Here is a 111,411-nt window from a genome sequence, read left to right on the forward strand (position 1 = left end):
CAGCACCAGAACATGCGGATAAGGTTGTTGTGACCTTCGATAAAGCAGATGGTTCAGGCAAGGATACAGTTACTGTTAAGAAGAACGACCAAGGTAAATGGTCAGCCGACAAGACAGTGGCAGGTCTAACAGTAGACGCAGATACTGGTAAAGTGACAGTAGGTCATGAAGCAGTGAAAGCGCAAGGTACTGTAGAAGCACAAGCTCGTAGTGGCAACAGTGACTTGAGTGGAACAGGTAGTGCGCAAATGCCTATATATAGACCGCTTCCAATTCCTAGTCCTATCCCAGTGCCAGACAATGGAAATACTAATAGTCTAGTACCTAGTGATTTCGATGGAAATCAAGCTGGAAATGCTGGTGATGTGAACACTACAGAACCAGCAAGTCCTTCTGTTCCAACAAGTCCATCAGATAGTGGACAAGCAAATTCTGTAGCAGATGCTCCAGATTCTGACAGTGGCTCAACAACCACTGCTCGTTCGTCTGTAGCTCCAGTGACAACTACGGAACCTAGTGTAAATACAGCGAATAGAGCAGATGATACTGTTCGTTCAGTAACTCAGGGTCAAGGAACTTTAGATAAGTCAGAACTAAGTAAGCAGACTCAAACCTTAGAAAATCTTTTGAGAGCATTGACAGGTGTATCGAATCCTACCATAGATTCAGCACGTCTGGTTTTGGCAGAGGCTAATAAAGCTCTTGCAGATGATAGTTTGACAGAGCAAGGGTTGCGCCATATCTTGCAAACAGTCAGAGATGCGATTGCTTCCCTAGAGTCCATTAAGGAAAGTCAGTCAGCAACGAAGGCTGGAGAACAAAAAGTTTCTGAGTCAGCACCAGAAGCAGATAAGCCTGTAGTCCAAACTCAAGTCCCAGTAGGGATTATTGCAGCAAGTATCCTAGTGCTTTTAGGTCTCCTCTTCTTCCTCCTAGCTCGTCGCAACAAAGAATCAGAACTCGAGAAATTAGCCAAGGAATTAAGTAAACTTCTTAAAGACTCAAACCTTGAAACAGTAGATAAGGATGTCCTTGAAAACTCTCAAGAAGAACTTCAAAAAGCAGTTTCCTTCTTGGCAGATGAAAAAGGCTCTGAGCATACTGAAGCAGAGTTGATTGATAATCTTAAAGAGGTTATTGCTAAGTTGAAAGCAAACGCCTAATAACATATTAAAAATCTCCAGATTAGGAACTATCCGTAAGTTCTCTAGTCTGGAGATTTTTCCATATACTTCGTTATTGGACGGTTACTTTTCTTCTGAAAATACTAGCTAGCGTCAGTTGTCCTAAAATTTAGTTTGAGAGACTAGCACAGGATAACAGAGTGACGCCATCACTGGGCTAATAGAGATAAAATAAACAATTGATTTAGGACATTTGTTTGATAGTGGTGATAAAGTTTTAAATCTGCTACATAATTTGTGGAGTTTTTTCTATAATTAGGAGTTTAACCTAATCTGCAAATAGGAGTATACTAATAATGTAATCGTTATCAAAAGTCTAAAAATGAATTTTTAGATGGATATCAAAATAAAAAGGGAGGAAATTATGAATAAGTTTTCAAAAACCTTGAGAGACAACTGGATCTTTCTCTTGATGGTTTTGCCAGGGGCACTCTGGTTGATTCTATTCTTCTACATTCCAGTATTTGGGAACGTGGTTGCCTTCAAAGACTACCACATGACCAGTAATGGTTTCATAGATAGTATCATAAATAGTAAATGGGTCGGACTCGATAATTTCAGATTCTTATTTAGTTCAAGAGACGCCTTTATTATCACACGAAATACGGTCCTCTACAATCTTGGCTTTATCTTTCTAGGTTTGGTTGTATCTGTAGGGATTGCCATTATCCTCAGTGAACTCCGTTCCAAGAGAATGGTGAAGATTTTCCAAACTTCTATGTTGTTCCCTTACTTCTTGTCTTGGGTTATCATCAGTTTCTTTACAGATGCCTTCCTAAATATTGATAAAGGGGTGTTCAACCATTTATTGGAAAGTCTTGGTCTCAAAGAAGTCAACTTCTACGCTGATTTGGGAATTTGGCCTTATCTCCTACTTTTCCTAGGTATTTGGAAAGGTTTTGGATATAGCAGTGTTATGTACTATGCGACAATCATGGGAATTGATCCAACCTACTACGAAGCAGCGACAGTAGATGGAGCCAGCAAATGGCAACGGATTCGCAATGTAACCATTCCGCAGTTGACACCGCTGGTAACTGTATTGACCATCCTTGCAGTCGGAAATATCTTCCGTGCAGACTTTGGTCTCTTCTATCAAATCCCTCACAATGCTGGTCAGCTTTATAACGTAACCAACGTCTTGGACGTATATGTTTATAATGGTTTGACCCAGACAGCGGATATCGGGATGGCTTCAGCAGCAGGTCTCTACCAATCAGTAGTCGGATTGATTCTGGTGGTTCTATCAAACTTACTTGCAAGACGAGTTGATCCAAACTCAGCCTTGTTCTAGAAGGAGGAGAATATGGCAGAAAAGAAAATTAAAAAAGAAAAAATTGATAATGTCGGCATTCACTCCTTCAGTAAGAAAGCAGATATCTTCTTCAGTATCATTTCGGGTTTGATTGCCCTCTCTTGTATCCTACCCTTCGTATTCGTTATCATTATTTCAGTGACGGACGAGAAAAGCCTCCTCCAATACGGCTACAGCTTCTTCCCATCCCAATTTGGATTAGACGGTTTTGAGTTCTTGGCACAGTTTAAGGATAAAATCTTACAAGCCCTCTTCATTTCTGTCTTTGTAACCGTAGTTGGGACATTTACAAATGTCTTTATCACAACAACCTATGCCTACGCTATTTCACGGACAACCTTTAAGTATCGCAGATTCTTTACCATCTTCGTTCTGCTCAGTATGTTGTTCAACGCTGGTTTGGTACCAGGTTATATCATGGTGACTCGTGTGCTTCAGCTTGGGGATACTGTTTGGGCCTTGATTGTTCCAATGCTTCTCTCACCCTTTAACATCATCTTGATGCGTTCCTTCTTCAAGAAGACCATTCCAGAAGCCATTCTCGAATCCGCTCGTATCGATGGTGCCAGTGAGGCTCGGATTTTCTTCCAAATCTGTTTGCCATTGTCACTACCAGGTATCGCAACCATCACGCTTTTGACAGCACTTGGTTTCTGGAATGACTGGTTCAATGCCCTTCTTTACATCAAGAGTGACAACTTGTATCCATTGCAATATTTGCTTATGCAAATCCAGCAAAATATGGACTACATCGCCAAAGCGGTCGGCTTGACTGGTCAACTGGGAGTTGCTCTACCGAAAGAAACGGGACGTATGGCCATGGTTGTGGTTGCAACCCTTCCAATCGCGATTTTGTATCCATTCTTCCAACGCTACTTTGTAAAAGGTTTAACTATCGGTGGTGTGAAAGAATAGTGCTTATTGAGAAAGAACATTTCTCAGTTCCAAACTTCCCTTGCGTGAAGTTAACATCATTACATTGTTTATAAGTTTAAAAATAAAAAAAGGAGTTTTTATCATGAAAAACTGGAAAAAATATGCTTTTGCATCTGCTAGTATAGTCGCTTTGGCTGCAGGTCTTGCTGCTTGTGGAAACTTGACAGGTAACAGCAAAAAAGCTGCTGATTCAGGTGACAAACCTGTTATCAAAATGTACCAAATCGGTGACAAACCAGATAACTTGGATGAGTTGCTATCAAATGCCAACAAAATCATCGAAGAAAAAGTTGGTGCCAAATTGGATATCCAATACCTTGGCTGGGGTGACTATGGTAAGAAAATGTCAGTTATCACATCATCTGGTGAAAACTATGATATTGCCTTTGCAGATAACTACATTGTAAATGCTCAAAAAGGTGCTTATGCTGACTTGACAGAATTGTACAAAAAAGAAGGTAAAGACCTTTACAAGGCACTTGACCCAGCTTACATCAAGGGTAATACTGTAAATGGTAAGATTTACGCTGTACCAGTTGCAGCCAACGTTGCATCATCTCAAAACTTTGCCTTCAACGGAACTCTCCTTGCTAAATACGGTATCGATATTTCAGGTGTTACTTCTTACGAAACTCTTGAGCCAGTCTTGAAACAAATTAAAGAAAAAGCTCCAGACGTAGTACCATTTGCTATTGGTAAAGTTTTCATCCCGTCTGACAACTTTGACTACCCAGTAGCAAACGGTCTTCCATTCGTTATCGACCTTGAAGGCGATACTACTAAAGTTGTAAACCGTTACGAAGTGCCTCGTTTCAAAGAACACTTGAAGACTCTTCACAAATTCTATGAAGCTGGCTACATTCCAAAAGACGTCGCAACAAGCGATACTTCCTTTGACCTTCAACAAGATACTTGGTTCGTTCGTGAAGAAACAGTAGGACCAGCTGACTACGGTAACAGCTTGCTTTCACGTGTTGCCAACAAAGATATCCAAATCAAACCAATTACTAACTTCATCAAGAAAAACCAAACAACACAAGTTGCTAACTTTGTCATCTCAAACAACTCTAAGAACAAAGAAAAATCAATGGAAATCTTGAACCTCTTGAATACGAATCCAGAACTCTTGAACGGTCTTGTTTACGGTCCAGAAGGCAAGAACTGGGAAAAAATTGAAGGTAAAGAAAACCGTGTTCGCGTTCTTGATGGCTACAAAGGAAACACTCACATGGGTGGATGGAACACTGGTAACAACTGGATCCTTTACATCAACGAAAACGTTACAGACCAACAAATTGCAGATTCTAAGAAAGAATTGGCAGAAGCTAAAGAATCTCCAGCGCTTGGATTTATCTTTAACACTGACAATGTGAAATCTGAAATCTCAGCTATCGCTAACACAATGCAACAATTTGATACAGCTATCAACACTGGTACTGTAGACCCAGATAAAGCTATTCCAGAATTGATGGAAAAATTGAAATCTGAAGGTGCCTACGAAAAAGTATTGAACGAAATGCAAAAACAATACGATGAATTCTTGAAAAACAAAAAATAATCAGCTAAATTGATTTCGTGTATTCATTCCTAACTCCTAAAATAAGAATCACTGCTTTCCTCAGGCTTATCTGGGGGAGGCAGTGGTTTTTTGAAAGTTTTTGAAGCCATGTATGCTGAGGAAATGTATAAAGACTACCAAACCTAATTTATTTCAGGTTGTTATAAATACCATCTAAATATGAGTGAATTTCTTGTCGTATAGATTGTAAAGAATGATTTCTAGCTGTATCAATGACACCGAATATTCTGTAATGACTACGGAAAAGTTTATCATAATCAATGTAACTTCCTATGATGATAATGTGGGCAAATTCAGAACGGAGTCGTATATCTTCTATATAAGAATACATTGTATCTGAAGATAAGAACATTGATTTTATGATAAAATAGGTAGTAGTGTTATAGGAATAGATGATACGCCTAGAAGCTATAATTCTCGTTTTTGTTGATAAGTTTTCTTTAATATAAGAATTGATGTCACTTGTGATGATATATCCTAATAATGAAAAATGTAGAATTTGAATTGTATCCATATTTCTCCTCTGGCTCTATCATATCAAAAACATCCGATAGAAGATGTCGAAATCTTAGATTGTATAACTGTTAGCATGAAATGTTGAAAAATAACCATTTATGATAACTCAGATACCTTTTAAGATTTTTTCCATCATAGGATACTAGTTTTGATATGATATAGGAGAGTAAGGAGGAAAAATATGCAAGAATATATTTTAAGCCAAGGCAGAGCAGTTGTTAAAGTGCCTCATTCTAAGGTTTACTATGTGACAACACATCCTACGAAGGCACATGCTGTTATTTTTATTACAGCTGATGGAGTATTTGAGAAGTATATGAGCCTAGCTAGAGTTGAGGAAATGAGTCTGGGGAAATTGTTCAGGTGTCATAGAAAGTTTCTTGTTAACTTATCCAAAGTAATAGGATTGAAGTATGAAACGAAGACCATTTTATTTATGGATGAAAGAGTATCGGATATTATCTGCTCTAGAAGATATTTTAAAACTGTAAAAGAAAGATGGTTAAATACTAAAGGAGACGAGAAATGAATATCTTTATATTAGAGGATGATTTTATACAGCAGACTAGGATGGAAAATCTGGTGTATGATATTTTAGAGAAGAATTGTTGGGAAGTAAAGCACTGTGGTGTTTATGGTAAACCAAATCAATTGTTAGAAGATATGATGGAACGTGGAGGTCATCAACTTTTCTTTTTGGATATTGAAATTAAAAACGATGTTAGAAAAGGGTTAGATATTGCTTTGGAAATCAGAGATAGAGATCCAAATGCAGTCATTGTTTTTGTAACAACTCATTCAGAATTTATGCCTGTTAGTTTTCAATATCAAGTATCAGCTTTAGATTTTATTGATAAGGAATTACCTGAAAGTGCTTTTAGGGAACGTGTGGAAAAAGCAATCGCTTATGTTCACAAGAATAAACATCAACTAATGACTGAAGATTCTTTTGTGTTTACAAATTCTAAAGCACTCGTTCAGGTTCCGTTTTCGGATTTGCTTTATATAGAAACGTCAATGATTCCTCATAAGCTAGTTCTTTATTCTATGAGAGAAAGAATAGAGTTTTATGGTAAAATTTCTGATATATTGAAGCAAGAACCAAGATTGGTTCAGTGTCATCGCTCTTTTATTGTGAATCCTTATAATATCTCTTCAATAGATAAGGAAGAAAAACTAGTCTATTTGAAGAACGGGTCAAGTTGCCTAGTATCTAGGTTAAAAATGAGGGAATTGCTGAATATAGTTAAAGATTTACATGATAGTAAGGAGTAGTAAATGTCTTTTGTGTTAGTATCTTTGAATTTTTACATACTTTTATTTCTTCATGCAAAAATTTATGGCTATCAATTGACTATAAAGAGATCTTTAGAGTTATTGCTTTTCTATTTTTTATTAGAGTTTTTACTTTTAATCTTGATTAAGACGTTCTATATCCCTGTTGTTATTACAGTACTAGATTATCCCATCTTTTTTATTATCTACACATTTTTGTTGGATAAAAAGAAGTACAGTCTGATATTGACACTTTTTTATGCTCTGTTTCCTATCACATTTTGGTCGATTATCTATGATTTCTTTGTTGATTTTATTATTCCTAATTTTGCTAGTTTAACAGACATATATGTTTATTACGATGCCACAATTTTCTCGATTTTAGCAAGTCTCCTATCTTTGCTTATAATAAAAGTTTTTCAGTATGATTTTAGCTATCTAAGAAGTAAAGTGTTGGATAAACATTTAGCTCAAATAATGAGGATTGCTAATGCTGCAATGTTGGGTTATTTTATCTTGGTTCCTTTTATTGGTTATATTAAAAAAATCTTGAACTTATCTATAAATCATTATCAAGGAGCTATAACTGCAATCTATTTCTTTTTATTTATCTATTTTGTCAATATACTGGATAGAAATGTACGTGAGGAATTGCAAAAAGATTTAGTACTTCAAAAAGAGATTCAACTTCAAAATCTTAAGAGCTATAGTAAACAAGTAGAAGGACTTTATCAAGAGGTTAGAAGCTTTAGGCATGATTATGCAAATATCTTAACAAGTTTAAAGATAGGAATAGACCGAAAAGATATTGATTTAGTTGCTCAAATTTATGACAGTGTCTTGAAAGACTCAGGGAAAAATTTAAAAGATACAAAATTTGATGTAGTGAGATTGAGAAATATAGAGGATTTATCCTTGAAGAGTTTATTAATCTCAAAATTATCCGAGGCTCAGAGTTTACTAGTGCCAGTTTCTTTGGAAATAGAAAAACCAATTACTATCAAAAAGATTGAGGAAATTGATTTTTTAACAGTTGTTTCTATATTGTTAGATAACGCGATAGAGGCCGCTGCAAGCGCCACTGTCGAGGAACCTCTAAGTGTTTGTTTTTTTGAAGATATTAGAAGTAATAAGCAAGTTTTAATTATCCAAAATCCGACCCTAGATAGAGAGATTGATGTTACAAAAATATTTGAGAGAGGAATGTCGTCTAAAGGGCAGAATAGAGGAGTTGGTTTGTCTAATGTTAATAGTATTTTGACAAAATACCCAAATATCATTCTAAAAACTACAAGTTCTAATTTTAGATTTAAACAAGTCTTAGAGATAGAAGTATAGGTGGGGATGGGTGACTTGTATCTTCTATAATCTTTTCATGATAAAACGCATAGTATCAGTCATTTTGAAATCTGATATTATGCGTTTTTATAATTCTATAGATTTTTTATGGTTTGAAAGTAGTCCGTAATTTTAATGGTGTTGTTATAGTTTCATATAGCTCTTCCCACCATCCTCCACCTGTAATCTGGTTGAGTTCAGTAGTTGTTAGTTTTTGAAATGAAGTTAGGTTTTGTTTCTTATCCATGTTATGATTCTCCTTTTTGATAAGATAATAAATAGTTATAGAGTGTTATCTGAAAATTAATCAGAATGGGTTAAAATTTTATCTTTGAAATAATCAAAATATGTTTTCTTTGCAGTTACACTAGTGACGCGACCTTGTAAGCCGTATTGGATGAGTTTACTATCCTCATTAGATAGTTTTGCAAGAGCGGTTAATTTAAAGAGATTTCCTTGCTCTGTTCTGGTAGGAGTTTGATCAATTGTCTGAAGTTGGCCGATGATGGTAATGCCGTGATTTCCAATCTTCTCCAGTTTTAATCTTACAGTTTGTCCTTTATCTAGTAGAGGTAGATAGTCAGAAGATACGTAGTAAGTGATTAGCACTTCTCTTGTATCTGTGATGATAGGGAATATTTGAGCAATTTCTGTACCAGTTGGAATTCTATTTTTACCTTCAAATTCGCTGTTCAGATGAACGATACCTTTATTTGGGGCGGTTAAGGTATTGTTTTCTAAGCGCTGTGTCGCTTGATCTAGCTGTACTTTTAATTCTGTTAATTGGTTCTCCACGGTTAGTTGTTGCTGAGAAGCTGTCTGTAAAAACTGAGTGCGGAGTACTTCAATTTTGGTTGCTAAACTATTATCATAAGTTGCTACACTTCCGATACCAGCTTGCTGAATTTTGAGGCTTGCGATAGATGATTCAAGACCTGCAATACTTTGATTAATTTGAGATAAAAATGGCTCCTCTGCAGTTCCTTGTGTTTGTCCTTGTGAGGCTACAAGATAACGATTCAAAATTGACTGGTGCGGATTGCCAGTTGGTAAGCGAGCCCTTTTATTTATGATAGTATCTCTCAATTCTCGATATTCTCCAATTTGTTGTTGAACTTTTGTAATTTCTTGTTCGATGGCTGATGAACTGCTATTGGCAAGATTAGCTTGATTTGAAACCTCAGTGTTAGTCTTTGTGATACCCAGTTCAATATCATGAGCTTGTTTAGTAAAATTCCTAAAGGTATTATGGTAGCCAAATTCATCCTCGCCAGAAAAAAGATCAGTCGCTTTTTCTAAGCTTTGTTTCAAAATTCCAAGTCCTTCTTTTTGCTTCTCAAGTCTTTGTAATTGAGTTTCTAAGGCAGTTTTCTGACTTTCTTCCATTGTTTCAGAGTATTTGATGAGTAAGTCACCTTTTTCAACTACTTGATTTGCCACTAAATGATTAGCTAGGATAGGATTATCACTGGTTGATTGAATAGATGCAATGACACTTGTAGGGGCGATTTCTCCTTGGGAAGTAACAGTAATTTCTTTTGTAGCAACAAGGGAGAAAATCAAGATGAAAGTAAACAGTAATGAAAGAGGTATAATTAACACTGTCGCATAGTTATGGTAACGTCTCTGATAAAACTCGACGCTTCTAAAAAGATTAGGATTCATGACATTCTCCTTATTTATTGAATAGATGATGGTAGAAGCCTTGCGCCTGCATTAACTCTTGGTGACTACCAACTTCAATGATTTTCCCCTGGTCAAGAACAATGACACGGTTAGTTCGTTCGGCTATACTGAGACGATGGGCTACAAAGAGAATGGTTTTATCAGTTAGGGACATAAGATTATCTATAACTTTTTTCTCAGTCAAGACATCAAGACCGCTAGTAGCTTCATCCAGTATTAAAACAGGAGCTTTAGTTAAAAGAGCACGAGCGAGGGCTATTCGTTGCTTTTGTCCTCCTGATAGACCAGCTCCATCAGAGAGCTGAGTTTGATAGCCCATAGGCATTCTTTCAATGTCTTGACGGATTTCAGCTAATTCACAAGCTCTTAGAATATCTTCTTGACTAATCATATGATTACCACCCAAGGTTAAGTTTTCCAAAATAGAGCCATTAAAGATATAGGCTTGTTGGGGTAGGTAATTAATATGACGGCGCAAGACTTTTTTATCAATGTTTTTAATATCCTGATGATTGATGGAAATATGTCCTTTGTAGGGTTCAAAGAAATTGACAATCATTTTGGCTAAAGTTGTTTTACCAGAACCACTAACTCCAACTAGGCTAACCTTATCTCCTTGTTTAATCGTGAGATTAATATCTGTTAAGGTATCTCGTCCAAAACCATACTTATAAGAAAGGTCATCAAATTCAATATCGCCCATCAAAAAATGTGAATGAACAGGGTTTTCTTGAACTTGAAATTCCGATTCGACTAAATAGACTTCGTTCAAACGGTTATTAGCGACCTTCGCAGATTGGAGTTTGGTTTGGAGGTTGATAATATTTTCCATAGGAGTTGTAAAGTAAGAAAGAAGTGTGTTAAAGGTAATCAGCTGACCGATAGAAATTTTACTTGACATGACTAATTGAGCGCCAAACCATAGGATAAGGATATTCAGAACTAATTTTGTTCCCTGCTTTAAACTCGTTTGTAAAATAGAATATTTACTGAGCTTAAAGGATTTTTCCAAATAATCTACAAATTCGCTGTCTATATTTTGATAGCGATTTTCTTCACTCGTGAGCGACTTTATAGTTTCAATCCCGTTGATATCTTCGATAATGGCAGAGCTAACCATAGAATTACTTTGCATGACATCATGGTTCATTTTTTCGAAAGGCTTCATAAAAGAAAAGATGATGAACATGTATATAGGAATGGAAATAAGAGAAAGAAGGAAGAGATTAGGGTTTTGTGCCAGTAAGACGCCTCCTACAATAATCAGAATAGAAACATCCAGAAAAAGAGAAAGAATGGTAGAAGCCAAGGCATCTATAATAGAGTTAGCATCTGTGAACCGTGAAATGATTTCTCCTGTACGACGTGTCGCAAAGAAAGACATAGGAAGTTCAAAAATATGGCGAATATAGGATAGAATCACATCAATACTTAATCTCTGACTCAGAACAGTTAGGAGATAATCTCTGGAGAAGCCCATGACTTGTTGGAGGATATAGGTAATAACCAGACCAACTGAGATGATTCCTAAAGTTGATTTCATCTGATTTGGAATGTATTCATCCAAGATTCCTTGGAGATAATAAGAACCACCGATATTGATAATAGTGACCAATAAGCTTGAGAGAACAATGTAAGCAATGAGAGATTTTTGTTTGAAAATCAGAGGAAGGAAGCTTAGTAGACCATTCTTTTTATCTTTATGGGGTTGATAGCTGGGTTTGGGAGCTAGAAAAATAGCTACTCCAGTCCATTCAGAGAAAAAGCGTTCTTTTGACATTTTGGTGATTTTTACAGAAGGGTCAGGATCACCAATAACCAGATAGTCTTTCTTTGTTTGATAGACAACATAGTAATGTTGGAGTTTTCCTTCTTTGTTAACGTGAACGATAAATGGATAGGGGACATCACTCATATCAAAGAGCGTTTTATCTGCTTGAACAGGTCTTGTTTCAAATCCCATTTCATCAGCGGCTTTTACAATACCAAGAGCAGTCGTCCCTTCCTTATTGGTCTTTGCAAGTTCTCTCAAGTGAGCTAGAGAAAAATCTGAACCATAGAATTTAGCAATCGAGGCTAAGGCAGCAACACCGCAGTCTCTAGCATCTATTTGAGGAACAAATGTACGTTTATAAGAAGTCATTGGCAATTCCTTTCATATAGTGGATAGCTCTATTATGCCAAACTTTACTAAAAAACTTCTTGCTAAATCGTAAACGGTATTTATATTGTCATGAACAGTAATTTTTATTAAGTAAGATGAACCATTGATTTTTATAGTTGGCGATAGTATATATTAGTTTTGGTCTTTGATAAAATTTATGAAAAACATTTCGTGATGAAAAAAAGACGTTTTATGATTTTAAAGAAATGATATCAGTTGATTATGATATATTGATGTTGTCAAGGTTGCAACAAGACAAAAATAAAAAATAAAAAAGGAGTATTTATCATGAATATAAAAACAATGTCACAATTTTCTGTTATGGATAATGAAATGCTTGCTCGTGTTGAAGGTGGAGATAAAGTAGGGGCTGGAGAAGTTGTTCAAGCATTAGGAATTTGTACAATAGGAGGTGCAGCTCTGGGGAGTGTTATCCCAGTTGTGGGAACTCTTGCCGGCGGGGTTTTAGGAGCACAGTTTTGTACAGCGGCTTGGGGAGCTTTTAGAGCAAGTTAAACTTTTAGCGATATAGTAGATTGGAAATAGTAGTAAAAGGAGGTGATTTATATGAAATACAGATTATTTCTTATTATTTTCTTGAGTAGTGTTTTGGATATTCTTTTAGGTACATTTTTGAAAATCTCGAATGTATCGATTGGGTGGATTGTTCTCTACAGTGGCTTATTTGAAGCAGGAGTTTTCCTTCTTGCTAATAAAGGTTTGGCGGTAAAAATCAAGGAAGCAGACATTCAAAAACGCTTTAAATTTATTTTTGGAAAAACGTTATGGTTTCAAATTCTTTTGCTCATCTTTTTGGCGGTAAAACTTTATCTTGGTTTGGATGAGAGACTGATTTTACTTTATGGAAATATTTTCATTGTCTTTAATGCCTTAGTTTATCTTTTGTCTACTAGCCAAATTAATTTAACAAAGAAAGCGTGAAAAGAATGGAACAATCAGTAAATAATTTTATCATTTTATCCGATGAAAAATTAACAATGATAACAGCTGGTGATAAACAACTTGTAGACAGATTTTTAAGTGGAGTAGGTGGTGCAGTTGAGGGGCTTTCGCTTTGTGCACAGACAATCCCCTTCCCAACTCCGCAGATTTATTTAATTTGTGCAGCTGGTGGGGCGGCAGCTTCAGTTTTATGGCCACATTAGAGGATTTAGTTAGGATATAGAATTATTAATCTGAGTATCTCTTTGCGCTTATACTCTCTATACTGTATAGGAACGTATCATGTATAAACACTTATTTTTTCCATATTCAAAAATCTTAGACTGGTTGACACCCTATATTCTAGTCTTGGCTTCTGACACCATTGCATTTAATGTTTTTGTGCTAACCTTTGTATCTGTAGTGGTTTTTTCTTTTCTGAATCCCATGCTAGCTTTTATAGCTATATTCTTAGGGGCTGGCTATGTTGTCGGGTTTTGGTTATTAAAATGGTTTGTTTTAGAGAGATTGGAGGTAAAGGATGACTTGTAGGAAGGTGTACTTAGTGTTTAAGTGGTTATCTTTATGGTCGTTTTCAATAAAGATTACACCTTGTTTTTGATTTTTAGTATAGTAACGTCAAATGTAGCTCCTTACATTCATTCCTAACTCCTAAAATAAGAATCACTGCTTTCCTCAGGTTGGTCTGGGGAGGGCAGTGGTTTTTTACCTTATTTAGATAATTATCCGAATCAGATGATATAAACAATATTAAAATGATAACAGGTGATTAAAATATTAAAATTTCTTATATCTTTATTAATTTTTATTAAGTAGATTTTTAGAATAAAGTAGCTTATAATAAGAGTGCAATGAAAGCGCTTAACATTGTGAAAATTCATCTTGTTCTGATTTAAGAGATCTATAGATACAAATTTTTAAGCAGTCGTATATAGATGTATGTCATTTACACAGTTCTATATACTTAAAAATTTATACAATGATCAATTTAAACGAGGTAGGTGAAAAAATGATAAAAGTTGTTCTCTATTCTTTTTAGGAACAAGAAATTTTACATGAGGTTATTCAAATGAAAAAAACACCCAATCGATGGTTAATTTTGGCAGCAGCCATTTTAACGAATCTATCTCTAGGTGCTGGTTACGCCTGGTCAGTTTTTCAAAAGGCGCTGCTAAAAACCAATTCTAGTCAAGGATGGGTTCAATCCCAAACTTCTTTGGCCTTTAGTATTTCTTTTGCAATGGTACCTGTTGGTATGATTATTTTCGGTCCTAAGGTTGATTCAGCAGGACCTAAGAAATTTGTATTCCTAGGTGGTATTCTCTTCGGTGCTGGTATGTTTGCTACTGGATTTGCTACTTCTCTTCCAGTCCTTTACCTCACTTACGGGGTTGTCCTAGGACTTGGTATTGGTTCAGCTTATGGAGCATCTACTTCAGTTGCCACTAAGTGGTTCCCAGATAAAAAAGGTTTAGCTGGTGGTTTGACAGCAGCAGGTTTCGGGTTAGGGCCGCTCATTATCGGTCCAGTTGCCAAAGCTTTGATTGCTTCTATGGGTGTTTACTCAACATTCAAAGTATTGGGTATCATTCTTCTAATTGTTATTTGCACTTCTTCATTGGTAATGGAGAAAGCTCCTGCAGCAGCGCCGGTAGCTGGAACAGCTCAACCAGAAGGTAAAACTTACAAAGAAATGCTTCGTGATGGAAATTACTGGCTTCTATGGTTGATTTACGTTCTTGGTGCTACTGGTGGAATGATGATTATCGGTACTGCAGCATCAATTTCTGACCAGTATAAACTTGTAGGAGAAGCTACACTCTTCGTTATGCTGGTATCTATCGCTAATACATTTGGTCGTATCTTCTGGGGTACGGTATCTGATAAGATTGGTCGCTATCCTACCGTTATTGCCATGTTTGGAGCGGTTGCTACTGGTTTGTTGCTCACAGCCTTATTCAAAGGTCCTGGAAGCATCTTGGCCATCCTTGGAATTATGATGGTTGCCTTGTCATTTGGAGGCTTCCTCGGTTCATTCCCAGGAATTACTGCTGAAAACTGGGGAGTTACATACGTAGGGACAAACTATGGATGGATGTTTACTGCTTATGGCGTAGCTGCTATTGCTGGTCCTCAGTTAGGAGCACGTCTTGCACAGGCAAACCAAGGAGATTACACAATGGCCTTCTTTATCGTTATCGGCATGGCTATCCTTGGTATTCTACTCCAACTGTTCTATATGGCTAAAGCTAAAAAAGTTTAAAAATGAATCTTTGGAAAATCCAAGGATTTTTTAAAATATGATTGATACTAAGTGTAGTGTACAAGAAATTTTTTTCTAAATTGAAATATAGCAATTTCCAGTCAAATAAATTGCATTCGTTTTCTTAAGCAGGTATACTAGTATGGATAAATAAAAAATTTAGAAAATTTAAGAATAGAAAAGAGAACAAATCTTATGGCAAAAGATATTCGTGTCTTACTTTACTACCTTTATACTCCAATTGAAAATGCAGAGCAATTTGCTGCAGACCACTTGGCTTTCTGTAAATCAATCGGTCTTAAAGGCCGTATCCTAGTCGCTGACGAGGGAATTAACGGAACAGTTTCAGGGGATTACGAAACAACTCAAAAATACATGGACTACGTTCACAGCCTCCCAGGCATGGAAGACCTCTGGTTCAAGATTGACGAAGAAAGTGAACAAGCCTTCAAGAAGATGTTTGTTCGCTACAAGAAAGAGATTGTCCACCTTGGTTTGGAAGACAACGACTTTGACAATGACATTAACCCACTTGAAACAACAGGTGCTTACTTGTCTCCAAAAGAGTTCAAAGAAGCGCTTCTTGATAAAGATACCGTTGTCCTTGACACACGTAACGATTATGAGTACGACCTAGGACATTTCCGTGGGGCTATCCGCCCAGACATCCGCAACTTCCGTGAGTTGCCACAGTGGGTCCGTGATAACAAGGAAAAATTCATGGACAAGCGTGTCGTGGTTTACTGTACAGGTGGGGTTCGCTGTGAGAAATTCTCAGGCTGGATGGTTCGTGAAGGTTACAAAGATGTTGGCCAATTGCACGGAGGAATCGCAACTTACGGTAAAGACCCAGAAGTTCAAGGTGAGCTTTGGGATGGAAAAATGTACGTCTTTGACGAGCGTATCGCCGTTGATGTCAACCATGTCAACCCAACTATCGTAGGGAAAGACTGGTTTGATGGAACACCATGTGAACGTTATGTCAACTGTGGAAATCCCTTCTGTAACCGTCGTATCTTGACATCAGAAGAAAATGAAGACAAGTACCTTCGTGGATGCTCACACGAGTGCCGTGTTCACCCACGTAACCGCTATGTTTCAGAACATGAATTGACACAAGCTGAAGTGATTGAGCGCCTAGCCGCTATCGGTGAAAGCTTGGATCAAGCAGCTACTGTATAAGATCAAACAGTCCTCAGGGGCTGTTTTTCTATGCTTTGTACTCAAAAATCTAATACTCAATGAAAATCAAAGAGCAAACTAGGAAGCTAGCCGCAGGCTGTACTTGAGTACGGCAAGGCGAAGCTGACGCGGTTTGAATTTGATTTTCGAAGAGTATAAAGTTTGTTTTTGTATCTTTCAGAAAAATAAGGTATACTATATGTAAACGATTTCAAAGGAGCCCAGTTATGGCGAAAACATTTTTTATTCCAAATAAACAGAGCATTTTAGGAGAACAGGAGATTTTGACTGCCAAGTCGATCTTGGCCTTGCTAGACGGTTTGGAGTCGCATAGTTATGATGCTGTCTATCTCCGTCAGCCTCTTAACCGTCTCGAGTATATCGAATGTGCGATAGTGGGGAAATCGCAATTTCTTTTTAAGGTCAGTTATGCTGATGATCAAAAGGCATATCGTGTCGATCTTCCTGACCTACTCACGAAGACAGACTGGCAGATTATCAAGTCATTTTTAGATGCTCTGCTTGCTTATACAGGAACTGAGATTGAAGGGCTAGATGGTTTTGATTTTGAAGCTTATTTTCAAGCAAGTATTCAAGCCCATTTGGCAGACACTGGAGCGCGCTTTACGATTTGCCAAGGAATTTTTAATCCTGTTTTCTTTAGTCATGAGGATTTGAAAAGCTTTTTAGGGGAAGATGGTTTGGCACAGTTTGAAGCGCGTGTGCGTGCAGTTCAAGAGACCGATGCCTACTTTGCGAGAGTTTCCTTCTATCAGGATGGAGAAGGAAAAGTGCATGGCGTTTACCATCTAGCTCAAGGAGTCAAGACTGTTTTACCGAGAGAGCCATTTGTTCCTGTAGCCTATATGGAGCAATTGGTGGATAAGGAAGTCAAGTGGGAGATTGACTTGGTTCAAATCACAGGAGATGGCTCTAAACCAGAAAACTATGAAGCCATTGCCCGCTTGGACTATGCAAAATTCCTAGAGTCACTACCATCAGCATCTTACCACCAACTAGATGCCAATCAATTAGAAGTGCAACCCATCTTAGACAAAGATTTTAAAACATTAACACAAGAAGAGTAAAGCAGAAGCAGGTCAATTGACTTGCTTTTTTGGCATAGAAAAATCCTGCCATGAAAGACAGGATTGCTACTCAATGAAAATCAAAGAGCAAACTAGGAAGCTAGCCGCAGGCTGCTCAAAACACTGTTTTGAGGTTGTAGATAAGACTGACAAAGTCAGGAACATATATCTACGGTAAGGCGAAGCTGACGTGGTTTGAAGAGATTTTCGAAGAGTATGAAGTTTAAAGAAGGGCCAAGATACGAAGATAATCTCCAATCAGTGCCACTTCAGCTACAAAGAAGAGGAGGATGATCACTCCGTTCACAAGGACAGACAAGAATAACTGATAGAAGGAGTCGGTTTCACTTGCTTGACTTGGTCTTGTAATAATATGGAGATTAGCAAGCAGAATGATTCCAATGCTAATCACACACAAAAGGGCTGTAAATCGTAGGCTGTCAAAGAAGGCAAAGAAACTAGCAGTAGCAGTGAGGAAGATTGGAATTGCCAAGAGTTGACTATATTGTTGGAGAACCTTTTCTAGCGTCCAGTCCTTTTCTTGGTAGATAAATCGTCTCACAACGAAACTACCCAAGAGGAATGAAAAGAAGAAGAGTGTGGTTGCTACTAGGATAGAGATGATTGAAAAGAGAGTTAAAGGAGCTAGTTGTTCAGGGAAGTGGCTGTTTATGGTTGCTATATGTCCATAGTAGGCTTGTTTGATGTGATAGATACTAAAGAAAAAGGAAGATGCAGAAAACAGAATGAGCAAGAGAAAGGCTGTGTAGCTGTGTGTGCTACTTGTTTCAAGCTTGCTTGTAGGAGATTTGATGGCTTCCACTAGCCAAGACCAAAAATCAAGCACTTGCTCTTTCCATTTATCCGTAGATTTTGGAGCTTGGTCGGGGATATAAGGACTTTCTAAGGATTTTCTGAGAAGAAGGGACTCTTTCGTAGTTGTTTTTTGCTGCGGAAGTGCTTCTTGGCTGTCTTCAGCTATAGTGACTTTTTCGGTTTCACTAGGAAGGTCTGACTCTTCTTCAGTAGAATGGGATGCCTTCTTTTCTTCTATTTCTGTTCTCGCTTCACCGTCTTCAGGCGTTTCAATTTTCTCTTCTTGCTGGCTTTCCAATTCGACTTCAGCTTGAGAAACTTCCTTCTCTAACTGAGTATTTTTTTCAATTGGCGTATCGAGATCGGCTATCGTTTCTTCAGCCTTGTCTGCAACATCTTGGAGTTGTTCATCAGGCTTGTTCTTGCTTGTTGTTTTTACAAAATCATTACTTTCAAACCATTCTTGTTTCATGGTAGAACCTCCTTTTTAGTGGGTTATGTGTCATAGTGGTCGATATAAATAGGTTTATTAAGGTCTGTTAGCTGTAGTTTCAAGACTAATATAATCATCAGCCTTAGCGATGAGTTGACCTTTTGCATCAGTTTTTTCAGTTTTGTAAGGGTTGCTTAATTCGTTGGGGTGGCGTTGACTCTCATCTCTCGATAACTGATAAATAGGACCATGGTGACTCGAGAGGTCTAAGTTAATTTCTTGGCTTTCTTTTTGAGTTAGCATGATACTGAGCGCATTTTTAGAAGATAGTTCTACTTTACCATATACTTTAATATTTTCAGCGTGGAAGTGCTTCTCTGTTGACTCTAGCTGACTATCTGTAAGGTCTGTATCAAAGATATTGACGATATTAGGGGTTGTGAGTTTACTGTTTTTGATACGACTTCCTTCAATTCGGAGGAGATAGCCATTTGTATTGAGAGTTGCATTTTCAAGACTAGCATTTATGATGGTGGTTTGTCTGCGATTGGCTGAGATGTTGATTCCTTTTAGGCTTCTTCCTTTTGGAACTTGGAGAATAACTTCATCAAAACGACTAGAGTAGCTGCTTGCGATATGGAGAATCCCGCCAATTCCAGAAGAGAGAAACGGACTTTCAGACAGTTTCTTATCAGTGAGGCTTAGCGTTTTATCGTTTTGATTTGTGACAAGATCATGGTTAGCAGAAATAGATGGATGATAAGAAATGTGAATTTGATCATCGAAAGAGTCTGTGATGGTCAGCGCGTGTTGGTAGAGCGTAATCTCTAGGTTTTCGACTTCCTTGCCAAAGGTCAGTTCTTCCGTACGGCTATCATAGACAGGCTCTTTGGACATGGAAAGTAGGCTCTTGATTCCGTCAGATTGGATACCTACAAAAAGCAGGATAAAGCCGATAACGGTAGTCACCACACCAAAAATGAGAAATCCTTTTGTCAATTTACGCATGCTGGTCACCTCTCTTTCCTTTTTTAAGAACAAATTGCACCAGGCGAACAATGAGTAGGCCGAAGAAGCGGGCTACATAGGAAATACCTAGTAAGACTAGTGAAGAAGCACCGATAGCCAGTAAACCAGAACCAAAAATCAAGATAAAGGCTGATTTAGCTTGGGCGAGGACAGTGAAACTTTCAACTAAAAATAGGAATCCGCCAATGATACCAAGTATGGAAATCGCAAAGAAAGCTAGAATGACAGTCAAGGCTGCCACAAAGATTGCGAACAGGGACACGAGGATGGCGATTCCCAGAGGAATACCGATGGGGGCTGCAAGGAGGGCTAACAAGGCGATATGCAAAATTTGTCGGTTATTTTTTTGAGCGGGTGCCTCATTGATTTTTTTATCGAGAAGATTGGAGAGGACTTCGTGAGCTGCTTCCTTAGGAGTTCCCAAGCTAGCGATGAGTTCTTCTTCTCCCTCGACTCCAGCATCGTCAAAGAGTTCCCTGAAATAGTCCATGGCTTCAATTTGGTCAGTCTGAGGCAGTTTTTTGAGATAAAGTTCTAGCTGAGTCAGGTATTCAGTTCTTGTCATGGCGGATACTCCCTTCTATGATGCCATTGATGGTGTCTGTATAGAGTGTCCATTCATCTTTTAGGGTCAAGAGTTGCTCTATACCACCATTTGTCAAGGAGTAGTATTTGCGCATGCGACCTTGGAACTCTCTAGAATAGGTTGTCAGAAAGCTATTGCCTTCCAATTTTTTGAGAATGGGATAGAGTGTAGATTCTTTGATATTAGCGATCAGCTTAATGGTCTGGCTAATCTCATAACCATAAGAATCATCCTGCTCCAGTACAGCCAAGATGAGAAATTCAATCAAGGCAGAGGATGTTGGAAAGTACATGGGGAACCTCCTTTTCTAATGTGTAATATTTTTATATATAATTTTTCTATACATACATTGTACATCTAAAAGAAAGCCCTGTCAAGAGAAATGTGTAAAATTTTTATATATAAAAAACTCCTAGGAAAAACTAGAAGTTTAGAGGATTTTATCAGCTCTGTCCACAGTAAAGAGGGCTACAGTCATCAGGATATCCACCAGCAAGAGGGCAGCAACAGCTGGCACCCAAGAGTGGAAAAGGTCAAAACTGTAACCAAAGAGGGTTGGCCCAAAGGCTGCTAGGATATAGCCTCCTGTTTGAGATAGGCCGGACAATTGGGCTGTCTTTTCAGGAGCGCTTGTCTTGAGTGAAAAGTTGACCATGAGATAAGGGAAGAGGGCGCTGGTTGCGGTTCCGATGAGGAGATGGATGGCAAGCCAGTAAAAGAAATTACTAACAGGGAAAAAGAGCATGGAAATACCGACCACACCAGCTAGTGAGACCAGAGTGAGCATGAGCTGACGGTTGTGAGTTGACAAGCTGGTTGTCAGGCTTGGGATGGTCATTGAAAAAGGAATACTAATCAGAGAGAAGATAGAGGTCAGCAAGCCAGCTTCGTGACTGGATAGGCCTGCATGGATAGCCATGGTAGGTAACCAAGTCATAGCAGTGTAAAAGAGCAAGGATTGAAAACCTGCAAAGACAATAACTGCCCAGACCTGTTTATTACGCAAGACCTTTGTTTGACTTTTTTGTTTGGTTTGTGGAGCCAGTCTGTGATTATAGCGGTGATTTGGCAACCAGACCAAAAAAGTTGCTAGGCAGAGCAGGGTGAGGAGGATGATAAGGCATTTCCAAGAGCTGGCTTGTGTAATGGGCACGGCTAGATAGGAGGCCAGAGCCGTTGCAATCCCCATAGAGGTTACATATAAGGTGGTCAGAAAACCAATTTTCTTTGGTTGATTGGCTTGGATAAGACTAGGAAGCAGCACATTGATGACTGCGATACTTGCCCCAACCATCAAGGTTCCTAGATAGAGCAGGGGCAGATTGATTAGTCGAATGAGAGAACCGATGGTCAAGAAGAAAAGGCTGTAGGTGAAGAGATGCTCCAAGCCGATTTTCTGAGCCAGTCGGGTAGAAAAGAGCGAGAAGAGGGTAAACATAAGGAGAGGAAGGCTGGTCAAGACACCAAGCGAACTAACTTCTACTCCCAGGCCTTGCGAAATATCTCCCAAAATAATGGGTAAAACAGTAAAAGGAGTCCGCAAGGAAACACCAATCAGGATAATACCTGGAACAAAAAAGAGTGATTGCTTTTTCATAATAATACCTCTTCTAGCTGATTTTAATAACAGCTTATTTTAAGGTTTTTTGACTATAATGTCAAGTAAGGTTTCTGGCTTTCAAGATAAAAATGGGAAAGTCTTGAAAATTATGATAAAATAGTGGAAGGAAATCTATACATTGGAGAAAAACTGTGTCTGAAAAGCAAAAAATCAGCGTATTGATGTCGGTCTATATCAAGGAAAATCCGACATTTTTAAAGGATGCTATTGAGAGTGTTCAAAATCAGACCCTGAAACCGAGCGAATTGGTTCTGGTTGAGGATGGGCCTTTGACACCTGAGCTCTATCAGGTATTAGACCAGCTTGAAGTTGAGTCTGATATTCCAGTGAAACGCTATCCTCTTGAGCAGAATCAAGGTTTGGGTCTGGCTCTTCGACAGGGTGTTTTGCAGTGTCAGTATGATATTATTGCCCGTATGGATACGGATGATATAGCTGTTCCAGACCGTTTTGAGAAACAGCTTCAGCTAATGGAGAAGGACCACCTCGACCTATTAGGTGGCCATATTGCAGAGTTTATTGACAATCCTGATGAGATTGTTTCTTACCGTCGTGTTCCGACTCAACATGCAGAGATTGTAGCTTATCAAAGGATGAGAAGTGCCTTTAACCACATGACTGTCATGTTCAAGAAGGACATGGTTCTCAAGGCAGGCAACTATGAGGATGGCCTTTATATGGAGGATGACCTCCTCTGGCTCAATATGATTGCTGCAGGAGCCAAGACTGGAAATCTGGATCAAATCTTGTGTCAGGTTCGTGTCGGAGCAGGGATGTTTGAGCGTCGTGGGGGACTACGTTATCTCAAACTCTATCGTCAGGCTCGTCAGCGCATGCTGAAGAGAGGGCAAATTTCTTACCTGGAGTATGCCAAGAGTGTTGCCATTCAGATGGTTGTTGCTCTTTGTCCAGGATTTATCAGACAGTTTATTTTTATGAAACTGTTAAGAAAAAGCAATTAAAAGATTGTAGCAAATCGTAAACTAGAGAAAAAGTGTTATAATAACAATGTAATCATCCAGCTCTTTTAAGGAGGAGTAAATTTCTATGAATAAAAAACTCACAGATTATGTGATTGATCTGGTGGAAATTTTAAATAAACAACAAAAGCAGGTTTTCTGGGGAATATTTGATATTTTGAGTATGGTGGTTTCCATCATTGTATCTTATATTTTATTTTATGGGCTGATTAATCCAGCACCTGTTGACTACATTATCTATACGAGTTTAGCCTTCCTGTTTTATCAATTGATGATTGCATTTTGGGGCTTGAACGCGAGTATTAGTCGTTACAGCAAGATTACGGATTTCATGAAAATCTTTTTTGGTGTGACTGCGAGCAGCGTCTTGTCATATAGTATCTGCTATGCCTTCTTGCCACTCTTTTCAATCCGTTTCATCATTCTCTTTATCTTGTTGAGTACCTTCTTGATTTTATTGCCACGGATTACTTGGCAGTTAATCTACTCCAGACGCAAAAAAGGCAGTGGTGATGGAGAACACCGTCGGACCTTCTTGATTGGTGCTGGTGATGGTGGGGCCCTCTTTATGGATAGCTACCAACATCCAACCAGTGATTTGGAACTGGTCGGTATTTTGGATAAGGATTCTAAGAAAAAGGGCCAAAAACTTGGTGGGATTCCTGTTTTGGGTTCATATGATGAATTGCCTGAATTAGCTAAACGCCATCAAATCGAGCGTGTTATCGTTGCGATTCCGTCGCTTGACCCGTCAGAATATGAACGTATCTTGCAGATGTGTAATAAGCTGGGTGTAAAATGTTACAAGATGCCTAAGGTTGAAACTGTTGTTCAAGGACTTCACCAAGCAGCTACTGGCTTCCAAAAAATTGATATTACGGACCTTTTAGGTCGTCAGGAAATTCGTCTTGACGAATCGCGTCTGGGCGCAGAACTGACAGGTAAGACCATCTTAGTCACAGGGGCTGGTGGTTCAATTGGTTCTGAAATCTGTCGCCAAGTTAGTCGCTTCAATCCTGAACGCATTGTCTTGCTCGGTCATGGGGAAAATTCAATCTACCTTGTGTATCATGAATTGATTCGTACATTCCAAGGGATTGATTATGTACCTGTGATTGCAGATATTCAAGACTATGACCGTCTGTTGCAAGTCTTTGAGCAGTACAAGCCAGCTATTGTTTATCATGCGGCGGCCCACAAGCACGTTCCTATGATGGAGCGCAATCCAAAAGAAGCCTTCAAAAACAATATACGTGGAACCTACAATGTTGCTAAGGCTGTTGATGAAGCCAAAGTACCTAAGATGGTTATGATTTCGACAGATAAGGCGGTTAATCCACCAAATGTTATGGGAGCAACCAAGCGCGTGGCGGAGTTGATTGTCACTGGCTTTAACCAACGTAGCCAATCGACCTACTGTGCAGTTCGTTTTGGAAATGTTCTTGGTAGCCGTGGTAGTGTGATTCCAGTCTTTGAACGTCAGATTGCTGAAGGTGGGCCTGTAACGGTGACAGATTTCCGCATGACCCGTTACTTTATGACCATTCCAGAAGCTAGCCGTCTGGTTATCCATGCTGGTGCTTACGCCAAGGATGGAGAAGTCTTTATCCTTGATATGGGCAAACCAGTCAAGATTTATGACTTGGCTAAGAAAATGGTCCTTCTAAGTGGACACACCGAAAGCGAAATTCCAATCGTTGAAGTTGGAATCCGCCCAGGCGAAAAACTTTACGAAGAACTCTTGGTATCAACCGAACTTGTTGATAACCAAGTTATGGATAAGATTTTCGTTGGTAAGGTTAATGTCATGCCTCTAGAAGCCATCGATCAAAAGATTGAAGAGTTCCGAACTCTCAGAGGAGATGAGTTGAAACAAGCCATTATCGCCTTTGCCAATCAAACAACCCACGTTGAATAAAAAAGAAAAACGCATATTATCAAGTTGTTCATAAGAACCTTGGTAATATGCGTTTTGTTATGTATAGATTACCTCATTTTCTTCTGAAATGGGGTTGTCGCTCAGTCTATGTTATTGAAAATACTCCAAAACTTCTATGGGTTTGTGAGCGATATAATCAGGCTGATAGTTTAGCAAGTCTGCTTGCTCTCCAAATCCCCAAGTGACGGCCAATTTCTGAATGCCTGTTTCTTGAGCTCCCAGCATATCAAACTTGGTATCTCCGATGATGATGGCTTGTTCCGGTGCTAGTTGATGTGTCTGCAAGGCTTGGCGAATGACATCTGCCTTATGGGGTGCTTCAGGGCTGGAACCATAAATGCCATCAAAGAAATGATAGATTCCCAAGTTTTTAGTCATGTCTTGAGCGGTTGGAGTATTCTTTGTAGTGGTGATATAAAGAGGGTAATTGCTCGATAACTTCTCAAGCAAGTCTATAATCTGAGGAAAGAGTTGAGCTTCATGGATGCCCTTTGCCTTGTAGTAAGAACGGTATATCTGGACAGCCTCGGGGATTTGTTCTTTGGGCAGGCAGGTCGCAAAACTACTTTCGAGGGGCGGTCCCATAAAACCACGAATAGTTTTGGCATCAGGGCTAGGGGCCCCCAGCTCTTTAAAGGTATAGGTAAAGGCATTGTGAATCCCGATAGAACTATCAACGAGGGTTCCATCCAGGTCGAAAAAGATAGCTGAGATAGAGGTCATGATTTCTCCTATTTGATAAGCTTATTCTCCGAAAATTTCTTTTTGGAGGCGACGACCAGTAGGGGTGGCAGCGAGTCCACCCTCAGCTGTTTCACGAAAGGCAGTTGGCATGCTTGCTCCCACTTGGTACATGGCATCGATCACTTCATCCACAGGGATTTTAGATTCGATACCTGCTAGGGCCATGTCTGCTGCGATGAAGGCAAAGCTAGCTCCCATGGCATTGCGTTTGACACAGGGAACTTCGACCAAACCAGCAACAGGATCACAGATGAGGCCTAGCATATTTTTAATGACAAAGGCAATAGCTTGACTGGCTTGGTAAGGTGTCCCACCAGCAGCCAGAGTCAAGGCGGCGGCACTCATAGCAGAGGCAGAGCCGACTTCGGCCTGACAGCCACCCTCAGCACCTGAGATAGAAGCGTTGTTTGCGATGACTAGTCCAAAGGCACCAGCAGCAAAGAGGAAATCCAGCTGTTGCTCGTGGCTGAGGTCTAATTTTTCAATAGCAGCAGTGAGAACTGAGGGCAAACAGCCAGCACTTCCAGCGGTCGGAGTGGCACAAACCAAGCCCATTTTGGCATTGTGTTCATTGACTGCTATGGCATTTCGGGCAGCCGAGAGAATCGTGTAATCAGACAAGGTTTTTCCGTTTTTGATGTAGTGATCCAATTTGGCAGCATCTCCACCTGTCAGGCCACTACGAGATTTATTTTCATTGAGGCCGAGTTGGACAGAGGCTTTCATGACTTCCAGATTGCGTTCCATGAGAAGGAGGACTTCTTCACGTTCGCGACCGGTCAATTCAAACTCTGTTGTAATCATGAGTTCTGCGACATTTCCTTGAAAGTCCAGTTCTGCCTGCTCGACCAATTCTTTGATAGAATAAAACATGCTTCCTCCTATTTAAAGAAATTGACATTGTGGAGATGAGGGATTTTTCGAATTTCTTCGATGGCTTCATCACAGTTGCGACTGTCGACTTCGATAATCATAATGGCTTTTTCACCAGCTTTTTCACGAGTAACATTCATCTGGGCGATATTGATACCATAGCGTGAAAGGGCCTCTGTTACGAGGGCAATCATGCCTGGAATATCTTGATGAACGATAATGATAGTTGGTGTATTCATATTGAGAGAGACGGCAAAGCCATTGAGTTCGGTTACCTGAATATTTCCTCCACCGATAGAAATACCAGTCACACTGATGGTCTTGTGCGCATTTTTGACGGTAATTTTAGTGGTGTTTGGATGAGGAGCATTACTGTCTTTCTGAATGGTCCAGACAATCTTAATACCGCGCTTGTGGGCAATTTCTAGGCTATTTGGGATTTCAGGATCATCTGTATCCATGCCCAAAATACCTGCAACAAGGGCTAGGTCTGTCCCGTGACCACGATAGGTCTTGGCAAATGAGTTAAATAGTTGGAATTCGACTTCTGTCGGAGTATCATCAAAAATGGAAGAGACAATCTTCCCAATACGAACAGCACCAGCGGTATGGCTACTAGATGGGCCAATCATGACTGGTCCGATGATATCAAAGACAGATTGAAAGCGAAGTGATTTCATCAGTTTCCCCTTATAAAAATTCTTATCTCTATTATATCAAAGAATGAAGGTCTTGGCTTTAATTGTGGATGAAAACCTTTTTACACTACAAATAGCATAAAAATAGTATCTTTTATGACAAAAAACACATTATTTAGGGAAATAAAAAATAATTTTGTAATATTTCTACATAAAAGTGTCAAGAAACAGTAATATTTAAAAGGTATGATAGAAGTATAGAAAGAAGGAGAATTTTCAAATATGAAATCAACAACTAAAAAGATTAAAACAACTCTTGCAGGAGTAGCTGCCTTGTTTGCAGTATTTGCTCCATCATTTGTATCTGCTCAAGAATCATCAACTTACACTGTTAAAGAAGGTGATACACTTTCAGAAATCGCTGAAACTCATAACACAACTGTTGAGAAATTGGCAGAAAACAACCACATTGACAACATTCATTTGATTTATGTTGGTCAAGAGTTGGTTATCGATGGTCCTGTAGCTCCAGTAGCACCAGCTTCAACGACTTATGCAGCTCCAGCAGCTCAAGATGAGGCTGTTTCAGCTCCAGTGACAGAAACTACAGAAGTAGTGGAAGAAACTCCAGTAGCAAGCGAAGCAGTAGCAGAAGAAACAGTTGCTTCAACTGTAAGCGGATCTGAAGCAGAAGCCAAAGAATGGATCGCTCAAAAAGAATCAGGCGGTAGCTACACAGCTACAAACGGACGTTATATCGGACGTTACCAATTGACAGATTCATACTTGAACGGTGACTACTCAGCTGAAAACCAAGAACGTGTAGCAGATGCCTACGTTGCAGGACGTTACGGTTCATGGACAGCCGCTAAAAACTTCTGGCTTAACAACGGCTGGTATTAAGAAATAGGGAAGGAGCTTTGAATGGCTCTTTTTTTTATTACTTGACAGGTTATATATGTTGATTTATAATATAGGTAAAGCAGGAGTTATGTAAGCGTTAACAAATGCAGTGCCCTTAACTTTGTATTCAGCAAAGAATTATGATGTAGCTAGAAAAGAAAGAATTCTAGTTTGATACAATACTACCAGTCTTATTTAAAGTTGTTATGGAACTATTTTCAAAATAGATAGGCCTCTGTTTTAGGCGGAAAAGTTAATCAGGAGGTTAAGTGATGAACTACAATTTAAAATATCTTTTATCAGGAATATTTGTCCTAGTCTTTATAGGTTTCCTAGTCTGGATGCGTTATTTTAATCAGAGGAAGGAAGAAGAGCATTCGGATGTGTCTTTTGAAGCGAGGTTAGATAGTGAGGTCAAGGACTTATATAAACAACTAGGATTGGGTGAGGAGCCTCATTATTTCTTAGCCTATCGCTACCTACATCCTTGGTTTGATTTGGCGATTTTACCACCAACAGTTGAAATTTTCTTAACTAAAATAGCGTTGGTGATGGTAACTCCAGATGAACTACTGATAAGAAATATTGGGAATGGGATGACTTTCACAAGTGAGCATCATCGTGATTTGCGACAAGGCCTTATCCGCATTCCAAAATCAGAGATGAAAGAATTTGAGATTCGTAACTGGAAAAAATTTTTTGTATTTGGCGATTTTTTGACAATTAAAACAAGCCAACATAGCTATTATTTGCAGGTTAGAGATGATGGACTTCAAAAAGGAAGTCTTTCTACCAAACATTTCTCAGACTTGAAACGACAAGATTTTCTAGGATTATTGACAGATAAAAGGACATTCTGATAGACAATTGCCCTAGCGGCTTATTGTAAACTTTACAGATAAGCTGTAAATACTAGAATCCATTCAGAAAGGCAATTCCTATGAAAAATAAAATTTTAATCATTATTTATATTTTAGCCTCGCTAATCATCAATTTTCTAATCTTTTCACTTTTGCATATTGATTTTAAGTGGTGGACAACTCTGGCTATCAGTGCAGGATTTATTTACACCTACTTAAAATTTAGTAAAAAATAAAAAGAGGTTGCACTGATTAAAGAAAATTAGAATATATTAGAGGTAAACAGATAGTAGTAGGGGGATTAAGATTTCTATTGATGAGCCTGAATTTTCTTATAACGTTATCCAACAAACTGACCTATGAAACTTCAAAAATTTAAAAACCACAGGGTATTCCTTTCAACTTGATTGTATTCAAGATTGGAATTACAGTGTGGTTTTATTTAGAAGTTAGTTTTTTCTAAGCCCTTTTCTCTTTCCTTCCGTTGATAATAGGTCTCTACTTCTTTTTTGAGATGAGACAGCATAGAAGTTTCCTCGGTCAGCTCCAGAAGTGAGAAACCTTTTTGGATAAGTCTAGCGTCATCCCTACAAATCCCGATACGGGCATAGCAGATAGCAAGCCTATCGTAGTGCTTCTTTTTCTTGGCATCCTCTAGTAAAGTATAGCAGATTTGTTGACACATGTTTTTGTCTTGATGGTATAAGTAAATGGTGGACAGATTGAGTAGGATTGCCATTCGTAAGTCATATAAATGTTGGTAGTTTTTATAGACTTCTAGGCGTTGCAATATTTTTCCAGTGATGAGATGGAGGTGTTCGATGGGAAAGCTGAAAAGGATGGTATTGAGGATTTTTAGATCGCTTTCATACCATGTATCTTGTTTTTCAATTTTTTCCCAAAGATTTTTGATAGTCTGTTTCACTTGATCTGACAGTTCCCCAGTCCCATGTTGACGGAGATAAATAACAACTTCCAGCATATCCCTGATTTCTTCTATAGGTAGGTCGTGGTGGGTTTTGAGATAGTCTTGGCATTTTTGAAATAGTTTTTCGAGTTCACTAGTCCCTAGGGTTGAGCTCATATTGAGATAGGTTTGCATGATTTCTGTTCGTTGGCTCGGTTGATAGAGATGGCAGATATAGTCAAACTCTTCAAAACTCATATTGATTTGCCGAAGAAGAAACTCCATATTTTCATATTTGGGAGTTACCTTGCCGCTTTCAATCTTTGATAGGCTGGTTCTTGAGATGACATTTCCACAGACCTCTTCTTGGGTCAATTCTTTTGACTCGCGTATTTCTTTATATACTTTCCCGAAATCATAACGCATGGGCTTTCTCCTTTTTGTGAAAAAAGTTAATAAATAATAAAATCCAATTAAAAATATTGTATCATAGTAACAGGAATAGTAAAAAAGAAAACTAAAATAATGTGTGAAAAAAGTTAACTAATTTTAAAATAGAATAAAGAAGAGGTATACTATAGATACAAAATACAGATAGGAGGGAAAAAGTATGAATAAAAAAGTTTTTCGCTTTTTAGTTCTTCTTGCTTTCTTATTCAGCATTGCTACGGTTTTCCCATGGAACTGGCCGATATAATGCGCTAGTTGTAAAAATGAAAGGAAGGTGAGTCCAATGGACTACGATACTTGTTGATAAATTACTATAGCTGTTTTTACGGAACAGCTCTCAATAATAGGAGAAATAAATCATGAGAAAATTAGTTAAAATTGGTGTTGCATCTTTAATGGTATGTGGTATACTTGCTACTACAAATGCTTTAGCAGTATGGGTTGATGGTGGTCAATGGAACTATGGAGTAGGTTGGACAGGAACTTTTGGATATTCTGATTATTTACATTCTACTCGATCTCATACAGCAACTGTTAAGCATGGAGGTAGAATCTCTAAGGATCGTGAAGATCCCGAGGTTTGGGCTAAAGCTGCCCTTAATCAAATTCCACCAACAGGAATGGAATATTTCTATGGATTTTAAGTGAAATTCTCCCTCTTCTATTAGGAGAGGGAGAACTTTAGTGGAGGTACTTTTATGAAAAAAATCAGTCATCTTTGTATGTTTCTGCTGTTGCTGTGTACCACTTTTTTTGTTTTTAATGTAAACTACACACGTGAAGCGGTTCGGATTCAAGAAATGGGAAAGACTGTAGATTCTTTGGATTTGTATTTGAAAGATATTAACGAACCTGCAGCGTCTGTTCTTCGATTTTTTGAGGATGTATCAAAGGAGTACAAGGTCTCCATCATCAAAACAGACAGTGGTGATGAGGTAATCAAGTCTGGTGTTTTTGATAAAGATACCTTCCCCTACCAAGAGTTTGGGATTTCTTCTCTTGATTTTACCACAGATGGTGAAGGAGTCTACAGTAATAAAGAAATTTCTAATAAACTTGGTACGATTCCGACCTTTCTAAAAGCCAAGCCTATTCAGCTTATGACTTTTCAAACCTATATCAAGGATACATCTCGTAGTTTAAATGGTCGCTATACGATAACTTCTACACAAGAGATGGATAAGGATAGGATTGTACAGAGATGGAGCGATTTTTTCAAGATAGACCAGGCTACCTTGCTAGAGCCGACCTACAAAAGTGCAGTGGAAGTCATAAATCGAGATTTGCTTTTATCTGCCATTGTTTTTGTCTTGGCTATTTTGCTTCTTGTGTTAGTGACAGTGTATCAACCGATGATGGAGATGAAAAGAGTTGGGGTACAAAAATTACTTGGTTTTCAAGATAGGGCTGTTTTAGCTGATGTTGTAAAAGGCAACCTTTACCTCCTCCTAGGTGGGGCTCTTGTGATCAATCTAGGCGTGTTTTTCTTGCTTGATTATAAGCCAAAAGATTTGTTTCCTATGCTGTGGTTGTCTCATTTTTTGCTGTTGCAGCTTTATCTCTTTATCAGTTGGTTGACTTACCTCTTAATCCAAAAAATGACAATCAGCTCTCTGCTGAAAGGTTTTTCATCTTTCAAATTTGGTCTTATCTTCAATTATGTGATGAAAATAGGGACAACTATTTTACTGACGGCCTTACTGATTGGGGTGGGCAGAAGTTTAGAACAAGAAAACAAAGAACTTGCTTATCAGCAACAGTGGGTAAGTCAAGGTAATTACCTGACCTTAGAAACCTTCAAACTCAATGATAATCTGTGGCAAGAAGAGCTAGCAGGGTCAGGGAAATCTACAGATTATTTCTATCGATTTTATCAGGATTTGGTAGAAAAAACGCAGGCGGGCTATGTGCAGAGTAGCAGTCTTCCTGTAAAAAATTTTGTCCAATCAGAACAGATTCAGCAATATCAGTTAACAGATACGGTGGATGTTTACTATGCCAATCGCAATTTTCTAAAGAGCAAGGGATTCAAGCTACCAGATACCGGTATTAAAAAAGTTATTTTGATGCCAGCAAGTACGAAAGGTGAAGAAGATAAAAATCAGCTCTTGGGGAAGTTAATTGCCTTTCATTCGATGAAGTATGAAGAGCAGCAAAAACGAACGATAGAGGAGATGGATGTCGAGATTGCCTATTATGAAGGAGATTGGTCATTTTTCCCATATAGTGATAAGCGAAAGGAAAATCTCTCCAATCCAATTATTAGCTTGGTCAATGATTCTGATATGATGTGGGATGAGAAAGCCTCCCTGTCAACAACTGGCTTAAATAATCCGATTAAAATTGAAAATACGGTTCAACATCAAAAAGAGATTACAGAGTTAGTTGAGAAATTGTCAGATGGAAATTATTTAAAATTTTCATCTATTCAAGCCATTCAACAAGAGAAAGTGGATTCTTATAGAGATGCTGTTCGGAATTTTAACCTACTCTTTGCTTTGTTTGGTCTCCTTAGCATGATGATTTCCTACTTTTTACTCGTTACCACTTTCTTGTTGAAGCGCAGGGATATCATTACCAAGAAGTTTATGGGGTGGAAACTGGTCGATCGCTACCGCCCTCTCCTCGTTCTGCTCTTGCTGGGCTATAGTCTCCCTCTTCTAGTCTTGATTTTCTTTGCCCATGCGCTCTTGCCACTCCTACTTTTTGCAGGTTTTACATGTTTGGATATACTATTTGTGTTAGTCTTGGCTTCTAGGATGGAGAAAAGAAGTCTAGTAGAGTTATTGAAAGGGGGAATCTTATGATTGAGTTGAAAAATATTACCAAAACCATTGGGGGAAAAGTGATTTTGGATAACTTATCTCTCAGGATTGATCAGGGGGATTTGGTAGCCATTGTTGGCAAGAGTGGTAGTGGTAAGTCAACCTTGTTAAATTTATTAGGTTTGATAGATGGTGATTATAGTGGACGGTATGAGATTTTTGGTCAGACAAATCTAGCGGTCAATTCTGCTAAGTCGCAAACAATAATCCGTGAACATATCTCTTATCTATTTCAAAATTTTGCCCTGATTGATGATGAAACGGTCGAGTACAATCTCATGCTGGCGCTGAAATATGTGAAATTGTCTAAGAAAGACAAGCTCAAAAAGGTGGAAGAGATTTTAGAGAGAGTAGGTTTGTCAGCTACTTTGCATCAAAAGGTCTCCGAGTTGTCTGGTGGGGAGCAACAACGAATTGCAGTTGCTAGAGCCATCTTAAAACCCAGCCAGCTGATTTTAGCCGATGAACCGACAGGTTCGCTGGATCCTGAAAATAGAGATTTGGTCTTGAAGTTTCTCTTAGAGATGAATCGAGAAGGGAAAACAGTCATTATCGTGACCCACGATGCTTATGTAGCCCAACAATGTCATCGGATCATTGAATTGGGCGAGGGAAAATGAGTTCGTTCAGCTTCATTTGACTGACTGAATACTCATATTTCCAAAAGAGAAATACCATAAATACGCCTAGGAATGACATTTTTATGTAATTTTCCTAGGTTTTTCTGTTTTAAATTGAAAAAAAATACAATTTAGGCTTGACAAAGGATGAAGATAGGTGTATTATTTATACAAACAAAAGGAATAAACATAAAGGAGGCTTTGTTATGAATAAGATGAAGAAGGTGTTGATGGCGATGTTTGGTTTAGTGATGCTCCCCCTACTATTTGCTTGTAGTAACAATCAATCGGCTGGAATTGAAGCCATCAAGTCCAAAGGAAAATTGGTTATAGCCCTTAATCCAGATTTTGCTCCATTTGAATACCAAAAAGTGGTTGATGGGAAAAATCAGGTTGTGGGTTCAGATATCGAATTAGCCAAGGCTATCGCAACAGAACTAGGCGTCGAATTGGAACTATCACCTATGAGTTTTGACAATGTACTGGCTAGTGTTCAATCAGGAAAAGCTGATCTTGCCATATCAGGTGTTTCTAAGACAGATGAACGGAGCAAGGTGTTTGACTTTTCCATTCCCTACTATACTGCAAAAAATAAACTCATTGTCAAAAAATCTGACTTGGCCACTTATCAGTCTGTAAACGACTTGGCGCAGAAAAAGGTCGGAGCACAGAAAGGTTCGATTCAAGAGACGATGGCGAAAGATTTGCTACAAAATTCTTCCCTCGTATCTCTACCTAAAAATGGGAATTTAATCACAGATTTAAAATCAGGACAAGTGGATGCCGTCATCTTTGAAGAACCTGTTGCCAAGGGATTTGTGGAAAATAATCCTGATTTAGCAATCGCAGACCTCGATTTTGAAAAAGAGCAAGATGATTCCTACGCGGTCGCCATGAAAAAAGATAGCAAGGAATTGAAAGAGGCAGTCGATAAAACCATTCAAAAGTTGAAGGAGTCTGGGGAATTAGACAAACTCATTGAGGATGCCTTTAAAGCATCCATTGAAAAATAGAAAGAAGGAAAAGAATATGAGTAAAGAAAAAGTAATTTTGGCCTATTCTGGCGGTTTAGACACATCAGTTGCTATTACCTGGTTAAAGAAAGACTATGATGTTGTTGCAGTTTGTATGGATGTGGGTGAAGGGAAAGACTTAGATTTCATCCATGATAAGGCTCTCAAGGTTGGGGCAGTCGAGTCTTATGTCATTGATGTTAAGGACGAATTTGCTACAGATTATGTGCTAGTGGCTCTTCAGTCACATGCCTATTATGAACAAAAGTACCCCTTGGTATCTGCATTGAGCCGCCCTCTGATTTCTAAAAAATTGGTTGAAATAGCGCATCAGACAGGAGCGACTACAATTGCCCATGGTTGTACAGGTAAGGGGAATGACCAAGTGCGTTTTGAAGTATCGATTGCAGCCTTGGATCCCAATTTAAAAGTGATTGCGCCAGTTCGTGAATGGAAATGGTCTCGGGAGGAAGAAATTCATTATGCCAAGGAAAATGGGGTACCTGTTCCTGCTGACCTTGACAATCCCTACTCTGTTGACCAAAATCTTTGGGGACGTGCCAATGAGTGTGGTATTTTGGAAAATCCATGGAATCAGGCTCCAGAAGAAGCCTTTGGCATCACAACTTCTCCAGAGCAAGCTCCAGATACGCCAGAATACATTGAGATTGAGTTTAGTGAAGGTGTTCCAGTTTCCCTCAATGGAGAAGTGTTAAAATTGGCAGATTTGATTCAAAAACTCAATGAAATAGCTGGAAAGCATGGGGTCGGACGGATTGACCACGTGGAAAATCGTTTGGTTGGGATTAAATCAAGAGAAATCTATGAATGCCCAGGGGCGGTGACCCTGCTGACAGCTCATAAGGAAATTGAGGATTTGACGCTTGTGAGAGAAGTAGCTCATTTTAAACCAATCATAGAAAATGAATTATCAAATCTCATTTATAATGCTTTGTGGTTTAGTCCAGCTACACAAGCCTTGATTGCTTATATTAAAGAGACTCAAAAAGTTGTCAATGGGACTGCAAAAGTTAAACTCTATAAGGGAAGCGCTCAGGTCGTGGCTCGGAAATCACCAAATTCACTTTACGATGAAAATTTGGCGACGTATACTAGTGCAGATACCTTTGACCAAGATGCGGCTGTTGGCTTTATTAAGTTGTGGGGACTTCCAACCAAGGTTCATTCTGAGGTTCAAAAAAGTGCCAAATAGGGCGATTGGATAGAGAGGTGGATGTGATATGGCTAAGAATACAAAATTATGGGGTGGTCGATTTGAAGGTACTGTCGAAGACTGGGTAGAGCGCTTTGGTGCGAGTATATCTTTTGACCAGAAATTAGCTAAATTTGACGTGATTGGTTCTTTAGCCCACGTTCAGATGTTGGGTCAGACGGGCATTTTGAGTTTGAATGAGTCAGAAAAGATTCAAGCAGGCTTGAAAGAGCTTTTAGAAGAGCTAGAGGCAGGCCAACTTGACTTTGATATTGCAAACGAAGATATTCATATGAATATGGAAGTGTTGCTGACAGAAAAAATCGGTCCCCTTGCAGGGAAGTTACATACGGCTCGTTCTCGAAATGACCAAGTTGCGACAGATATGCACTTGTATCTCAAGGAGCAACTAGGTCATGTCCTAGATAAGCTGACTCATCTCAAGGGTGTTTTATTAGACTTGGCGGAAAATCATGTGGAGACGATCATGCCGGGCTATACCCATCTGCAACATGCCCAGCCTATTAGTTTTGCCCACCACCTGATGGCTTACTACAATATGTTTCAAAGAGACAGTGAACGTTTTGAATTTAACCAGCAGCATACAGACCTATGCCCTCTAGGTGCGGCAGCTTTGGCAGGAACGACTTTCCCCATTGATCGCCAATTATCTAGCGATTTGCTGGAGTTTAAGCAACCTTATACAAATTCTTTGGATGCTGTTAGTGACCGCGATTTTATCTTAGAATTTCTATCCAATGCCAGCATACTCATGATGCATATGAGCCGTTTTTGCGAAGAAATGATCAATTGGTGTAGTTTTGAGTACCAATTCATTACCTTGTCAGATACGTTTACAACAGGTTCCTCTATTATGCCCCAAAAGAAAAATCCAGATATGGCTGAGTTGATTCGAGGAAAGACTGGTAGAGTCTATGGGAATCTGTTTGGACTGTTGACAGTCATGAAGTCCTTGCCTTTAGCTTATAATAAGGATTTGCAAGAGGATAAGGAAGGAATGTTTGATACGGTCGAAACGATTTTAAATTCCCTCGATGTGTTGGCAGGTATGTTATCTAGTTTGCAGGTAAACAAGGAAAAAATGCAAGAGTCGACAGAGAAGGACTTTTCAAATGCAACTGAGTTAGCAGATTATTTGGCAGGGAAAGGTTTGCCATTTAGAGAAGCTCATGAGGTTGTAGGAAGATTAGTGCTAGACTCTATCAAGTCTGCTAAAAATATTCAAGATTGGACTTTGGAGGAATTACAAACCTATCATTCCCTCATTGCCGAGGATATTTATGTCTACTTGCAACCTAAAACTGCTGTTCAAAGACGAAATTCCTTGGGAGGTACAGGATTTGACCAAGTGAAATACCAGATTGCAGTTGCTAAGAAAGCGAATGAAGCTAGAAAGTGATAGATTGATAGGTTCAGAACAAGAGGTTGGTCGATTGACAACCTCTTTCTTGTCTTCTCTAACCAAGCGTGTTATAATGAATACTGCTCAAGCGACCTTCAATCGTTGAAGCACACACGACCTTCAATCGTGAATAAACGAATAGATGGGAGACTTACCATGAGTGATAACTCTAAAACACGTGTTGTCGTGGGGATGAGTGGTGGTGTCGATTCGTCGGTGACGGCTCTTCTTCTCAAGGAGCAGGGCTACGATGTGATCGGTATCTTCATGAAGAACTGGGATGACACAGATGAAAACGGAGTCTGTACGGCGACCGAAGATTATAAGGATGTGGCTGCGGTAGCAGACCAGATTGGCATTCCCTACTACTCTGTCAATTTTGAAAAAGAGTACTGGGACCGCGTTTTTGAGTATTTCCTAGCGGAATACCGTGCAGGACGCACGCCAAATCCAGATGTTATGTGCAACAAGGAAATCAAGTTCAAGGCCTTTTTGGACTATGCCATGACCTTGGGGGCAGACTATGTAGCGACTGGGCATTATGCCCGAGTGGCGCGTGATGAAGATGGTACTGTTCATATGCTTCGTGGCGTGGACAATGGCAAGGATCAGACTTATTTCCTCAGCCAACTGTCGCAAGAACAACTTCAAAAAACTATGTTCCCACTGGGACATTTGGAAAAGCCGGAAGTGCGAGAACTAGCAGAAAAAGCAGGCCTTGCGACTGCTAAGAAGAAAGACTCGACAGGGATTTGCTTTATCGGAGAAAAGAACTTTAAAAATTTCCTCAGCAACTACCTGCCAGCTCAGCCTGGTCGCATGATGACAGTGGATGGTCGCGATATGGGCGAGCATGCAGGCCTGATGTACTATACGATTGGTCAGCGTGGTGGCCTCGGTATCGGTGGGCAACACGGCGGTGACAATGCCCCTTGGTTCGTTGTCGGAAAAGACCTAAGCAAGAATATCCTCTATGTCGGTCAAGGTTTCTACCATGATTCGCTCATGTCAACCAGCCTAGAGGCTAGCCAAGTCCACTTTACTCGTGAGATGCCAGAGGAATTTACGCTAGAATGCACAGCAAAATTCCGCTACCGTCAACCTGACTCTAAGGTGACAGTGTATGTCAAAGGAGACAAGGCAGAGGTTATCTTTGTGGAACCGCAACGCGCTATTACACCAGGACAGGCAGTTGTCTTTTACGATGGCGAAGAATGTCTAGGTGGTGGCTTGATTGACAATGCTTATCGAGATGGACAAGTTTGTCAATACATTTAGATTGACAAATTTTCTCAATTTGCTACAATAATAAAAGCAATAGAAATGATGGTCAAAGCTCATGGATGTTGCAGGCTTTTTTGTCCTGCACTTCTTTGGAGTTTTGACTGTTTTTGTGTCGTTTAAGGGAAAGGACAAAAATGATTCAGCAAGACTTTCGGACAAAAGTAGGAAATACGGTTTTTGGCGTTCGGGCGACAGCTTTGATTCTTCAAAATCGCAAGCTTCTAGTTACCAAAGATAAGGGCAAATATTACACAATTGGAGGTGCGATTCAAGTCAATGAAAGTACGGAAGACGCGGTAGTCCGTGAAGTGAGGGAAGAACTGGGTGTCGAAGCTCAAGCTGGGCAGCTAGCTTTTGTGGTTGAAAATCGTTTTGAACAGGACGGTGTTTCCTATCACAATATCGAGTTTCATTATCTGGTGGATTTGCTTGAAGATGCCCCATTGACCATGCAGGAAGATGAGAAAAGGCAGCCCTGTGAGTGGATTGACATAGACAAGCTTGAGGGTATCAATCTAGTTCCAGCCTTTTTAAAAACAGCCCTGCCAGATTGGGACGGCCAACTAAGACACATTCATCTTGAGGAATAGGAGAGAAATATGACTTATAATTTTACTGAAGAATACGATATTATTGTAATCGGTGCGGGACATGCTGGTGTCGAGGCTTCCTTAGCTGCTAGCCGTATGGGCTGTAAGGTCCTGCTTGCGACTATCAACATTGAAATGCTGGCTTTCATGCCTTGTAATCCCTCTATCGGTGGTTCTGCCAAGGGAATTGTCGTGCGTGAAGTTGATGCCCTCGGTGGCGAGATGGCCAAAACCATTGACAAGACTTACATCCAGATGAAGATGCTCAACACAGGGAAGGGGCCAGCTGTCCGTGCCCTTCGTGCGCAGGCTGACAAGGAGCTTTACTCTAAGGAAATGCGCAAGACAGTTGAAAATCAAGAAAATCTGACCCTTCGTCAGACCATGATTGATGAGATTTTGGTTGAAGATGGTAAGGTTGTCGGTGTCCGTACAGCTACTCACCAAGAGTATGCTGCCAAGGCTGTTATTGTGACGACAGGGACTGCTCTCCGTGGAGAAATTATCATTGGAGACCTTAAGTATTCATCAGGTCCTAACCACAGCTTGGCTTCTATTAACCTTGCTGATAACCTTAAGGAATTAGGACTCGAAATTGGTCGTTTCAAGACAGGAACCCCTCCACGTGTCAAGGCTTCTTCTATCAACTACGATGTGACAGAGATTCAGCCAGGGGACGAAGCGCCAAATCACTTCTCTTATACTTCACGTGATGAGGATTATGTCAAAGATCAAGTGCCATGCTGGTTGACCTATACCAATGGTATCAGTCATGAGATTATCCAAAACAACCTCCATCGTGCACCTATGTTTACAGGTGTGGTCAAGGGAGTGGGGCCTCGTTACTGTCCGTCGATTGAAGACAAGATTGTGCGCTTTGCGGACAAGGAACGTCACCAACTCTTCCTTGAGCCAGAAGGGCGCAATACTGAGGAAGTCTATGTTCAAGGACTTTCAACCAGTCTGCCTGAGGATGTTCAGCGTGACTTGGTTCATTCTATCAAAGGTTTGGAAAATGCAGAGATGATGCGAACAGGTTATGCCATTGAGTATGATATGGTCTTGCCTCACCAGTTGCGTGCGACTTTGGAAACCAAGAAAATCTCAGGACTTTTCACTGCTGGTCAGACAAATGGAACGTCAGGTTACGAAGAGGCAGCAGGCCAAGGGATTATCGCGGGTATCAATGCGGCTCTGAAAGTCCAAGGCAAGCCTGAGTTGATTTTGAAGCGCAGTGACGGTTATATCGGGGTGATGATTGATGACTTGGTAACCAAGGGGACTATCGAACCTTATCGTCTTTTGACCAGTCGTGCTGAATACCGTCTCATTCTCCGTCATGACAATGCTGATATGCGTTTGACTGAGATGGGACGTGAGATTGGCCTTGTGGATGATGAACGCTGGGCTCGCTTTGAAATCAAGAAAAATCAATTTGACAATGAGATGAAGCGCCTAGACAGCATCAAACTCAAGCCAGTCAAGGAAACCAATGCTAAGGTTGAGGAGATGGGCTTCAAGCCGTTGACCGATGCAGTGACAGCCAAGGAATTCCTTCGCCGTCCAGAAGTTTCTTATCAAGATGTGGTGGCCTTTATCGGACCAGCTGCAGAGGACTTGGATGACAAGATTATCGAATTGATTGAAACAGAAATCAAGTACGAAGGCTATATTTCCAAAGCCATGGACCAGGTTGCCAAGATGAAACGCATGGAAGAAAAACGCATTCCAGCCAATATTGATTGGGATGATATTGATTCTATTGCGACGGAAGCCCGTCAGAAGTTCAAACTTATCAATCCAGAAACCATCGGCCAAGCCAGCCGTATTTCGGGAGTAAACCCAGCAGATATTTCTATTTTGATGGTGTATCTTGAAGGTAAAAATCGTAGTATTTCTAAAACTCTTCAAAAATCAAAATGATACGTCGTCGGCTTCTTACGAATGAGTTCAAAGCTTGGCTTTGATTCATCTCCAGCCTCTCATAGTTCTCCGAACTATGAGAGCTAACTCAAGTTATGCTTTCGCCTAGCCTTCTAGTCTGATTTCGATTTTTATTGAGTTTCAATCTCAAAAGAAAGTATAGAGAAAAACAGCTCCGAAGACGGGGCTGTTTTCTTGCTTTATTCTTCATCTGGTGTGAGGATCATTGGGATGATGATCGGTTCACGTTCTGTATTTTCATAAAGGAAGGGGCGAATAGCGTTGACAATGGCACCATTGACAGATTGAACACTAGCGTCCTTGTTTTTTAGTGCGATACGAATTGCATTGAAGAGGATACGCTGGCTTTGGCGAATCAGGTCACCAGACTCTCTCATGTAGACAAAGCCTCGGCTGAGGATGTCTGGACCAGACAGAATCATTTGAGACTTGAAGTCAACAGTTGCGACTGCCAGAACGACACCGTCTTCAGATAGATCGCGACGATCTTTGAGGACAGCTGCGCCGATTTCACCGATACGATTTCCATCGACATAGATATCTTGGGCGTTGAAATGGCCTGCGATACGAGCTGAGTCAGCAGTGAGGGCAAGCACATCACCATTGCTCATGATAAAGATATTGTCCTTTTCAACACCAGTATCCACCGCAAGTCCAGCATGGACTTTTTGCATGCGGTATTCACCGTGGACAGGCATGAAGTATTTTGGCTTAATCAAGCGGAGCATGAGTTTTTGCTCTTGCTGGCCACCGTGTCCAGATGTATGGATATTGTTAACCTTACCGTGGATAACTTCGACACCAGCTTCAGAAATGATGTTAATCAGCTTGTTGACGCTAGTCGTATTTCCAGGGATTGGACTTGAAGAGAAGATAACGGTATCGCCTGGTTGGAGTTGCACCTGACGGTGGGTTCCGTTGGCGATACGAGAGAGGGCTGCCATAGGCTCGCCTTGACTACCTGTACAGAGGATCAGAATTTCTCCTGCAGGGTAGTCTTTGATTTCATTTGGCTCGATAAAGGTTCCCTTAGGAGCTTTGATGTAGCCAAGCTCGATTCCGTTGACAATGGCCTTTTCCATCGAACGACCAAAGACAGCGATCTTGCGCCCAGTCTTAACAGCAGCTTCTGTTGCTTGCTGGAGACGGAAGATATTTGAGGCAAAGGATGCAAAGATGATACGTCCCTCTATGCCTTGGATAATCTTCATGATGGACTGGCCAACGACTTTTTCAGAGTTGGTAAAGGTTGGAATTTCTGCATTTGTCGAGTCAGACAGGAGACAGAGTACACCGTCTTCACCAAGAGCTGCCATACGGTGCAAGTCTGCTGGTTCACCAACTGGTGTTAAGTCAAACTTGAAGTCACCCGTACAGACAATTTTCCCTTGAGGAGTATGAATGACAATCCCCAAAGGTTCTGGAATAGAGTGAGTCGTTCTAAAGAAAGTTGCCTTGAGATTTTTAAAGGTCAACTCAGTATTGTGGTTGATTTCGTAAAGTTTGGCGTTGCGCAAGAGGCCGTGTTCTTCGAGTTTCCCACGGATCAAAGCCAAGGCAAGCGGCCCAGCGTAGATAGGGACATTTGCTTGCTTGAGTAGGAATGGAATCCCACCGATGTGGTCCTCGTGTCCGTGTGTGATTAAGACAGCCTTGACGCGGTCGATATTGTCTACGATGTAAGAGTAGTCAGGAATGACATAGTCGATACCCAGCAAGTCATCTTCTGGGAATTTAATCCCAGCATCGACGATGATAATCTCATCTTGGTATTCAATCCCGTATGTGTTTTTCCCGATTTCTCCCAGACCACCGATGGCAAAAACGCCGACTTCTTCAGGTTTAAGAGTATAGGCCATATTAGAACTCCGTGATTTCGAAGGCGCCAGTTTCTTTTTCGTAATCTAGCAATTTGTCAGACAAGAGTTCGATATACTCGATATTGTACTCTGGGCGATTTTCTTCGACAAGTTGGCGAGCAGCGATACGGCCCTCAAGTTCTGAGCTGGCATCGATGTCTAGGTAAAGTGCGCGTGTTGTTTCACGACGTGGGCTACGTTCTTTTGTTTCTTGATAAAAAACTTTGTAAATCATATAGTTCCTTTCTATTTTACAGGTCAGCTTATTCCAAACTTTTAGCATAGATTTGCTTGATTTCATTCCATTTTGTGTCTAGATTGACCTTGATTCGTTACAATTATTTCAATTATACCACAAAATGAAAAATTAGTAAAAGACGGAAACGAGAAAGTCACAGGACGATTTGTCGAGTAAACGCTTGCAAAAAAACAAAAATGTGTTATATTGATAATGGAAGTGAAATTTATTGCTTGTCATAATTCCATATAGTTTTTAAGTCAAGGAGGTTGCCCTATGTATAACTTATTTGCTTTTGCTATCGGAGCTCGCTTGGTAGCTTTTATTGTTTTTGTTGCTTGCGTTTATGCGGGGAATCTTCTATTTGCCAAACTGGAACAACGACAAACCAAGTTCTTGTGGAAAATTACCTTTGTGACTCTCTACTCGCTTTTTCTCCTCCTCGTAACCTATGTCGTTTGGTTTGTATTTTACTTTGGATTAAATGCTTAGATGCCCTGCTCATGCAGGGGCATTTTTGTTTGGGGATATAGAGATAGTAGATTTACTATACGAAAATTCCACCCCATCTATCCAGATGAGGCGGTTTTGCATTTTTCTAAAATGACATGACAATCGAATTTTCATAGCTTATTAGTTTTATGTTAATGATTCTTCTGTTCAAAAATAGAGTTGAAGCATAAAAATAAAACAATACAAACAGATAAATCAATTGGTAAAGGGATAGTAGTCATGTTTAAATCATTGAGAATGCTGAGCAAACTGTAAGATATGAAGAAGATAAAATTTATCCTTCTAAAAATGTGTTTTTTATCTAGCATGACTTACCAAACTTTTTACGGAGATCTTTCCCAATGGTATAAGCTGCCATAAATAAAGCGATACCAACACCTACACCAAAACCACCCTTGATTTCTTGCAATTCCTTATTAGAAATTTCACGATAGTTGTTCAAATCTTTCATCATATTAATCTCCTCCTAAAAAATAACCAGCTGCCAAACCAGAACCTATAAGTGCTGTTCCACCTGCAATAGCTTTCCAAGATACTGCTACTCCAAAGATAACCAAGGGAGCGAGACCGCCATCAATATCTGATAATTCATTTTCAGATAAGGATAAAAATTGATTGTCAAGAACGTTAAAATTTGTCATTGAACTTTCCTCCTTTTTTCTTGTTCACTTTTATATTCGTAAAAGAAAAGGAAAAGTGAACATTTTTTTAAATTATTTTTAGTTAAGTGAGGGCTTTTTGTTTGGGGGTAAAGAAAATTCCCATGTGCCATCTTTTGTAGTATAATAGTAAGCAGACAAAAAGATAGGAATGTGTTATGAAAGTATTAGCTTTTGATACGTCCAGCAAGGCTCTTTCTCTCGCTATTTTAGAGGACAAGCAGGTTCTTGCTGAGACTACTATTAACATCAAGAAAAATCACAGTATTACCCTCATGCCTGCCATCGATTTTTTGATGGCGAGTTTGGACTGGACTCCCAAGGACTTGGACCGAATCGTGGTGGCGGAAGGACCAGGTAGCTACACAGGCTTGCGAATTGCGGTCGCAACTGCCAAGACTTTGGCTCATACTCTGAACATTGAGTTGGTTGGTATGTCTAGCCTCTTGGCTCTGGTGCCCTACCAACAAGAAGGTCTCTTCGTTCCTTTGATGGATGCGCGTCGCAATAATGTGTACGCAGGATTTTATGAAAATGCTAAACCTGTCATGCCAGAAGCGCACCTTTCCTTTGAGAGAGTGATTGAGCTAATCAAGGGCGCTAGTCAGGTAACCTTTGTCGGAGAAGTTGGCCCCTTTGTGGAGCAGATTCAAGAACACTTGCCAAGGACTAATTTCAAAGAAACCTTGCCTAATGCAGCCAATCTAGCTCTCTGGGCCTGGGACAAGGAAGCAGACTCCTTGCATGATTTTGTGCCGAATTACCTCAAACGAGTCGAGGCTGAGGAAAACTGGCTCAAGAACCACACCGAGTCTGGCGAGTCTTACATTAAACGCCTATGATAGAAATTAAACGAATCCAACAGCAGCCTGACTTGGCTCAAGCCATCTATGCTGTTATGGCAGCTGTTTACTCGGTTAGCCCTTGGACGCTGGAACAAATCCAAGCAGACCTGTCCCAAGACCAGACTTGGTATGCTCTGGCTTATGATGGGGAAGAAGTGATTGGATTTTTAGCTGTTCAGGAGAATCTTTTTGAAGCAGAAGTATTGCAGATCGCTGTCAAAAAAGCCTATCAAGGTCAGGGGCTAGCCTCTGCCTTGTTTGCGACACTGCCGACAGACAAAGAGATTTTCCTCGAAGTCAGAAAGTCAAATCAACGAGCGCAAGCATTTTACAAGAAAGAAAAGATGGCGGTCATCGCTGAGCGAAATGCCTACTACCATGACCCAGTCGAGGACGCCATCATCATGAAGAGAGAAATAGATGAAGGATAGATATATTTTAGCATTTGAGACATCCTGTGATGAGACCAGTGTCGCCGTCTTGAAAAATGACGATGAGCTCTTGTCCAATGTCATTGCTAGTCAAATTGAGAGTCATAAACGTTTTGGGGGCGTAGTGCCTGAAGTAGCCAGTCGTCACCATGTCGAGGTCATTACAGCCTGTATCGAGGAGGCGCTAGCAGAAGCAGGGATTACGGAAGAGGATGTGACAGCTGTTGCGGTTACCTATGGACCAGGCTTGGTCGGAGCCTTGCTAGTTGGCTTGTCAGCTGCTAAGGCCTTTGCTTGGGCACATGGACTTCCGCTAATTCCCGTTAACCACATGGCTGGCCACCTCATGGCCGCTCAGAGTGTGGAGCCTTTGGAGTTTCCCTTGCTAGCCCTCTTGGTTAGCGGTGGACATACGGAGTTGGTCTATGTTTCCGAGGCTGGTGACTACAAGATTGTTGGAGAAACGCGAGATGACGCGGTTGGCGAGGCCTATGATAAGGTCGGCCGTGTCATGGGCTTGACCTATCCTGCTGGTCGTGAGATTGACGAGCTAGCTCATCAGGGACAGGATATTTATGATTTCCCTCGTGCCATGATCAAGGAAGATAATCTGGAGTTTTCATTCTCTGGTTTGAAGTCTGCCTTTATCAATCTTCACCACAATGCCGAGCAAAAGGGAGCGAGCTTGTCCACAGAGGATTTGTGTGCTTCCTTCCAAGCAGCTGTCTTGGATATTCTTATGGCAAAAACTAAGAAGGCTTTGGAGAAATACCCTGTTAAAACTCTAGTTGTGGCAGGTGGGGTAGCAGCCAATAAAGGCCTCAGAGAACGCCTAGCGGCCGAAATCACTGACGTCAAGGTTATCATTCCACCTCTGCGTCTTTGCGGAGACAATGCAGGAATGATTGCCTATGCCAGCGTCAGCGAGTGGAACAAAGAAAACTTCTCAGGCTTGGATCTCAATGCCAAACCAAGTCTCGCTTTTGATACTATAGAATAAAGAGTCAGCTTAAGGCTGGCTTTTTCACTGTTTAAAGTGTCAGAATATTTTGACAAAACTATAAAAATAATGATATAATATGCAAAAGCTAGGAGGTGGCAAGATGATTGAGAGAATGGAATTGGGAGAATTTTACAAGGAATTGCGCTTGGCTAGAAAGCTCAAACAGTCAGATGTGGCTTGTGCTGGACTAACAGCTTCTCAGCTATCCAAGTTCGAACTAGGGCAGTCTATGCTATCTGCAGATAAGTTGATCCTAGCCATCCAAGGGATCAATATGAATTTTGATGAGTTTGGTCATAAGCTCAATAACTATCAAGAATCTCCACAGATGCAGATTGGTAGGAGGGTTGTGGATCGCTTTGCCCACCAAGATATAGCTGGCTTAGAGCAACTGTTGGAGGAAGTCGAGCAAGGACAGATGGCAGAGAGCTATCGTTGTTTGAATGCCATTGTGATTAAAAATGCTATTCATTCCTTAAATAAGAGCTATCTGCTAACAGAGGAGGATAGGGAGTTTTTGACTACTTATCTCTATGCTATTGAGTCTTGGACCTGGTTTGAACTTTATCTTTTTTGCAATACTATGCCCTTCTTGAGCAATCAAGACCTAATCTTTTTATCAACCTCTTTGCTTGAAAAATCCAAGGAATTTAAAGAGTTGGTACATAATAGACTGTATATGAAGCAAGGACTCTTAAATATCTTATCAGAACTCATGGAGCGAAAACTTTTCTCATACATCCCAATCTTCGAAGCCGAGTTGGAGAGCATGTTGCGTCCGTACGATGTTTTTGAGAAAGTATCGTGGCAATTTTTAAAGAAAATGAGTGTCTTTCTTCAAACTAAAGGAAGCAATCAAAAAGAGATTGAACACTTTATCCAATCTCTGCAAGTATTAGAAAATCCACAATTAACAGCTCTATTCGAATTGCGTTTTCAGCAATACAAAGAACTTATCGATTGATTAGAAACGGGAAGACGATAACCCACTCCGAAATAAGCAGGAGTATCAGTTGGATTTTTCTTTTTTTCATCATTATATCCCTCCTTGTTAGTAGTAACTTTATTATACCAGGGAAATAATCAAATCCACCAAAATCGCAAATCTGAAATTTCTATAAGAAAAAATATCAAATATGCGATTTTCAAAAATAAGCCAATTTTCGTGTTATACTGTCCTTGTAAAGCACTTGAAGCAAATCCTAGGTCGCAGAAGTGGTTTACAAAGAAAAATAATTGGAGGAGAAACAATGTCTGCTGTACCATATTCATTTCAAGGGCATCGTTTAGGTGGCCGTTAGTTAAATAATAGCAATCTATAGGATAGAAAAGATAAACTTTGGATTAGATATAGTGGATTGAAATCAAGATAAACATATACGACAAAAATTCTAATTAATATATATTTTGCTGCAAATGCAACGGATATTATACAAAAAATCTTAAATCTTAATAATTGTGAAGAATGATGATATTCATAATGTTTAAAAGTTAATATCTGCATGCTATTAAGATTTTAACTGAATTTTAGAAGTCGATAAGTTTTTTGTATTTTAATTTATTATATGGATAGAAATTATAAATGAGTTGTATTCGTATTTATAATTTTGGAGTTTAGGAAAATATTTTCCAAACTCCTATTTGTTGTTTATCTTTTAATAGTTTTTGATTAGGAGGATCTAAATGAGAATAAAGAGAACTCTTCAACCGTATATATTTAAAGATAAAATAAAATTTGGTTTTGGTAATGCTTCTCTTGTAAGGGAGATTGATTTTAATGAAGAGAACATCAATTTAATAAAAAAATTAGATAATGACATTGATATAAAATTGTTGTCTAATGGAGAAAAACAAGTTGTTGAGTCGATGATATCTATGGGATTAGTGACTAGTAATCAATATGATAATTCCAAATATTCCCGAAATATTAATTTCTTTGAGTGGGTTGATTTGTCAGAAAATTTAGACCCTAGTAAGTATCAGGATAGATTATTAAATTCAACAGTTTTAATTGTTGGTGTAGGGGGTATTGGATCAACAACAGTCGAAATTTTAGCTCGTCTAGGTATAGGTAATTTCATATTAGTAGATTTTGACATTGTGGAAGAGTCAAATCTTACTAGACAAACATAACATCCTTTAAGAAATCTGATATTGGTAAGCTAAAAATAGACATAATAAAACAGCATATTCAAGAGATTTCTGATTCAAATGTGACAACTATTTATAGGAAGTTAGAGTGTCAGAATGACTTAGAAACTATTTTTAAAGATTATAATTTTGACATTGCTTTATGCTGTGCAGATACTCCTAGAATAGAGATAGACTACTGGTTTGATGATTTAGCTCATAAATATACGAGACCTATTATTGTTGGCTCATATGCATCTACGGTAATAAACTACCTACATATTATTCCGGGCAAAACTATTTCATTGAGGGAGTTTTATAGGGACTTTATGATAACAGATGATCATGTTTTGGATAGTAGAATACCGTATAGTGTTATTTCTCCAATATCATATATGGCTGCATCAATCATATCTTATAAAGTATTAGATACTTTAACAGGATTATTGAATTTAACGGATTATATTCAAATCGATTGCATGAATTTTGAGGTTTATAAGCATGATATTAAGAAAATTTAGCCAAAATTTTATAAATTTAATATTAGGTAGATCGTCTAGGAATATTGCAGATAGTTTTTACTTTATTGCTTTATCGATAGGGTTAGTAAGTGTATATCATATTGAGGCAGGACAGTTATCTCTATTTACTCTAATTGGTTTTATCCCAAATTTGCTTGCTGTTTTTTATGGAAGTTTTATAAATAAAATTCAGAGAGATAAAATTTGGCTAGTGATTTTCCAGATTCTCCAGTTTATTATAATTGTGATTACAATTCTGTGTTTAAGGTATCATTTTCGTGTTGTGTATATCTATGTATTGAATTTTTTGTTCGCATTATCAACTAATTTATTAAATACACTGCAGATGAAAATTGTTCCAGAAACTTTAAATAATGATGACATGCTAATAAAGAAATCGATAGATGTTCAATACTTGGCATCAAATGTGTTAGATATTATTAGTAATTTAACTGCATCTCTACTATTAGGGCTTCTATCTTATTTTGTTGTTTTTAATTTAAGTATTCCGTTTTTTGTGGCTGCTATTTATTTTATGATTAAAATCAGATTGCCCGGTTCCAAAAACAATACTAAAAGTGTTCGACCTGAAAAGGTAGATTTGGAAAGTAATTCTTCTTTCCAATTTTTGGAAACTGTTTCTGCTTTTCGAGAATCAAAATTTGCCTCTTTTATAGTAGTTACAGAGTCAATTTTAAGTGGGGGTACAGATCTACTTTTAACTTTAATGCCACTGTATCTTTTATCAGAAGGCATACCTATTCAATATTTGGGATTGGTACTAGGAGCTCAAAGATTTGCCGATTTGATAGGAGCAATTTTGGCTCCTAGAGTGGGAATTCCGTATAAAATGTTTTTCTTTATTGATTATACTGTATCTGGATTAGCACTCATGCTAGTATTTATTACTCCATTTCCGTTAATAAAGTTGTTGTTATTTTTTTTAGCATTTATTTTAATAGGTATATCAGGAAATATGTTTGAAAAAATGATTTACTCAGAGTATAGATACGACACTATGGGATTGATATATTCGACTAATTCAAGTTTATATGCTTTATTTGCCATTCTATTTTTGATTATTCCTCAATTTTATACAGATATAAAAATTTTGGGTATTTTAATAAATGGATTTACACTATCTATAGGAATTTATTTATTAGTTATTTGTAATTTTTTCAAAAAGAATGATACTAATTGTTAAAATTTATTTTATATGAATGTTGCATGATTATTTGAAAAGAACTTCTAAAAATTTTTAGAGGTGTCCATGAAAGAAACGAAATTTCACCTAGCAACTGGAAGTCTGTACAATATATTTCTAATTTGGAACACACTGTAAATGTTATGGTGGATGGTTGGGCTAAATATGGTCCTTGGCGTCCTAGATAAAATGAGGTAAACGATGGAAAAACAGAGTCAGTTACAAATTTTAATTCATTCCCTGTACAATAATAAAGAAATTAGCTTGACGGAAGAATTTAGGAAGCAATTGCTGGAAACAGCAAAACAGTTCTCTAGTACTAGTGAAGATTTGCTAGCTGTACGTCTCTCATTTGCCGTCTCTAAAGAATTATTGGGCTTTAAAGGTGAACCACCGACAGAGTTATTGGATTTGGCAAAATTTGTCCAAAAGAAAGAAGCTAAATATAAGCAGGGAGTAGTGTGGTCTGGTATTTTTAAAATATGATTCATTATAAAATACGGCATGAGCATCGCATAATGGATGAATCTGAATATGAGCAAGACTTGGATTTCAATGCCAAACCAAGTCTTGTTTTTGATACTATAGAATAAAATGGAGTCTGTCTGATTACAATCAGCAGACTTTTTTCTCTTTCCTGAATATGTTATAATAGTCCATGCTGTGGCTGGAGCCTTTTCAGCCCATTTATTAAGACAATATGAGGAGAAAGATGAAAGAAAAAGGATTTTGGGAGGGGGCGCAGGCAGCTATGCCAACGGCACTTGGTTATGTCAGTATCGGCCTGGCCTGTGGGATTATTGGTGCGCCCTATGTGACACCTGTGGAGATGGGCTTGATGAGCCTCTTTGTTTATGCTGGGAGTGCCCAGTTTGCCATGCTGGCACTGATTGCGGTTCAAGCTCCTGTGGCAGCTATTGCTATGACGGTTTTTTTGATCAATTTGCGTCTCTTTTTGTTGAGTTTGCATGCGTCGACCTATTTTCGTCATACTAGTCTCTGGCACAATATCGGTATGTCTAGTATCTTGACGGATGAGACTTATGGTGTTTTGATGGGCGAATTGGCCCATGCAGACAAGGTCAATCCTATGTGGATGCACGGGAACAATCTCAACAGTTATGTGGCTTGGTTTGTGGGAACAGTGGTCGGAACGGCTCTGGGTGGCCTGCTGCCAAATCCAGAAATCTTTGGTTTAGATTTTGCCCTAGTTGGGATGTTTATCGGCATTTTTGCTTCGCAATTCCAGATTATGCAAAGACGGATTCCTGTCCGCAATTTGCTCATTATCCTAGCAGTTGTTGCGGTGTCCTTCTTTTTACTCTTGACAGTGGTGTCTCAGTCGCTAGCTGTTCTCTTTGCGACGCTACTTGGTTGTACAATGGGGGTGGTTTTAGATGGTCAGTAAGTATCTTTTATTAGCAGTTATTTTCTCTGGCTTGGTGACGTGGATTCCCCGTATGATTCCCTTCATCTTAGTCAAGTATAAGGGTTTGCCTGCGATTGTTGAACGTTTTTTGAAGTTCTTGCCCGTTTCTATTATCTTTGCCTTGATTCTTTCAAGCGTAGTGACAGGCAAGGTTGGGAGCTTTCCTCAAATCAAATGGCTGGACTTCTTAGCCGTCTTTCCAACAGCTTGGGTAGCCTTTCGCTACCGCAATCTAGTCGGAACAGTTCTCTTTGGAGTGGTCTTAATTGCAGTCTTGCGTTTGGTCTTTTAATACTCTTCGAAAATCTCTTCAAACCACGTCAGCTTTACCTTGCCGTATATATGGTTACTGACTTCGTCAGTTCTATCCACAACCTCAAAACTGTGTTTTGAGCTGACTTCGTCAGTTCTATCTGCAACCTCAAAACAGTGTTTTGAGCAACCTACGGCTAGCTTTCTAGTTTGCTCTTTGATTTTCATTGAGTATAAATTAGCCATAAAGAAAACCTATCACAGAGATAGATATCATATAATGGCGTAAATGGTCTTTTTCTGTTAAGATTATAAGGTATTCTATTTTGGAGGAAATGACATGAAAAAAATCGTTAAATACTCATCTCTTGCTGCTCTAGGGCTTATTGCTGCAGGTGTTTTAGCAGCTTGCTCAGGTGGTGCTAAGAAAGAAGGAGAAGCAACTAGCAAGAAAGAAATCATCGTTGCAACCAATGGCTCGCCAAAACCATTTATCTATGAAGAAAATGGCGAATTGACTGGTTATGAAATTGAAGTGGTTCGCGCTATCTTTAAAGACTCTGACAAGTATGATGTCAAATTTGAAAAGACAGAATGGTCAGGTGTATTTGCTGGTCTTGACGCTGACCGTTACAATATGGCTGTCAACAATCTTAGCTACACTAAAGAACGTGCGGAGAAATACCTCTATGCCGCACCAATTGCCCAAAACCCTAATGTCCTTGTAGTGAAGAAAGATGACTCTAGCATCAAGTCTCTCGCTGATATCGGTGGAAAATCGACGGAAGTCGTTCAAGCCACTACATCAGCTAAGCAGTTAGAAGCATACAACGCTGAACACCCGGACAACCCAACTATCCTTAACTATACTAAGGCAGACTTCCAACAAATCATGGTACGTTTGAGCGATGGCCAATTTGACTATAAGATTTTTGATAAAATCGGTGTTGAAACAGTGATCAAGAACCAAGGTTTGGATAACTTGAAAGTTATCGAACTTCCAAGCGACCAACAACCGTACGTTTACCCACTTCTTGCTCAAGGTCAAGATGAGTTGAAATCATTTGTAGACAAACGCATTAAAGAACTTTACAAAGATGGCACTCTTGAAAAATTATCTAAACAATTCTTCGGAGACACTTACCTACCGGCAGAAGCTGATATTAAATAATTTCTTGAAATCATCCATTCTGAATAAGATGGGTGATTTCTCAGTTCTTAGGGATATAGTTTTAAACTATATATCTGATTATCTAATAACAATTTGTGCAATTGAACAAAGTATGAGATACTAGTACGGTATTATTTTTAAGGAGAAAGAATCATGAAAATTAAAAAATGGCTTGGCCTAGCAGCCCTTGCTACAGTCGCAGGTTTGGCTCTTGTCGCTTGTGGAAACTCAGAAAAGAAAGCAGACAATGCAACAACTATCAAAATCGCAACTGTTAACCGTAGCGGTTCTGAAGAGGCGCGTTGGGATAAGGTCCAAGAATTGGTTAAAAAAGACGGAATTACCTTGGAATTTACAGAGTTCACAGATTACTCACAACCAAACAAGGCAACTGCTGATGGCGAAGTAGACTTGAACGCTTTCCAACACTATAACTTCTTGAACAACTGGAACAAAGAAAACGGAAAAGACCTTGTAGCGATTGCAGATACTTACATCTCTCCAATTCGCCTTTACTCAGGTTTGAATGGAAGTGACAACAAGTACACTAAAGTAGAAGACATCCCAGCAAACGGAGAAATCGCTGTACCAAACGATGCTACAAACGAAAGCCGTGCGCTTTACTTGCTTCAATCAGCTGGCTTGATTAAATTGGATGTTTCTGGAACTGCTCTTGCAACAGTTGCCAACATCAAAGAAAATCCAAAGAACTTGAAAATCACTGAATTGGACGCTAGCCAAACAGCACGTTCATTGTCATCAGTTGATGCTGCTGTTGTAAACAATACCTTTGTTACAGAAGCAAAATTGGACTACAAGAAAGCACTTTTCAAAGAACAAGCTGATGAAAACTCAAAACAATGGTACAACATCATCGTTGCGAAAAAAGATTGGGAAACATCACCTAAGGCTGATGCTATCAAGAAAGTGATCGCAGCTTACCACACAGATGACGTGAAAAAAGTTATCGAAGAAACATCAGACGGTTTGGATCAACCAGTTTGGTAATAAGAAACAGGGAGGTGGGAGAGAAAATTCCACCTCTTGCTTTTGTATAGAGCATGGATTGTCAGGAAGAGTAGTTCATAGAAAGGTAGAGAGAATATGGTTTTTCCTAGCGAACAAGAACAGATAGAAAAATTTGAAAAGGATCATGTAGCCCAGCATTATTTTGAGGTTTTGCGTACCTTGATTTCTAAGAAATCAGTCTTTGCCCAGCAGGTTGGGCTCAAGGAAGTCGCAAACTACCTGGGTGAGATTTTCAAGCGTGTGGGGGCTGAAGTGGAGATTGATGAGACTTATACGGCGCCTTTTGTCATGGCACATTTCAAGAGTTCGCGTCCAGATGCCAAGACCTTGATTTTCTATAACCACTATGACACTGTGCCAGCGGACGGAGATCAAGTGTGGACAGAGGATCCCTTTACGCTTTCGGTGCGCAATGGTTTCATGTATGGGCGTGGGGTTGACGATGATAAGGGTCATATCACAGCTCGTTTGAGTGCTTTGAGAAAATATATGCAGAACCATGATGACCTGCCTGTCAATATCAGTTTTATCATGGAGGGAGCGGAGGAATCGGCTTCAACAGACCTAGATAAGTATTTGGAAAAGCATGCGGACAAACTTCGTGGGGCGGATTTGTTGGTCTGGGAACAAGGAACCAAAAATGCCTTGGAACAGCTGGAAATTTCTGGTGGAAATAAGGGGATTGTGACCTTTGATGCCAAGGTAAAAAGTGCGGATGTCGATATCCATTCTAGTTATGGTGGGGTTGTGGAATCAGCTCCTTGGTATCTCCTCCAAGCCTTACAGTCTCTTCGTGCTGCGGATGGCCGTATCTTGGTTGAAGGTTTGTACGAAGAAGTACAAGAGCCAAATGAACGAGAATTGGCCTTGGTGGACACTTACGCTCAACGAAATCCAGGGGAAATCAGCCAGATTTATGGTTTGGAATTGCCTCTCTTACAAGAGGATCGAGCAGCCTTTCTAAAACGATTCTTTTTCGAGCCAGCTCTTAATATCGAAGGGATCCAGTCAGGTTATCAAGGACAAGGAGTCAAAACGATTTTGCCTGCAGAAGCCAGCGCTAAGCTAGAGGTTCGTCTGGTTCCGGGCCTAGAACCGCATGATGTTCTGGAAAAAATTCGGAAACAGCTAGACAAAAATGGCTTTGATAAGGTAGAATTATACTATACCTTGGGAGAGACGAGTTATCGAAGCGATATGAGCGCACCAGCCATTCTCAATGTAATCGAGTTGGCCAAGAAATTCTATCCACAGGGCGTTTCAGTCTTGCCGACGACAGCTGGGACAGGGCCTATGCATACGGTCTTTGATGCCCTAGAGGTGCCAATGGTGGCCTTCGGTCTAGGAAATGCCAACAGCCGAGACCACGGTGGAGATGAAAATGTGCGAATCGCCGATTATTACACCCATATTGAATTAGTAGAGGAGCTGATTAGAAGCTATGAGTAGAGATATTATCAAGTTAGATCAGATCGATGTGACTTTTCATCAAAAGAAGAGAACCATCACAGCGGTCAAGGATGTGACCATTCACATCCAAGAAGGGGATATCTACGGAATCGTTGGATATTCTGGAGCAGGGAAATCAACCCTCGTACGGGTGATTAACCTCTTGCAAAAGCCATCTGCAGGGAAAATTACCATTGATGACGATGTGATTTTTGATGGCAAGGTCACCTTGACGGCAGAGCAGTTGCGTCGTAAACGTCAGGATATCGGAATGATTTTCCAGCATTTTAACCTCATGAGCCAAAAGACAGCAGAGGAGAATGTAGCCTTTGCCCTCAAACACTCTGGACTCAGCAAGGAAGAAAAGAAGGCTAAAGTTGCTAAGTTGCTGGACTTGGTCGGCTTGACAGACCGTGCTGAAAACTACCCTTCACAACTATCTGGAGGGCAAAAACAGCGTGTGGCCATTGCGCGTGCCTTGGCAAATGATCCAAAAATCTTGATTTCAGACGAGTCAACTTCTGCCCTTGACCCTAAGACAACCAAGCAGATTTTGGCCTTGTTGCAAGATTTGAACCAAAAATTAGGCTTGACAGTTATCTTGATTACGCATGAAATGCAGATTGTCAAAGACATTGCCAACCGTGTAGCAGTTATGCAGGACGGACATTTGATTGAAGAGGGTAGTGTCCTTGAAATCTTCTCAGACCCTAAACAACCTTTGACTCAAGACTTTATCTCAACAGCCACAGGTATTGACGAAGCCATGGTCAAAATCGAGAAGCAAGAAATCGTGGAATACTTGTCTGAAAATAGCATTTTGGTACAGCTCAAGTATGCAGGTGCTTCAACAGACGAGCCACTTTTGAATGAATTGTATAAGCATTACCAAGTAACGGCTAATATCCTCTATGGAAATATCGAAATTCTCGATGGTACTCCTGTTGGAGAATTAGTTGTGGTCTTGTCAGGTGAAAAAGCAGCGTTGGCAGGTGCCCAAGAAGCCATTCGTCAAGCAGGCGTACAGCTAAAAGTATTGAAGGGAGGACAGTAAGATGGAATCATTGATTCAAACCTATTTGCCAAATGTCTATAAAATGGGCTGGGCTGGTCAAGCAGGCTGGGGAACAGCTATTTACCTAACCCTCTATATGACAGTTCTTTCCTTCATCATCGGAGGGCTCTTGGGACTGGTTGCAGGGCTTTTCCTTGTCTTGACAGCTCCAGGTGGGGTCTTGGAAAATAAAGTTGTTTTCTGGATTTTGGATAAAATCACCTCTATTTTCCGTGCGGTTCCATTTATCATTCTCTTGGCAGTCTTGTCACCCTTCTCTCATCTAATCGTAGGAACAAGCATTGGTCCAAATGCAGCTATCGTACCCCTATCTTTTGCAGTCTTTGCCTTCTTTGCCCGTCAGGTGCAGGTTGTCTTGGCTGAACTGGATGGCGGTGTCATTGAGGCGGCTCAAGCTAGCGGAGCGACTTTTTGGGACATCGTGGGCGTTTACCTATCAGAAGGTCTTCCAGATTTGATCCGTGTGACGACTGTGACCTTGATTTCCCTTGTTGGGGAAACAGCTATGGCGGGTGCGGTTGGAGCTGGTGGTATCGGTAACGTAGCCATCGCTTATGGATTTAACCGCTACAATCACGATGTGACCATCTTGGCAACCATCATTATCATTTTGATTATCTTTGCAATCCAATTCTTGGGAGACTTCTTGACTAAGAAATTGAGCCATAAATAAAGAGATTTGGGCAATCTGTACATCATTCATAGGAGTTGTCGTTATAGTCAAGACTTAAAATTCTCTGTACTGGTTGCTATCAACTGTTACTTTTATGAGTTAGAGAGTTAAGAATTGTGGGGAGTCAATATGCAAAATCTGGGAGAAGTTTTTAAAGAATTGAGAAAGAGTCGGAATGTATCTCTACAGGAGGCGACGGGAGGAGAGTTTACTTATTCCATGCTGAGCAAATTTGAGCGTGGAGAAGCAGATTTATCCTCTATGAAATTGATTACTGCCTTAGATAACATACACTCTGATTTGAATGAATTTATGTACTTGGTACGTGGTTTTTCTCAGAAAAAGGTTTTGGCTTTTCAAGAAAATCTTTGGGATTTATATGACAGAGAAGGGATTGATTCTCTACACTCCTTGTATGAAGAGACGACTCAAAAGTATAGATCAAGTGGTGAAACAAGCTATCTTTTACAAATGATTCGTATCAAAAGTCTTCTTGTGTTTTTTGATTCAGAAATAAGAGCAACGGATGAAGAACTGACTTTTCTCTATGACTATTTTTTTACTATTGACATCTGGGGAAATTATGAATTGGAACTATTTTCAACGATTTCTACTTTGTTTCCTCTGCCCCTCTATTTTAAATATTCTAGGGAGATGTTACAAAAGACGGATTTATTAGGCTCTTTACCTAGTAACAAAGCTGGTATTGATACCATTTTGATGAATGGACTCTTTAAAGCGATAGAGGAAAAGGATAAATTAAAAGCAGATTATTTTATCTTTCAGATTGAAAAACGAGAATTGCCAGAATCTCAAGCTTATCTTAAAATCATTTATATGATTGCTAAAGGGTATTATGATACTATTTTTAATGTAAAAAATAAGGGTCTTGAAAAAATCCAGAGAGGCATTACAATCTTACAAGATTTAGAGTATGTAGGTGGTGCAAGATACTATGAAAATTATTTTGCAAATCAGCTCTCAAATAAAGATTTGTAATATATTCTCGTTACATCTATTGATGCAAAATAAATAGGCTTGTAGATGGATTGATAATTAGCAGTTTCTAGGCGCTAGAGTTTCTATTGTCAGAAAAAATATATTACAAAAAAGTGGGGAGTCCCGCTTTTTTTGTTAGACTGGTTTCAATAGAATACTCTTTGAAATATGGAGAAAGCCCTGTTATGAAACTATTCTTAAAACATCATTTATTTAGGATACTGACCTTATCGAGGTTTTTAAGCTCAAGTGGAGCTTATATTTATAATCTGGTATTTATCGTTTATGCTGCGAGTCTACCCTTTAAAAATATAGCTGTATTTATGGCGAATATGATTACGATTTTACCTTTCCTATTTACTTTTTATGTTGGGATTAAGGCTGATCATACTCGGAATAAAGCAGGGACAATTATCTGGGTTGGTTGTGTGCAAAGCCTACTATTTCTTTTGATTGCTAGTGTGATTCATGATCAGAACTTCGTAACGTTTGCTGTTATCTGTATGGTTAATATCTGTTCAGATATTTTATCAGATTATACAGCAGGTCTTCGTATGCCGATTATCCAGCATAATATTTCTGAAGATAAGCTCTATGAAGCTTATTCCTTTACTCAGTTTGTCTCCTATTTATCAAATCTAGGAGGTCAAGCCTTAGGAGTGTGGCTACTCACAACCAGTAGTCAAAATTTTTCTTTTGTTGCAATTGTGAATGCTGGCTTCTTTTTACTATCTTCTCTCATTTTGTTCAAAAATAGAAGAGAATTGACGCATTTGTCTGTAAGTGTAGAGGATAAGTCGATTAGTTTACTTCAACAAGTTAAGGTAATCTATGCGGACATGGATGATATCTTTAGGCAGAGAGAAAGTAAATCTTTGTTTAAAATGATTCTTGTCATTTTAGTGATGAATACTTTGGGAGGAGCTGTTGGAGGTATTTATCACTTTTACTTATTAGACCATACTATCTATCATCTCAGCTATGCTCAAGCTCTATTTTTAATTGAATGTGTTAGTTTGGGAGGAGCTATTCTTGGTAGCCTAACCCCCAATGATTATTTTGGTAAATGGTCGTTTTCAAGTTTGCTATCGCTCAATGCAAGTCTGTTTGTCTTGCTTGCTACTGCTAATATTTTAGATTTTTCTCCTCTAGTAGGTGTTGTTTGCTTAGCCTTTGTCATGTATTTGATGTCGAAATCAATGCCTAAATTAGATACTCTGTTATTGTCTAATTTGAGCGCGGATGTATTAGCTAGAAGTAATAATCTCTTGAGTATGATTTTTTCCCTAACATTACCCTTGGGGATGTCTGTATTTTCCTTCTTAGCTTTACAAGATATCAGGCTTTGTTGGTGTGTGTTTTTGGTAGTGAGTGTGATAGGGTTGATTTTATCACTAGAAAAAAGAAGTTTTTCGGGTAAAAAATTTTAACCTAGGCAAATCAGGCTTACTAGAAGGTCTTCCAGATTTGATTCGCGTGACAACTGTGACCTTGATTTCCCTTGTTGGGGAAACGGCCATGGCCGGTGCGGTTGGAGCTGGTGGTATCGGTAACGTAGCCATCGCTTATGGATTTAACCGTTACAATCACGATGTGACCATCTTGGCAACTATCATTATCATTTTGATTATCTTTACAATCCAATTCTTGGGAGATTTCTTGACTAAGTCTTGAGCCATAAATAAAAAAGAGCCGCCTGGCTCTTTTTTAGTAATCAGATTTTCTGTGCCAATTTTTTACTCAAGGCTTGCCCAATCAAGGTACCAACTAGGGCTCCGATGACAATACTTGCGATAAATAGAAGGACGGTTCCAGGATTTAGCGCGACCATGATACGGTCGATATATTCTTGTGATTTTCCTCTTGCTAGAAGGGTAGCCATATAGGCTTGGGGCGCAATCCACATAAGCAAGATTGGTCCTGTTGTACTAAAGGCAAAAATAAGGAAAGAAAGGAAGTTCTTTGTTTGGTCCTTGTATTTTCCGAGGTTAGCTACTCCATCTGCTAGGAGGCCACAGATAATTCCAGGAAGGAAGGCACCAGCACCGTGTTTAGTTCCCAAGAAAAAGAGAGCAATAACAAGGCCGATAGTGGTAATGGCTCCAAAGCGCGGAACTTTTGCGACTAGGATCATATAGACGTTACCGCCGACAAGGGCAGTAAAGGCAGGCGCATAAAACATGTTTCCAGTTTGGTCAAAGAGATTGCCCAAAAGGACACCAATCCCCATGCAGAGGAAGTAAAGAACTGCAAAAAGCAGTGTAGTTAAGATAGATTTCTTCATGAATTGTCTCCTGATCATTTTTTCACAATTCTCATTTTACCATGGTTTGGTGGGATTGTAAATGGATAGTAGAAGTTTTTGAAAACGCTTGAAATATGATATAATGGTTTCATAGTTATTTTTAGGAGGGTATCATGGGGAGATTTTTAGACTTTGTCTTTAATCGTTTCTTTTTAGGGATGATTGCGACAGCCTTCTTTTGGCTATTAACTTTAGCAGGAGGGATTATCCTTGGTCTAGCGCCGGCTAGTGCCACCTTGATGAGCTTGTATGCAGAACATGGTTATAGCTTTCGGGAATACAGTTTGAAGGAGGCTTGGCCTCTTTATAAGCAAAATTTTGTCTCAAGCAACCTGATTTTCTATAGCTTTCTAGGAGTGGATTTAGTTTTGGTCTATGGCTTGTATCTCTTGGTTCAATTGCCTCATCAGACCATCGTTCATTTGATTGCGACCTTTTTTAATGTTCTAGTAGTTGCCCTGATCTTTTTGGCTTATACAGTATCTTTGAAATTACAAGTTTATTTTGACTTGTCTTATCGAAATAGTCTCAAACTATCCTTGATTGGCATCTTTATGAGTCTAGCAGCTGTGGCCAAGGTTCTCCTTGGAACCGTGCTACTTGTGGCAATTGGTTACTATATGCCTGCCCTGCTATTTTTTGTAGGAATTGGGATGTGGCATTTCTTTATCAGTGATATGTTGGAACCGGTCTATGAAAGTATTCATGAAAAATTGGCGACAAAGTAGGATGAAACAGTTTTGGCTACATACGCTTCTGCGAACCTACAGTTCAGTTATGATCATTATTATTGCGAGTTTTGCAATCTTACTCTCCTATGCTGACTGGGATTCACGGGAAAAGGAAGCCCAGAGAGTAGCCCAGCGTGTAACTGCTAGAACAGTGAGTGAAATTGAATATTACCATAGAGAGTCAACCCAAATAGCTCAGGCTTTAGTTGAAAATCAAGCTCGTATTGAGGGAATCTATAAATACTTTAGCCTTAGCATGCCAGACTATTTTTACTGGCAATTAGAGCGGAAAGCTTCGCCTTATGTATCGGTCTCTCTGCATGAAAATGTTGATGACCTCTATGTTCGAAATGATTTTGTAACTGGGGTGGCCATTGCTTTTCAAGATTACAAGGAAGTCTATGTTTCTACTAAAGACAAACGTAGTGGAGAAAAAATCAGGGCTGAGGATTTCAAACCAGCAGGAAATAGTTTTGCCATTCCGGTGTCAGATCCAGTGTCAGATCAAGACTTAGGAGTGATTTACATCTCCTTGGATCCTGCTGTTTTATACCATGCCATTGATAATACTAGAGGTCATACTCCGATGGCAGTAACAGTGACCTCACCTTTTGATACGGAGATTTTTCATATTGGTGAAACAGTTGATAAGGAGAGTGAAAATTGGCTAGTTGGCTTAACTTCTCATGGTTATCAGGTTCAGGTGGCAGTTCCCAAAAACTTTGTTTTACAAGGAACAGTGACTAGCTCTGCTTTGATTGTGAGCTTGAGCCTTCTCTTTATTGTCATTCTTTATCTGACGTTGAGGCAGACCTTTGCTAATTACCAAAAGCAGGTGGTGGATTTAGTAGAATCCATTCAAGTCATTGCTCAAGGCGAAGAGGGTCGTCGGATTGACATTTCCGAGAAAGATCAGGAATTACTCCTAATCGCGGAGACAACCAATGATATGTTGGATCGATTGGAAAAGAATATCCATGATATTTACCAGCTAGAACTCAGTCAAAAAGATGCCAATATGCGAGCCTTGCAGGCGCAAATCAATCCTCATTTTATGTATAATACGCTGGAGTTCTTGCGCATGTATGCAGTTATGCAGAGTCAAGATGAGTTAGCAGATATCATTTATGAATTCAGTAGTCTCTTGCGTAACAATATTTCTGACGAAAGAGAAACTCTTCTCAAACAGGAATTAGAATTTTGCCGTAAATATAGCTATCTCTGCATGGTTCGCTATCCCAAGTCCATTGCCTATGGTTTCAAGATAGAACCAGAGTTAGAGAATATGAAGATTCCTAAGTTTACCTTGCAACCGCTGGTAGAAAATTATTTCGCGCATGGTGTTGACCACAGACGGACAGATAATGTGATTAGCATCAAGGCGCTTAAACAGGATGGTTTTGTAGAAATTTTGGTGGTCGATAATGGCCGTGGAATGTCGGTTGAAAAACTGACAAGTATTAGAGAAAAATTAAGTCAGAGACATTTTGAACACCAAGCCAGTTACAGTGATCAAAAGCAGTCTATCGGGATTGTCAATGTCCATGAGCGTTTTGTGCTCTATTTTGGGGATCGATATGCTATTACTATAGATTCTGCAGAGCAAGCAGGTGTTCAGTATCGTATTACAATTCAAGATGAGTAGAAAGGGAGAAAATGTATAAAGTATTATTAGTAGATGATGAGTACATGGTGACAGAAGGTCTGAAACGTTTGATTCCCTTTGATAAGTGGGATATGGAGGTCGTCGCAACAGCCAGTCATGCCGATGAAGCCCTAGAATATGTTCAGGAAAATCCTGTCGATGTGGTCATTTCCGATGTCAATATGCCCGACAAAACAGGGCTTGATATGATTCGAGAGATGAAAGAAATCTTACCAGATGCTGCCTATATCCTGCTGTCAGGTTATCAGGAGTTTGATTATGTAAAAAGAGCTATGAACCTTAGTGTGGTGGACTATCTGGTTAAGCCTGTTGATAAGGTAGAGCTAGGAAATCTGCTGGAGAAGATTGCAGGTCAGCTCGGCGAGAGAGGTAAGAAAAGTCAGACCCTCAGTCAAGATTTAGACGATGCTGGATTTGTTAGTTATTTAGGTGGTAAGGAGAATTGGTGGATAGGTCTTTCAAAGGAAAAACAGGGCTCCTTCACTATTCCCTACTATGTCTTGGGTCAAGATTGGCAGATTTTCATTTCTGACCAACCCCTAGATGGTTTGGTCGTTACACCTTTTGAAGCTCCTTATCAAGAACACTTTGAACGCTGGAAGCTGAATGCTGAGAAAGCCCTCTTTTACGGCTCTGTAAATCTACAGCAGTCTCAGAGTCTCTTTGCCTACTACGAACCGATTTATAGGGTTATCATTCAGGGGAATCTCAATCAAATCGTGGAAGAATTGAACCTTTTGGAGAAGGTGGTTCTTGAAAATACACCGCGTGTTCCGATTACCAAACAGCTTTTTATCCAGTTTGTCATGGATGTCTTTCACTTGTTTGAACATCTCAAAGCTGATGATATGACGGACATTGTCAAAACCATTCATGCTATTCAATCCTTCGATGAATTGGTTTCTTATATCAAGGAAACTCTGACCAGCTTTTTCGGTCAATACCGTATGAATGAAAATGTGGTCAGTGTGCTGGAAGTCATTGGTCGTGATTACCAAAAGGAGCTGTCCCTCAAGGATATCAGTAAGGCCCTCTTTATCAATCCTGTCTATCTAGGACAGTTGATTAAGCGTGAAACCGATTCGACCTTTGCAGAGTTACTAAACAAACAACGTATTAAGGCTGCCCAGCAGCTCTTGCTTTCGACTAGTGATAGTATCGAAGATATTTGTTATGCTGTTGGTTACAGTAACCTTGGATATTTCTATAAAGTGTTCCGAAAATTGTGCGGAAAATCGCCAAAAGCCTACCGAAAACAGGTAGAAACGATACTATAAGATTTGTATTCCTTTACAAAAAGTGCTATAATATGAATAATATTATTAGGAGGTTCTATCATGAAAAAGAAACCGATTTATCTATGGGTCTTGTTAATCTTGTCTGCCCTTATTTCAGCAATGTCTCTGTTTGGAATGTTGAGTCCCTTACCTAGCAAAGAAGCTCTTCGTGCCGCTCAGAAACAAGTTGCAGGGGTCAGTGCTCAGCAATTAGAAGACCAGCTTAATTACAACTATGGAGTAGCAGAAGCGTATCATTCTATTTTTAATATGGCCTTGATTGTGCTATCTGCTATTTTAGTGGTCGTAGCGATTGTCTTCCTTATTCGTAAGAATTTGCAATATGCAAACTATACTTACGTTGGCTATGTTTTGTTAGCTATTATCGGTTCGATTTATGGCTATGTTGGTTTACAGGACGCTGTGCAGTTGGTTCAAGATGAGACCATGCGTTTGACAATGAGTATTGGTTCAAAAGCTGTCAGCATTTTCTATATCGTCATCAATATTCTCTTCCTAGCTCTTGTCTTCTATAAGATGTGGCGACAACAGAAAGCCTTGGCAGAAGAAGAGGAAGCAGAAAATCTTGCCTAAGTATTGACAAAAAAGAACTATCAAGATACAATCTTGGTAGTTCTTTTTCGATTAAAAATAAAATCATGGAGGTACATATGAAGACAATTTCTTTAGTTTATATTAGTTTGAGTGGCAACACTGAAAGTTTTGTGACGCGCTTGAAAGATTATCTCTTGTCCCAGTACGAGGGAATTGAGGTTCAAAAGATTCATATCAAGGATTTGGTCAAGGAAGGTAAAAATTTCTATGAGATGGACCATCCCTATGTCGCTTTTTTGCCGACCTATCTCGAAGGTGGGAATGGCGTTGATAACGGAGATGTCGAGATCTTGACGACACCCGTTGGGGATTTTATAGCCTATGGCGATAATGCTAGTAAGTGTTTTGGCGTAGTTGGTTCAGGAAATCGTAACTTTAATAACCAATACTGCCTGACAGCCAAGCAATACAGTCAACGTTTTGGCTTTCCTGTCTTGGCTGACTTTGAAATGCGAGGCATGCTGGAAGATATCAAACGTGTCGCAGCGATTATCGCAGATTTGTATGAGTTGGAAAAGGAAAATTAAAGTCAATATAAGAGGCGCTTGGGATTTTTCAACTGTTTTTTGAATATAAACAGTCTTTGAGAACGTAAAAAAGCATAAGTTCAGGTCTTCAAAACCTTGTTCTTATGCTTTTTATCATAGAAATATTTGCTGCATTTTCTCTTGAAATGAAACCTTATACTCAATGAAAATCAAAGAGCAAACTAGGAAACTAGCCGCAGGCTGTACTTGAGTACGGCAAGGCGACGTTGACGTGGTTTGAATTTGATTTGCGAAGAGTATTATCTTCATCTCGCGCTTGTCAGTTAAGCTGCTTTTCCGATTGCGAGTGCGTAGATAAAGAAGATGGCGAAGCCAAAGAGGAAAATCAATCCTGCAATGGCAAGGTGTTTGAGCCAAGAAGGAAGATTTTTGTTTTCACGCGTTACCAAGGCGTAGTTTAAAAGAGCGAAGAATGGTGTTGTCAGGAAAGAACCAATCATGGCAAAGCGGAGCATGGTTGAAACCTGACCAGCGAAGAACTTGATAATGATGATACCGATGATAGCAGTGATGGTCATCCAGATGTTCAAAGATTTACGATTGTCTTCTTTTTGACTGATTAGCAGTCGGAGAGATTCCTGATTGACGCGAGAATAGCCATCGATAACAGTTATAACTGTTCCAAAGATACACAGGAAGGCAATAAAGGTAATCAAGTAACGGGACCATTCGCCAAGAACAGAGGCATACATGCCCACGAATTGAGAGATGTATTTGGCTGAAGCGGCTTCAACTGCTTGCCCTGTAGGATATTGAATCAATGCTCCCAGTGCTACAAAGAACACAGCTAGGATAGCTGTTCCAATGTAACCAACGTTAAAGTCAAATAGAGCGTCCTCGGTGTTAAAGTTGACGGTCTTTTTCTTTTCAGCTGACCAAAGTGAATTGATAGCTGAAATTTCAATAGGAGCCGGCATCCATCCTAGGAGGGAGACGATGAAGGGCAGAGCTGCCATTTGCCAAGGTGTCTTCTCGACAAAATCAGAACTGTATTCTGGATGCTTGACCGCTGCGATGATAACTGCAAGAACAGTCGCAATGGTTAAGGCAGACATAATCCATTTGACCATACCATCTAAGAGTTTGTAGCCTCCGAAGAGTAGCATAGCCCAAATGATTGCAACGAGAATGAGAGACCACTGAGTGATGCTAAGACCGATCATTGGGAAGGCACTGGTGATGATAGCTGAGCACAGAATGGCGACACCAGCTGTGTTGACCATAGCCGAAAAGACATTGAGGATAAAGAAAATCCAGAGATAGAGTTTTCCTTTTTCGGCATAACCTTCAACCAAAGTCTTTCCAGTATCAGCGGTGTATTCAGCACCAAAACGGAAAAATGGATATTTAAAGACATTGGCTAAGATGACCAAGAGTAGTAGAGACCACCCGTAAGAACCACCAGCTTGAGTGGAAGATACAATGTGAGAACCGCCAACAGCGGCAGAAGCCATTAGGATTCCAGGCCCCATTGCTTTTAGTTTACTTGTCCAGGTTGATTGATTTAACGAAATAGCTTGCGACATGATAGATGCTCCTTTTTGAATTTTCAGAATAATCTGGATATGTAATCTATATTCTACAAAAAACTTTGGGAAAATGCAAGATGATTTTGAAAAAAGATAGAAAATTTACAAAGAAGATCTGAAAATAACTGCTATGATAGTAAGGTGTAGCAGGATAAAAAAACCGAGAAGTTTCTTTCTCGGATTTGCTTATTATGAGGTTCTTACTTTCTATGCTCCAAGAGTTGATTGATATGGTCCACTTTTTTTGATGCTCTTTTATAGGAAATAGCCCAAATGATGAGGTAAACAATCGCAAACTCGATAATGAGCTGGAGATAGAAGAACCAGTGGAAAGGAAACCAACCTGCTAGAGTTGCTAGTGGGACAAAGCCAGCCAGCATAAGGAAGAAATGAGTCAGAGTGGCACGAAGCATGCTCCAGTCACGGCTGAATAATCGCTTGCCAAAGTTGAAGAGAATACCAATGGCTGCCCAGATAAGAGTACAGTAGAGCAAGACCAGGGCACCGTGAACCTGATGTTGAGTCATCACTTGTCCGATGAGAGAGTCGGGACTTAACGGGGCGTAGGTATTTGGTGCATAAATGAGTGAAAAGATGATAGAGAGGATGAGGCCGATGAGGATACCAGCAGCTGCGTCGTGGAAGATTTGTTTTTTCATAGTTCTAATTTCTCCTTGATGGTTTTTAGGTAACGGCGTGAAGAGTAGGTGAAGCTTTCGTTTTTCAAGAAAATTTCTACCAGGCCGTTGGGGGTGAGCTTGAGATGAGAGATGGAATCGATATTGATGATTTCTGATTGGGAAATTTGGATAAAATTGGTTGGCAGGAGTTCAAGGACTTGATAGAGCCGTAAATCAATGTTGTAGGTCTGACTCGCCGTTTCTGCTAGAACCTTCCGATTCTCGATATAGAAGCGTTGTATCTTACCAATCTCAACGAGATAGACCTGATCATCGATTTTTCCTTTGATTTTTTCTTTTCGGTCAAGATTTTCTGCAAACTCGATGACTTTCTGGACTTTATCTGTGGGCTGAGGTGCTTGAACAATCAACTTTTCCTCTTCGTAAGTCTCACTAATCTGTAGTTCTACTTTCATAAATTTCTCTCCTTGTTTTTCATACAAAATTAATCTCACTTCTTGTACATCTTTATTAATACTCTTCAAAAATCAAATTCAAACCACGTCAGCGTCGTCTTGCCGTACTAAAGTACTGTCTGCGCCTAGCTTTCTAGTTTGCTCTTTGATTTTTATTGAGTATACCACTATTTTATGCCCCCTGGCAAGGGACTTTGTTTATGTGGAGGGATTTGGCTCCTATGTGGTGGAGCTTTTCTGTCCTTTCTGAAATATGGTATAATAGCACTAATCAATTTCTAGGAAAATAGATACGGAAAGGGGCCGAAAGATGTCTCATATTATTGAATTGCCAGAGGTGTTGGCAAACCAGATCGCGGCAGGAGAGGTCATTGAACGTCCTGCCAGTGTGGTCAAAGAGTTGGTAGAAAATGCCATTGATGCTGGCTCTAGCCAGATTATCATTGAGATTGAGGAAGCTGGTCTCAAGAAAATTCAAATCACAGATAATGGCCATGGAATTGCCCACGATGAGGTAGAGCTGGCTCTGCGTCGTCATGCGACCAGTAAGATAAAAAATCAGGCAGATCTCTTTCGAATTCGGACGCTTGGTTTTCGTGGTGAAGCCTTGCCTTCTATTGCGTCTGTTAGTGTCTTGACTTTGTTGACGGCGGTGGATGGTGCTAGTCATGGAACCAAGTTAGTCGCGCGTGGGGGTGAAGTTGAGGAAGTCATCCCAGCGACTAGTCCTGTGGGAACCAAGGTTTGTGTAGAGGATCTCTTCTTCAACACGCCTGCCCGCCTCAAGTATATGAAGAGCCAGCAAGCAGAGTTGTCTCATATCATTGATATTGTCAACCGTCTGGGCTTGGCCCATCCTGAGATTTCTTTTAGTTTGATTAGTGATGGTAAGGAAATGACGCGGACAGCAGGGACTGGTCAACTGCGCCAAGCTATTGCAGGGATTTACGGTTTGGCGAGTGCCAAGAAGATGATTGAAATTGAGAATTCTGACCTTGATTTCGAAATTTCAGGTTTTGTGTCCTTGCCTGAGTTAACTCGGGCCAATCGCAACTATATCAGCCTTTTCATCAATGGTCGTTATATCAAGAATTTCCTACTCAATCGTGCTATTTTAGATGGTTACGGAAGTAAGCTCATGGTAGGCCGTTTTCCACTGGCTGTCATTCACATTCATATCGACCCTTATCTAGCGGATGTCAATGTGCATCCGACTAAGCAAGAGGTGCGGATTTCCAAGGAAAAAGAACTGATGACCCTGGTTTCAGAAGCTATTGCAAATAGTCTCAAGGAGCAAACCTTGATTCCAGATGCTTTGGAGAATCTTGCCAAATCGACTGTGCGTAATCGTCAAAAGGTGGAGCAGACCATTCTCCCACTCAAAGAAAATACTCTCTACTATGAGCAAACAGAGCCGACAAGACCTAGCCAAGCTGAGGTGGCTGATTATCAGGTTGAATTAACTGAGGAAGGACAGGATTTAACTTTATTTGCCAAGGAAACCTTGGACCAATTGACCAAGCCAGCAAAACTGCATTTTGCAGAGAGAAAGCCTGCTAACTATGACCAATTAGACCATCCAGAGCTAGACCTAGCTAGTCTTGATAAGGCCTATGACAAGCTGGAGCGAGAAGAATCATCAAGCTTCCCAGAATTGGAATTTTTCGGACAGATGCATGGGACCTATCTCTTTGCCCAAGGGCGAGATGGGCTCTACATCATAGACCAACATGCGGCTCAGGAACGGGTTAAGTACGAGGAGTATCGTGAAAGCATTGGTGATGTTGACCAGAGCCAGCAGCAACTCCTAGTGCCCTATATCTTTGAATTTCCTGCGGATGATGCCCTGCGTCTCAAGGAAAGAATGCCTCTCTTAGAGGAAGTGGGCGTCTTTCTAGCAGAGTACGGAGAAAATCAATTTATTCTACGTGAACATCCTATTTGGATGGCAGAAGAAGAGATTGAATCAGGCATCTATGAAATGTGCGACATGCTCCTTTTGACCAAGGAAGTTTCGATCAAGAAATACCGGGCAGAGTTGGCTATTATGATGTCCTGCAAGCGGTCCATCAAGGCCAACCATCGTATTGACGACCATTCGGCTAGACAGCTCCTCTATCAGCTCTCTCAATGTGACAATCCCTACAATTGTCCCCACGGGCGTCCTGTTTTAGTGCATTTTACCAAGTCGGATATGGAAAAGATGTTCCGACGCATTCAGGAAAATCACACCAGTCTCCGTGAGTTGGGGAAATATTAAACTAAAAGGAAAACTATGTACGAATATCTAAAAGGAATCATTACCAAAATCACTGCTAAATACATTGTTCTTGAAACCAATGGTATCGGGTATATCCTGCATGTGGCCAATCCTTATGCCTATTCAGGTCAGGTTAATCAGGAGGCTCAGATTTATGTGCATCAAGTCGTGCGTGAGGACGCTCATCTGCTTTATGGATTTCGCTCAGAAGACGAGAAAAAGCTCTTTCTCAGTCTGATTTCGGTATCTGGGATTGGTCCTGTATCAGCTCTTGCTATTATCGCTGCCGATGACAATGCTGGCTTGGTTCAAGCGATTGAGACTAAGAATATCACCTACTTAACTAAGTTCCCTAAAATTGGTAAGAAAACAGCCCAGCAGATGGTGCTGGACTTGGAAGGCAAGGTAGTAGTTGCAGGAGATGACCTTCCTGCCAAGGTGGCAGTGCAAGCTAGCGCTGAAAACCAAGAACTGGAAGAAGCTATGGAAGCCATGTTGGCTCTGGGCTACAAGGCAACCGAGCTAAAGAAAATCAAGAAATTCTTTGAAGGAACGACAGATACAGCTGAGAACTATATCAAGTCGGCCCTTAAAATGTTGGTCAAATAGGAGCAGAGCATGACAAAACGTTGTTCGTGGGTCAAGATGACCAATCAGCTCTACATTGCCTATCATGATGAGGAGTGGGGGCAGCCCCTCCATGATGACCAAGCATTGTTTGAGTTGTTGTGTATGGAAACCTATCAGGCAGGCCTGTCTTGGGAAACGGTACTAAACAAACGTCAAGCTTTCCGAGAAGCATTTCATGGCTATCAAATTCAAGTGGTCGCAGAGATGACTGACACCGAATTGGAAGCTTTGCTGGATAATTCAGCTATCATCCGAAATAGAGCCAAGATTTTTGCTACACGCGCTAACGCCCAAGCCTTTCTACGACTACAGGCAGAATATGGCTCTTTTGATGCCTATCTTTGGTCTTTTGTTGAGGGGAAAACTGTCATTAATGATGTTCCCGATTATCGCCAAGCCCCAGCTAAAACCGCTTTGTCTGAGAAATTAGCCAAAGATCTCAAAAAAAGAGGTTTCAAGTTCACAGGCCCAGTCGCCGTCTTGTCTTTTCTACAGGCTGCAGGACTAGTTGATGACCACGAGAATGATTGTGAATGGAAAAGCAGGAATTAGTGTGTACAGGTAACTAGCATATCTGAGAATATAGAAAAAAGCTGAGAAATTTTTCCCAGCTTTTTATATATACTATTAGATTTGTTAGAGTGAAGTCAAAAAAGTGATTCCACCTAAAATAACACCAGCTGAATTTGGAATGATTAGTATCCAATCCTTCTTAGGTTCCTTTGTCCATCCATAAATAACCCAGATTAAGCAAGATATAGCAGCTGATAAAGGTTGAAATGGTTGAGCTTTATTTCCCTGTAAATTAGCGATAATTTGAGGTATGTAGGCAATAAATACTATAATTCCAATAAAGGCACCAATAGAACCTACGATTCGATTAATTTTTTGTTTTGTCATATACACCTCCTTCAAAAGGATAACATAGAAATTAGCGAAATGCAATAAATTCAGATACAAATTGTAACGAAAACGAATACAAAAGCACAAAAATAGAGAAACTATTTATTTTTTGTTATAGTCAAAACGAATGACTTGTTCCTGTGCATTTACGTGGGCATGGACGCCAAAGGGGACAATTGCTCTTGGAGTTGCGTGGCCAACATTTAGATTATAGAGAATCGGGATATTGCTGTCAATAATATCCAATAGTGCCTCTTTATAGTCGCCATAGAAAGTTTCATCCATAGGTTTTCCGACCAGGAGTCCACTGATGACCTCGAATATCCCAGTGTTTTTTAAAGTCCGCAACATCTTTTTGAAGTCTTCTGGTTCAGGCTTTTCTTCGCTTGTCTCTAGCAAGAGGATCTTTCCTTCCCAGTCTGACAAGTCAGGGAAAAGTTTGTATTTTTGGCAGAGCTCCGTGCTGTCTGCGTATCGAGAGTTGTCAAAGATATCGTAGAGGGATTCGAGGCAACCACCGAGGATTTCCCCCTCGAATTGGGCATTTCCTTGCAACAACTCAAAGCCGGTATTTGCATGACTGACACGAGATGTTCCCAAAGCCTTGGGACTAAAATCAGTTCGTTCCTCATACCAAAGGTCGCTAGGGCGGATTTCTGAGATTCTTCCCGTCTCAATCAATTCTTTAAAGTAGTGAAGGCTATAGGCTAGCATTTCTTTGTCTAATTCACAAATGTCTGCTAAGAAGGATTGACCATAAAAAGTCTTGATTCCTAGTTTATGCAACATGAGATGGTTCATGCTTGTATCCGAGAAGCCAAGAAAAATTTTTTGTTTGATAACCTTTTGGAGTTGGTCATTTTCAAAAAGATAAGGAAGTAAGCGATAGGTATCGTCTCCACCGATGGCGCATAGGATTATGTCGATGCTATCATCAGAAAAGGCCTGCATCAAATCCTCTGCACGAGATTCAGGATGGTTCTTGATAAAGTCTAATCCTTTTAACGAATGGGGCAAAAAGATAGGATTGAGTCCCAAGTCCTTGAGACGTTGGACACCCAAGTCCACTTCGTGTTTGACAAAGTCCTCTCCGATAATGCCACTAGATAAACTAACAATACCAATAGTAGAAATCATATTTTATCCTCCTAGAAATAGATTGATACTCTTCGAAAATCTCTTCAAACCACGTCAGCTTTGCCTTGACGTATGTATGGTTACTGACTTCGTCAGTTTCATCTACAACCTCAAAGCAGTGCTTTGAGCAACCTGCGGCTAACTTCCTAGTTTGCTCTTTGATTTTCATTGAGTATGAGCCTATTTTATCACAAAAGATTAGATAGAGCTATGTGGGATTTCAGAAGAATGCTTTTAAATCAAGAAAGTAGTGAAAAAGCAACCGCACCTGCAGTTGCTTTTATGATTCTTCTTAATAACGTGTTGGTCCTGCACTTGCGCTGCGGATGTTCAAGCGTTTCTTGAGATAGAAGCGAAGGGCTAGGAGGGCTACTCCGATAATAGCCAGCGGCACTGGAGCAAGTACTGGGTTAAGGCTAGCTGGTAGGAAGCTTGTTGCAAAGAAGACAAGCAACCAAAGGAACATAGAAGCTAGGATAACCAGTACAGATTTCCAGAAAGGTGGGCGTTGACTGCGGTCCATATCTGGTCCATAGTATTGGTAAACGAAGTAGTACATCAAGTAGAAGGCAAATCCACCAACCAGTCCAACTAGCAGGAGGGTAATCAAACCGTAACCGATAGCCTGATCTGCTGAGAAGAAGGTTGTGAGGGCGCTGACGAGGGCGAAGAGGCTAGTGATGAAAAGGGCTGAGTCCATAATCATGAGTTTTGGATCATCATTTTCTTTTGGATGCTCTTTTTCATATTGCTCCTTGACAGTGAAGCTGTGAACCCAGTGAGTTGGTGCACCGTAGAGGGAACGAGCAGTAGTGCCTTTGGCTTGCTCTTCAAGGATTTGGGGAATAACTTCCTCAAAAATAGCCTTAATTTCAGCATCTGTTTTTCCATCTTTGATGAATTGTTGGGTAGCGATGTGGACAAATTCTTGGTTTTTCTTAGTTAATTTTTGTAGATCAATCTGAGACATAGGAACTCCTCTTAGAACCATTTTTTATGGATGAGATAGAGAGTGAGCGAGACACTCATAGCAAAGGCGATAAAGACGATTAACCAGAAGGCATTTGGCTCTCCGTTTAGGGGGATTTCATTATCCTTAAAGTTCATCCCGTAGGCAGAAAAGACCATGGTTGGGATGGACATAACGATGGTCACAAGGGCCAAGGTTTTCATGATGTTGTTCTGGTTGTTAGAAATGATAGAGGCGAAGGTCTCTGTCATAGAATGCAAGACGTTTCCATAAATATCTGCCATCTCGATGGCCTGTTGAGTTTCAATCAGGGTATCTTCAAGCAGGTCTTCGTCTTCAAGGTATTTCTTGATATTGCTGGTTGAGCTGGTCAATTTTTTAATCACACGCTCATTTGTTTTGAGGGAAGCCTTGAAATAGACGATGGTTTTTTCCAATTCCATGAGCTCAATCAATTCTTCATTACGAGTTGATTGATGCAGTTGACTTTCGATTTGTTCACTCTTGCGGTCAATCGAACGAAGGGCTGTTAGGTAAAGTTCTGCATTGCGATAGAGAATCTGGAAGATGAAACGCGAACGCATGAAGGTGTAGAAATTACGCAATCGACGGTTGATAAAGACATCGAGGACCGGTAATGGTTCCAAACACGTAGTGATAATGGTTTCCTCGGTGATGATAATACCAAGCGGGATGGTTACGTAGTAGGTGCGGTTATTTCTTTCTTCTGTGACCGGCACGTCAACGATAATCAGGGTGTACTCGTCTTCAATCGTAATACGAGACATTTCTTCCGCATCGAGCGGTGCTCGAAGGTCGGCAATATCAATATCGAAGGCGTTAGCGATTTCGAGTGATTCATTTTGAGTCGGATTGACGAGATTGATCCAAGTACCCGGTTCAAGCGTATCGATCTCTTTAAATTCAGTTGTTGTAGAGAGAAAAACTTGTTTCATATCCCTTATCCTTTCTCATTTTTCATATTTTTTCACACCGTACTATTATACTATAAAATCGGCCTTTTTCAAAATAAATCTAACAAAAATCCTGTTGCTATTGGATTTTTACTTTGTCTTGAAATGTTGATTTTAAAATTTGCTCCCCTTTTTGCTCCCCCTATAGTGCTTTTAGTGCAGTTTCGTAGAATGAGACTGCTTTTTTTGCGTTCTCTTTTGAGAGGTGGCTATATATATCCATGGTCATTGATAAAGTGGAATGACCTAGGCGGTACTGGAGTTCCTTGTATGGTATTCCAGAGTTAAGCAAGAGACTAGCGTGAGTGTGACGGAATCCGTGAAATCCAATGTTAGGAACATCAGCACGCTTAAAATGTGTTTGCAATCTTCTTTTAAGTCTTGAACTGCTAGGATACTCATGAATGAAATCAGAAAATACTACACTTTCACGTTGCCCTATCTTCCAGGCCTCTTTAGTTTGGCGTAGTTTGTACTGTTTTAGCATGCTAACAGTCGCTTGATCTATATCTATATCCCGATAACTAGTCTTAGATTTTGGGCTATTGATTTCTAAATCCCGATTTAGTGTTTTGGTAACATGTACCACGGCATTATCTAAATCTATATCAGACCAGGAAAGAGCTAAAGCTTCATTGATACGGCAACCAGTAGCCAATAGGAACTTATAGAGCGTTGTCTCATAGTAGTAACGATATCTATCGCTATCTAAATTATCGAGATAACCAAGAAACTTTTTTAGTTCTTGATTTTCAAAGTGTTTTACCTTTCGGCGCTTTGCTTTCTGAGTGTTGCGAGGTAAAACAACATCACGCGCAGGATTAGACGGTATAGCTTGCATGGTTACGCCATACTGTAAGATACGTTTATTTAAAGCGTGTATCTTGTCATAGTGTAGAAAAGCCCCCTTTTCCCCTCTATTAGTCTTGTCAGCAAGTTTGTTGATAATGGACTGGATAAGTGGAGTAGTGAGCTTATCGAGCTTGTAAGCCCCAAAAATAGGCAATATGTGCTTATCTATTAGCGTTCTAACGTTTCCTTGAGTGTTTGGCTTAACTGTATTCTTATAGCTTTCCCACCAGAGACTGGTTAATTCTTGATAGTTTTTTATGGTAACAGCTTTTTGTCTAGTGGATCCTGTTTTTTGAAAAGCTATTTTTTCTTGAGTAGCTTTCTGCTTAACTTCTTTTTGTGTCCGCCCCGTTACCTTAGTTTTAACTTTCTTTCCTGTTACCTGGTCAACTCCTAGATATACATTAGCACGATAGACTTTACTACCGTCTTTTTTTATAACTTCAGTTATTTTCATGATTTAAACCTTTCTAAAATACATCAGCAGGCAAGCTATTATCAAAAAGGTTTTAGATTGTGGTTTATATCATGCTAGGGCTTCACAGATTGCCCTGTATTCAATTTTAAATAGTCAGACGGTAAATAATACCAGAGTAGGAAACAAGGCGGATATGGGGCTATTTATCGGCTAGGCGTTTTAGATTGTCCAGAGCTTTTTGATTGTTTTTGTAAAGTACCTCTAACTGTTCTTTGGCGATTCTATTGAGTTCAGTTAGGCGGTTGCTTTGTGATAGCCCTTGTTTTATCATTTCAGCGTTAAGACTTTGTAAATTATTAAGAACTAATAACTGTTCAATAGTGGCATTATCTCGCTGATTGCCGTCTTTTTCTGGGAAAGCTTTCTTGTATTCTTTGGCAGTCATACCGAACAAGGCAACATTAACCAAGTCAGCTTCAGAGGAGTAAGCGTATGATATTTGAGACGGCTGGAGTGTTGGGACAATATTTTCTTTAATTGCATCAGTTTGTATTGTGTAATTGAGTTTTGAAATATAGCGGTTCACTTGCCAATCTAACTGATTTCTATAGGCCTCTTCTTGTTTAAGCCGTTGATAGTCTTGAATGATGTAGAGTTTGAACTCTGGGGAAATCCAAGAAGCAAACTCAAAGGCTATGTCTGAGTGGGCATATGTTCCACCGTAACGGCCAGCTTTTGAAGTGATACCGATGGCGTTCATTCTTTCTATCCATTGTTTAGAAGTCATTACAAGCCTACCAGGTTCATTTCTAACCGTATGGAATTCCATACGGTTAAAATTTGGGTTATTAATACTTTCCCAAGTTGCTAAAAAATCTATAGTAGCGTAACTACTAAGCCAGTTTGATATGACTATTCTAGGATCTTCGCTATTTTTATATTTAGCTATATCGGTCAAGCTGATATAATCAGTATTATTGGCTAGTAAAGTGATTTCTTTACCGTTTGCGTTGATTTTAACCATGGTAGTCCTTTCTAAAACATTGTAAGTGGTTGATATTTGTTGACATCAATAAAATTAGTAGATATGGGGCTTATATAGGCTTGAAGCACGAACGAACCACGAGAATCCACGCGCTTCAGGATTGTTGAACATTGTGGCGCGTGGGCATGCTATAGGTCGCATTTTAAATTCAAGAGTGGTATAATAATGTTGTAATCATCTTATCGGGAGCGTCCTCTATAGTGTATAGAGAGTTAGCACCATCTGGTTCAATTAGGTTGATTATATTAGTCTTGATTAAAGGTAAGGGTATTGACTTACCTTTTTTTGTTGCTATTCTTCAATTTCGCTCATTTTTGCGCTTTAGTCTGTAAAATTGGCTTTCTATTCTTCAATTTCCCCCGTTTTTGCACAATAGACCATGAAAAGATGGTTGATATTGGCAAATATGGGGGATTTTTATCTATATAGACTTACGACTTTGCTGATGGCGTGATATTAGTCATCGTTATATGATTTATCGAAGAAGATAGTGTATCCGTTATTTTCTAAGAAATCAACAGCTTTAGTAAAGTCTTCATCTGCCACTTTTTCAAATAATTTCTTTTTATTTCCACTGTTTAAATCAGCAGTTAAAAGCATATTGTAAAAATTTTCAATTTCTTCATCGTTTAAAACGATTATATTTGATTTTAAGAACTTAACAAAGTTTCTAAATTTTTTGTTGTTTTGCTTTTCTTTTTTTAATTCAGCTTGATACATTAATTCAGCGAGTAAGTCACCTTCTTCTGTAAAAGCAAAATTCATTGCCTCTGTACCGGACATTTTAGAAATTTTTTGGCCTAATTCTTTTATTAAGCTAGAGTCATCCTCATACCCCAGCAGATACCCAACGCTTACCCCGAAGTAGTCAGCTAGTTGCTGGGCTTTTTCTGGTTTAATTTGGCGTTCCTCGTTTTCCCATCGCAATACGGTGATTTTAGATACAGAAATTTCATCAGCTAATCCTTGTTGGGTTAGCCCTTTTTGTTTTCTCAGTTCTTTCAATCTATTCATAATTTATCACACCTTTCACAGATGATTATATCTGATTTTTATAAAAGTATCAAGAAATGATACAAAAAATTCTAAAAAACAGTTGACAATTAACCGAAATGGATATATAATAAAACGAAAGTTATCCAAATTGGATACCACTCCCTTCAACCTTTCACACTTTCAATCTATTCATGGAGGGGGATTTTTTTAGAAAGGAGCAAATCTATGAGCAAACTACGAGGCTATCGGGTTATGTTAGGACTAACTCAGCAACAAATGGCGGACAAGCTAAAAATTTCTTTGCAGTCGTACAACAACAAAGAATTAGGTAAAACGCCATTCAATGACAAAGAACGCCTAGCGATTAAGTCAATGGTTGCAGAAATCAAATCAGATATAACCATAGATGAACTATTTTATAGCTAGAAAGGAGCAAACCGATGGAACTAGTCTATATGGACGGTAAAAAAGAGCCGTATACTACGAGTGCAATCATAGCTGAATGCGCTGGAATAAAACACCACGCAATACAGGAACACATTAGAAAACAAATTGGACGACTGGAGCAATTTGGAAAGGTGTCATTTAAAATGCGACCTTTACAAAGTGGCCAGAATACCAAGGACTATATTTTGAATGAGCAACAAGCAACCTTGTTAGTTACATTCTTAAAGAATACCGAGCAAGTGGCCAACTTCAAAACCAACCTAGTCAAAGCATTCTTTGAAATGCGTGAGGAACTTTCTAAGTTTCGTATGCAGAGGGCGCTAGAAAAGCCAAAAAGAAAAACCTTGCATGACAGTATTGAGAATTGGGAACAAGCCCCAAAGTACCCGCATAGCACCATGAACAACCTGCTACTAAAAGCAGTAACCGACAGGAACGCTAAGCAGTTAAGGGAAGAACGTGGGGGCTATAATGGCATTGATAGCTTGACCAGTGACGAGCTGGAGCAATACCAAGCATTTGAGGATATGGTAATAGCCATGATTGGCTTGAATATGAGTTATCAGGAAATCAAAGCTATGGCATTCAGAAATAAAAAAACACGCCAAAGAAGCGCGTGATTGCAACAAAAAAGGCTTAGCAATAACCACACCGCAAAGCCTTTCACACTAACACTAAAACGAATTTAACAAAAAGCAGGCAAGCTATTATCAAAGAGGTTTTAGTAAAGATTTATACCTAGATTATAGCATATCTAGGGCATTTTGACCATACGGAGAGCGCTAATTCTTTAAACTGGACACCACTTCCAAGCGTTCGCCAACTTGGGGCAATCGCCCAGCGTTTGGAGTGGTGCCAATCCTGTATAAGAAACGACATTAAAGGCCAACGGAGGAAAATATGATAGCAGATAAATTAGAAGCTATTTCAACAAATTTAGAAGAAATACAAGAAAGTCTTGTAGGGGCTGAAACTGCATTAGCTAAAAGAGAAATCAGTAGGGTATTGAACGACTTGGATGATGTTTACAATGAACTAAACAGTACAGAATATCGTGAAAAACAGCAAACACTTAAGGAACAGAAGGAAAGGATGAAACAGAGAGTAGTTTCTGAGGTAATAGGAGAATTGGAGTGGGAAGAACGCTCATTTTATGGAAATTATTGGGGTAACACTGATTTTATAAAACTGGTTTCTAGATTTGATGGATTTCTTTTCTTAACCACTTATCTAGCAGAATTGACCAAAGAGAATGTTTATCCTATGGATCAAAGTCAATTATTAAATTATGTATGGGAACTTTTAGCAGTTGATATTGCCAAGAAAAAACGAGGTAAAAAAAATCTCTTGGACTTATGGACAAGTTCGATTGGGTACACCCGTGGAATGATGATTCATGAGGAGGGTTAAAATGACACTAGACCTAGACAACATGACACAGGCAGAATTTGATGAAGTAATGGCTGAGATTAAAGCGAAACGCCCAAACCTCTTCCAGTTTATTGCTGATTTTGTAGATAGAAAGGTAAGCACCGAAGAGGTGGACGAGTTCCTGAAGATGGAGCGAACTGATCAAGTGGACTATATCAAGAATTACAAAGCGAGGGCATAACATGAATGAATTAGATTTGACCAACACACAAGCGGTAATCTTTATGGTGGTATCGATTGGCATATTGCTTTATCTAAACCACCGAGACCGCAAAAAAAGCGCCCAATTTGAGCGAGAAAACCAACAGACGATAGAAACACCTAGCGAGGATTTAAACCCTGATTATGGGCGATATATCCAGCTTGCAGGGGTAAGAGTTTACGGAGGAACTGAATGAGTCTATCAGAGAATGACAAACGAGTATTAAGACTAATCAAGGTAGGGGCTGAGAACTCCATAACAGGGGCAGAAATCAGCCTGATCACTAAGCTGGCAGAAAGAACCGTGCAAGATATTATCAGCCGTCTGATCACGCGCTACGGTGTTCCTATCATCGGGGTACGTCATGGGACATTTAGAGGATATTTTATCCCTGCTAACAAAGAGGAGTTACTGGACGGAGCAAAAGCATTCTATAACCAAGTACAGGAAGAACAGAAACGCCTAACCGTCCTTTTAAATGCTGATTTAGAGAGCTACAAGCAACTACTGAAGGGAGCTGATGAATATGTTTAGTCTTAGTAAAGAGAGCGAATATGAGCTAACTCATGGCGTTCTGGAGCTTGTGGAGAATTACCTGGAGGCGCGTGATACAGTCAAACCACGTTTGACAGGGTTAATCTCAGCCCAGGAGGCTATGGACGAGTTAGATATAAAGTACAAGACACTCCAAAAGTGGGAAGATGCTGGGCTAAGACGATACCAGCCCCCACTAGAAGACACTAGGAAAATCTATTATAAAATATCTGACATCTGGAAGTTTATGGGGGTGGAAAATGGCTAGCTTTGAAAGATTCCCCGGACAGAGAAAATCTGTCCGGACTACCAACGGCTACACTTGGAAAAATAGACAATTAACGCTTGAGCAACGAAAAGAGTTACAACAATTAAAGAAACTGAAAAAGAAACGATTGAAAAACCAGAAAGGATAACCAATGACAGAAATTAAAAAACTAGGACAAGTTCCTGCCGAGACAATAGGGCCATCTGCTAGCATTTTGACAGGATTGTTGAGACGCGGGCAAGTATTGGGTATATCGGCGCCAAGAAGATCCTTAAAGACTAGCGTAGTTATTTCCCTAGCTCTATCTTTAGCCCAGGGGAGTAATTGGCTAGAGTGGAAGAGTAAAAGAGCTTTCAACGTCTTGTATATCAATACGAATCATAAAGAAAACGACTGTTTTAGTAAGTTCATGCAGATTGCCCAACTTTTAGAAGTTGAGCAAAAAGATCTTGACAATATTTCTATCTTAACTCTTCCAAAGTCAACGGCCTTAGAAGATTTAGCCAAAGTTGTAAAAGATAAAGTACCAAACAACGCTTTTCAAGTGGTTATTATTGATAGTATTGATAATTTGAAACTACTGCAGTTCGGGGGCTCCTTAGGGGATTATTTGCAACAGATTAACCAACACGTAGGCGGTGGCCTGATCTATACACAAAGTCATAGAGATAGACCGAAAGGGACTACGGAAAGTTCAGACTTTGCCCAGTGGTCAGAGTCCCTAGCTCATTGCGATAGCTTGTTAGAATTTTTCAAGATGGAATTAGATCCCGAATTGTTACGCCTAGAGAGATTAGAAGCTGTCTGGGATTTGGCCAAGAATGTAATAACTACGCACAATAAAAGATATTTTCAGCTAAATGTAACAAATGACTATATCAATTTCAAAAACAAGAGAGCAACAAGCGAGGATTTACGAAACCATATAGAGGTAGCGCTGGAACATTTACCTACTGAACAAACGCGAGAAATTCTACAAAATTTTGATAACATAGATTTGCCATTAAAAACACGAACTTATTGGAGACTTGAAGCGGTCACCTCGGAAGTTGATTATGACGGGGAGAAAAATTTTCTTTTCTACTATCCACAGTTGATAAACGATAAGGAGAAAATATTAGCTTACCACGAACCAGGAATACCATTACCAAAGGATATTAAAGAAAAGGTGTTGGCTAATGAAGAAATTAGAGAAAGAGCGACGAATAAATTAAAATCTATGATAGCAGACTTTGAACAGGTAAATAATAGATTACCAAGAAAATCAGAGCTTTCACGTTTCGCAAAAATTAGTAGACCTAGCTTAGATAAACTAATTGAGGAATCTGATAATAATGTGGTGGTTATAGATGGATTGATACAAGAAAACCCAACTTATTAACAATTCAAAATGTGTAAAGACTTGTAAATTTTACAATGTAAAGACTTGTAAAAAGTTGTAAAAAAAGTGTAAAAATTTTACAAGATTTTACACCTTTACAAACGTAAAATTTACAACTCTTTACAACTCGGTGTAAAAGATGTAAAATAGCGTTTTTTTACATTTGTAAACTAATAAATAATACCTTTAAACCATTGGTTTTATGGGGTTTGTTGGAATATGTAAAGACTTGTAAAGCGTTGTAAAATTTTACAATGTAAACAGGGACAAAATCAGGGACACGACTAGAATAGCCTAGCGTCAATTCTAGTTTGTCCAAGTGTCCGTGAATTGTGGAAGTAAGAACAGGTACAGGAACAGGGGCGATTGAGCTACGCCCCCTGTAACCCTGTAACCCTGTCCTTCAACACTTCCACGGTGCGCGGGTGTAACTTGTAAAGAAATGGAGTAGGTAACTAGTGGTAAAGAAGAGATTAAAAAAACGAGTTATCCAGGATAAGCACTTTTTAGCATTCAAGACAATGCCCTACATGGAAAATATTGGAGAAGTTATTAAGTGGACTGGTGATAACGAACCGATGAGGTATATTTTTGATAAAGCAAGAAAATATCTAGTGTTCGATAAGCTAACCTGTACATGGCAAGGTATGAACTTTGGAAATCCATCTAGGGAATTGCTGTCTAAAACTCCACGATTAAGGCATAGCACAAAAAGGATATACGAGAAGATGGAGGAAAGAAAGTTGGATCTTCTTTCACCACAAGATGGAGAATCTGCTTCTTATATTTCTGACTGGGAAACTTTTAAAAACAGTGAGCTTATTCAGACTTTGAAGCATGAAGACCAACTACTAAAACATTTTGTAATTATAGCCATACAACAGGGATATATTATCCACGATGAACGTAAAAAACTTGTGGGGATTGACTATCGGAGTATAAAAAAAGGAGGAAAAACAACATGAAAATTAAACTATTTTATCAGAAATACAAGTAAAGCCTAGAGGATTTTGAAAGCCGGGTAAATGGTTTTATGGCAGGCGTTGAAGTTATTGACGTGAAATATACAGAGGCAACAGTGGGGAATAGTGAGGATATGGATACACTAACCAGTATGATGGTTCTATACAAATAGCATGAGAGGCTAAACATGGAAATACAAGAAGGCTTTATTTATTTCAAAAGTTATGGTATAATAAAACTGTTAGAGGTTCCAAGGTTTGGGAGTATCACGCTTAAAATACAAGACGGCGAGATTGTCTCCAGCGTGGAATCTAAAACAACAATATTTAAAAAGAATACTGACTGAAAAAATCAGAGGTATAGCATAAAGTAGAGTAATCTATTTTGGCTATGCCTCTTTTGTTTTTGGAAAGATTGGAGGAAAAAGAAATGCCAACATTGCAAGAAGTCAAAAACCAGATGGACAAAGTACGGACTCAATTAGAGATTTTTGATCGCTTTGATGAGGAAATCAAGAAAACCGAAAAAGAAGTTGAGGCTATTAAATCTAAGAAAGCTGAGTTACAAACTTTTGAAGATTTTAAGGCAGTCAATTCTAAAGAGAAATATATTGCTGATATGAAAGCACAAAGAACAAAACTCGAAAAAGAACGAATTGACTCAATAGTGGCAGACGCTAGAAAAATTAATGCGAAAGGTTATTTAGAGACAGCATTAGAACAAGATGAAACAGTGAAACGCCAGCGTCAAGAAATCAAACAGAAATCTATTGAGCTTTTAGAGTTGATTGCAAATTATAACGAAAACTACAAAAACACTGCTAAGAGATTGGCTGATGAGGTAAGAGAAACAGGTATCGAAGAGTTATTTGACCGCCTGAATACATCTCCAGAATATAGTGGAGTAAGTAAGCCTTACATTTACAGTGGTGTAGCTGGTTATATGGGAAACCAGCACCGCTATTTAGATCCGAGTGATGATTTGGCGTATTTTGTGAATCGTATTAACTATTTTGAGGGAGAACAATAATGAAAGATGAACATAAACAACTGTTTCAAGAAATCGAAGAAGAGAAGAGACAAGCTGACTTACTGCAGGGGCTTGCCAAGAACGTAGAAAGTATTTCAAAATCTTACGAAGAGGAAGCTGTAACCCTTGAAGAGTTTAAGGCTATGGGCTACAAGCGTAGACATGAACTATATGAGAAAGATAAAGCCTTGTATGATAAGCTACTGGGCAAAGAAAGACGTGGTTTATTAGGTTTGTGATGTGGAGGGGAGCAATCCCCTTTTTTTACATAAATCAGACAGAATTACACACGAGGTAGGGGAATGGTTAGAAGTTTAAAAGCAAGACTAGAAAAGTTAGAAGAGTATGCTGGAAAGACGGAATATGCAACAACTGATGAATGTATATCTTTATATGTGGATTGTTTAAGATTTGCTTTTCAGCAAGATGAAATAAAGATAGATATGGATGATTTTATTAAAACACCATTTAAAGATATTAAGCTAGCAGACTATAAGAAATCAAAAAAACGTATGGATGAACTTAGGGAAATGACTGGGATAAGTGAGTTTCCAGAATTAGACCAATAAAGTGAGGTGACTAGTATTTGACAGAATTAAGCAGAAAAAAAGAAATATTTATGGCCAATTATCTCATGACTGGGAATGTAAAAAAGCTAGTGAATTAAGTGGAATAACCAGAAGGACGGCTTACAATTACTTGAACGATGTAACTTTTAAGAGGGTTTACCGTGAAAGACGTAGCGAACAACTCAAGGAGTCTACTACGCTGTTACAGAATGCGAGTGTTGAGGCTGTAACCGTATTGAGGGAAATTATGCTAGATGAGACAGTAAGCCCTTACGCTAGACAACAAAGCGCCCAGAGCATTCTAAACATGGCTTATAAGGCGGTTGAAATGGTTGAAGTAGTAGAGCAATTAGAAATATTAGAGGCGAAGATACTAGATGAAGGCGATTAAAAACCGTTTAAATAAGTTGAATAAGTTAGCGGTGGTTGATGAAGTTGATACCGTGTTTTTGACGCAGATTGATACTGGACATTTTGAGGTAAGATATAGGATAGGTGGAAAAAATCCCAAAGATATTATAGAAGTCTATCCGACAAAAGAAGAAGCAGAAAAAGCTATTTCAGAAATTAAAAATACAAAAGGATTGCGGATATTCTGGGACAATATAGGTTTTTGTAATGAATAGAGCTTATCAGTTATCAAGCAGATAAGAGCAATAAAAACCCTCCTTAACTCCCTGAGAAATGACAAGCAGATAAGCAAAGAAATAACTTGCCTTAATTGCTTGCAGAATGACAAGGAAATAAGAGAGATAAAAACATCCCTTAATTGCTTATCAAACCACAAGGAGATATGGGGGGCTATCTCCCTCCCCACGCGCTTCTATGAGCTTCACACCGTCACTGTACATTTTTTCTCACGGGAAAGCATTTGAAGCTAGAGCGAACATAGAGAAAACGCAAATATTACACCAAAAAGGAGAGTCAACTTGACCATTAAAGAAATAGAGGAACAACTAAAAAGAGTAAAGAAAGGGAACGACCTTATCCAGAGACTGCAACTAAAGTACCAAAGTTTAGACAATGGACTATTATCTGGATCCAATCAATTCACTACAAGGGTAAAAACTAGCAAAACCAATACTACTGAGGATAAGATACTTGAAATCTTGGAACAAAAAGATGAGATAGTGGAGCAAATGAGCGCCCTTATAGACGAGCGGATAGCAACAATGAAATTAATAGATCAGCTAGATGAAATTGAAGAATGTTTGGTATTGACAATGATATATGTGAATAACCTACCTATGGCTGAGGTTTGTAAGGAGTTAAATTTTAGCAAAGTACAAATTTACAGAATTAAGAAAAAAGCCATTGAGAACTTGGCCAAGGTTAAAAATGCCAATCGATAAAGAAGAGACAACAAAGCAGGCCTACAGATTTCTGAAAAGCTATCACTCACTGGTTAAATTGAGCCTATACGGTCAAGATGGAGCATTTGAAGCCAAAGCGCTGGAATTGGTGCGCGTGATTGAAGCCTTCAGGGACAATCTGGACGATGTAAGGCGTGATATATTCTCCAATCTCTTTACAAGGCGAACTGGAGAGAGGTTAAAGATATGGCAGTTATACGAGGCATTGGGCATTGATAAGGCTGAGTATGAAAGTCTCAAAGCTGAGATACTGCTAGACTTTGCTAAAAGCTATCGAGACGGTGTATTGTTGATTGAATATTAGGATAGGAAAGTTTATAATGAAGTCATAGCGTAAGAGAAAATACTTAAAATTTTATGTGAAGTGTTTAAATTTGAATTTGGAAGGATTGAATGATATGGTTAAAAAAGATATTTATGATTGGCCAGAAGCCGAAGACGACAATCTGGATGAATTGTTAAAAAAAGCCTATGAACGAAATAAAAACAAAACTGTTGAGGAGTTAGATGACGAATGGGATGAATTTGTCAGGAGTCTAAAACTAGAATCAATTTAATTAAGCACCTAGAGAAATCTAAGTGCTTTTTGATATGAGTTATTTTTGCCTTTTATATACTACGTGGTATAATGAACTTATCAGCAATAAAAAAGCACGTTTGACCGTGCTAGTTTCTTGCCTGCTGAACTCATCGATTGATTGCCCTTTTGTGGGGCTTTTTTGCTCCCCTTTTTGCGTACTTTGGGGGAGCAAGTAGTAAAAAGTAATGTTAGTATTTTTTGTTCAAAAGCGCGTGATATAAGGGTTAGGAAGCCCTAAGGAAACATAAAATAAGAAGTTTTTTATTATACTATAAATTCATCCTTTTGGGTAATAGAATCTCACTTTTTTTGGTATAATGGTAAGCAATAATGGACTAGAAAGAACAAAGATGCAAGATAAAATTGTCATTCATGGGGCGCGTGCCCATAATTTAAAAAATATTGATGTGGAGATTCCGCGAGACAAGCTGGTTGTCGTGACCGGTTTGTCAGGTTCAGGGAAATCCAGTCTGGCCTTTGACACCCTTTATGCAGAGGGACAACGTCGCTATGTGGAGAGTTTGTCAGCCTATGCTCGTCAATTCTTGGGCAATATGGAAAAACCAGATGTAGATGCCATTGATGGTCTCAGCCCAGCTATTTCCATCGACCAGAAAACGACTAGCAAAAACCCTCGCTCGACGGTGGGAACAACGACTGAAATCAACGACTATCTGCGTCTCCTCTACGCGCGTGTGGGGACGCCTTACTGTATCAACGGGCATGGAGCTATCAAGGCCTCTTCTGTGGAGCAAATTGTGGATAAGGTTTTGGAGTTACCTGAACGCCAGCGCCTGCAAATTTTAGCTCCTGTCATCCGCAAGAAAAAAGGTCAACATAAGAGTGTTATTGAGAAGGTTCAGAAAGACGGTTATGTCCGTGTCCGTGTGGATGGGGAAGTCTATGATGTGACCGAAGTGCCAGAGTTGTCTAAGAGCAAGCAACACAATATTGATGTCGTAGTTGACCGTATTGTCATCAAGGAGGGCATTCGTAGCCGTCTCTTTGATTCCATTGAGGCTGCCCTTCGTATCGCAGAAGGTTATGTCATTATCGACACTATGGACGACTCTGAGTTATTGTTCTCTGAGCACTATGCCTGTCCAGTTTGCGGTTTTACTGTCCCAGAGTTAGAGCCACGTCTCTTCTCCTTCAATGCTCCTTTTGGTTCTTGTAGTGAGTGTGACGGCTTGGGCATCAAGCTGGAGGTGGATACTGATTTGGTGGTGCCAGATGCCAGCAAAACGCTACGCGAGGGAGCCTTGGCTCCTTGGAATCCTATCTCATCCAACTACTATCCAAACATGCTAGAGCAGGCTATGACAGCCTTTGGAGTGGATATGGATAAGCCTTTTGAGGACTTGTCAGAAGAAGATAAGAACTTGATTTTCTATGGTTCAGATGGCAAGGAATTCCATTTCCACTATGAAAATGAATTTGGTGGCGTGCGCGATATTGACATTCCGTTTGAAGGAGTTGTCAATAATATCAAGCGTCGTTATCACGAGACAAACAGCGATTACACTCGCACCCAGATGCGCCTCTACATGAATGAGCTGACCTGCGGAACCTGTCACGGTTATCGTCTCAATGACCAGGCCTTGTCTGTCCGTGTGGGCGGCGAGCAAGGGCCACATATCGGAGAAATTTCAGACCTGTCTATCGCAGACCACTTGGAGTTGGTGAGTCAGTTAACCTTGTCTGAAAATGAAGCCATCATCGCCCGTCCCATTCTCAAGGAAATCAAGGACCGCTTGACCTTCCTGAATAACGTGGGTCTCAACTATCTGACCCTATCTCGTTCAGCAGGAACCCTTTCAGGTGGGGAAAGTCAGCGCATTCGCTTGGCGACCCAGATTGGTTCCAACTTATCAGGTGTCCTTTATATCCTGGATGAGCCGTCAATCGGTCTCCACCAGAGGGACAATGACCGCCTGATTGCCAGTCTGAAAAAGATGCGCGATTTAGGTAATACCCTCATCGTGGTGGAACATGACGAAGATACCATGCGTGAGGCGGATTATCTGATTGACGTTGGTCCCGGTGCCGGTGTTTTTGGTGGGGAGATTGTTGCGGCAGGAACCCCTAAGCAAGTGGCTCGCAACAGCAAGTCTATCACAGGTCAGTACTTGTCAGGCAAACGTGCCATTCCAGTGCCAGACGAGCGCCGTACCGGAAATGGTCGTTTTATCGAAGTGACAGGTGCGCGTGAGAACAACCTGCAAAATGTCACAGCTCGCTTTCCACTAGGAAAATTCATCGCGGTGACAGGTGTGTCAGGTTCAGGGAAATCGACCTTAATTAACAGCATCCTCAAAAAAGCCATTGCTCAAAAACTCAACCGCAATTCAGACAAACCTGGTAAGTTTAAAACGATTACAGGGATTGAGCATGTAGACCGCTTGATTGATATTGACCAAAGTCCTATCGGACGAACGCCGAGGTCTAACCCTGCTACCTATACAGGAGTTTTTGACGATATACGTGACCTTTTTGCCCAGACAAATGAAGCCAAGATTCGAGGCTACAAGAAGGGGCGTTTCAGTTTCAATGTCAAGGGTGGTCGCTGTGAAGCCTGCTCAGGTGACGGGATTATCAAGATTGAGATGCACTTCTTGCCAGATGTTTATGTGGCTTGTGAAGTTTGCCACGGGACCCGTTACAACAGTGAAACCCTAGAAGTTCACTATAAGGAAAAGAATATCTCGCAAGTCTTGGATATGACCGTCAACGATGCGGTGGAGTTCTTCCAACACATTCCAAAGATTCAACGTAAACTTCAGACCATCAAGGATGTGGGACTGGGCTATGTGACGCTAGGTCAACCAGCTACCACCCTTTCTGGGGGAGAAGCTCAGCGTATGAAGTTGGCTAGCGAACTTCACAAACGATCGACAGGAAAATCTTTCTACATTCTGGATGAGCCGACGACAGGACTCCATACAGAGGATATCGCTCGCTTGCTTAAAGTCTTGGCTCGCTTTGTTGACGATGGCAATACAGTCCTCGTCATTGAGCACAATCTGGATGTTATCAAGACGGCAGACCATATTATTGACTTGGGACCTGAGGGCGGTGTCGGTGGTGGAACCATCATCGCAACAGGAACTCCAGAAGAAGTAGCGGCCAACGAAGCAAGCTACACAGGACACTATTTGAAAGGAAAGTTACATCATGAATAAACGCGTACAAGCATTTCTAGCTAAAATGCAAGAAAAAGAACTAGATGGTATCATCATTAACAATCTTAAAAACGTCTACTACTTGACTGGTTTTTGGGGGTCAAACGGAACAGTCTTTATCAGCCGTGATCGTCAGGTCTTGGTGACAGACTCTCGCTATATCATTGCGGCCAAGCAAGAAACCAGTGGTTTTGAGATTGTGGCTGACCGTGATGAATTGGCTGTCATTGCGGGTATTGTTAAGGACATGGGCTTGTCTCGAATCGGTTTTGAGGACGAGATTTCAGTCTCTTATTATCACCGTATGCAGGCAGCTTTTGCAGGTTTGGACTTGCTTCCACAGACTCAGTTTGTTGAAGGTCTTCGAATGATTAAGGATGAAGCGGAGATTGCAGCTATTCGCAAGGCTTGTTCTATCTCAGACCAAGCTTTCCGCGATGCGCTTGACTTTATTAAGCCAGGAAAGACTGAAATTGAGATTGCCAACTTCCTTGACTTCCGCATGCGTGAGTTGGGAGCATCTGGCTTGTCTTTTGACACTATCCTAGCCAGCGGTATCAACTCTTCTAAACCCCATGCCCATCCCATGCACAAACCAGTGGAATTGGGAGAAGCCATTACCATGGATTTCGGCTGCCTATATGACCACTATGTCAGTGATATGACACGAACTATCTACTTGGGGCATGTTAGCGACGAGCAGGCAGAGATTTACAATACGGTTTTGAAAGCCAACCAAGCCTTGATTGACCAGGCTAAGGCTGGCTTAGGTTTCCGTGACTTTGACAAAATTCCTCGTGATATTATCATCGAGGCAGGCTATGGCGACTACTTTACCCACGGTATTGGACACGGTATTGGACTGGATATCCATGAAGAGCCTTACTTTAGCCAAACTTCTACAGAAACTATTAAGGCAGGTATGGCATTGACAGATGAGCCAGGTATCTATATCGAAGGCAAATATGGCGTTCGTATCGAGGATGATATTCTGATTACAGAGACAGGTTGTGAATTATTGACCCTTGCTCCAAAAGAGTTGATAGTTATTTAAGAGTTAAACAACTCAAATGATTGACTTTTAAATTTTAAAGGTTTATACTGAAAGACGAAAACGGTAGGTGAGGCTACCATAGGGATACGGATGACTACCGCAAAGCAGTGGAGACACTACTCGTTGGTCAACAGTCCTGGTCGCGAAGGCCAAGACTAAGCTCATTACATTGCCCTATGGAGTTAAAGCTTGAACGAAAAACAGATAATTAGTTTTTTAATCCTGCCATTTTATGGTGGGATTTTCTACTGTTTAAATCAAAGAAAGGAGATAAACGATGCAAATTGACGATCATCCGGAACCGCACATACACAGCCAATCGCTGATTTGTGTCGTTCTGTCCTTATAAAGTGATTGGTCTCTGTGTATGAAACACATCATTCATACAGATAGGAGAAACCAATGAAAACTACAAAAGAAAGATTAGCAACAGCTATTCATACATCTTTAAACGAAACTCTATCTTTTTATAAGACAAGTCTAACAGGCTTGACTGAGGAGCAGGTGGAGAAAAATCGTGACCTATATGGCGAAAATACCATCACAAAGGGTCAAGAAGACAGTATCCTCAAAAAGATTTACGAATCCATTATCAATCCTTTTACGATTATCTTACTGGTCATCGCCGTGATTTCCTTGGTGACCAATGTCTGGTTGGCAAAACCAGGTCAAGAGGATCCGACGACTTCTATTATCATCGTTGTCCTAGTCCTCATTTCTGGTGGCATACGCTTTGTCCAAGAACTCCGTAGTGATAAGGCTGCGACCAATCTATCAAAAATGATTGTCAACACAGCGACTGTCATTCGTCAAGGAGAAATTCAAGAAGTACCTATCGATGATTTGGTAGTGGGTGACGTGGTTAAATTAAGCGCTGGAGACATGATTCCAGCAGATCTTCTTTTATTTGAGTCGCGCGATTTCTTTGTACAACAGTCGGGCTTGACAGGTGAAAGTGAATCGGTTGAAAAATTGGCCTTGACCAAGGCAACAGTTCAACAATCTGATAGTCTGCTAGAAGCAGAAGCGCTCTCCTTTATGGGAACCAATGTCTTGTCTGGTAGTGCCAAGGCCGTGGTTTTAGCAGTTGGTGATGATACCATGATGGGGGCCATTGAGCAGACTTTGAACACCTATGATGAGCCTACTTCGTTTGAACGGGAGATGAATAGTATTTCGTGGCTCTTGATTCGTTTGATGCTGGTCATGGTGCCTATCGTTTTCTTGTCCAATGGTTTAACAGATGGAGATTGGTTAGAAGCTGGCGTATTTGCTTTGAGTGTTGGTGTTGGATTGACACCTGAGATGCTTCCTATGATTATCACGGCCAGTCTAGCAAAGGGCTCCATCATTATGGCCAAGGAAAAAGTGGTTATCAAGAAACTCAATGCCATACAGGACTTAGGGGCGATTGATATTTTGTGTACAGATAAGACAGGAACTCTAACCCAAGACGAAATTGTCCTTGAATATCCCTTGGACATCCACGGACGCTTGGATTTGACCGTCTTGAGACGAGCTTATCTCAATTCTTATTTTCAAACGGGCTTGAAAAATTTGATGGACAGAGCCATCATCAAACGGACTGAAAAGGAAGCCAAAGAACACACCCTCTTACAAAATCTGGATCAAACTTTTCAAAAAATAGATGAGCTTCCCTTTGATTTTGAACGTAGACGGATGAGTGTTATCGTTAAGGATGAACACGAAGTTGTTAGTTTGGTAACCAAGGGTGCCCTAGAGGAAATGTTGACGATTTCCAGTTATGCGGAATACCAAGGAGTGATTACTCCCTTGACAGATGTTATTAGAGAAGAAATTTTAGCAGAAGTCAGACAACTAAATCAACAAGGTTTGCGTGTCTTGGGAGTGGCCTATAAGTCAGGTTTGAGGGAAGGCCATGCCTATACAGTTGATGATGAAGGGGAGATGATTCTAACTGGTTATTTAGCCTTCCTAGATCCTCCTAAACCATCTGCAGCACCAGCAATTAAGGCTCTATTAGAACATGGAGTTCAAACAAAAATTTTGACGGGAGACAACGAAAAAGTTACCCAAGCAGTCTGTGAAAAGGTTGGTTTGGATATCAATCAGATGCTGTTAGGATCTGAAATCGATCAGATGAGTGATCAAGAATTGGCTCAAGCCGTGGAGGAGGTAACCGTCTTTGCCAAGCTTTCACCTGACCAAAAAGCAAGGATTATTTTGCAATTTAAGGCTAATGGTCATGCTGTAGGCTATATGGGAGATGGGATCAATGATGCTCCTTCTATGAAAGTTGCAGATGTGGGAATTTCTGTTGATACAGCAGTAGATATTGCCAAAGAAACAGCTGATGTTATCCTACTTGATAAGGATCTCATGGTGCTTGAAAAAGGACTTGTTGAAGGGCGTAAGGTCTATGCCAATATGACCAAATATATCAAAATGACAGTGAGTTCTAATTTTGGAAATATCTTATCCCTATTGGTCTCTGGAATCTTTTTGCCATTTTTACCAATGGCACCAGTCCATTTGATTATCCTAAATCTAGTCTATGATTTGTCTTGTATTGCCTTGCCTTTTGACAAGGTGGATAAAGATTTTTTGAGAAATCCGCATACCTGGGAAGCTAAGTCCATCACACGTTTCATGATTTGGATGGGGCCTATATCTTCTGCCTTTGATATTTTGACCTTTATTTTGCTCTATTTTATCATTGTACCCATGACGACAGGTCAAGCTTATGTTCATGGGGCAGAGTCTGCCGTAGGATTTATTGTCTTGTTTCAGACAGGTTGGTTTATCGAGTCCATGTGGTCACAGACCATGGTTATTCATATGCTGCGTTCAGCTAAAATTCCCTTTTTACAAAGTCGTCCGGCTTGGCTAGTCCTTGTGACAACCTTATTGGCTGCAGCCTTTGTGACCTTCCTTCCCTACAGTCCACTCGCAATCCTACTTCATCTAACTCCTTTAAAACCGATTTATTTCATCTTTTTACTTTTCATCATTATTTTGTATATGATTAGCGTGACAATTGTGAAAAAAATTTATATCAAGAAATATCAAGAATGGCTGTAAATTTTATTTTGTCAAGAAAAAAGTACGAAAATGACGAAAAAAGTCAAAAAAATTTAAAAATAGGTCGCAAGTCGGATGTTTTTTATGGTATAATAGACTAAACTGATAGTAACATGTAGCGAAAGGGGTAGGTACATGATTAAAATTTATACAGTCTCAAGTTGTACTAGCTGTAAAAAAGCAAAAACCTGGCTCAATGCCCACCAGTTAAGTTATAAAGAACAAAACCTTGGTAAAGAAGGAATTACGAGAGAAGAATTACTGGATATTCTAACCAAAACAGATAACGGAATAGCCAGCATCGTTTCGTCTAAAAATCGCTATGCCAAAGCCCTTGGAGTGGATATTGAAGATTTGAGTGTCAATGAAGTCCTTAATCTGATTATGGAAACACCGAGAATTTTAAAGAGCCCAATCCTTGTGGATGAAAAACGCCTGCAAGTTGGCTATAAGGAAGACGATATTCGTGCCTTCCTACCACGCTCTGTCCGTAATGTAGAAAATGCAGAAGCACGTTTGCGTGCAGCTCTATAAACATCAAGGCTGGGAGCAATTCCCAGTCTTATTCTATTTTAATTTCAAAAAGAAAGAAGAAAGAAATGAAAAAAATAGTTCTTGTTAGTCTAGCTTTCCTTTTTGTCCTGGTTGGTTGCGGACAGAAAAAGGAAACTGGACCAGCTACAAAAACAGAAAAGGATACGCTTCAGTCGGCATTGCCAGTTATTGAGAATGCTGAGAAGAATACAGTTGTGACCAAGACTTTGGTCTTGCCCAAGTCAGATGATGGTAGCCAGCAGACACAAACCATTACTTACAAAGACAAGACTTTTTTGAGCTTAACGATTCAACAAAAACGTCCAGTCTCAGATGAGTTGAAGACCTATATTGACCAACATGGAGTGGAAGAAACTCAAAAAGCTCTTCTTGAGGCGGAGGAGAAGGATGAGTCCATCATAGAAGCTCGTAAATTGGCAGGATTTAAGCTTGAAACCAAATTATTGAGTGCAACAGAACTTCAAACAACAACTAGTTTTGATTTTCAAGTTCTGGATGTCAAGAAGGCTTCTCAGTTAGAATATTTGAAGAATATTGGCTTAGAAAATCTCTTGAAGAATGAACCAAGCAAATATATTTCAGACAGATTGGCAAATGGCGCGACAGAACAATAGAAAATCCAAATAAATAGACTGCCTGAATTGTAGAACGTAAGGAATTATGCTATAATGGTACTATTCTAAGGAAAGAGGGTGTTAGAATGGGATTTACTGAAGAAACAGTACGTTTTAAATTGGACGATTCCAATAAAAAAGAAATTAGCGAAACTTTGACTGATGTCTATGCTTCGTTGAACGATAAGGGCTACAACCCAATCAACCAAATCGTAGGTTACGTATTGAGTGGAGACCCTGCCTACGTTCCTCGTTATAATAATGCACGAAATCAAATCCGTAAGTATGAGCGTGATGAAATCGTTGAGGAATTGGTCCGCTACTACCTTAAAGGACAAGGAGTCGATCTGTAACCTATGAGAATTATGGGATTGGACGTCGGTTCAAAAACGGTAGGGGTGGCGATTAGCGATCCGCTCGGTTTTACGGCTCAAGGACTTGAAATCATCCAAATCAATGAGGAGCAAGGCCAATTTGGTTTTGACCGCGTTAAGGAGTTGGTTGATACTTATAAGGTGGAACGATTTGTAGTGGGCTTGCCTAAAAACATGAACAATACAAGCGGACCGCGCGTAGAAGCTAGTCAAGCATACGGAGCAAAGCTAGAAGAGCTTTTTGGTTTACCAGTAGACTATCAAGATGAACGCTTGACAACAGTGGCCGCTGAGCGTATGTTGATTGAACAAGCAGATATCAGTCGCAATAAGCGCAAGAAAGTCATTGATAAGTTAGCAGCTCAGCTGATTTTACAAAATTATTTAGATAGAAAATTTTAATATAATATAAAGGAGAGGCTATGTCACACGATCATAACCACGACCACGAAGAACGTGAACTAATTACACTAGTAGATGAGCAAGGAAATGAAACCTTGTTTGAAATCCTTTTGACGATTGATGGAAAAGAAGAATTTGGTAAAAACTATGTTCTTCTAGTACCAGTTAACGCAGAAGAAGACGAAGACGGACAAGTTGAAATCCAAGCTTACTCATTCATCGAAAACGAAGATGGAACAGAAGGCGAATTGCAACCAATCCCAGAAGACTCAGAAGACGAATGGAACATGATTGAAGAAGTCTTCAACAGCTTTATGGAGGAGTAAAAACATCCAGTGGACGTGTTTAGCCCTGCGCTAGAAAATAGAAACGCAGGCATATCCAGTGAACATTTTTACCCCAGTTCCTTAAAATAAGAGAGAACTGGTAAGTCCGGGGGACGTTTTTAGCCTGACGCTAAAAATAAAGACCGTAAGTAAGTCTGGGAGACTGTATCAGCCTAGCTCCTTGAAATAAGAGAGCTGGTGAATCTGGGTGGCGTTTTTAGCCCACGTTAATATCCATAGTTGCTAGTGATTAGCTAACCAGGTAAGAGGTCGGGATGAAAATCCTGACCTCATTTTTTGTTATCTACGGAATTTTGCTAGATAATTGATTAGACTTTTGTCAAGGAGATGTATATGTTTGAAGTAGAAGAATGGCTCCATAGTCGGATTGGTTTGAATTTTCGATCAGGTTTGGGCCGAATGCAACAAGCGGTGGATTTGTTGGGGAATCCCGAGAAGTCTTATCCTATTATCCACGTCACTGGGACTAATGGGAAAGGTTCTACCATTGCTTTTATGAGGGAGTTATTTATGGGGCATGGCAAAAAAGTTGCGACCTTTACCTCCCCTCATATCGTCTCTATTAATGATCGAATCTGCATTAATGGACAACCTATAGCAGACGCAGACTTTATCCGTTTAGCTGAGCAGGTCAAGGAGATGGAAAAAACGCTTCTGCAAACCCATGATCAGTTGTCCTTTTTTGAATTGCTGACCTTGATTGCTTTTCTCTACTTTAGGGAGCAAGCGGTGGATTTGGTTTTACTAGAAGTGGGAATTGGTGGTTTACTAGACACGACTAATGTGGTAACTGGAGAGCTTGCTGTCATTACTTCCATTGGACTTGACCATCAGGAGACTCTGGGTGACAGTGTAGCAGCAATTGCAGAGCAGAAAGCAGGTATTTTTAAGGCTGGTAAAAAGGCAGTGATTGCGAAATTGCCTCCAGAAGCTAGGCTTGTCTGTCAGAAAAAAGCCGAATCTTTAGCTGTTGACCTTTATCAGGCAAGCCAAGATTTTTCAATGCTGAATGGGGATTTTTCAAGTTCTTTACTAAATATTTCGCAGTTGAAAATAGGCTTAGAAGGAGCTTATCAGCAGGAAAATGCAGCCTTGGCGTTGCAAACTTTTCTTCTTTTTATGGGAGAAAGAAAGGAATCTGTTGATGAGCAGGTTGTAAGAAAGGCTTTGGAGAAGACCCATTGGGCTGGCCGTTTGGAGCGTATTTGTCCTCAGATTTACTTGGACGGTGCTCATAACCTTCCTGCCTTGACTCGCCTGGTGGAGTTTATCAAAGAAAAAGAGCAGGAAGGCTATCGTCCTCAAATCCTATTTGGAGCCTTGAAACGTAAGGATTATCAAGGGATGTTGGCTTATCTGACTGAGAATTTGCCTCAGGTGGAACTCAAGGTGACTGGTTTTGACTATCAGGGAGCTTTGGACGAAAGGGATGTGACAGGTTACGATATAGTTTCTTCTTACCGAGAATTTATCAGCAGTTTTGAAGAAAGAGCAGATACGCAGGACTTGTTATTCATTACAGGGTCTCTCTATTTTATCTCAGAAGTACGGGGCTACCTACTGGGGCATGAGCAGATGAATTGAACTCCTTTTTTGAACTTGTTATACTAGGGGAATTGCTGGTTAGAGAAAATTTCTCTAAATTGGTAGCAGAAAGGAAATCCATCATGAAATTAAAAAGATTCACACTTTCTCTTGCTTCTCTAGCAAGTCTTAGTCTCTTAGTAGCTTGTTCACAAAGAGCTCAACAGATTCAACAACCAGCAGCTCAAGCGCAAACACAACAAACTCAGCAATCACAACCTGCTGCTTCATCGTCTACAGAAAATACAAACTAGGTAGCAACAAGTTCTTCACAAAATGCGCCCGAGGCTCAACCGACCGATATTGATGGAACTTATACTGGTCAGGATGAAGGAGGCCGTATCACTTTGGTAGTGACTGGTACAACTGGTACATGGACTGAGTTCGAATCTGACGGGAATCAGAAAGTCAAACAGCTCACATTTGATGCAGCAAATCAACGCATGATTATTGGCGATGATGTCAAAATTTACACTGTAAACGGTAATCAAATCGTCGTAGATGATATGGATAGAGACCCATCGGACCAAATCGTTTTAGCTAAATAAGACTATGCAAGTAGAAAGTGCTGGATTTTTCATCCTTTTTACTTTTACCTAGAAAATAATCATAAATACTTGCCTTCTGTCGAATACCTGAGTTATACTAGTATCAATTACCTGTTTTTAGCATTCATACTCTTCGAAAATCAAATTCAAACCGCGTTAACGTCGCCTTGCCGTACTCAAGTACAGCCTGCGGCTAGTTTCCTAGTTTGCTCTTTGATTTTCATTGAGTATCAAAATATCAAGGAGGGGATATGAAATATAGAAAATTTCAATTATTGATGTCCAAGTATGGCTTTAGTCTTTCGATTATGCTACTTGAACTGTGTCTTGTTTTTGGTCTCTTTCTTTATTTAGGACGCATGGCTCCCATTTTATGGATTACTGTCCTCATTCTACTGAGTATCATCACAATCATTTCGATAGTCAACCGTAATACGACTCCTGAGAATAAGGTAACCTGGTTATTAGTAGCCTTTGTGCCAGTATTTGGCCCCTTGCTCTATCTGATGTTTGGTGAGAGGAGATTGTCCAAAAAAGAAATCAAACAACTGAAGAAGCTAGGCTCCATGCATTTCCAAGAAGCAAATAGCCAGCTACTAAAAGAGGAATTAAAAGAAAGTGACAAGGCGGCATATGGCGTCATCAAGTCCTTATTGAGTATGGATACCAATGCCGATGTCTATGATCAAACTGCCTCTACATATTTTCCTAGCGGAGAAGCCATGTGGAAAAAGATGGTAGAAGATCTTAAAAAGGCTGAGAAATTTATTTTCTTGGAATATTACATTATAGAAGAAGGTTTGATGTGGAATCGTATTCTAGAAATCTTGGAGCAAAAGGTCGCTCAAGGCATTGAGGTTAAACTGCTCTATGATGATATTGGCTGTATGGCTACTTTAACAGGAGATTATGCACATCGACTTCGTCAGCTGGGCATCGAGGCCCATAAATTCAATAAAGTTATTCCTCGTTTGACAGTGGCCTATAATAACAGAGATCATAGAAAAATATTGATTATTGATGGTCAGATAGCTTATACAGGAGGCATTAACTTAGCCGATGAGTACATTAACCACGTCGAGAGATTTGGTTATTGGAAGGATAGTGGAATTCGCTTGGACGGACTAGCAGTAAAAGCCCTGACACGCTTGTTTTTAACCACTTGGTACATCAATCGAGGAGAGATTAGTGATTTTGATCAATATCATTTAGAAAATCATTCTATCCCAAGTGACGGTTTAACCATTCCATACGGGAGTGGACCCAAGCCAATTTTTCGAACGCAGGTAGGAAAAAAAGTTTATCAGAGTTTGATCAATCAAGCAACGGAATCGGTCTATATTACGACACCTTATTTGATCATAGACTATGATTTAACAGAGACAATCAAAAATGCTGCTATGAGAGGGGTCGATGTTCGGATTATCACCCCTTACATACCAGATAAGAAGTTCATTCAGTTAGTCACAAGAGGGGCTTATCCAGACCTTCTTTCTGCTGGAGTTCGGATTTATGAGTATAGTCCAGGTTTTATTCATAGTAAGCAGATGTTGGTAGACGAAGATTTTGCGGTGGTGGGGACAATCAATCTCGACTACCGAAGCTTGGTACACCATTATGAAAATGCAGTCTTACTCTATAAAACTCCTTCTATAATGGAAATAGCCCGAGATTTTCAAAATATATTTGCAGATTCTCAGGAAGTCTATCCTCATTCTATCAAAACAAGCTGGTATCAAAAACTTGTAAAAGAAATCGCCCAGTTATTCGCTCCAATCTTATAAGAAATCTAGGACTGAGGACACAAACCAGTCCTATTTTTCTTGCCTTTTACGAATAGAAAGATATAGGAGGAACGATGCTGACTCAGAAAGAATTGGATTATATCATAACATTTAAACAGACACATTTACACCGTTTTCGGGAAATTGAAACCTTTGTGAAACTATGCAAAAAATCACTCAAACAGCCATCGCAAGCTGACAATCCTAGGACTTTTTGATATACTAAGACAGATAAATTGAATAGGAGAAACGATATGAGTGTGTATGGTAGAGTAGAAGAAGTTCATCAGGAGAATCGTGAACCTCTAGAATACCAAATCAAACAAGAATCGCATCATCGTGAATCAAGTCGTCTTCCTTTGGTGAAAATTTTACTATGGAGTACGCTTGTAACGGGGATAACTCTAGGAGTACCGCTATTACTCGATTTAATGAGTGCACAGGAAGTGCAGGATTTTTATACAGGTTGGGCCCTTCATCAGGCAGGGAAGATTTACAGCGATTATTATGGAAGTCAAGGTTTGCTTTATTATTTGCTGACTTACGTGACTCAGGGCGGATTTTTCTTTGCCATCTTTGAGTGGTTAGCCTTGGTAGCAGGAGGATTTTTCCTCTTTCGATCGGCAGACACCTTGACAGAGCAAGGAGACCAAGCTGGACAAGTGGTGACTATTTTTTACATGCTAGTTACAGGTCTTGCTTTTGGTGGAGGTTATGCGACTCTTTTAGCGCTTCCTTTCTTATTAGCAGCCTTTAGTTTAGTTGCGACTTATCTAAGCAATCCAAGCCATGATAAGGGATTTGTACGGATTGGGCTGGCTTTGGCAGGAGGATTTTTCTTTGCTCCCTTATCATCGCTCCTGTTTATTGCTGTAGTGAGTTTAGGCTTGTTGGTCTTTAACCTTGGGCATAGACGCTTTGCGCATGGGTTTTATCAGTTTCTTGCAGTGGCTTTAGGTTTTTCACTTATCTTTTATCCAACTGCCTACTATAGTGTTGCAACAGGAAGTTTTGGGGATGCCATTAGTGGTATTCGTTATCCTATTGACAGTATTAGCTTTGATTTCACTTCTAAAATTTTAGAGAATATGGCTTTTTATGGCTTGTTGTCCCTTGGTTTGGGATTTGTGGTTTGTATCTTTTTAGGTCTCTTTCAATCCAAGCCCTCTAAACTATACGTCATTTCGGTTCCTGCAAGTCTTGTGACAATTTTAGGTTTGATTTTGCTTTTCTTTTCACAAGAGCCTCTGCACGCTTCTTATTTGATGGTCGTCTTCCCTGTTTTCCTACTTTTATTGGTAACCAATATTAAGAGTCAACAGAGGGGGCGTAGTGTTAGAAGAAGACGAAGAGAAACGCCAGTTAGCCTATGGAGTCGTTTTTTTAAAGGAAATCTATATCTGCCAGTTTTAGGGCTTGTCTATCTTTTGACTGTTCCTTTTTTGATGAAGTTTGTCCTTTATCCGGTACCTTATCAAGAACGTAATCGTCTTGCTGATTTGGTAAAAGAGGAGACAAATACGGAAGATGCTATCTATGCATGGGATGATACTGCGACTCTTTATCGTAAGAGTGAGCGCTTGTCGCCATCGGCGATTTTGTCTCCCGTGCACTATACAGCAACTGAGGAAAACCGGAATAAGCTACTCAATGACTTGAAAGAAAAACAACCTAAGGTGATTGTGGTGAATGACAAGGTGCCAGTCTGGTCTGAAGTGGAAACACTCTTAAAAGAAAATTACCAACCAGTAAAGACGGATTACTCAGAGTTTAAAGTCTATAAAATTAAATAACCAAATCAATATCTTGTGTATTTTTAAAAATTTTAGGATTTTTAACACAAGATATTGATTTTTCTTTTTAGAGTGGTATAATACTTTTTAGAAAGAACATTTTAGAAAAGAGAATGCATATGATTGCACTAGAAGAAAAAATTACAATTTTGCCAACTCTCTTCGTCGAGAAACGAGATGGGAGACGTGTTGTATTTGATGTGGATAAGATTGACAAGGCTCTCCACAAGGCGGCAGACAAGGTTATGGATGTGACACCCTTAGTCGAAAAGCGCCTAAATGCTCTGACCGAGCGAATTGTCACAGAAATTCATAGTCGCTTTCCAAAAGGGGTTAAGATTTACGAAATTCAAAATATCGTAGAACATGAACTGCTTGAAGCCAAAGAATATGCGCTGGCTGAGGAGTATATTACTTATCGGACACAGAGGGATTTTGATCGTTCAAAAGCGACAGATATTAACTTTAGTATTCATAAGCTTCTTAATAAAGATCAGGCAGTTGTCAATGAAAATGCCAATAAAGATAGCGATGTCTTTAATACCCAGCGTGATTTGACAGCGGGTATCGTTGGAAAATCAATCGGACTGCAAATGCTTCCTAAGCACGTAGCCAATGCCCACCAAAAGGGGGATATCCACTATCACGATTTGGACTACAGTCCCTATACCCCTATGACCAACTGCTGTTTGATTGATTTCAAGGGGATGTTGGAAAATGGTTTTAAGATTGGAAATGCAGAGGTAGAAAGTCCCAAGTCTATCCAGACTGCGACAGCTCAGATTTCGCAAATCATCGCCAACGTTGCTTCTAGCCAGTATGGTGGCTGTTCAGCTGACCGTATCGATGAAGTTTTGGCGCCTTATGCAGAGAAGAATTACCAAAAACACCTCAAAGATGCGGAAGAATGGGTCTTACCTGAAAAACGGGAAGATTACGCTTGGAAGAAAACCCAAAAAGACATCTACGATGCTATGCAATCCCTTGAGTATGAAATCAATACTCTCTTCACTTCAAATGGACAAACACCTTTTACTTCGCTAGGTTTTGGTATGGGAACCAGTCGTTTTGAACGAGAAATTCAAAAAGCTATTTTAAACATTCGCATCAAGGGGCTCGGTTCAGAACACCGCACAGCTATCTTCCCTAAACTTATTTTCACTCTGAAAAGAGGCCTTAATTTAGAGGAAGGGACAACCAACTACGACATCAAGCAGTTGGCTCTTGAGTGTGCAACAAAACGGATGTATCCGGATGTTTTGTCCTATGATAAGATTGTTGACTTGACAGGTTCCTTCAAGGTACCTATGGGCTGTCGTTCTTTCCTCCAAGGATGGAAAGACGAGAATGGTGTAGAAGTCAATTCGGGTCGGATGAATTTAGGTGTTGTGACGGTCAACCTTCCTCGTATTGCCCTCGAGTCTGAGGGAGACATGAATAAGTTCTGGGAAATCTTCAACGAGCGGATGAATATCGCTGAAGATGCTCTGGTTTACCGTGTTGAACGTACTAAAGAGGCGACACCAGCCAATGCTCCTATCCTTTATCAATACGGTGCTTTTGGCCATCGTCTAGGTAAAGAAGAAAGTATTGACCAGCTCTTTAAGAATCGTCGAGCGACCGTTTCGCTGGGCTATATCGGTTTGTACGAGGTAGCGACAGTTTTCTTTGGAAATAGCTGGGAACACAATCCAGAAGCCAAGGAATTCACGCTAGACATCATTCGCGATATGAAACGCCGGGTAGAAGAGTGGTCTGACCAATATGGCTACCATTTCTCTATCTACTCAACACCATCTGAAAGTCTGACAGACCGTTTCTGCCGACTAGATACAGAGAAGTTTGGTTCTATTCTTGATATTACAGACAAGGAATACTACACCAATTCTTTCCACTACGATGTTCGTAAAAATCCAACACCGTTTGAAAAATTGGACTTTGAGAAAGTCTATCCAGAAGCAGGTGCGTCAGGTGGTTTCATCCATTACTGTGAGTATCCAGTCCTCCAGCAAAATCCAAAGGCCTTGGAAGCTGTCTGGGATTATGCCTATGACCGTGTGGGTTATCTGGGAACTAATACTCCAATTGACCGTTGCTACAAGTGTGACTTTGAAGGGGATTTTGAACCAACTGAGAGAGGATTTGCTTGTCCCAACTGTGGCAATAGCGACCCTAAAACAGTGGACGTTGTTAAACGGACTTGTGGCTATCTTGGCAATCCTCAAGCGAGACCGATGGTCAACGGCCGTCACAAGGAAATCGCTGCGCGTGTCAAACATATGAATGGCTCAACGATTAAAATAGCTGGTCATCAAGTAACAAATTAGAAAGAAATGAAATGGGAAAATATCAATTAGACGATAAGGGGCGCGCACAAGTGAACCGCTATCACGAGAAACACTCTAAAGGTGGGGCTGGTAAAAAAGAACGCTTGCTTAGCCTCAGAGAACAATTTTTAAACAAGAACAAGAAAAAATAAAAGTGAGAGTCAACTCTCGCTTTTCTCTTAGTGGGAGGTAGTGATGGAATTACGCAGACCAAGATTAGCAGATAAAGAAACAGTTTTAGAGATGATGACAGAGTTTGAAAAGAGCCAATCAGCCCATGATGGAGGATTTTGGGATACAGAGAACTTTGTGTATGAAGAATGGTTGGAAACAAATATGCAAAAAGAGATGGGAATAAGCTTGCCTGAAAATCGTGTTCCTTCTATTCAATTTGTATCATTTGATGATATAGGTCGTGCTCTAGGATTTTTGAATCTGCGATTGAGACTGAATGAGGGGTTATTGAATTATGCTGGCCACATTGGCTACTCTATTCGTCCATCAGAAAGAGGCAAAGGTTATGCTAAAGGGACTCTCCGTCAGGGCTTGCAAGTTACTAAGGAAAAGAACATCAAGAAAGCTCTTGTGACCTGTAGTGTGAATAATCCTGCTAGCAGAGCAGTCATTCTAGCAAATGGTGGGCTCCTTGAGGATGTTCGTAATGGAGTTGAGCGTTATTGGATAGAGGTAGCGAATGAATAATCCAAAACCACAAGAATGGAAAAGTGAGGAGCTCAGTCAAGGCCGTATCATTGACTACAAGGCCTTTAACTTTGTGGACGGAGAAGGCGTGCGTAACTCCCTCTATGTATCAGGCTGCATGTTTCACTGCGAGGGGTGTTATAATGTAGCGACTTGGTCTTTTAATGCTGGCATTCCATTTACAGCAGAATTAGAAGAACAGATCATGGCAGACCTTGCCCAGCCCTATGTTCAAGGATTGACCTTGCTGGGAGGGGAGCCCTTCCTCAATACGGGCATTCTCTTACCTCTCGTTAAACGCATTCGAAAGGAATTACCAGAAAAAGACATCTGGTCCTGGACGGGCTATACATGGGAAGAAATGATGTTGGAAACTCCAGATAAACTGGAACTCTTATCGCTAATTGACATCCTTGTAGATGGACGATACGATCGAACTAAGAGAAATCTTATGCTTCAGTTTCGAGGTTCGTCCAACCAACGAATTATAGATGTGCAAAAATCGCTCCAAAGTGGGCAAGTAGTGATTTGGGACAAGCTTAATGACGGAAAAGAAAGCTATGAACAGGTGAAGAGAGAATGAAGAAAAAAGACTTAGTAGACCAACTAGTCTCAGAGATCAAGACGGGGAAAGTCAGGACACTGGGAATATACGGTCATGGGGCTTCGGGTAAATCAACTTTTGCACAGGAATTGTACCAAACCCTAGATTCTGCAAAGGTAAACTTATTGGAAACCGATCCTTACATTGCTTCAAATCGTCATTTAATGGTGCCAAAGGAGACTCCAGACCAAAAAGTGACCGCTTGTTTACCTGTGGCTCATGAACTGGTAAGTTTAGAAAGAGACATTCTCGCTTTAAAGGCTGGCATGGATGTCTTAACAATTGAAGAACCTTGGAAGGCTAGTGAGGTCTTGTCTGGAGCAAAACCGATTTTGATTGTCGAAGGGATGTCTGTTGGCTTTTTACCCAAAGAACTCTTTGACAAAACCATCTGTTTCTACACGGATGAGGAGACCGAATTAAAGCGGCGCCTTGCTAGAGATACGACTGTGAGAAATCGCGATGCATCCTTTATATTGGCTAGCCATCAGATGAGACGGGAGCAGTATCTGCGATACTATAAAGAAACTGAGTCTAAGGCGGATGTCTTAGTGGATCAATCAGAAGGTAAATTCGAAGTCAAGAGAACTCAAATTATATAGAAGAAAATCCCTAATTTTAAAAAGAAAAAATAGGAAAACAGTTTCATCGTAAAAAAATGAAAAAACAGCAACAAATCCCTTGCAATCGCAGGGGCTTTGTGTTATTCTATTATGGTGCTGTAAATTACAGCTTTAGCTTTGATGCAAGAGGTTGCGATACGCTCGGTTGCATTGCCACGCAACACCGCGTCGGTTTTCTTGTGGAGCTAGCCTATTATCTTAAATAGACGAAAAGGAGAAAAAGATGGCAAACAAAAAAATCCGTATCCGTTTGAAAGCTTACGAACACCGTACGCTTGATACAGCGGCTGCAAAAATCGTAGAATCAGCTACTCGTACAGGTGCACAAGTTGCGGGTCCAATCCCACTTCCAACTGAACGTAGCCTCTACACAATCATTCGTGCGACTCACAAATACAAAGACTCTCGCGAACAATTTGAAATGCGTACACACAAACGTTTGATCGATATCGTTAACCCAACTCAAAAAACAGTTGACGCTTTGATGAAATTGGATCTTCCAAGTGGTGTAAACGTAGAAATCAAACTTTAATCTAAAATATAAAAGAGCAGAGGCTGGTGTTTCAATTTAATTGAACACGGGCTAAACTCGGTGTGAAAAAGACAAACTTCCTAGTGTCTGCTAGACACTGCGTCAGTTTTCTGTTTTCACTTTGAGTTTGACGCCCTTTGTATCTTAGACTTGAGCATAAAAAACGCTCGTTAAAAACTTTTTGAATAAAAAATATAGAAAAGGAACTATTTTCTCATGACAAAAGGAATCTTAGGGAAAAAAGTGGGAATGACTCAAATCTTCACTGAAGCTGGCGAATTGATCCCTGTAACAGTTATTGAAGCAACTCCAAACGTTGTTCTTCAAGTTAAAACTGTTGAAACAGACGGATACAACGCTATCCAAGTTGGTTTCGATGACAAACGCGAAGTATTGAGCAACAAACCTGCTAAAGGACATGTAGCGAAAGCTAACACGGCTCCTAAGCGCTTCATTCGTGAATTCAAAAACGTTGAAGGCTTGGAAGTTGGTGCTGAAATCACAGTTGAAACATTCGCAGCTGGAGACGTTGTTGACGTAACTGGTACTTCTAAAGGTAAAGGTTTCCAAGGTGTTATCAAACGCCACGGACAATCACGTGGACCAATGGCTCACGGTTCTCGTTACCACCGTCGTCCAGGTTCTATGGGACCTGTTGCACCTAACCGCGTATTCAAAGGTAAAAACCTTGCAGGACGTATGGGTGGCGACCGCGTAACAATTCAAAACCTTGAAGTTGTACAAGTTGTTCCAGAAAAGAACGTCATCCTTATCAAAGGTAACGTACCAGGTGCTAAGAAATCTCTTATCACTATCAAATCAGCAGTTAAAGCTGGTAAATAATAAGGAAAGGGGAATACAGTCAAAATGGCAAATGTAACATTATTCGACCAAACTGGTAAACAAGCGGGTGAAGTTGTTCTTAACGATGCAGTATTTGGTATCGAACCAAATGAATCAGTTGTGTTTGATGTAATCATCAGCCAACGCGCAAGCCTTCGTCAAGGAACACACGCTGTTAAAAACCGCTCTGCAGTATCAGGTGGTGGACGCAAACCATGGCGTCAAAAAGGAACTGGACGTGCTCGTCAAGGTTCTATCCGCTCACCACAATGGCGTGGTGGTGGTGTTGTCTTCGGGCCAACTCCACGTTCATACGGCTACAAACTTCCACAAAAAGTTCGTCGCCTAGCTCTTAAATCAGTTTACTCTGAAAAAGTTGCTGAAAACAAATTTGTAGCCGTTGATTCTCTTGAATTTACAGCTCCAAAAACTGCTGAATTTGCAAAAGTTCTTGCAGCATTGAGCATCGATTCTAAAGTTCTTGTTATCCTTGAAGAAGGAAATGAATTAGCAGCTCTTTCAGCTCGTAACCTTCCAAACGTGAAAGTTGCAACTGCTACAACTGCAAGTGTTCTTGACATCGCAAATAGCGACAAACTTCTTGTCACACAAGCAGCTATCTCTAAAATCGAGGAGGTTCTTGCATAATGAATTTGTATGATGTTATCAAAAAACCTGTCATCACTGAAAGCTCAATGGCTCAACTTGAAGCAGGAAAATATGTATTTGAAGTTGACACTCGTGCACACAAACTTTTGATCAAGCAAGCTGTTGAAGCTGCTTTCGAAGGTGTTAAAGTTGCTAATGTTAACACAATCAACGTAAAACCAAAAGCTAAACGTGTTGGACGTTACACTGGTTTTACTAACAAAACTAAAAAAGCTATCATCACACTTACAGCTGATTCAAAAGCAATCGAGTTGTTTGCTGCTGAAGCTGAATAATCTAAGGAGGAAATATCGTGGGAATTCGTGTTTATAAACCAACAACAAACGGTCGCCGTAATATGACTTCTTTGGATTTCGCTGAAATCACAACAAGCACTCCTGAAAAATCATTGCTTGTTGCATTGAAGAGCAAGGCTGGTCGTAACAACAACGGTCGTATCACAGTTCGTCACCAAGGTGGTGGACACAAACGTTTCTACCGTTTGGTTGACTTCAAACGTAACAAAGACAACGTTGAAGCAGTTGTTAAAACAATCGAGTACGATCCAAACCGTTCTGCAAACATCGCTCTTGTACACTACACTGACGGTGTGAAAGCATACATCATCGCTCCAAAAGGTCTTGAAGTAGGTCAACGTATCGTTTCAGGTCCAGAAGCAGATATCAAAGTCGGAAACGCTCTTCCACTTGCTAACATCCCAGTTGGTACTTTGATCCACAACATCGAGTTGAAACCAGGTCGTGGTGGTGAATTGGTACGTGCTGCTGGAGCATCTGCTCAAGTATTGGGTCAAGAAGGTAAATACGTTCTTGTTCGTCTTCAATCAGGTGAAGTTCGTATGATTCTTGGAACTTGCCGTGCTACAGTTGGTGTTGTCGGAAACGAACAACACGGACTTGTAAACCTTGGTAAAGCAGGACGTAGCCGTTGGAAAGGTATCCGCCCAACAGTTCGTGGTTCTGTAATGAACCCTAACGATCACCCACACGGTGGTGGTGAAGGTAAAGCACCAGTTGGTCGTAAAGCACCATCTACTCCATGGGGCAAACCTGCTCTTGGTCTTAAAACTCGTAACAAGAAAGCGAAATCTGACAAACTTATCGTTCGTCGTCGCAACGAGAAATAATATTAAACTAGTCGCTTAAGCAACTAGTAAATCCGCCAGCTCGGTAGCGCTCCATAGGAGCGCAAGCCGCTGTGGTACAACATTTAAAGGAGAAAATATAAAAATGGGACGCAGTCTTAAAAAAGGACCTTTCGTCGATGAGCATTTGATGAAAAAAGTTGAAGCTCAAGCTAACGACGAAAAGAAAAAAGTTATTAAAACTTGGTCACGTCGTTCAACGATCTTCCCAAGTTTCATTGGTTACACTATTGCAGTTTATGACGGTCGTAAACACGTACCTGTTTACATCCAAGAAGACATGGTAGGTCACAAACTTGGTGAATTTGCACCAACTCGTACTTACAAAGGTCACGCTGCAGACGACAAGAAAACACGTAGAAAATAAGGAGAACATAAATGGCAGAAATTACTTCAGCTAAAGCAATGGCTCGTACAGTACGTGTTTCACCTCGTAAATCACGTCTTGTTCTTGATAACATCCGTGGTAAAAGCGTAGCCGATGCAATCGCAATCTTGACATTCACTCCAAACAAAGCTGCTGAAATCATCTTGAAAGTTTTGAACTCAGCTGTAGCTAACGCTGAAAACAACTTTGGTTTGGATAAAGCTAACTTGGTAGTATCTGAAGCATTCGCAAACGAAGGACCAACTATGAAACGTTTCCGTCCACGTGCGAAAGGTTCAGCTTCACCAATCAACAAACGTACAGCTCACATTACTGTAGCTGTTGCAGAAAAATAAGGAGGTAAAATCGTGGGTCAAAAAGTACATCCAATTGGTATGCGTGTCGGCATCATCCGTGATTGGGATGCCAAATGGTATGCTGAAAAAGAATACGCGGATTACCTTCATGAAGATCTTGCAATCCGTAAATTCGTTCAAAAAGAACTTGCTGACGCAGCAGTTTCAACTATCGAAATCGAACGCGCAGTAAACAAAGTTAACGTTTCACTTCACACTGCTAAACCAGGTATGGTTATCGGTAAAGGTGGTGCTAACGTTGATGCACTCCGTGCAAAACTTAACAAATTGACTGGAAAACAAGTACACATCAACATCATCGAAATCAAACAACCTGATTTGGATGCTCACCTTGTAGGTGAAGGTATTGCTCGTCAATTGGAGCAACGTGTTGCTTTCCGTCGTGCACAAAAACAAGCAATCCAACGTGCAATGCGTGCTGGAGCTAAAGGAATCAAAACTCAAGTATCAGGTCGTTTGAACGGTGCAGATATCGCCCGTGCTGAAGGATACTCTGAAGGAACTGTTCCACTTCACACACTTCGTGCAGATATC

General features: G+C 40.0%; 126 protein-coding genes, 2 pseudogenes and 1 riboswitch (1 of these 129 only partly in view). Of the genes and pseudogenes, 99 read left to right on the forward strand and 29 right to left on the reverse strand.

Annotated elements, in window-relative coordinates; genetic code table 11:
• Window positions 1-905 precede the first annotated feature (905 nt).
• The 7 genes from OVN23_RS03145 to OVN23_RS03175 all read left to right on the forward strand — a co-directional run bounded on the left by OVN23_RS03145 (window position 906) and on the right by OVN23_RS03175 (window position 8,143).
• Window positions 906-1,163, forward strand: a complete 258-nt coding sequence (locus tag OVN23_RS03145) for a hypothetical protein (RefSeq protein WP_065427688.1) — start codon at window positions 906-908, stop codon at window positions 1,161-1,163.
• A 385-nt stretch (window positions 1,164-1,548) separates the two neighbouring features.
• Window positions 1,549-2,478, forward strand: coding sequence for an ABC transporter permease (locus OVN23_RS03150; RefSeq protein WP_007284784.1), 930 nt, complete (start codon window positions 1,549-1,551; stop codon window positions 2,476-2,478).
• Between the two features lie 12 nt (window positions 2,479-2,490).
• Window positions 2,491-3,414 carry a carbohydrate ABC transporter permease gene (locus tag OVN23_RS03155; protein WP_000818348.1) on the forward strand — a complete coding sequence of 308 codons (924 nt, stop codon included), beginning with the start codon at window positions 2,491-2,493 and terminating at the stop codon, window positions 3,412-3,414.
• A gap of 103 nt (window positions 3,415-3,517) precedes the next feature.
• Window positions 3,518-4,993, forward strand: a complete 1,476-nt coding sequence (locus OVN23_RS03160; protein ID WP_267240448.1) for an ABC transporter substrate-binding protein — start codon at window positions 3,518-3,520, stop codon at window positions 4,991-4,993.
• A gap of 718 nt (window positions 4,994-5,711) precedes the next feature.
• Window positions 5,712-6,059 (forward strand): LytTR family DNA-binding domain-containing protein, encoded by a 348-nt coding sequence (locus tag OVN23_RS03165; protein ID WP_112444768.1) that lies wholly within the window; start codon window positions 5,712-5,714, stop codon window positions 6,057-6,059.
• Window positions 6,056-6,805, forward strand: a complete 750-nt coding sequence (locus OVN23_RS03170; protein WP_164226697.1) for a response regulator transcription factor — start codon at window positions 6,056-6,058, stop codon at window positions 6,803-6,805. The genes OVN23_RS03165 and OVN23_RS03170 overlap by 4 nt, the downstream gene beginning before the upstream one ends.
• Window positions 6,806-6,808: 3 nt before the next feature.
• Window positions 6,809-8,143, forward strand: coding sequence for a sensor histidine kinase (locus OVN23_RS03175; RefSeq protein WP_164226698.1), 1,335 nt, complete (start codon window positions 6,809-6,811; stop codon window positions 8,141-8,143).
• A 106-nt stretch (window positions 8,144-8,249) separates the two neighbouring features.
• Here OVN23_RS03175 and blpC read toward each other — a convergent pair whose 3' ends face one another.
• The 3 genes from blpC to blpA are packed head-to-tail and all read right to left on the reverse strand — an operon-like array spanning window position 8,250 to window position 11,972.
• Entirely contained in the window at window positions 8,250-8,390 is a 141-nt protein-coding gene (blpC, locus tag OVN23_RS03180; RefSeq protein WP_164226699.1) for a quorum-sensing system pheromone BlpC, read from the reverse strand.
• 56 nt (window positions 8,391-8,446) lie between these two features.
• On the reverse strand, window positions 8,447-9,808 hold the full coding sequence (locus OVN23_RS03185; protein WP_267240449.1) for a bacteriocin secretion accessory protein: 1,362 nt from the start codon (window positions 9,806-9,808) through the stop codon (window positions 8,447-8,449).
• A 10-nt stretch (window positions 9,809-9,818) separates the two neighbouring features.
• On the reverse strand, window positions 9,819-11,972 hold the full coding sequence (blpA, locus tag OVN23_RS03190; protein WP_267240450.1) for a peptide cleavage/export ABC transporter BlpA: 2,154 nt from the start codon (window positions 11,970-11,972) through the stop codon (window positions 9,819-9,821).
• A gap of 309 nt (window positions 11,973-12,281) precedes the next feature.
• Between blpA and OVN23_RS03195 the strand changes: the two genes are divergently transcribed.
• From OVN23_RS03195 to OVN23_RS03225, 7 genes are all read left to right on the forward strand, one after another.
• Window positions 12,282-12,509 carry a Blp family class II bacteriocin gene (locus OVN23_RS03195; protein ID WP_267240451.1) on the forward strand — a complete coding sequence of 76 codons (228 nt, stop codon included), beginning with the start codon at window positions 12,282-12,284 and terminating at the stop codon, window positions 12,507-12,509.
• Window positions 12,510-12,560: 51 nt separating this feature from the next.
• Window positions 12,561-12,935 carry an immunity protein gene (locus OVN23_RS03200; protein ID WP_112444782.1) on the forward strand — a complete coding sequence of 125 codons (375 nt, stop codon included), beginning with the start codon at window positions 12,561-12,563 and terminating at the stop codon, window positions 12,933-12,935.
• Window positions 12,936-12,940: 5 nt separating this feature from the next.
• On the forward strand, window positions 12,941-13,159 hold the full coding sequence (locus tag OVN23_RS03205; RefSeq protein ID WP_112444784.1) for a hypothetical protein: 219 nt from the start codon (window positions 12,941-12,943) through the stop codon (window positions 13,157-13,159).
• Window positions 13,160-13,238: 79 nt separating this feature from the next.
• Complete coding sequence (gene blpZ / locus OVN23_RS03210; protein WP_112444786.1) at window positions 13,239-13,487, forward strand: immunity protein BlpZ; 249 nt, start codon at window positions 13,239-13,241, stop codon at window positions 13,485-13,487.
• Between the two features lie 538 nt (window positions 13,488-14,025).
• The gene (locus OVN23_RS03215) at window positions 14,026-15,219 is read left to right on the forward strand and encodes an OFA family MFS transporter (RefSeq protein WP_267240452.1); all 1,194 of its coding nucleotides are present in this window, start codon (window positions 14,026-14,028) and stop codon (window positions 15,217-15,219) included.
• A 195-nt stretch (window positions 15,220-15,414) separates the two neighbouring features.
• A complete protein-coding gene (locus OVN23_RS03220) occupies window positions 15,415-16,401 on the forward strand; it encodes a rhodanese-related sulfurtransferase (protein ID WP_001030028.1) in 987 nt (328 codons plus the stop codon).
• 227 nt (window positions 16,402-16,628) lie between these two features.
• Entirely contained in the window at window positions 16,629-17,489 is an 861-nt protein-coding gene (locus OVN23_RS03225; protein WP_173228647.1) for a DUF4299 family protein, read from the forward strand.
• 223 nt (window positions 17,490-17,712) lie between these two features.
• Here the strand turns inward: OVN23_RS03225 and OVN23_RS03230 are convergent, their stop codons facing one another.
• The 5 genes from OVN23_RS03230 to OVN23_RS03250 form a co-directional block, all read right to left on the reverse strand.
• A complete protein-coding gene (locus tag OVN23_RS03230; protein WP_267240453.1) occupies window positions 17,713-18,777 on the reverse strand; it encodes a DUF6574 domain-containing protein in 1,065 nt (354 codons plus the stop codon).
• A gap of 57 nt (window positions 18,778-18,834) precedes the next feature.
• On the reverse strand, window positions 18,835-19,746 hold the full coding sequence (locus tag OVN23_RS03235) for a DUF4097 family beta strand repeat-containing protein (RefSeq protein ID WP_112444796.1): 912 nt from the start codon (window positions 19,744-19,746) through the stop codon (window positions 18,835-18,837).
• Entirely contained in the window at window positions 19,739-20,332 is a 594-nt protein-coding gene (locus OVN23_RS03240; protein WP_112444798.1) for a DUF1700 domain-containing protein, read from the reverse strand. The genes OVN23_RS03235 and OVN23_RS03240 overlap by 8 nt, the downstream gene beginning before the upstream one ends.
• Window positions 20,319-20,645 (reverse strand): PadR family transcriptional regulator, encoded by a 327-nt coding sequence (locus OVN23_RS03245; protein WP_000273857.1) that lies wholly within the window; start codon window positions 20,643-20,645, stop codon window positions 20,319-20,321. Before OVN23_RS03245 ends, OVN23_RS03240 begins: the two co-directional genes overlap by 14 nt.
• 138 nt (window positions 20,646-20,783) lie before the next feature.
• A complete protein-coding gene (locus tag OVN23_RS03250; protein ID WP_112444800.1) occupies window positions 20,784-21,950 on the reverse strand; it encodes a CynX/NimT family MFS transporter in 1,167 nt (388 codons plus the stop codon).
• 155 nt (window positions 21,951-22,105) lie between these two features.
• Here OVN23_RS03250 and OVN23_RS03255 point away from each other — a divergent pair, with 155 nt between their 5' ends.
• Together OVN23_RS03255 and OVN23_RS03260 are read left to right on the forward strand one after the other, a co-directional pair.
• Complete coding sequence (locus OVN23_RS03255) at window positions 22,106-22,936, forward strand: glycosyltransferase (protein WP_267240454.1); 831 nt, start codon at window positions 22,106-22,108, stop codon at window positions 22,934-22,936.
• A gap of 85 nt (window positions 22,937-23,021) precedes the next feature.
• Entirely contained in the window at window positions 23,022-24,872 is a 1,851-nt protein-coding gene (locus OVN23_RS03260) for a polysaccharide biosynthesis protein (protein WP_267240455.1), read from the forward strand.
• Between the two features lie 111 nt (window positions 24,873-24,983).
• On the opposite strand, the gene OVN23_RS03265 is transcribed toward OVN23_RS03260, so the two are convergent.
• From OVN23_RS03265 to sdaAB, 3 genes are read right to left on the reverse strand one after another with little or no spacing between them, the layout of a single operon-like run.
• Window positions 24,984-25,616, reverse strand: a complete 633-nt coding sequence (locus tag OVN23_RS03265; protein ID WP_267240456.1) for an HAD family hydrolase — start codon at window positions 25,614-25,616, stop codon at window positions 24,984-24,986.
• A gap of 21 nt (window positions 25,617-25,637) precedes the next feature.
• Complete coding sequence (sdaAA, locus tag OVN23_RS03270) at window positions 25,638-26,510, reverse strand: L-serine ammonia-lyase, iron-sulfur-dependent, subunit alpha (protein ID WP_000500052.1); 873 nt, start codon at window positions 26,508-26,510, stop codon at window positions 25,638-25,640.
• Between the two features lie 8 nt (window positions 26,511-26,518).
• Window positions 26,519-27,190, reverse strand: a complete 672-nt coding sequence (sdaAB, locus tag OVN23_RS03275; RefSeq protein ID WP_000838912.1) for an L-serine ammonia-lyase, iron-sulfur-dependent subunit beta — start codon at window positions 27,188-27,190, stop codon at window positions 26,519-26,521.
• A 240-nt stretch (window positions 27,191-27,430) separates the two neighbouring features.
• On the opposite strand from sdaAB, the gene OVN23_RS03280 reads away from it, so the two are divergent.
• The gene (locus tag OVN23_RS03280; RefSeq protein ID WP_267240507.1) at window positions 27,431-28,051 is read left to right on the forward strand and encodes a LysM peptidoglycan-binding domain-containing protein; all 621 of its coding nucleotides are present in this window, start codon (window positions 27,431-27,433) and stop codon (window positions 28,049-28,051) included.
• A gap of 272 nt (window positions 28,052-28,323) precedes the next feature.
• Complete coding sequence (locus OVN23_RS03285) at window positions 28,324-28,911, forward strand: hypothetical protein (protein WP_001108794.1); 588 nt, start codon at window positions 28,324-28,326, stop codon at window positions 28,909-28,911.
• 442 nt (window positions 28,912-29,353) lie between these two features.
• On the opposite strand, the gene OVN23_RS03290 is transcribed toward OVN23_RS03285, so the two are convergent.
• On the reverse strand, window positions 29,354-30,244 hold the full coding sequence (locus OVN23_RS03290) for a helix-turn-helix domain-containing protein (RefSeq protein ID WP_267240508.1): 891 nt from the start codon (window positions 30,242-30,244) through the stop codon (window positions 29,354-29,356).
• 383 nt (window positions 30,245-30,627) lie between these two features.
• On the opposite strand from OVN23_RS03290, the gene OVN23_RS03295 reads away from it, so the two are divergent.
• From OVN23_RS03295 to mnmG, 10 genes are all read left to right on the forward strand, one after another.
• Window positions 30,628-30,912: a lactococcin 972 family bacteriocin gene (locus tag OVN23_RS03295; RefSeq protein ID WP_050242664.1), complete on the forward strand. Its 285-nt coding sequence runs from the start codon at window positions 30,628-30,630 to the stop codon at window positions 30,910-30,912.
• Window positions 30,913-30,966: 54 nt separating this feature from the next.
• A complete protein-coding gene (locus tag OVN23_RS03300) occupies window positions 30,967-33,075 on the forward strand; it encodes a bacteriocin-associated integral membrane family protein (RefSeq protein WP_267240510.1) in 2,109 nt (702 codons plus the stop codon).
• The gene (locus OVN23_RS03305) at window positions 33,072-33,713 is read left to right on the forward strand and encodes an ABC transporter ATP-binding protein (protein ID WP_050285167.1); all 642 of its coding nucleotides are present in this window, start codon (window positions 33,072-33,074) and stop codon (window positions 33,711-33,713) included. Before OVN23_RS03300 ends, OVN23_RS03305 begins: the two co-directional genes overlap by 4 nt.
• Before the next feature lie 206 nt (window positions 33,714-33,919).
• The gene (locus OVN23_RS03310) at window positions 33,920-34,726 is read left to right on the forward strand and encodes an ABC transporter substrate-binding protein (RefSeq protein ID WP_267240511.1); all 807 of its coding nucleotides are present in this window, start codon (window positions 33,920-33,922) and stop codon (window positions 34,724-34,726) included.
• A gap of 16 nt (window positions 34,727-34,742) precedes the next feature.
• Window positions 34,743-35,939: an argininosuccinate synthase gene (locus tag OVN23_RS03315; RefSeq protein ID WP_050285169.1), complete on the forward strand. Its 1,197-nt coding sequence runs from the start codon at window positions 34,743-34,745 to the stop codon at window positions 35,937-35,939.
• Between the two features lie 28 nt (window positions 35,940-35,967).
• Window positions 35,968-37,359: an argininosuccinate lyase gene (gene argH / locus OVN23_RS03320; protein WP_173270164.1), complete on the forward strand. Its 1,392-nt coding sequence runs from the start codon at window positions 35,968-35,970 to the stop codon at window positions 37,357-37,359.
• A complete protein-coding gene (locus OVN23_RS03325; protein WP_267240675.1) occupies window positions 37,343-37,468 on the forward strand; it encodes a hypothetical protein in 126 nt (41 codons plus the stop codon). Before argH ends, OVN23_RS03325 begins: the two co-directional genes overlap by 17 nt.
• Window positions 37,469-37,518: 50 nt before the next feature.
• Window positions 37,519-38,640 (forward strand): tRNA 2-thiouridine(34) synthase MnmA, encoded by a 1,122-nt coding sequence (gene mnmA, locus OVN23_RS03330; RefSeq protein WP_267240512.1) that lies wholly within the window; start codon window positions 37,519-37,521, stop codon window positions 38,638-38,640.
• Window positions 38,641-38,780: 140 nt separating this feature from the next.
• Window positions 38,781-39,236 (forward strand): NUDIX hydrolase, encoded by a 456-nt coding sequence (locus OVN23_RS03335; protein WP_267240513.1) that lies wholly within the window; start codon window positions 38,781-38,783, stop codon window positions 39,234-39,236.
• 9 nt (window positions 39,237-39,245) lie between these two features.
• Window positions 39,246-41,159, forward strand: coding sequence for a tRNA uridine-5-carboxymethylaminomethyl(34) synthesis enzyme MnmG (gene mnmG / locus OVN23_RS03340; protein ID WP_267240514.1), 1,914 nt, complete (start codon window positions 39,246-39,248; stop codon window positions 41,157-41,159).
• 200 nt (window positions 41,160-41,359) lie between these two features.
• Here the strand turns inward: mnmG and rnjA are convergent, their stop codons facing one another.
• A complete protein-coding gene (gene rnjA, locus OVN23_RS03345; RefSeq protein ID WP_143952736.1) occupies window positions 41,360-43,039 on the reverse strand; it encodes a ribonuclease J1 in 1,680 nt (559 codons plus the stop codon).
• A 1-nt stretch (window position 43,040) separates the two neighbouring features.
• Window positions 43,041-43,274 carry a DNA-dependent RNA polymerase subunit epsilon gene (locus OVN23_RS03350; RefSeq protein WP_000639572.1) on the reverse strand — a complete coding sequence of 78 codons (234 nt, stop codon included), beginning with the start codon at window positions 43,272-43,274 and terminating at the stop codon, window positions 43,041-43,043.
• A 279-nt stretch (window positions 43,275-43,553) separates the two neighbouring features.
• Between OVN23_RS03350 and OVN23_RS03355 the strand changes: the two genes are divergently transcribed.
• The gene (locus OVN23_RS03355; RefSeq protein WP_000282475.1) at window positions 43,554-43,769 is read left to right on the forward strand and encodes a hypothetical protein; all 216 of its coding nucleotides are present in this window, start codon (window positions 43,554-43,556) and stop codon (window positions 43,767-43,769) included.
• Between the two features lie 322 nt (window positions 43,770-44,091).
• Here the strand turns inward: OVN23_RS03355 and cibB are convergent, their stop codons facing one another.
• Complete coding sequence (gene cibB / locus OVN23_RS03360) at window positions 44,092-44,244, reverse strand: fratricide two-peptide bacteriocin subunit CibB (RefSeq protein ID WP_049502598.1); 153 nt, start codon at window positions 44,242-44,244, stop codon at window positions 44,092-44,094.
• 1 nt (window position 44,245) lies between these two features.
• Window positions 44,246-44,431, reverse strand: a complete 186-nt coding sequence (gene cibA, locus OVN23_RS03365; RefSeq protein ID WP_267240515.1) for a fratricide two-peptide bacteriocin subunit CibA — start codon at window positions 44,429-44,431, stop codon at window positions 44,246-44,248.
• A gap of 176 nt (window positions 44,432-44,607) precedes the next feature.
• Between cibA and tsaB the strand changes: the two genes are divergently transcribed.
• From tsaB to OVN23_RS03415, 10 genes are all read left to right on the forward strand, one after another.
• A complete protein-coding gene (gene tsaB / locus OVN23_RS03370; protein WP_173229365.1) occupies window positions 44,608-45,291 on the forward strand; it encodes a tRNA (adenosine(37)-N6)-threonylcarbamoyltransferase complex dimerization subunit type 1 TsaB in 684 nt (227 codons plus the stop codon).
• Window positions 45,288-45,725: a ribosomal protein S18-alanine N-acetyltransferase gene (gene rimI, locus OVN23_RS03375; RefSeq protein ID WP_173229363.1), complete on the forward strand. Its 438-nt coding sequence runs from the start codon at window positions 45,288-45,290 to the stop codon at window positions 45,723-45,725. The genes tsaB and rimI overlap by 4 nt, the downstream gene beginning before the upstream one ends.
• Complete coding sequence (gene tsaD / locus OVN23_RS03380) at window positions 45,715-46,725, forward strand: tRNA (adenosine(37)-N6)-threonylcarbamoyltransferase complex transferase subunit TsaD (RefSeq protein ID WP_173229361.1); 1,011 nt, start codon at window positions 45,715-45,717, stop codon at window positions 46,723-46,725. The genes rimI and tsaD overlap by 11 nt, the downstream gene beginning before the upstream one ends.
• Before the next feature lie 103 nt (window positions 46,726-46,828).
• Entirely contained in the window at window positions 46,829-47,692 is an 864-nt protein-coding gene (locus tag OVN23_RS03385) for an XRE/MutR family transcriptional regulator (RefSeq protein ID WP_267240516.1), read from the forward strand.
• A 719-nt stretch (window positions 47,693-48,411) separates the two neighbouring features.
• Window positions 48,412-48,861, forward strand: a complete 450-nt coding sequence (locus tag OVN23_RS03390) for a HesA/MoeB/ThiF family protein (RefSeq protein WP_267240517.1) — start codon at window positions 48,412-48,414, stop codon at window positions 48,859-48,861.
• Window positions 48,858-49,379, forward strand: a complete 522-nt coding sequence (locus tag OVN23_RS03395; protein ID WP_267240672.1) for a ThiF family adenylyltransferase — start codon at window positions 48,858-48,860, stop codon at window positions 49,377-49,379. The genes OVN23_RS03390 and OVN23_RS03395 overlap by 4 nt, the downstream gene beginning before the upstream one ends.
• Complete coding sequence (locus tag OVN23_RS03400; protein ID WP_000603362.1) at window positions 49,360-50,583, forward strand: hypothetical protein; 1,224 nt, start codon at window positions 49,360-49,362, stop codon at window positions 50,581-50,583. Before OVN23_RS03395 ends, OVN23_RS03400 begins: the two co-directional genes overlap by 20 nt.
• Window positions 50,584-50,784: 201 nt before the next feature.
• Window positions 50,785-51,069 (forward strand): hypothetical protein, encoded by a 285-nt coding sequence (locus OVN23_RS03405; protein WP_000415011.1) that lies wholly within the window; start codon window positions 50,785-50,787, stop codon window positions 51,067-51,069.
• Between the two features lie 226 nt (window positions 51,070-51,295).
• Complete coding sequence (locus OVN23_RS03410; RefSeq protein ID WP_078135725.1) at window positions 51,296-51,991, forward strand: AzlC family ABC transporter permease; 696 nt, start codon at window positions 51,296-51,298, stop codon at window positions 51,989-51,991.
• On the forward strand, window positions 51,981-52,304 hold the full coding sequence (locus OVN23_RS03415) for an AzlD domain-containing protein (RefSeq protein ID WP_004263021.1): 324 nt from the start codon (window positions 51,981-51,983) through the stop codon (window positions 52,302-52,304). Before OVN23_RS03410 ends, OVN23_RS03415 begins: the two co-directional genes overlap by 11 nt.
• Here OVN23_RS03415 and OVN23_RS03420 read toward each other — a convergent pair.
• Complete coding sequence (locus OVN23_RS03420; protein ID WP_267240518.1) at window positions 52,301-52,492, reverse strand: chlorohydrolase; 192 nt, start codon at window positions 52,490-52,492, stop codon at window positions 52,301-52,303. The genes OVN23_RS03415 and OVN23_RS03420 overlap by 4 nt on opposite strands.
• A 112-nt stretch (window positions 52,493-52,604) precedes the next feature.
• On the opposite strand from OVN23_RS03420, the gene OVN23_RS03425 reads away from it, so the two are divergent.
• The 8 genes and pseudogenes from OVN23_RS03425 to OVN23_RS03460 all read left to right on the forward strand — a co-directional run.
• Window positions 52,605-53,435, forward strand: a complete 831-nt coding sequence (locus OVN23_RS03425; protein WP_173253153.1) for an amino acid ABC transporter substrate-binding protein — start codon at window positions 52,605-52,607, stop codon at window positions 53,433-53,435.
• 153 nt (window positions 53,436-53,588) lie between these two features.
• Window positions 53,589-54,443, forward strand: coding sequence for a MetQ/NlpA family ABC transporter substrate-binding protein (locus OVN23_RS03430; protein ID WP_050235347.1), 855 nt, complete (start codon window positions 53,589-53,591; stop codon window positions 54,441-54,443).
• Window positions 54,444-54,539: 96 nt separating this feature from the next.
• The gene (locus OVN23_RS03435) at window positions 54,540-55,913 is read left to right on the forward strand and encodes a M20 family metallopeptidase (protein ID WP_173213265.1); all 1,374 of its coding nucleotides are present in this window, start codon (window positions 54,540-54,542) and stop codon (window positions 55,911-55,913) included.
• Complete coding sequence (locus tag OVN23_RS03440; RefSeq protein WP_173213267.1) at window positions 55,906-56,967, forward strand: methionine ABC transporter ATP-binding protein; 1,062 nt, start codon at window positions 55,906-55,908, stop codon at window positions 56,965-56,967. The genes OVN23_RS03435 and OVN23_RS03440 overlap by 8 nt, the downstream gene beginning before the upstream one ends.
• A gap of 1 nt (window position 56,968) precedes the next feature.
• A complete protein-coding gene (locus OVN23_RS03445; RefSeq protein ID WP_000444652.1) occupies window positions 56,969-57,661 on the forward strand; it encodes a methionine ABC transporter permease in 693 nt (230 codons plus the stop codon).
• Between the two features lie 312 nt (window positions 57,662-57,973).
• Window positions 57,974-58,660, forward strand: a complete 687-nt coding sequence (locus tag OVN23_RS03450; RefSeq protein WP_319946279.1) for an Rgg/GadR/MutR family transcriptional regulator — start codon at window positions 57,974-57,976, stop codon at window positions 58,658-58,660.
• Window positions 58,661-58,845: 185 nt separating this feature from the next.
• Window positions 58,846-60,090 (forward strand): transporter, encoded by a 1,245-nt coding sequence (locus OVN23_RS03455; RefSeq protein ID WP_267240519.1) that lies wholly within the window; start codon window positions 58,846-58,848, stop codon window positions 60,088-60,090.
• A 16-nt stretch (window positions 60,091-60,106) separates the two neighbouring features.
• Window positions 60,107-60,345 (forward strand): annotated as a pseudogene (locus OVN23_RS03460) (ABC transporter permease); the annotation flags it as partial.
• A 29-nt stretch (window positions 60,346-60,374) separates the two neighbouring features.
• Here the strand turns inward: OVN23_RS03460 and OVN23_RS03465 are convergent.
• Window positions 60,375-60,944: an MptD family putative ECF transporter S component gene (locus OVN23_RS03465; protein WP_267240520.1), complete on the reverse strand. Its 570-nt coding sequence runs from the start codon at window positions 60,942-60,944 to the stop codon at window positions 60,375-60,377.
• A 134-nt stretch (window positions 60,945-61,078) separates the two neighbouring features.
• On the opposite strand from OVN23_RS03465, the gene OVN23_RS03470 reads away from it, so the two are divergent.
• From OVN23_RS03470 to nrdI, 5 genes are all read left to right on the forward strand, one after another.
• On the forward strand, window positions 61,079-61,693 hold the full coding sequence (locus OVN23_RS03470) for a YesL family protein (protein WP_112444529.1): 615 nt from the start codon (window positions 61,079-61,081) through the stop codon (window positions 61,691-61,693).
• Window positions 61,671-63,341 (forward strand): sensor histidine kinase, encoded by a 1,671-nt coding sequence (locus OVN23_RS03475; protein ID WP_319946276.1) that lies wholly within the window; start codon window positions 61,671-61,673, stop codon window positions 63,339-63,341. The genes OVN23_RS03470 and OVN23_RS03475 overlap by 23 nt, the downstream gene beginning before the upstream one ends.
• Before the next feature lie 11 nt (window positions 63,342-63,352).
• On the forward strand, window positions 63,353-64,639 hold the full coding sequence (locus tag OVN23_RS03480; RefSeq protein WP_173251604.1) for a response regulator: 1,287 nt from the start codon (window positions 63,353-63,355) through the stop codon (window positions 64,637-64,639).
• Between the two features lie 60 nt (window positions 64,640-64,699).
• On the forward strand, window positions 64,700-65,233 hold the full coding sequence (locus OVN23_RS03485) for a hypothetical protein (RefSeq protein WP_000729017.1): 534 nt from the start codon (window positions 64,700-64,702) through the stop codon (window positions 65,231-65,233).
• Between the two features lie 77 nt (window positions 65,234-65,310).
• A complete protein-coding gene (nrdI, locus tag OVN23_RS03490) occupies window positions 65,311-65,781 on the forward strand; it encodes a class Ib ribonucleoside-diphosphate reductase assembly flavoprotein NrdI (RefSeq protein ID WP_000849609.1) in 471 nt (156 codons plus the stop codon).
• A 284-nt stretch (window positions 65,782-66,065) separates the two neighbouring features.
• On the opposite strand, the gene OVN23_RS03495 is transcribed toward nrdI, so the two are convergent.
• The 3 genes from OVN23_RS03495 to OVN23_RS03505 all read right to left on the reverse strand — a co-directional run bounded on the left by OVN23_RS03495 (window position 66,066) and on the right by OVN23_RS03505 (window position 68,427).
• Entirely contained in the window at window positions 66,066-67,328 is a 1,263-nt protein-coding gene (locus OVN23_RS03495; protein WP_267240521.1) for an NRAMP family divalent metal transporter, read from the reverse strand.
• 203 nt (window positions 67,329-67,531) lie between these two features.
• Complete coding sequence (locus OVN23_RS03500) at window positions 67,532-67,990, reverse strand: DUF3021 domain-containing protein (RefSeq protein WP_267240522.1); 459 nt, start codon at window positions 67,988-67,990, stop codon at window positions 67,532-67,534.
• A complete protein-coding gene (locus tag OVN23_RS03505; protein WP_000861971.1) occupies window positions 67,987-68,427 on the reverse strand; it encodes a LytTR family DNA-binding domain-containing protein in 441 nt (146 codons plus the stop codon). The genes OVN23_RS03500 and OVN23_RS03505 overlap by 4 nt, the downstream gene beginning before the upstream one ends.
• A 310-nt stretch (window positions 68,428-68,737) precedes the next feature.
• Between OVN23_RS03505 and mutL the strand changes: the two genes are divergently transcribed.
• The 3 genes from mutL to OVN23_RS03520 are packed head-to-tail and all read left to right on the forward strand — an operon-like array spanning window position 68,738 to window position 71,869.
• Entirely contained in the window at window positions 68,738-70,687 is a 1,950-nt protein-coding gene (mutL, locus tag OVN23_RS03510; RefSeq protein WP_267240523.1) for a DNA mismatch repair endonuclease MutL, read from the forward strand.
• A gap of 15 nt (window positions 70,688-70,702) precedes the next feature.
• Window positions 70,703-71,296, forward strand: coding sequence for a Holliday junction branch migration protein RuvA (gene ruvA / locus OVN23_RS03515; protein ID WP_000273417.1), 594 nt, complete (start codon window positions 70,703-70,705; stop codon window positions 71,294-71,296).
• A gap of 9 nt (window positions 71,297-71,305) precedes the next feature.
• Window positions 71,306-71,869: a DNA-3-methyladenine glycosylase I gene (locus OVN23_RS03520; RefSeq protein ID WP_000166611.1), complete on the forward strand. Its 564-nt coding sequence runs from the start codon at window positions 71,306-71,308 to the stop codon at window positions 71,867-71,869.
• 84 nt (window positions 71,870-71,953) lie between these two features.
• Here OVN23_RS03520 and OVN23_RS03525 read toward each other — a convergent pair whose 3' ends face one another.
• From OVN23_RS03525 to OVN23_RS03560, 8 genes are all read right to left on the reverse strand, one after another.
• Window positions 71,954-72,217 carry a SemiSWEET family transporter gene (locus OVN23_RS03525; RefSeq protein ID WP_000166114.1) on the reverse strand — a complete coding sequence of 88 codons (264 nt, stop codon included), beginning with the start codon at window positions 72,215-72,217 and terminating at the stop codon, window positions 71,954-71,956.
• A 105-nt stretch (window positions 72,218-72,322) separates the two neighbouring features.
• Window positions 72,323-73,357, reverse strand: coding sequence for a S66 peptidase family protein (locus OVN23_RS03530; RefSeq protein ID WP_267240525.1), 1,035 nt, complete (start codon window positions 73,355-73,357; stop codon window positions 72,323-72,325).
• The gene (locus tag OVN23_RS03535) at window positions 73,332-73,526 is read right to left on the reverse strand and encodes a hypothetical protein (RefSeq protein WP_267240526.1); all 195 of its coding nucleotides are present in this window, start codon (window positions 73,524-73,526) and stop codon (window positions 73,332-73,334) included. Before OVN23_RS03535 ends, OVN23_RS03530 begins: the two co-directional genes overlap by 26 nt.
• A gap of 123 nt (window positions 73,527-73,649) precedes the next feature.
• Window positions 73,650-74,327, reverse strand: coding sequence for a DUF1129 domain-containing protein (locus OVN23_RS03540; RefSeq protein ID WP_173219197.1), 678 nt, complete (start codon window positions 74,325-74,327; stop codon window positions 73,650-73,652).
• Between the two features lie 11 nt (window positions 74,328-74,338).
• Window positions 74,339-75,283 carry a magnesium transporter CorA family protein gene (locus OVN23_RS03545; protein WP_000815623.1) on the reverse strand — a complete coding sequence of 315 codons (945 nt, stop codon included), beginning with the start codon at window positions 75,281-75,283 and terminating at the stop codon, window positions 74,339-74,341.
• Between the two features lie 160 nt (window positions 75,284-75,443).
• Window positions 75,444-76,610 carry a tyrosine-type recombinase/integrase gene (locus OVN23_RS03550; RefSeq protein ID WP_267240527.1) on the reverse strand — a complete coding sequence of 389 codons (1,167 nt, stop codon included), beginning with the start codon at window positions 76,608-76,610 and terminating at the stop codon, window positions 75,444-75,446.
• Window positions 76,611-76,770: 160 nt separating this feature from the next.
• Complete coding sequence (locus OVN23_RS03555; RefSeq protein WP_078748291.1) at window positions 76,771-77,595, reverse strand: KilA-N domain-containing protein; 825 nt, start codon at window positions 77,593-77,595, stop codon at window positions 76,771-76,773.
• A gap of 477 nt (window positions 77,596-78,072) precedes the next feature.
• Entirely contained in the window at window positions 78,073-78,630 is a 558-nt protein-coding gene (locus tag OVN23_RS03560; protein WP_240147153.1) for a helix-turn-helix domain-containing protein, read from the reverse strand.
• 207 nt (window positions 78,631-78,837) lie between these two features.
• Between OVN23_RS03560 and OVN23_RS03565 the strand changes: the two genes are divergently transcribed.
• From OVN23_RS03565 to rpsC, 44 genes and pseudogenes are all read left to right on the forward strand, one after another.
• Window positions 78,838-79,038: a helix-turn-helix transcriptional regulator gene (locus OVN23_RS03565; protein WP_000040966.1), complete on the forward strand. Its 201-nt coding sequence runs from the start codon at window positions 78,838-78,840 to the stop codon at window positions 79,036-79,038.
• A gap of 14 nt (window positions 79,039-79,052) precedes the next feature.
• Entirely contained in the window at window positions 79,053-79,679 is a 627-nt protein-coding gene (locus OVN23_RS03570) for a Rha family transcriptional regulator (protein ID WP_173219203.1), read from the forward strand.
• Window positions 79,680-79,959: 280 nt separating this feature from the next.
• A complete protein-coding gene (locus OVN23_RS03575; RefSeq protein WP_173219205.1) occupies window positions 79,960-80,469 on the forward strand; it encodes a hypothetical protein in 510 nt (169 codons plus the stop codon).
• A 1-nt stretch (window position 80,470) separates the two neighbouring features.
• Window positions 80,471-80,671: a hypothetical protein gene (locus OVN23_RS03580; protein ID WP_173219208.1), complete on the forward strand. Its 201-nt coding sequence runs from the start codon at window positions 80,471-80,473 to the stop codon at window positions 80,669-80,671.
• A gap of 1 nt (window position 80,672) precedes the next feature.
• Complete coding sequence (locus OVN23_RS03585; RefSeq protein WP_173219211.1) at window positions 80,673-80,888, forward strand: hypothetical protein; 216 nt, start codon at window positions 80,673-80,675, stop codon at window positions 80,886-80,888.
• Entirely contained in the window at window positions 80,885-81,226 is a 342-nt protein-coding gene (locus tag OVN23_RS03590; RefSeq protein ID WP_173219213.1) for a DNA-binding protein, read from the forward strand. The genes OVN23_RS03585 and OVN23_RS03590 overlap by 4 nt, the downstream gene beginning before the upstream one ends.
• Window positions 81,219-81,494 carry an XRE family transcriptional regulator gene (locus tag OVN23_RS03595; protein WP_173219216.1) on the forward strand — a complete coding sequence of 92 codons (276 nt, stop codon included), beginning with the start codon at window positions 81,219-81,221 and terminating at the stop codon, window positions 81,492-81,494. The genes OVN23_RS03590 and OVN23_RS03595 overlap by 8 nt, the downstream gene beginning before the upstream one ends.
• Complete coding sequence (locus OVN23_RS03600; protein ID WP_173219219.1) at window positions 81,487-81,642, forward strand: hypothetical protein; 156 nt, start codon at window positions 81,487-81,489, stop codon at window positions 81,640-81,642. Before OVN23_RS03595 ends, OVN23_RS03600 begins: the two co-directional genes overlap by 8 nt.
• A 3-nt stretch (window positions 81,643-81,645) precedes the next feature.
• A complete protein-coding gene (locus OVN23_RS03605; protein ID WP_173219222.1) occupies window positions 81,646-82,875 on the forward strand; it encodes an AAA family ATPase in 1,230 nt (409 codons plus the stop codon).
• 458 nt (window positions 82,876-83,333) lie between these two features.
• A complete protein-coding gene (locus OVN23_RS03610; RefSeq protein WP_173219225.1) occupies window positions 83,334-83,840 on the forward strand; it encodes a hypothetical protein in 507 nt (168 codons plus the stop codon).
• A 185-nt stretch (window positions 83,841-84,025) separates the two neighbouring features.
• On the forward strand, window positions 84,026-84,184 hold the full coding sequence (locus tag OVN23_RS03615) for a DUF2292 domain-containing protein (RefSeq protein WP_080710203.1): 159 nt from the start codon (window positions 84,026-84,028) through the stop codon (window positions 84,182-84,184).
• Between the two features lie 83 nt (window positions 84,185-84,267).
• Window positions 84,268-84,867 carry a hypothetical protein gene (locus OVN23_RS03620; protein ID WP_240147154.1) on the forward strand — a complete coding sequence of 200 codons (600 nt, stop codon included), beginning with the start codon at window positions 84,268-84,270 and terminating at the stop codon, window positions 84,865-84,867.
• Window positions 84,867-85,106 carry a hypothetical protein gene (locus OVN23_RS03625; RefSeq protein ID WP_023935898.1) on the forward strand — a complete coding sequence of 80 codons (240 nt, stop codon included), beginning with the start codon at window positions 84,867-84,869 and terminating at the stop codon, window positions 85,104-85,106. Before OVN23_RS03620 ends, OVN23_RS03625 begins: the two co-directional genes overlap by 1 nt.
• A gap of 63 nt (window positions 85,107-85,169) precedes the next feature.
• Complete coding sequence (locus tag OVN23_RS03630; RefSeq protein ID WP_023935896.1) at window positions 85,170-85,436, forward strand: hypothetical protein; 267 nt, start codon at window positions 85,170-85,172, stop codon at window positions 85,434-85,436.
• Between the two features lie 130 nt (window positions 85,437-85,566).
• Window positions 85,567-85,827, forward strand: a complete 261-nt coding sequence (locus tag OVN23_RS03635) for a replication protein (protein ID WP_240147155.1) — start codon at window positions 85,567-85,569, stop codon at window positions 85,825-85,827.
• Window positions 85,814-86,062: a hypothetical protein gene (locus OVN23_RS03640; protein ID WP_173219231.1), complete on the forward strand. Its 249-nt coding sequence runs from the start codon at window positions 85,814-85,816 to the stop codon at window positions 86,060-86,062. The genes OVN23_RS03635 and OVN23_RS03640 overlap by 14 nt, the downstream gene beginning before the upstream one ends.
• Before the next feature lie 303 nt (window positions 86,063-86,365).
• The gene (locus OVN23_RS03645; RefSeq protein WP_173219234.1) at window positions 86,366-86,788 is read left to right on the forward strand and encodes a DUF1492 domain-containing protein; all 423 of its coding nucleotides are present in this window, start codon (window positions 86,366-86,368) and stop codon (window positions 86,786-86,788) included.
• A complete protein-coding gene (locus OVN23_RS03650) occupies window positions 86,775-87,113 on the forward strand; it encodes a hypothetical protein (protein WP_173219237.1) in 339 nt (112 codons plus the stop codon). The genes OVN23_RS03645 and OVN23_RS03650 overlap by 14 nt, the downstream gene beginning before the upstream one ends.
• Before the next feature lie 94 nt (window positions 87,114-87,207).
• On the forward strand, window positions 87,208-87,366 hold the full coding sequence (locus OVN23_RS03655; protein WP_173219240.1) for a hypothetical protein: 159 nt from the start codon (window positions 87,208-87,210) through the stop codon (window positions 87,364-87,366).
• Between the two features lie 373 nt (window positions 87,367-87,739).
• The gene (uvrA, locus tag OVN23_RS03660) at window positions 87,740-90,571 is read left to right on the forward strand and encodes an excinuclease ABC subunit UvrA (protein ID WP_173219243.1); all 2,832 of its coding nucleotides are present in this window, start codon (window positions 87,740-87,742) and stop codon (window positions 90,569-90,571) included.
• A complete protein-coding gene (locus OVN23_RS03665; protein ID WP_049493919.1) occupies window positions 90,564-91,625 on the forward strand; it encodes a M24 family metallopeptidase in 1,062 nt (353 codons plus the stop codon). Before uvrA ends, OVN23_RS03665 begins: the two co-directional genes overlap by 8 nt.
• A 57-nt stretch (window positions 91,626-91,682) precedes the next feature.
• A riboswitch (M-box (ykoK) riboswitch) is annotated at window positions 91,683-91,833 on the forward strand.
• Between the two features lie 194 nt (window positions 91,834-92,027).
• Window positions 92,028-94,688: a magnesium-translocating P-type ATPase gene (mgtA, locus tag OVN23_RS03670; protein WP_173253146.1), complete on the forward strand. Its 2,661-nt coding sequence runs from the start codon at window positions 92,028-92,030 to the stop codon at window positions 94,686-94,688.
• Between the two features lie 135 nt (window positions 94,689-94,823).
• Window positions 94,824-95,222 (forward strand): transcriptional regulator Spx, encoded by a 399-nt coding sequence (gene spx / locus OVN23_RS03675; RefSeq protein WP_000591165.1) that lies wholly within the window; start codon window positions 94,824-94,826, stop codon window positions 95,220-95,222.
• Window positions 95,223-95,287: 65 nt separating this feature from the next.
• Complete coding sequence (locus OVN23_RS03680) at window positions 95,288-95,857, forward strand: SP0191 family lipoprotein (RefSeq protein ID WP_004269739.1); 570 nt, start codon at window positions 95,288-95,290, stop codon at window positions 95,855-95,857.
• A gap of 86 nt (window positions 95,858-95,943) precedes the next feature.
• On the forward strand, window positions 95,944-96,210 hold the full coding sequence (locus OVN23_RS03685) for an IreB family regulatory phosphoprotein (RefSeq protein WP_000507059.1): 267 nt from the start codon (window positions 95,944-95,946) through the stop codon (window positions 96,208-96,210).
• Between the two features lie 3 nt (window positions 96,211-96,213).
• Window positions 96,214-96,633 (forward strand): Holliday junction resolvase RuvX, encoded by a 420-nt coding sequence (gene ruvX / locus OVN23_RS03690; protein WP_004239076.1) that lies wholly within the window; start codon window positions 96,214-96,216, stop codon window positions 96,631-96,633.
• 20 nt (window positions 96,634-96,653) lie between these two features.
• A complete protein-coding gene (locus OVN23_RS03695; RefSeq protein ID WP_000017620.1) occupies window positions 96,654-96,959 on the forward strand; it encodes a DUF1292 domain-containing protein in 306 nt (101 codons plus the stop codon).
• Between the two features lie 354 nt (window positions 96,960-97,313).
• Complete coding sequence (locus OVN23_RS03700) at window positions 97,314-98,564, forward strand: folylpolyglutamate synthase/dihydrofolate synthase family protein (protein WP_173253145.1); 1,251 nt, start codon at window positions 97,314-97,316, stop codon at window positions 98,562-98,564.
• 83 nt (window positions 98,565-98,647) lie between these two features.
• Window positions 98,648-99,112 (forward strand): annotated as a pseudogene (locus OVN23_RS03705) (SP_0198 family lipoprotein).
• Window positions 99,113-99,363: 251 nt separating this feature from the next.
• Window positions 99,364-100,896 (forward strand): cardiolipin synthase, encoded by a 1,533-nt coding sequence (gene cls, locus OVN23_RS03710; RefSeq protein ID WP_173219252.1) that lies wholly within the window; start codon window positions 99,364-99,366, stop codon window positions 100,894-100,896.
• Window positions 100,897-101,150: 254 nt separating this feature from the next.
• Window positions 101,151-102,689, forward strand: coding sequence for a damage-inducible protein CinA (locus OVN23_RS03715; protein WP_173253144.1), 1,539 nt, complete (start codon window positions 101,151-101,153; stop codon window positions 102,687-102,689).
• A 119-nt stretch (window positions 102,690-102,808) separates the two neighbouring features.
• Entirely contained in the window at window positions 102,809-105,016 is a 2,208-nt protein-coding gene (gene nrdD, locus OVN23_RS03720) for an anaerobic ribonucleoside-triphosphate reductase (RefSeq protein WP_000560890.1), read from the forward strand.
• An 11-nt stretch (window positions 105,017-105,027) separates the two neighbouring features.
• Complete coding sequence (locus tag OVN23_RS03725; protein ID WP_000521612.1) at window positions 105,028-105,168, forward strand: hypothetical protein; 141 nt, start codon at window positions 105,028-105,030, stop codon at window positions 105,166-105,168.
• 43 nt (window positions 105,169-105,211) lie between these two features.
• Complete coding sequence (locus OVN23_RS03730; RefSeq protein WP_267240574.1) at window positions 105,212-105,718, forward strand: GNAT family N-acetyltransferase; 507 nt, start codon at window positions 105,212-105,214, stop codon at window positions 105,716-105,718.
• Window positions 105,711-106,301 carry an anaerobic ribonucleoside-triphosphate reductase activating protein gene (gene nrdG / locus OVN23_RS03735; protein ID WP_267240575.1) on the forward strand — a complete coding sequence of 197 codons (591 nt, stop codon included), beginning with the start codon at window positions 105,711-105,713 and terminating at the stop codon, window positions 106,299-106,301. Before OVN23_RS03730 ends, nrdG begins: the two co-directional genes overlap by 8 nt.
• The gene (locus OVN23_RS03740) at window positions 106,298-106,924 is read left to right on the forward strand and encodes a uridine kinase (protein ID WP_267240576.1); all 627 of its coding nucleotides are present in this window, start codon (window positions 106,298-106,300) and stop codon (window positions 106,922-106,924) included. The genes nrdG and OVN23_RS03740 overlap by 4 nt, the downstream gene beginning before the upstream one ends.
• Before the next feature lie 244 nt (window positions 106,925-107,168).
• On the forward strand, window positions 107,169-107,477 hold the full coding sequence (rpsJ, locus tag OVN23_RS03745; RefSeq protein WP_001284513.1) for a 30S ribosomal protein S10: 309 nt from the start codon (window positions 107,169-107,171) through the stop codon (window positions 107,475-107,477).
• A 216-nt stretch (window positions 107,478-107,693) separates the two neighbouring features.
• Window positions 107,694-108,320 carry a 50S ribosomal protein L3 gene (gene rplC / locus OVN23_RS03750; RefSeq protein WP_000160197.1) on the forward strand — a complete coding sequence of 209 codons (627 nt, stop codon included), beginning with the start codon at window positions 107,694-107,696 and terminating at the stop codon, window positions 108,318-108,320.
• 24 nt (window positions 108,321-108,344) lie between these two features.
• Complete coding sequence (rplD, locus tag OVN23_RS03755) at window positions 108,345-108,968, forward strand: 50S ribosomal protein L4 (RefSeq protein WP_267240581.1); 624 nt, start codon at window positions 108,345-108,347, stop codon at window positions 108,966-108,968.
• Complete coding sequence (locus OVN23_RS03760) at window positions 108,968-109,264, forward strand: 50S ribosomal protein L23 (protein WP_001055347.1); 297 nt, start codon at window positions 108,968-108,970, stop codon at window positions 109,262-109,264. The genes rplD and OVN23_RS03760 overlap by 1 nt, the downstream gene beginning before the upstream one ends.
• Window positions 109,265-109,281: 17 nt before the next feature.
• On the forward strand, window positions 109,282-110,115 hold the full coding sequence (gene rplB, locus OVN23_RS03765) for a 50S ribosomal protein L2 (RefSeq protein WP_000512910.1): 834 nt from the start codon (window positions 109,282-109,284) through the stop codon (window positions 110,113-110,115).
• A 103-nt stretch (window positions 110,116-110,218) separates the two neighbouring features.
• On the forward strand, window positions 110,219-110,500 hold the full coding sequence (gene rpsS, locus OVN23_RS03770) for a 30S ribosomal protein S19 (protein WP_000533766.1): 282 nt from the start codon (window positions 110,219-110,221) through the stop codon (window positions 110,498-110,500).
• Between the two features lie 11 nt (window positions 110,501-110,511).
• Window positions 110,512-110,856, forward strand: a complete 345-nt coding sequence (rplV, locus tag OVN23_RS03775; RefSeq protein WP_000818137.1) for a 50S ribosomal protein L22 — start codon at window positions 110,512-110,514, stop codon at window positions 110,854-110,856.
• 12 nt (window positions 110,857-110,868) lie between these two features.
• Window positions 110,869-111,411: the 5' portion of a 30S ribosomal protein S3 gene (gene rpsC / locus OVN23_RS03780; RefSeq protein ID WP_000529936.1), read on the forward strand. It continues 111 nt past the right edge of the window; 543 of the gene's 654 nt are visible here — the first part of the coding sequence; the start codon lies at window positions 110,869-110,871; its stop codon lies off the right edge, out of view.

This window comes from Streptococcus sp. Marseille-Q6488 (genome assembly GCF_946902925.1).
GTDB lineage: Bacteria > Bacillota > Bacilli > Lactobacillales > Streptococcaceae > Streptococcus.

What these genes read in the sequence shown, in the direction of transcription:
- OVN23_RS03150 (WP_007284784.1), top strand. Translation starts at nt 1,549, where the DNA reads ATGAATAAGTTTTCAAAAACCTTGAGAGACAACTGGATCTTTCTCTTG.
- OVN23_RS03155 (WP_000818348.1), top strand. Translation starts at nt 2,491, where the DNA reads ATGGCAGAAAAGAAAATTAAAAAAGAAAAAATTGATAATGTCGGCATT.
- OVN23_RS03160 (WP_267240448.1), top strand. Translation starts at nt 3,518, where the DNA reads ATGAAAAACTGGAAAAAATATGCTTTTGCATCTGCTAGTATAGTCGCT.
- OVN23_RS03165 (WP_112444768.1), top strand. Translation starts at nt 5,712, where the DNA reads ATGCAAGAATATATTTTAAGCCAAGGCAGAGCAGTTGTTAAAGTGCCT.
- OVN23_RS03170 (WP_164226697.1), top strand. Translation starts at nt 6,056, where the DNA reads ATGAATATCTTTATATTAGAGGATGATTTTATACAGCAGACTAGGATG.
- OVN23_RS03175 (WP_164226698.1), top strand. Translation starts at nt 6,809, where the DNA reads ATGTCTTTTGTGTTAGTATCTTTGAATTTTTACATACTTTTATTTCTT.
- blpC (WP_164226699.1), bottom strand. Translation starts at nt 8,390, where the DNA reads ATGGATAAGAAACAAAACCTAACTTCATTTCAAAAACTAACAACTACT.
- OVN23_RS03185 (WP_267240449.1), bottom strand. Translation starts at nt 9,808, where the DNA reads ATGAATCCTAATCTTTTTAGAAGCGTCGAGTTTTATCAGAGACGTTAC.
- blpA (WP_267240450.1), bottom strand. Translation starts at nt 11,972, where the DNA reads ATGACTTCTTATAAACGTACATTTGTTCCTCAAATAGATGCTAGAGAC.
- OVN23_RS03195 (WP_267240451.1), top strand. Translation starts at nt 12,282, where the DNA reads ATGAATATAAAAACAATGTCACAATTTTCTGTTATGGATAATGAAATG.
- OVN23_RS03200 (WP_112444782.1), top strand. Translation starts at nt 12,561, where the DNA reads ATGAAATACAGATTATTTCTTATTATTTTCTTGAGTAGTGTTTTGGAT.
- OVN23_RS03205 (WP_112444784.1), top strand. Translation starts at nt 12,941, where the DNA reads ATGGAACAATCAGTAAATAATTTTATCATTTTATCCGATGAAAAATTA.
- blpZ (WP_112444786.1), top strand. Translation starts at nt 13,239, where the DNA reads ATGTATAAACACTTATTTTTTCCATATTCAAAAATCTTAGACTGGTTG.
- OVN23_RS03215 (WP_267240452.1), top strand. Translation starts at nt 14,026, where the DNA reads ATGAAAAAAACACCCAATCGATGGTTAATTTTGGCAGCAGCCATTTTA.
- OVN23_RS03220 (WP_001030028.1), top strand. Translation starts at nt 15,415, where the DNA reads ATGGCAAAAGATATTCGTGTCTTACTTTACTACCTTTATACTCCAATT.
- OVN23_RS03225 (WP_173228647.1), top strand. Translation starts at nt 16,629, where the DNA reads ATGGCGAAAACATTTTTTATTCCAAATAAACAGAGCATTTTAGGAGAA.
- OVN23_RS03230 (WP_267240453.1), bottom strand. Translation starts at nt 18,777, where the DNA reads ATGAAACAAGAATGGTTTGAAAGTAATGATTTTGTAAAAACAACAAGC.
- OVN23_RS03235 (WP_112444796.1), bottom strand. Translation starts at nt 19,746, where the DNA reads ATGCGTAAATTGACAAAAGGATTTCTCATTTTTGGTGTGGTGACTACC.
- OVN23_RS03240 (WP_112444798.1), bottom strand. Translation starts at nt 20,332, where the DNA reads ATGACAAGAACTGAATACCTGACTCAGCTAGAACTTTATCTCAAAAAA.
- OVN23_RS03245 (WP_000273857.1), bottom strand. Translation starts at nt 20,645, where the DNA reads ATGTACTTTCCAACATCCTCTGCCTTGATTGAATTTCTCATCTTGGCT.
- OVN23_RS03250 (WP_112444800.1), bottom strand. Translation starts at nt 21,950, where the DNA reads ATGAAAAAGCAATCACTCTTTTTTGTTCCAGGTATTATCCTGATTGGT.
- OVN23_RS03260 (WP_267240455.1), top strand. Translation starts at nt 23,022, where the DNA reads ATGAATAAAAAACTCACAGATTATGTGATTGATCTGGTGGAAATTTTA.
- OVN23_RS03265 (WP_267240456.1), bottom strand. Translation starts at nt 25,616, where the DNA reads ATGACCTCTATCTCAGCTATCTTTTTCGACCTGGATGGAACCCTCGTT.
- sdaAA (WP_000500052.1), bottom strand. Translation starts at nt 26,510, where the DNA reads ATGTTTTATTCTATCAAAGAATTGGTCGAGCAGGCAGAACTGGACTTT.
- sdaAB (WP_000838912.1), bottom strand. Translation starts at nt 27,190, where the DNA reads ATGAAATCACTTCGCTTTCAATCTGTCTTTGATATCATCGGACCAGTC.
- OVN23_RS03280 (WP_267240507.1), top strand. Translation starts at nt 27,431, where the DNA reads ATGAAATCAACAACTAAAAAGATTAAAACAACTCTTGCAGGAGTAGCT.
- OVN23_RS03285 (WP_001108794.1), top strand. Translation starts at nt 28,324, where the DNA reads ATGAACTACAATTTAAAATATCTTTTATCAGGAATATTTGTCCTAGTC.
- OVN23_RS03290 (WP_267240508.1), bottom strand. Translation starts at nt 30,244, where the DNA reads ATGCGTTATGATTTCGGGAAAGTATATAAAGAAATACGCGAGTCAAAA.
- OVN23_RS03295 (WP_050242664.1), top strand. Translation starts at nt 30,628, where the DNA reads ATGAGAAAATTAGTTAAAATTGGTGTTGCATCTTTAATGGTATGTGGT.
- OVN23_RS03300 (WP_267240510.1), top strand. Translation starts at nt 30,967, where the DNA reads ATGAAAAAAATCAGTCATCTTTGTATGTTTCTGCTGTTGCTGTGTACC.
- OVN23_RS03305 (WP_050285167.1), top strand. Translation starts at nt 33,072, where the DNA reads ATGATTGAGTTGAAAAATATTACCAAAACCATTGGGGGAAAAGTGATT.
- OVN23_RS03310 (WP_267240511.1), top strand. Translation starts at nt 33,920, where the DNA reads ATGAATAAGATGAAGAAGGTGTTGATGGCGATGTTTGGTTTAGTGATG.
- OVN23_RS03315 (WP_050285169.1), top strand. Translation starts at nt 34,743, where the DNA reads ATGAGTAAAGAAAAAGTAATTTTGGCCTATTCTGGCGGTTTAGACACA.
- argH (WP_173270164.1), top strand. Translation starts at nt 35,968, where the DNA reads ATGGCTAAGAATACAAAATTATGGGGTGGTCGATTTGAAGGTACTGTC.
- OVN23_RS03325 (WP_267240675.1), top strand. Translation starts at nt 37,343, where the DNA reads ATGAAGCTAGAAAGTGATAGATTGATAGGTTCAGAACAAGAGGTTGGT.
- mnmA (WP_267240512.1), top strand. Translation starts at nt 37,519, where the DNA reads ATGAGTGATAACTCTAAAACACGTGTTGTCGTGGGGATGAGTGGTGGT.
- OVN23_RS03335 (WP_267240513.1), top strand. Translation starts at nt 38,781, where the DNA reads ATGATTCAGCAAGACTTTCGGACAAAAGTAGGAAATACGGTTTTTGGC.
- mnmG (WP_267240514.1), top strand. Translation starts at nt 39,246, where the DNA reads ATGACTTATAATTTTACTGAAGAATACGATATTATTGTAATCGGTGCG.
- rnjA (WP_143952736.1), bottom strand. Translation starts at nt 43,039, where the DNA reads ATGGCCTATACTCTTAAACCTGAAGAAGTCGGCGTTTTTGCCATCGGT.
- OVN23_RS03350 (WP_000639572.1), bottom strand. Translation starts at nt 43,274, where the DNA reads ATGATTTACAAAGTTTTTTATCAAGAAACAAAAGAACGTAGCCCACGT.
- OVN23_RS03355 (WP_000282475.1), top strand. Translation starts at nt 43,554, where the DNA reads ATGTATAACTTATTTGCTTTTGCTATCGGAGCTCGCTTGGTAGCTTTT.
- cibB (WP_049502598.1), bottom strand. Translation starts at nt 44,244, where the DNA reads ATGATGAAAGATTTGAACAACTATCGTGAAATTTCTAATAAGGAATTG.
- cibA (WP_267240515.1), bottom strand. Translation starts at nt 44,431, where the DNA reads ATGACAAATTTTAACGTTCTTGACAATCAATTTTTATCCTTATCTGAA.
- tsaB (WP_173229365.1), top strand. Translation starts at nt 44,608, where the DNA reads ATGAAAGTATTAGCTTTTGATACGTCCAGCAAGGCTCTTTCTCTCGCT.
- rimI (WP_173229363.1), top strand. Translation starts at nt 45,288, where the DNA reads ATGATAGAAATTAAACGAATCCAACAGCAGCCTGACTTGGCTCAAGCC.
- tsaD (WP_173229361.1), top strand. Translation starts at nt 45,715, where the DNA reads ATGAAGGATAGATATATTTTAGCATTTGAGACATCCTGTGATGAGACC.
- OVN23_RS03385 (WP_267240516.1), top strand. Translation starts at nt 46,829, where the DNA reads ATGATTGAGAGAATGGAATTGGGAGAATTTTACAAGGAATTGCGCTTG.
- OVN23_RS03390 (WP_267240517.1), top strand. Translation starts at nt 48,412, where the DNA reads ATGAGAATAAAGAGAACTCTTCAACCGTATATATTTAAAGATAAAATA.
- OVN23_RS03400 (WP_000603362.1), top strand. Translation starts at nt 49,360, where the DNA reads ATGATATTAAGAAAATTTAGCCAAAATTTTATAAATTTAATATTAGGT.
- OVN23_RS03405 (WP_000415011.1), top strand. Translation starts at nt 50,785, where the DNA reads ATGGAAAAACAGAGTCAGTTACAAATTTTAATTCATTCCCTGTACAAT.
- OVN23_RS03410 (WP_078135725.1), top strand. Translation starts at nt 51,296, where the DNA reads ATGAAAGAAAAAGGATTTTGGGAGGGGGCGCAGGCAGCTATGCCAACG.
- OVN23_RS03415 (WP_004263021.1), top strand. Translation starts at nt 51,981, where the DNA reads ATGGTCAGTAAGTATCTTTTATTAGCAGTTATTTTCTCTGGCTTGGTG.
- OVN23_RS03420 (WP_267240518.1), bottom strand. Translation starts at nt 52,492, where the DNA reads ATGAAAATCAAAGAGCAAACTAGAAAGCTAGCCGTAGGTTGCTCAAAA.
- OVN23_RS03425 (WP_173253153.1), top strand. Translation starts at nt 52,605, where the DNA reads ATGAAAAAAATCGTTAAATACTCATCTCTTGCTGCTCTAGGGCTTATT.
- OVN23_RS03430 (WP_050235347.1), top strand. Translation starts at nt 53,589, where the DNA reads ATGAAAATTAAAAAATGGCTTGGCCTAGCAGCCCTTGCTACAGTCGCA.
- OVN23_RS03435 (WP_173213265.1), top strand. Translation starts at nt 54,540, where the DNA reads ATGGTTTTTCCTAGCGAACAAGAACAGATAGAAAAATTTGAAAAGGAT.
- OVN23_RS03440 (WP_173213267.1), top strand. Translation starts at nt 55,906, where the DNA reads ATGAGTAGAGATATTATCAAGTTAGATCAGATCGATGTGACTTTTCAT.
- OVN23_RS03445 (WP_000444652.1), top strand. Translation starts at nt 56,969, where the DNA reads ATGGAATCATTGATTCAAACCTATTTGCCAAATGTCTATAAAATGGGC.
- OVN23_RS03450 (WP_319946279.1), top strand. Translation starts at nt 57,974, where the DNA reads ATGTACTTGGTACGTGGTTTTTCTCAGAAAAAGGTTTTGGCTTTTCAA.
- OVN23_RS03455 (WP_267240519.1), top strand. Translation starts at nt 58,846, where the DNA reads ATGAAACTATTCTTAAAACATCATTTATTTAGGATACTGACCTTATCG.
- OVN23_RS03465 (WP_267240520.1), bottom strand. Translation starts at nt 60,944, where the DNA reads ATGAAGAAATCTATCTTAACTACACTGCTTTTTGCAGTTCTTTACTTC.
- OVN23_RS03470 (WP_112444529.1), top strand. Translation starts at nt 61,079, where the DNA reads ATGGGGAGATTTTTAGACTTTGTCTTTAATCGTTTCTTTTTAGGGATG.
- OVN23_RS03475 (WP_319946276.1), top strand. Translation starts at nt 61,671, where the DNA reads ATGAAAAATTGGCGACAAAGTAGGATGAAACAGTTTTGGCTACATACG.
- OVN23_RS03480 (WP_173251604.1), top strand. Translation starts at nt 63,353, where the DNA reads ATGTATAAAGTATTATTAGTAGATGATGAGTACATGGTGACAGAAGGT.
- OVN23_RS03485 (WP_000729017.1), top strand. Translation starts at nt 64,700, where the DNA reads ATGAAAAAGAAACCGATTTATCTATGGGTCTTGTTAATCTTGTCTGCC.
- nrdI (WP_000849609.1), top strand. Translation starts at nt 65,311, where the DNA reads ATGAAGACAATTTCTTTAGTTTATATTAGTTTGAGTGGCAACACTGAA.
- OVN23_RS03495 (WP_267240521.1), bottom strand. Translation starts at nt 67,328, where the DNA reads ATGTCGCAAGCTATTTCGTTAAATCAATCAACCTGGACAAGTAAACTA.
- OVN23_RS03500 (WP_267240522.1), bottom strand. Translation starts at nt 67,990, where the DNA reads ATGAAAAAACAAATCTTCCACGACGCAGCTGCTGGTATCCTCATCGGC.
- OVN23_RS03505 (WP_000861971.1), bottom strand. Translation starts at nt 68,427, where the DNA reads ATGAAAGTAGAACTACAGATTAGTGAGACTTACGAAGAGGAAAAGTTG.
- mutL (WP_267240523.1), top strand. Translation starts at nt 68,738, where the DNA reads ATGTCTCATATTATTGAATTGCCAGAGGTGTTGGCAAACCAGATCGCG.
- ruvA (WP_000273417.1), top strand. Translation starts at nt 70,703, where the DNA reads ATGTACGAATATCTAAAAGGAATCATTACCAAAATCACTGCTAAATAC.
- OVN23_RS03520 (WP_000166611.1), top strand. Translation starts at nt 71,306, where the DNA reads ATGACAAAACGTTGTTCGTGGGTCAAGATGACCAATCAGCTCTACATT.
- OVN23_RS03525 (WP_000166114.1), bottom strand. Translation starts at nt 72,217, where the DNA reads ATGACAAAACAAAAAATTAATCGAATCGTAGGTTCTATTGGTGCCTTT.
- OVN23_RS03530 (WP_267240525.1), bottom strand. Translation starts at nt 73,357, where the DNA reads ATGATTTCTACTATTGGTATTGTTAGTTTATCTAGTGGCATTATCGGA.
- OVN23_RS03535 (WP_267240526.1), bottom strand. Translation starts at nt 73,526, where the DNA reads ATGAAAATCAAAGAGCAAACTAGGAAGTTAGCCGCAGGTTGCTCAAAG.
- OVN23_RS03540 (WP_173219197.1), bottom strand. Translation starts at nt 74,327, where the DNA reads ATGTCTCAGATTGATCTACAAAAATTAACTAAGAAAAACCAAGAATTT.
- OVN23_RS03545 (WP_000815623.1), bottom strand. Translation starts at nt 75,283, where the DNA reads ATGAAACAAGTTTTTCTCTCTACAACAACTGAATTTAAAGAGATCGAT.
- OVN23_RS03550 (WP_267240527.1), bottom strand. Translation starts at nt 76,610, where the DNA reads ATGAAAATAACTGAAGTTATAAAAAAAGACGGTAGTAAAGTCTATCGT.
- OVN23_RS03555 (WP_078748291.1), bottom strand. Translation starts at nt 77,595, where the DNA reads ATGGTTAAAATCAACGCAAACGGTAAAGAAATCACTTTACTAGCCAAT.
- OVN23_RS03560 (WP_240147153.1), bottom strand. Translation starts at nt 78,630, where the DNA reads ATGAATAGATTGAAAGAACTGAGAAAACAAAAAGGGCTAACCCAACAA.
- OVN23_RS03565 (WP_000040966.1), top strand. Translation starts at nt 78,838, where the DNA reads ATGAGCAAACTACGAGGCTATCGGGTTATGTTAGGACTAACTCAGCAA.
- OVN23_RS03570 (WP_173219203.1), top strand. Translation starts at nt 79,053, where the DNA reads ATGGAACTAGTCTATATGGACGGTAAAAAAGAGCCGTATACTACGAGT.
- OVN23_RS03575 (WP_173219205.1), top strand. Translation starts at nt 79,960, where the DNA reads ATGATAGCAGATAAATTAGAAGCTATTTCAACAAATTTAGAAGAAATA.
- OVN23_RS03580 (WP_173219208.1), top strand. Translation starts at nt 80,471, where the DNA reads ATGACACTAGACCTAGACAACATGACACAGGCAGAATTTGATGAAGTA.
- OVN23_RS03585 (WP_173219211.1), top strand. Translation starts at nt 80,673, where the DNA reads ATGAATGAATTAGATTTGACCAACACACAAGCGGTAATCTTTATGGTG.
- OVN23_RS03590 (WP_173219213.1), top strand. Translation starts at nt 80,885, where the DNA reads ATGAGTCTATCAGAGAATGACAAACGAGTATTAAGACTAATCAAGGTA.
- OVN23_RS03595 (WP_173219216.1), top strand. Translation starts at nt 81,219, where the DNA reads ATGTTTAGTCTTAGTAAAGAGAGCGAATATGAGCTAACTCATGGCGTT.
- OVN23_RS03600 (WP_173219219.1), top strand. Translation starts at nt 81,487, where the DNA reads ATGGCTAGCTTTGAAAGATTCCCCGGACAGAGAAAATCTGTCCGGACT.
- OVN23_RS03605 (WP_173219222.1), top strand. Translation starts at nt 81,646, where the DNA reads ATGACAGAAATTAAAAAACTAGGACAAGTTCCTGCCGAGACAATAGGG.
- OVN23_RS03615 (WP_080710203.1), top strand. Translation starts at nt 84,026, where the DNA reads ATGGAAATACAAGAAGGCTTTATTTATTTCAAAAGTTATGGTATAATA.
- OVN23_RS03620 (WP_240147154.1), top strand. Translation starts at nt 84,268, where the DNA reads ATGCCAACATTGCAAGAAGTCAAAAACCAGATGGACAAAGTACGGACT.
- OVN23_RS03625 (WP_023935898.1), top strand. Translation starts at nt 84,867, where the DNA reads ATGAAAGATGAACATAAACAACTGTTTCAAGAAATCGAAGAAGAGAAG.
- OVN23_RS03630 (WP_023935896.1), top strand. Translation starts at nt 85,170, where the DNA reads ATGGTTAGAAGTTTAAAAGCAAGACTAGAAAAGTTAGAAGAGTATGCT.
- OVN23_RS03640 (WP_173219231.1), top strand. Translation starts at nt 85,814, where the DNA reads ATGAAGGCGATTAAAAACCGTTTAAATAAGTTGAATAAGTTAGCGGTG.
- OVN23_RS03650 (WP_173219237.1), top strand. Translation starts at nt 86,775, where the DNA reads ATGCCAATCGATAAAGAAGAGACAACAAAGCAGGCCTACAGATTTCTG.
- OVN23_RS03655 (WP_173219240.1), top strand. Translation starts at nt 87,208, where the DNA reads ATGGTTAAAAAAGATATTTATGATTGGCCAGAAGCCGAAGACGACAAT.
- uvrA (WP_173219243.1), top strand. Translation starts at nt 87,740, where the DNA reads ATGCAAGATAAAATTGTCATTCATGGGGCGCGTGCCCATAATTTAAAA.
- OVN23_RS03665 (WP_049493919.1), top strand. Translation starts at nt 90,564, where the DNA reads ATGAATAAACGCGTACAAGCATTTCTAGCTAAAATGCAAGAAAAAGAA.
- mgtA (WP_173253146.1), top strand. Translation starts at nt 92,028, where the DNA reads ATGAAAACTACAAAAGAAAGATTAGCAACAGCTATTCATACATCTTTA.
- spx (WP_000591165.1), top strand. Translation starts at nt 94,824, where the DNA reads ATGATTAAAATTTATACAGTCTCAAGTTGTACTAGCTGTAAAAAAGCA.
- OVN23_RS03680 (WP_004269739.1), top strand. Translation starts at nt 95,288, where the DNA reads ATGAAAAAAATAGTTCTTGTTAGTCTAGCTTTCCTTTTTGTCCTGGTT.
- OVN23_RS03685 (WP_000507059.1), top strand. Translation starts at nt 95,944, where the DNA reads ATGGGATTTACTGAAGAAACAGTACGTTTTAAATTGGACGATTCCAAT.
- ruvX (WP_004239076.1), top strand. Translation starts at nt 96,214, where the DNA reads ATGAGAATTATGGGATTGGACGTCGGTTCAAAAACGGTAGGGGTGGCG.
- OVN23_RS03695 (WP_000017620.1), top strand. Translation starts at nt 96,654, where the DNA reads ATGTCACACGATCATAACCACGACCACGAAGAACGTGAACTAATTACA.
- OVN23_RS03700 (WP_173253145.1), top strand. Translation starts at nt 97,314, where the DNA reads ATGTTTGAAGTAGAAGAATGGCTCCATAGTCGGATTGGTTTGAATTTT.
- cls (WP_173219252.1), top strand. Translation starts at nt 99,364, where the DNA reads ATGAAATATAGAAAATTTCAATTATTGATGTCCAAGTATGGCTTTAGT.
- OVN23_RS03715 (WP_173253144.1), top strand. Translation starts at nt 101,151, where the DNA reads ATGAGTGTGTATGGTAGAGTAGAAGAAGTTCATCAGGAGAATCGTGAA.
- nrdD (WP_000560890.1), top strand. Translation starts at nt 102,809, where the DNA reads ATGATTGCACTAGAAGAAAAAATTACAATTTTGCCAACTCTCTTCGTC.
- OVN23_RS03725 (WP_000521612.1), top strand. Translation starts at nt 105,028, where the DNA reads ATGGGAAAATATCAATTAGACGATAAGGGGCGCGCACAAGTGAACCGC.
- OVN23_RS03730 (WP_267240574.1), top strand. Translation starts at nt 105,212, where the DNA reads ATGGAATTACGCAGACCAAGATTAGCAGATAAAGAAACAGTTTTAGAG.
- nrdG (WP_267240575.1), top strand. Translation starts at nt 105,711, where the DNA reads ATGAATAATCCAAAACCACAAGAATGGAAAAGTGAGGAGCTCAGTCAA.
- OVN23_RS03740 (WP_267240576.1), top strand. Translation starts at nt 106,298, where the DNA reads ATGAAGAAAAAAGACTTAGTAGACCAACTAGTCTCAGAGATCAAGACG.
- rpsJ (WP_001284513.1), top strand. Translation starts at nt 107,169, where the DNA reads ATGGCAAACAAAAAAATCCGTATCCGTTTGAAAGCTTACGAACACCGT.
- rplC (WP_000160197.1), top strand. Translation starts at nt 107,694, where the DNA reads ATGACAAAAGGAATCTTAGGGAAAAAAGTGGGAATGACTCAAATCTTC.
- rplD (WP_267240581.1), top strand. Translation starts at nt 108,345, where the DNA reads ATGGCAAATGTAACATTATTCGACCAAACTGGTAAACAAGCGGGTGAA.
- OVN23_RS03760 (WP_001055347.1), top strand. Translation starts at nt 108,968, where the DNA reads ATGAATTTGTATGATGTTATCAAAAAACCTGTCATCACTGAAAGCTCA.
- rpsS (WP_000533766.1), top strand. Translation starts at nt 110,219, where the DNA reads ATGGGACGCAGTCTTAAAAAAGGACCTTTCGTCGATGAGCATTTGATG.
- rplV (WP_000818137.1), top strand. Translation starts at nt 110,512, where the DNA reads ATGGCAGAAATTACTTCAGCTAAAGCAATGGCTCGTACAGTACGTGTT.